Source organism: Arthrobacter glycogeni, assembly GCF_054510815.1.
This window is the reverse complement of record NZ_JBTNDV010000008.1, coordinates 57,672-169,903: the sequence shown is the minus strand read 5'-3', so window position 1 is coordinate 169,903 and position 112,232 is coordinate 57,672. Positions and strand designations below refer to the sequence as shown.

Below are 112,232 nucleotides of genomic sequence, written 5' to 3'. Positions count from 1 at the left end.
CGTGACGTGGAGGGAGAAGCCGGCGGCGACAGCAGCGTCGAGAGTCCCTTCTCCGCCGTCGGCCGCTGGCGCCTGCTCGATGGTGAGGACTGTGTCCGGTCCCGCGGCGTCGCGTAATCCGGCGGCTACCGCATCGGCAACCTCGGGGGCGGAGAGCGAACCCTTGAACTTGTCGGGTGCAATGACTATGCGCATACGGCCATTACATCATTGGTGATGTGGACAACGCAGAGACCAACCAGGTCGCGATCGGTTCTGTGCTGGGTAGAAAACCGAACCCGCCCGTTCGTTCGGAGGGAGAACACCGGCAAAGGAACAAATCGGTTGATGTATGTGTTTGCATGTATATACTGGCGTCCCGCGCTGGTTTAATCGAGGAGGAACTCATGACCGCACATACCGAAGGGCTCCATCACGTCACCGCAATCGCGGGTGACCCCCAAAAGAACATTGACTTCTACATCAAGGGCCTTGGCCTGCGATTGGTCAAGAAGACGGTGAACTTCGACGATCCCGGCACCTATCACCTCTACTATGGCGACGAGGCTGGCCGCCCCGGCTCCCTCCTGACCTTCTTCCCCTGGCAGGGCGTCCGTAGCGGTCGGGTGGGCAGTGGGCAGTCGACCACGACCGCGTTCTCCGTTCCGCAGGGAAGCCTCGGCTGGTGGCAGGAACACTTCAAGGCAATCGGCGTCGACTCGAGCGTTGCCCGCGCCTCCTCCGAGGAAGAGCGCCTGTCTCTGCGCGATCCCGACGGCCTGCAGATCGACCTTGTGGCATCGTCGCTCGCGGACCCACGGAACCCGTGGGATTCAGCGTCGGTTCCGGCTGACTATGCTGTCCGCGGGCAGCACTCGTCGGTGCTTACCGTCGAGGACCCCACTGCGAGCCTCGAAACATTCACCCGTGACCTGGGCATGAACATCCTGAGCGAAACCGACGGCAGGTACCGCCTCAGCACCCACGCCGGCGAGCCGGGCACCGTCGTCGACATCGTCACCGACCGAGGCGGCGAACCCGGCCTGGTGGCTGGCGGAACGGTCCACCACATCGCCTTCCGGGTGCCCGACCAGGCTACCCAGGAGCTGTGGCGCCTGGAACTGGCGGAGCGCGGCTACGCCGTCACCGCCATCCTCGATCGTCAGTACTTCACATCCATCTACTTCAGGGAGCCGGGCGGCACCCTACTCGAAATCGCCACTGACACGCCGGGGTTCGATATCGACGAACCGTTGCTCGAACTGGGTCGCTCACTGAAGCTCCCACCATGGCTCGAACCCAACCGGGATGCCATCTCGCACGCGGTCGCGAAGATCAGTGTGCCCGATGAGAACAACCCGTCCATCGCCACCTTTCTGAGCTAGGGGACCGGATGACCACTGTTCAGCATTGGCCACACCTCTTTGACGCGGGAACGCCGGACAGTCCGGTGCTGCTCCTGCTCCACGGCACGGGTGGGACCGAGCACGACCTGCTCCCGCTGGCCCAGCGCCTCGCCCCCGGCGCTGGCTCCCTCTCGCCCCGCGGCCCGGTGCAGGAGCACGGCATGAACCGCTGGTTCCGGCGGTTCGGCGAGGGCCAGTTCGACGTCGACGACGTCGTCCGCCGCGCGGGCGACCTCGCCGACTTTATCAATTGGGCGCGGGACCATCACGGCCTGGGCGACCGGAAGGTCATTGCCGTGGGGTTCTCCAACGGAGCGAATATTGCTCTGGGTACCGTGCTGCTGCATCCCCGGGTTCTGACCGACGTCGTCGCCTTCTCCGGAATGTACCCGCTCGGTGACCGGACGATCGACGATGACCTGGCGGGCACCGCCGTCGCGCTCTTCAACGGGGACGCGGATGCGATGGCACCGCTGGAGAGTGTCACGCGGCTGAAGTCAGTGCTGGACAGCGCGGGGTCCGAGGTAAGTCAGTTTGTCCGGGAGGGTGGACATGGAGTGCACCCCGCAGAGGTGGACGGCGCGGCGGCCTGGATCGGCTCCCGCACCGTCACTGCCACTCCCTGACTCCCGCCCCTCCGGCCAACACCTCAATCGAGTCAGCGTCACCGTGGATCGAGTGGTCCCTCTTGTCAGCACCGCAGCCCGGACATAGCATCCAGTAATGGACCCCGTTGAATACACGCCAACCCGCGATCAGCTTGTCTATACCTTCGGGGGCGCCGCGCCGGTCCTGACCGTACAGCCGGGCACAGTCATGAAGCTGTGGTCCGAGGACGCATTCAACCACGCGCTGACCAGCGTCGATGACCTGTCGAGCCAGAAGGTTGACCTCCGGTTCGTCAACCCGCAGACCGGTCCGTTCTACGTGGCCGGAGCGGAACCCGGTGACACGCTGGCGATCCACATTGTTGACCTCACTCCGGCCCGGTCGTGGGGTGCATCGGCCACTATTCCATTTTTCGGCGGACTGACCAGCACCGATCGGACTGCATTCCTGCAGGAACCGCTACCGGACACCACCTGGATCTACCATGTCGACACGGCGCGGCGAACCGTAGGTTTCCAGGCCCGTCACAGCGATTTCGAGGTGGCGTTGCCCCTTGAGCCGATGCTTGGCACCATCGGGGTTGCTCCGCCGGGCGGCGAAGTGCGATCGTCCCTGGTCCCCGAGCGATTTGGCGGAAACATGGACTCGCCCGAAGTCAAAGCAGGGACCACCGTCTATCTGGGGGTCAACGTCGAGGGCGCATTGTTCTCGATCGGAGACGGCCATTACCGGCAGGGTGAGGGCGAGGCCTGCGGTACCGCGGTCGAAGGCGCCATGAACTCCACCATCATTGTTGAACTGATCAAGGGCGGTGCGCCAGCCTGGCCCAGACTGGAAAACGATACCCACTGGATGACCGTTGGCTCCTCCCGTCCAATGGAGGATTCCTGGCGGATCGGCCAGGTGGAAATGGTCAGGTGGTTCGAGGAACTATTTGGCCTGCATCAGATGGATGCCTATCAGCTCCTCACCCAGACAGCGCTGGCACCAATCGCCAATGCCGTCGATGCCAACTACAGCGTGGTCATCAAAACAGCCAAAAAGCTGTTCCCCCGAGTCCATGCCTTTGACGGAATACACGATGAGCTGCGGCGCCGCGGCTCGAAACTTTAGGAGAAAACCATGGACCTACAGCTCAGCGGCCGCACCGTCCTGGTGACCGGCGGGACCAAAGGCATCGGCCGCGCCATCGTCGAGACCTTCGCCGCGGAGGGCGCCAACGTGGGCTTCTGCGCGCGGAACGCCGCCGAAGTCGACGCCACTGAGACGGCCCTCGCTGGCAGTACCGGCCGCGTTTCGGGGACCACCATGGACATGGGCGACGCCGACGCCGTGGCCCGCTGGGTTTCCGATGCGGCCTCGATGTTCGGTGGAATCGACATCCTGGTCAGTAATGTGAGCGCACTGGCCATCCCGGACACCGATGAATCCTGGGAAGCATCCCTCCGGGTGGATTTGATGGGAACGGTCCGACTGGTCAAAGCCGCGCTGCCGCACCTTGAGCGAAGCAAGGCGGCGTCGATCATCGCCATCTCAAGCGTTTCTGGTCGCGAAGTGGACTTCGCGTCCGGCCCGTACGGAACGGTGAAGTCCGCGCTTATCGCCTACGTGGCGGGTCTGGCGTTCCAGCTCGCCGAGAAAGGCATCCGCGCCAACACGGTGTCCCCCGGCAATACCTTCCATGAGGGCGGTGTGTGGCAGAGCATCGAACAGGGAAATCCCGAGCTGTACAACATGGCGATGGGGCTAAACCCGACACATCGGATGGGGACGCCGCAGGAGGTAGCCGATACTGTCGTGTTCGTGGCGAGCCCACGATCCAGCCGGACCACCGGTGCCAATATCCTGGTGGACGGCGGTCTGACGCGGGGGATCCAGTTCTGACGTGCCGCCCCATTGGTCACAGGATAGCGGCGTGGCCGCAGTGCAGTGGTTGCCCCACCTCTCGTCTGCGGCCCCGCCACTATCGCAGGACCTAAAGGAACAGGTCCGCGTAGACCCGTAAGGCCGCCCGCACAAACTCGGCGCCGCTTTGGCCCCCGTAGTTTCTTCCAAAACGGGGATCGGCCACGTACATGTCGCCGAGGCCCAGCACATACTCCTTCGATAGCTTCCCGCCGGACCGTGGGACGCCGGGGGCCTGGCACAACCATGCAATGTGCCGGGCCGCCAACGTCTGAGCCTGGGCGCCGTCTGGCGCTGATCCGCCAGCCGCAGCCTTGACCCAATCAGCCCCGAGGTCGGCTGAATGTTCAGCAAACGTAGCCTTCTCAACGTCGGACCTCGACCGCCACCAGGCGTCACCCTGGGCGTAAGCGTCCTTCCCCCAGCGGTCCTCCACCTCGTCTTTGTACTGCGTGTGGTTGAAACCGTTGAACATCTTCTCTGCCATGAGTTCTTCACCTCCCTCCAACCGATTGACTGTGTCTTCGACCGACGCGATCTGCCGCGCCAGCCGGTTCTGCTCCCGCCGTAACCACTCAAGGTGGTGCTGCAGTGCGGTAGCTGGTCTGGCCTCGCCGTGGAGCACCGCGGCGATCGCCGGCAGACCCAGGCCCAACTCCCTGAGCAGCAAGATACGTTGCAGACGCACCAAGGCGCCGTCGTCGTAATAGCGCCTTCCGTTGCTGCCCACCCGGGACGGTTCCAGCAGCCCGACGTCCCCATAATGGCGAAGCGTCCGGCTGGTGGTGCCTGCCAGTCGAGCAATTTCCTGAATGGGCCAGTCCACCGCATCTCTTTCCTGTTGACACCTGCAACGTTAGTAGTTGACGCGGCGTCAATGTCAAGGACAGGGGTAGGAAGCACGCTGTAACTACCCAAAGCGAAGCGTGTGGCTGTCCGTCGCCCTTGCCGCACGAGTCGACCACGGGGTCATCCTCAGGACCGGATGGAAAGGTGGACCACGGTCTGGTCACCCTCCGCCAGTCCGACAGCCCGCCTGATCGCCGCCTTCACCGCACTACATAGCTTTGCTCCTGCGGAAAGAGTGACGTCTCCCAGATACTGCCGCCAATGCTGACGGTGACCGGGATCATTCCCCAGCCACGACTCCCCGAACTTGAGTTTTCCCGCAGCATCAGGCTCTCACTCGGTGGAACAGTGATGAAGTACCAGGAAGCGGGGCCCATCCACCGCCAGAGCGTTCCCGCAAATTTCAGTTCCACCGTCATCCCAAAGTGACCCGCCCGACCCCTCACCAACTAGCCAGGGCTCCGCAGGTAGTCCAGTTGCGCCGCCACCGATGCCTCGGCAGCCCGACGGACTGACGAGTCGACGTCAGCGTAGACCAGGTCTGCAACATCCTGCACCGCTGCGTCGGCTCCAAGCTGGGCGAGCGCAGCACGAATCTGGCCCAGGCGCTCATGCCGGTGCTGACGGTAGACGAGTGAGATGGCCGCCAGATCCGGCAGCATCGGCCCGTGGGCGGGTAGCACCGACGCCGGGCCCAGGGCGCTGAGCTTCTCCAATGAGTCGAGATAGGGGCCGAGGCGTCCGTCCGGGTAGTCAATAATCGTGGTGCCGCGGCCCAGGATCGTGTCGCCTGTGAGCACGGAACCGGTGTCGCCGTCGTCGGGCAGGTGGAAACACACCGAATCCGAGGTGTGCCCAGGGGTGGCAAGAACCCTGATGCTGACCCCCGCCGCGGTGATTTCCTCGCCGTCGGTCAAAGGGTCTCCGCCGTGGCAGTGGGCGGGGTCCATCGCCCGCACCGGCGCACCGGTCAGCTGGTGGAAGCGCTCACTGGCCTCGGTGTGGTCCCGATGTCGGTGGGTGATGAGGACCAGGTCAACTCTCCCGGCACTGGCGAGCCCGGACAGGTGCTCCTCGTCGAGCGGCCCCGGGTCGACGACGACGACTGGGCGTCTGCCCTTGCCTTCCACAGGTGCGGCGAGGACGTAGGAGTTGGTGCCCTCAAGGCTCATCGGGCCCGGGTTGGGCGCGAGCCGGTACCGGGTCAGGAGGCTGCTGACGATCAGGCCGGAGGCAGGGGGGCTGGGCATGCGTCTACCTTAGCGAGGTGTCCCTCCTCTGGTGATGCCCGGGTCCGATAGAGTGCGCTGCATGAGGACATCCCCCAGCGCAGACCCGGCCGTTCCCCGGCTGGCAGTCAGCGTCCTGATGCTGCGCGGAGATCAGATCTTCATTCAGAACCGCTCGCTCACCATGGACTTCGCTGCGGGCGTGGTGGTGTTCCCGGGAGGCCGGGTGGACGACGTCGACCGTGTCACGGCGCGCACCCAACCTGCCCCGGCACGCCTGCTGGCGGCCCACGCGCACTGCTGGGCCAAGACGAGCGTTGCGGGCGGCGACTGGAGCGACCCGACGGTAGCGGCAGGGGTGTTGGTGGCCGCCGCGATCAGGGAGGTGCACGAAGAAACCGGGGCGATGCTGTCCCCCACGGACCTGACACCGTGGGCCAACTGGATCACTCCGACCAGCTACAGCAAGCGTTTCGACACCTTTTTTTACCTGACGGTGCTTGCGCCGACCCTCGATCCACAGCACCGCACCACCGAGGCCGAGTCGTCCCACTGGGCCCCAGTGAAGGACATTCTCGCGCGCGCTGCGGACGGCCGGGTGGAACTCATGCGCCCCACGGAGGCACTGCTGCTGGAGCTCGCCTCGTTGCCGGGGAGTTTACCGTTGGCCCTCGACGCGGTGACGCGAACGCCCCGCCGGATCCTCCCGGTGGGCAGCCTGTAGCCGCGCACCCTGGCCCGCCGCCGTCGACGACTTTGGCCGGAGGCAGTAGTGTCTGGGTCAGGGTCGCCGCCGAAGCGACGCGTCGATGGGGGAGCAGTGAACTGGATCCATACACACAAGCTATTGGCGGGCGGGCTGGGTGCAGCGGTCGTTGGGCTAGCCCTGCTGATCACCGCGGCGATGACAAAGCCGTCCGTCGAGTTTGGCTGGTTCGCCTATGCACCCCTGTCGGACGCGGTGCTGCTACCGGGGCCGACCGCAGGGGAAATTTTCGGACTGGGCCTGGCCGCCCTGGGACTGGTCCTGATCGCCGGGGCCTTCGGCTATTTCCGCGGCAGGCGCACACCATGAGCCCGCTCTCCATCCGGCCGGTCGCCGCCTGGCTCCTTGTCCTCTCAGTGGTGCTGACCCTCGGTGGGGTGTCCCTGCTGTTCGGCGTCACCCCGATCGCACTGCAGCTCCCAAGCCGGGAGACTGACGTAAGCACCGCCTATTCTTCCGACCTTGTCATAGCGCTCGACGGCGAGCCTTCCTTCTCCGATGCCCTCGCCGTGTGCGGCGGTATCGTGTTGCTGGGCGGGCTCATGGTGAGCGCGGCGGCTCTCGGGCTGCGCCTCGGAAAAGAGTCAGCAGATGACAGGTGAGGCGAAGCGGTCCGGGATCAGCGGACCCCCCTCTGTCCTGCTGGTCGGTATTGGTTTGCTCATCGTGGGAGTGCTGATCGCTGTCGGGTCGGGACTTGTCTCAGCCGGGCTCGGCTTTCCTACTGGTATCGTTCACACCCCCTTCGGCACCGGAGCCTCCAACCAGCCGCTGGGGATTGCGTTGCTGGTCAGCGGAATCGCTGTCGGCGCGGGAGTGCTGGGCTACCTGATCGGTGCCCGGCGCCGCTGAACGCTCGGCTAGCAAGGGGAAGACTGCCAACGATTCGCCTTAGCTGGAACCCGTGATCAACGGGATAGTGCGTGCGCAGGGACACAGAATTTGGGACACGTTCTGGACAGGTGGAATCTCCAACCCATTGGAGTCTTCCCGCGGTTTCGCCCTTATCGCTGCGATCTATAGTTTGCTGCACCTCGACTACGTCGTTCTGAGATACCGACCGCAACAGCGACCAAAGGCAACGGGATCGTTGGCTGAGACGCGGTTCCCCGCGGGTCAGCTGGTCCTTTTTCGGGTTTGAGCTAGCATCGCAACATGGACTGTTTCGCGAGCTGGCGCACGCGTCACTGAGGGTGCGGCTTCGGCCGTCGTTTCACTCCCCGCCGAAGACATGGCGGGGAGCCCTTTAACGTCCTCACGGAAGAGAAACAACCATGCACCTCCGCGACTGCACAACGTCCGACATCCCCGCTCTCATCGACCTCACGATCACCACCTTCCGGCCACTCTTCACCGGCTCACTCATCGAACTCCGTCCTGAAGTGACTAAGCACGACCACAGCCGATGGGAGGACGACTACCGCTCGGAGGTCCCTTCACTGTTCGCGCCGGACGAGGATCGCTTCATCACGCTGGCAGAAGAGGACGGGCAGATACTCGGCTACGTCGGCTGGAACGTCACGAACAAGACGTCGGGCAGACTCGAGATGGTTGCCGTACACCCCGACGCTCACCGTCAAGGTGTTGCACGACTCCTTTGCAGGTCTGCAGTCACGCGACTGCAGACCTGCGGCGTAACCGTCGTGCACATCGGAACAGGTGGCGACGCGTTCCATGCGCCAGCACGAGCGCTATATGAGTCCCTGGGCTTCATTCCGTATCCCACGGTCGACTACGCTCTAGCGATCTAGCCCCTTCGACACACGTAGTGTCCAACGGCCGACCGCTTCCAAGAGACTCGATAGAGATGTTGCGTTGAAGTTCACCCTTGCGCAGCGCATCGTTAAGAGCCGCTACTGCGATGCATTGGGGTCGATTGCAGACTTATGCATCAGATGTGCGCGGAGTTCCAGAGATCACTCTTCACATCGGGCACCAGCCGATTCTTTCCGCCACTGAAGAACGTCTCGCGAACAATCGATATCAGGCATGCCGACGGTTGTGTCCGATTCTCGCCAGACGAGGAGTATCTGACTCTGCTGTGATGGATTTATGACTTCCAAACAGAACGTTGTCCCCCTCGCTCACCAGGAAACGACGCCACGCGCATTGAGGAATCTGTGCTTGACGAGAGACCTTGTTCTTCCAAATGCCTGGGATGCAGCATCGGTAATCTGTCTGGCACGAGCCGGAGCGCCCGCCATCGCGACCACAAGCGCGGGGATTGCTTGGGCGGCCGCGTGCACGATGGCGGTGTGGTTGGGTCCGATGACGCTCGACGATACGCGAATGACGTTCCCTCGCGAGTCATCCTGATTGACAGTCAGCGTTGGGTCGCACTCATGATCGAGTATCGGATCGGTCCGCAGGTCAAGGAGAGCCAATAGTTGGTCGCTGTGGACGATGCCTTCCTCGGCTGAGGGCAAGTACCGTCGCTTCTCCGTCTGCACTGCCTGCGCAGACATCGAGAACCGGCCTCAAGTCTGTGGATCATTCGTACAAGCACAGCTACACGATCTGACGATGTGTAAAAGGATCGATTTATTTTTCAGATGTTTTAGGAGGCGCCCTCGGCTCCCGCGGGAATCCGAGATCGCCCGAATTGACCGGCTAGTCTGGCTGCAGTGTTACCTGGTTCATATCTGTGACAGCCACTCAGCTTTCCGCGGCTGCCACCCCAGTGTCTACGGTGATGAAGTGCAGCGGGCCCTGGATGGGCTGGCACTGGATTTGGATGCGCCCGCATGTTGGGAGGTATGGCTGCGCGCCACTGCCTCTGCATGGGCTTCGAAACCGGTCTGGTTCCACGGTGACGTTGCGGTCGGGAATCTTCTGACACGGGACGGTCGCTTGTCCGCCCTGATCGACTTTGGTACCTGCGGAATCGGAGACCCTGCTTGTGACCTCGTCATGGCGTGGACCTATTTCTCCCCTGAGGAGCGGCAAATTTTTCGCAATTCCGTCGGCCTCGACGCCGATGCCTGGCACCGCGCCCGCGGCTGGGCACTGTAGAAAGCACTCATCACCATGGCGTCCGGCACGGATTCCAATCGCGACGGTATCCGGCACCGCACCCTCGTGCAGGTTCTGGCTGACCCAGTGGTCTAGGGACTCACCTACCCGCGCGTGTGAGTGAGCGTGGACCATCGGTTGATGACGAGGATTCAGTGTAATGGACCGTCGACGCTGGACTATTCGCGGGCAGCGGTGACGGTGTGCTCGGTCCGAGTCTGACGCGGGCGGCCGACAAAACTCAGATCGAATTCTCAGGAAACGAGAGTACCGTTCGGATACACCCGTTCTGATTGCGGCGCAAGCTGATCAAGGGAGATGGACCATGAACCGTACGTGGCGAAACTGGATGCCAGCCGTGGCGATCACCGGCGTACTCGGAGCCGGGGCTCTGGTGGTCCCCCTGACCGCCAACGCTGCGGTGGATCTCCCTGATCTGAGCGCGGCTGAGGTGCTCGAACTCGCCGCAGGTCACTCGATCGATGCGCTCTCCGGCACCATCGAGCAGACCTCCGACCTCGGCCTCCCCGATCTGTCCCTGATCAGCGGTGCGGGCGGCGGCGCGGGCGTCAGTCCAGCGCCCGGGACAGAGACCGACGGCGCAGCAGCGACCCCCGAAAGCGCGGTCCTCGAGCTGCTTACCGCGCCCCACACGGCTCGGATCTTCCTCGATGGACCGTCGCAGGCCCGCGTGCAGGTACTCGACGACATGGCCGAACGCAACATCATCCTCAACGGCGGCGATCTGTGGCTCTACGACTCGGAGGAAAATTCGGTAGTCCATGCCACCGTTCCGGAGCACAAACAGGGATCCACGCACCTCTCCGACGTCCCGACGCCGGATCGGCTCGCCGCGCTCTTCCTGGAAAAGGCCGACCCATCCACCGACGTGTCGGTTGGGCCAGACCGTATGGTCGCCGGTCGGGCGGCCTATCAACTGATCCTGACTCCCCGCGCTGAGGAGACCCTCGTCGGTTCGATCACCATCGACGTCGACGCCGAAACGGGACTGCCGCTTGCGGTCAGCGTCGCTGCCACCGGCGTCGACGGCCCAGCATTCAGCGCCGCATACACCGAGGTCAGCTTCGAAACACCGCCGGCCGACACCTTCGACTTCACTCCGCCAGCCGGTGCCGCAGTGACCGAGGCGCTGGAAGAGACTGAGTCCTCTGAAAAGACCGGGCATGGAACACCCGGCAAGCACACCAAAGACACAAATTCACCGTCAGACACCGCTTCGCCACCTGACACTGCCGGATCGAAGGAAACCGCTGAACCGACCATCACTGGCACGGGATGGGCGACCGTCATCGAGTTTCCGGCGGGGACCTCCCCCACCGCTGATCCGAACCTGACCGACATGATTGACCAGCTGAGTAGCCCGGTTGACGGCGGCCAGCTGCTCCAAACCCGTCTGCTCAACGTCCTGCTTACCGATGACGGGCGGATTCTGGTCGGATCGGTGCCCGCTGATCGTCTCCAGGCAGTCGCCGACGACGAGTGAGCGACGAAGCGTTACTTGCGGGGCCGGTCGTCCAGACCAGTGGCCTCACCAAACGATTTGGTGGGCAGACCGTCCTGGGCGGCATTGACCTGTCCGTGCCGAGGGGTTCGGTCTTCGGGTTCCTCGGGCCGAACGGGTCCGGCAAGACCACGACCATCCGCATCCTGCTGGGACTGGCCTCCGCAACGTCGGGGGACGTCGAGGTGCTCGGTCGCAGCATCCCCCGGTTCCTCCCCGAGGTGCTCCCCCGAGTGGGAGCCCTCGTCGAGGGTCCCGGCTTCTACCCGTTCCTGTCGGGCCGCGCGAACCTGCACCGCCTCGACGCCGCCGACCGGTTTGTTGACCCGTCGACCCGCCGTGCCCGTACCACCCGGGCACTCGAACGGGTGGGGCTTTCGCAGGCGGCTGACAAGAAGGTGGGGGCCTACTCGCTCGGCATGAAGCAGCGGCTGGGCATCGCCAACGCGCTGCTGACGCACCGCGACCTCATTGTGCTTGACGAACCCACCAACGGGCTGGACCCGCAGGGCACCCGGGAGGTGCGACATTTGGTTCACTCGCTGACCGCCGAAGGCACCACAGTGTTCGTCTCCAGCCATCTACTGGCCGAGGTGGAACAGATCTGCTCCCACGTGGCGGTGCTCCGAGCCGGACACCTGGTGGCCCAGGGCGCGCTCAGCGAGCTGCGCGCCGCCGGGCAGACCCGGGTCGAGGTGCTCACCCCCGACCCGGCGGACTGCCTGCGAGTGCTCGCCGGTCTGGGACTCGAGCCGGAGGAGTCGACGCCCACCCACCACGCCCCGCACGGCCTGGGGTCCGCCGTCACCGCGCCGCTAGCCGACCACCTGCCACCCGAAAGCATCGTCGCCGCTCTGGTCGCCGGTAACGTTCGGGTGGCCGGGTTTACCGTTGACCAGGTGGGGCTTGAGGAGCTCTTCGTGTCCCTCACCGGAGAGGGGTTTGACGTTGTCCAGTAACGAGCCAATGCCGGGTATTGACCGACGACCCGCATCGGGTGTGGTGTTCGTGGCCTCTGAGCTGGCGGTCCTGTTCCGACGACGGCGTACCGGGGCCCTGCTCCTGGCCCTCGCGGCGATCCCGGTGCTGATTGCCGTGGCCGTCCGGCTGACGTCGGGCCCGCCCTCCGGCCGGGGACCGGCGTTCCTTGATCAAATCACCCAAAACGGTCTGTTCGTCGCCGTCGCAGCCATCACCGTGGCCATTCCGCTTTTCCTGCCTCTGACAGTGGGGGTGGTGGCCGGTGACACCATTGCCGGCGAGGCGAGCACCGGGACGTTGCGCTACCTACTGGTCGCCCCAGTGGGCCGCGGGCGGCTTCTCGTCGTCAAATTCGCGGGAACGGTGGTTTTCTGTCTGGCCGCGACCCTCGCCGTCGTTCTCGCTGGCACGCTCATCGGCGCAGCGCTCTTCCCGGTGGGACCGGTGACGCTGCTGTCCGGAGACACCGTCAGCATTGGTGAGGCGCTGCTGCGGTCGGCTCTGATCTGCGCCTATGTCACCGTCTCGCTCACCGGGCTGTGTGCTGTGGGCCTGTTCATCTCGACACTCACCGACGTGCCGGTCGGCGCGATGGCGGCCACCGTAGTGGTCTCCGTGGTCTCACAGGTGGTGGGACAGCTCCCCCAGCTGGGGGCGCTGCACCCGTGGCTCCTGAGCCAGTACTGGTTCGGCTTTGCCGACCTGCTCCGGCAGCCGATCGAGTGGTCGTCGTTCGCGGCGAATGCCCTCCTCCAGTCCGGCTACGTCCTCGTGTTCGGTGCCCTCGCCTACGGCAGGTTCACCTCGCGGGACGTCCTCGCCTGACAGCTGCCAGCAACTCTGGAGATCCGGGAGCCGCCGTCGTCCGCTGCCCGCGCTTTAACCAAACGGAGCGGCGACGGCGACACACGTCACCCTCGCCGCCCTCGCCGGGCAGGTGTTTAGTCGACCAACTCGTAGGCGGGCAGGGTCAGGAAGTCCGTGTACTCCTCAGAGATGCAGATGTCGGCGATCAGGCGGCTCGCGGGCTCGTAGAACCGGGTGAACGCATCCTCGCCCACCTCGCCGCGCAACCGTTCTGTCTCCTCAGCGAGGATGTCGGCAACCAGTTCGGGTGTCGCCGTATTGCCGGTGTCGGAGAGCTCCACCTTGTTGCGGATCTGCTGCCAGACCTGGGAGCGGGAGATTTCGGCCGTCGCCGCGTCCTCCATCAGGTTATGGATGGCCACCGCGCCGTTCCCTGACAGCCAGACCGCGACGTACGCGACGGCGACATAGAGGTTGGCGCGCAGTCCGGCTTCGGTCACCTCGCCCTCGGCCGAAGCGACGTCGAGCAGCTGGGCGGCAGTCACCTCGACCTCGGGGCGCTGCCGGTCAATCTGGTTGGGCCGTTCCCCCAGTATCCCATCGAAGACCTCACGGCACAGCGGCACCATGTCCGGGTGGGCCACCCAGGAGCCGTCGAAGCCGTCGGTGGCCTCGCGTTCCTTATCAGCCTTCACCTTGGCGAAAGCCTGTTCGGTGATGGCCGGCTCGCGGCGGTTCGGGATGAATGCCGCCATGCCACCCATCGCAAACGCTCCCCGCTGGTGGCAGGTCTTCACCAGAAGTTCGGTGTAGGCCCGCATGAAAGGGGCGGTCATCGAGACACTGGCGCGGTCCGGCAGGACAAAGGCGCTGCCGCCGTCGCGAAAGTATTTGATGATGCTGAACAGGTAGTCCCAGCGGCCGGCGTTCAGGCCCGACGCGTGGTCCTTTAGCTCGAACAGGATTTCATCCATTTCGAAGGCCGCGGGAATGGTTTCGATGAGCACTGTCGCACGGACCGACCCCTGGGGGACTCCAACATAGTCCTGGGCAAAGACGAAGACGTCATTCCACAGCCGCGCCTCCTGGTGGCTTTCGAGCTTCGGCAGGTAGTAGTAGGGGCCGCTGCCGTTCGCCAGCAGGTGTCTGGCGTTGTGGAAGAAGTGCAGCCCAAAGTCCACCAGCGCACCGATGGCCGGTTCGCCGTCGATGGTGATGTTCTTCTCGGGTAGGTGCCAGCCGCGAGGGCGCGCGACGACGACGGCAAGGGGCCCATCGGTGCGCAGGGCGTACTCCTTGCCCTCGGGGGAGGTGTAACGGAGCTGGCCGCGGGCGGCGTCGAAAAGGTTCAGCTGGGCGTCGATGACGTTGTGCCAGGTTGGAGCGCTCGCGTCCTCGAGATCGGCGAGCCAGACCTTGGCACCCGAGTTCAGCGCGTTGATGGCCATTTTGGCCGGCGACGCCGGCCCAGTCATCTCCACGCGGCGATCCTGCAACTGCGGCGGGGCTGCGGCGACGGTCCAATCGCCATCCCGCACGCCCCGGGTCTGCGGGAGGAAGTCCAGCTTGCCGGTGGATGCTGCTTCCTCACGGCGGGCATTGCGCGCGGCGAGCTTTTCATCCCTGGTGCTTCGGAAACGCCGGTGCAGTTCCTCAAGGAAAGCTAACGCATCGGGAGTGAGGATGTTGTCCGCCCTATCAGCGGGAAGAGGGTGCCTTGGTTCGATAGTCATGTACTGAGCTCCTGTCGTGTGCACGCCTCAGCGGCAGTGGCCGCTGCTGCGACTGCGATACGGGAAGGTGCAACGTCAACTCTTTCACAACCCGATTTCATATTATGGATATTATTATCTGACAGATGGAATTGCAACCCCTTTTGGATCCTCGATTCCACTAAGCGGAAAGTAAGATAGTGTGAAAAGAGTTTCCGCACCGCAGGTGAAGGCTGCCGCCGGAAGCTCAAGAGCGGGGAGTGTCACATGGCTGAAAGAGCGGCTGGCGGCGGAGTGCAGTCCGTCGAGCGGGTCTTCGAACTGCTCGAACTCATCACCGACGCCGGCGGTGAAGTCTCCCTCAGCGAACTCTCCTCCTGCACGGATCTCCCCCTGCCAACCATCCACCGGTTGCTACGAACCCTGGTCGCCAAGGGCTACGCCCGGCAGCTCGCCAACCGTCGCTACGCGCTCGGCCCCCGCCTGATCCGCCTCGGCGAGGGCGCGAACAAGCAGCTCGGCGCCCTGGCCCGTCCGCAGTTGAAGAGCCTGGTGGATAGTCTCGGGGAGACCTCAAACATGGCGGTCCTCGACTCGGACATGGTCATCTACATTGCCCAGGCGCCCTCCCCCCACTCGATGCGCATGTTCACAGAGGTGGGCCGCCGGGCCCACACCCATGACACCGGCGTCGGGAAGGCCATCCTCGCGGGGCTGAGCAATGACGCCGTGCGCAGCATCGTCACCCGTGCCGGCATGCCCACACCCACCGACAAGAGCATCAAGACCATCGACGAGCTGCTGGTCGAGTTGGACCTGATCCGCGAGCGCGGGTACTCGATCGATGAGCAGGAGCAGGAACTCGGGGTCAGGTGTTTCGCGATGGCGGTGCCCAACGCTCCGACACCGAGCGCCATCTCGGTCTCCGGCCCGGTCTCCCGCGTCGATGAGCGGTTCGCTGAAAAGGCTGTCCCCCTGCTCCGTGCGGCGGTCCGGTCCATCGCCGATGAGCTGAATGTCACCGTCTAACCTCGACTATTCCATCCCGTCGCCGATTCACGGGGGATGCTGCGCGGAGTATCATCCTCGGCATGACCATCGAAGTGCATCCGGCCACCGCTGACCGGTTCGACGACGTGGCGGTTCTCCTTCGGCCGAAGCGGGAGGATGCCCCCACCTGTTGGTGCCTTGCCTTCCGGCTGTCCTCCGCCGAGTTCAATTCCCTCACCGCTGCCCCGCGACCCGAACGGGTGCGCGCGCTGTGCGGCGGCGACCCCTCGCCCGGAGTCGTTGCCTACAGCGGGGGCGAGCCGGTGGGTTGGTGCGGGGTGGGTCCGCGATCCGCCATGGAACGGCTTGTCCGCTCCCGCACTATCCCAGCCATCGATGACCTCCCGGTCTTCAGCGTGGTCTGCTTTGTCGTCAAGGCGGGTCACCGCCGCCAGGGTATCGGCCACGCGCTCCTCGCCGGGGCGATCGACTATGCACGCTCCAAGTGTGCCCCAGCGCTGGAGGCCTATCCGGTGGACCCCGCTGGCTCCCGCATCAGCCCAACCCTGGCCTTCGTTGGGACGACCGGGATGTTCGAGAGGGCCGGATTTGAGCGCCTCCGCGAGACCGATGCCCTCACCGGCCTCACCGAGGTCGTCCACACGGATGTCCAGGTGCATAATCATCGGCTGATCGGTGGCTCCGGCTGGCCATACCGGGCGCACATAATTGGTCTCTGTCTGGAAGGACAGCCCGGCGCCGCCGTCGGGTGCGGACAGCATCACCCAGTCCGGTTCCTCGGATCTTCTCTCCCAGCCAAGCAGCCGTCGGTAGAACCCGGCAAGTTCCCGCGCATCAGGGGATCCAGGACCGTGGCCGTCAGAGTGAGCCGCATGCTGCCTTCCTTACTGAATCCTTCGCCCAATCCTCAACGAATCCCTACTCAGAGGTAGTTTAGGCCGGAAGCTTTGTAAGGTGGAATATGGATGCCATCGACGCGCTCAACGAAATAGCCTTCTGGCTCGAACGCAAGGCCGCGCCCACCTTCAAGGTCAAGGCCTTCCGCAACGCCGCCGGGACGCTTCACGGCCTCGCCCCCGCTGAGCTTCTGGCCCGGGCGAAGGACGGCCGGCTCAAGAGGATGAAGGGGATCGGTGCCCGCACCTTCGAGGTAGTGACCCAGGCGGTCGGCGGCGCGGTTCCCGACTACCTCGCCGAACTCCGTGAACAATCGGCCGCACCCTTGGCACCAGGCGGCCAATCCCTGAGGAAGGCGCTGCGCGGTGACCTGCACAGCCACAGCAACTGGTCCGACGGCGGCAGCCCCATCCACCTCATGGTCCAGGCCGCCCAGACGCTCGGCCACCAGTACCTCGCCCTGACTGACCATTCACCGAACCTCGCTGTCGCCAATGGGCTGAGCGCCGGGCGGTTGGAAGAGCAGCTCGAAGTGGTGGAGGTGATCAATGACGACGCGGCTGGGTTCCTGCTGCTCGCCGGGATCGAGGTCGACATCCTCGAAGACGGCACCCTCGACCAGACCGCCGACCTGCTGGGGCGACTCGACGTCGTCGTCGCCAGTGTGCACTCGAAACTGCGCGCTGACCGCTCCACGATGACCCGGCGGATGCTTGGCGGCATCCGGCACCCGGAGACCAACATTTTGGGCCACTGCACCGGTCGCCTGGTGCAGGGAGCCCGCGGTACCCGCCTGCCGTCGGAGTTTGATGCGAACCAGGTTTTTGCTGCGTGCGCCGAGAACAATGTCGCAGTCGAGATCAACTCACGACCGGAGCGCCAGGATCCGCCGGATGACCTGATTCGGCTGGCCCTGGACGCCGGATGCCTTTTCAGTATCGACAGCGACGCGCATGCGCCCGGTCAGCTGGACTTTCTGCAGTACGGAGCAGAACGGGCCGAAGCCAACGGCGTTCCAGCGGATCGCATCATCACTACCTGGCCCGAGGATCGGCTGCTTGGCTGGCTGACCACCGGTTGAGAATCGGTCGGTTCGACGGACCCGCCGGCAGACCGCTCTTGAGGAGGCGGCACCCATGGGTCAGCAGGAGAATAGTGCCTGCCCCGCGGGCTAGCGGTTGGCCCACCGCTTCTTTGCAGGTCAGCCATTTTTCTGAGGGTCAGGATCCAATTAGGAGTACCAGAACCAGTTGGGGGGGTTCCAGCAGGACGGAACCTCATGCCCGTTGAACCTCCCGCAGACCGAGCAAGAGTAGCTCACGCACCCGGCAAGGGATTCGCCCTCTTCCGCTCCAACGCGGGCCGGGACGAAGTCCTCGTAGATGAGGAACTCATCAGTGTCGCATGCACTGCACCACGGCAAGCCGGGGTCCCGTTCCCTGACAGCGCCAGCGGGTGCACGCGTCCGATCAGACTCATAGTGATTGAATATTGTCATGGGAATCACTCCAGCCAGTGCAATTTCAAACTCTGCTAATCCTGTCCCCTAATGAGGTACTCCACCTTAGTCCCGCTGCAACATTTCCGGAAGGGATAGTCAATACAACAACACAAAAAGAATTTGGTTGAATGTTCCACTTTTGACAGGCCTTGGCAGAATAGGGGGATGGCCATCCGTATTCCCCTCACCACCGAAGCGATTCCTGCCGTCGAGGCAGCGTCCTTGCGGAGAGCTCTCGCCGACAACAACGACGTCACAGTTTTCGTCGACGGTACCGCTGTGAAGCTGCCGCCGGGCGCACGGGATGCGGTCGTTGACCTGCTCCTCCGACTTGCCGCCGGCGACGGTGTCATTACCGCGTCTGCCGCGGAGACACTCAGCACCTCGCAGGCAGCAGCCGCCGCAGGAATTTCTCCTACCTATTTGAGAAATCTTACCGATGCCGGCGTTATACCGGTGGAATATCGCGGCACACATCGTCGGATTAAGTCGCGGGACATCGCCGCCTGGGTGGCCTCGCAAAAGTCGGAAAGGCACATTGAGGCCCCGGAAATAGCAATCGAATAGACCGTGGGCAGGCTAGATTCTCGGACGTCGCGACCATTTTCGTGCCTTGAGCGCCAGATGGAGCTCAAGGCGCACTTGTCCGCTGAGCGGGTCGGCGCCAATGATTGATCGGATGCGGCCGAGCCGATTGTAGACCGTGCTGCGGTGCAGATGGAGTTGCAATGCCACGTCCTGAACCGACCCGTTCTTGTCGTAGAGCAGCTCAAGGACCGGCAGCAGCTCGGCATTCTTGTCCTGTTCTTCTAGTTCGGCGAAGTAGACCGACTTCGCCGAGGTCAGCTTCCAGCCCCCCGCAGCAAGGAACTGGTAGCATCCGGTGGACCGATAATCAGTGATCGGGCCCAGTCCCCCGTCGACTGCGCTGGCCTGAACGGCCTGGCGGGCCTGGCCAAAGGCTCCCGGCAGGTCGCGGATGTCGGGGAATGGTTCGCTGAGACCCAGGATGGCCGTCCCGGCGTTGCCGCCCTCACGTTTGGCAAGCTCCCGGTCGTATCGTCTGAGGATCTCGGTGTACTCCCCGGCTCCTACCCCGCCGGTCAGGAGCAGCACAGCCACCGTTGGAGTCCCGGCACTGAACAACACCGAGCCCACCCCTACGGTCGCTTGCAGCGCTGCGGTCCGATGCGCCAACAGGCTCGCCTGCGGATCGAGCAGCTCCGGCAGTTCGCCCTGCGCAAGGAGAACCGCTACCTGCCACGGGGCTGTGTTGTGAAGTTCAGCCCAGCCGGCGAGTTCGTCGATCCCTGCTGGCGTTCCGTCACAGCCGGCCAGAAACGTGCTCTCCCGTTTGCGGCGGTGCTCGGACGCCGCCGTGTTGCCCTCCAATAGGAGAGACGCTAACCGATCCAGGTCGCCGCGCACGCCGGGGAGCTGGTGCAGGATGACCTGGGGTGTCGCTTCATCCGAGTCTTGCTGAACCCAGAGATACCCGACTCGGAACCCGCGCACCAACAGGGGAACACAGACTCGCCCAAGCATCCCGAGCGAGGGATTGGCGGGCAGAATGACTGGTCTGACAGCCGATGCAATGCCGTGCTGCAATTGCCATTGGCTGACATCCTGAGGGACCCTCTTGCTGAGCAGAAAGTTGACCCGCACCCGGTCAGCCGCCGATTGATGGCTGCTGTACGCCAACAGGACACCGTCCAGATCCTCCAACGACAGACCCCGACCCAGGCGGGCGGCGATGGCCTCCACCGTCGCGTCCACCTCGTCTGCCTGCACCGCTTCATGCTAACGGTGGCGGCGGCCCGACGACAATTGATGCATAAACGCTCGACAGTTGTCGAACTGACCGACGCAGACTTTCGTGCTAGTGAATCAGGTCACACACACCCAGAGCGGCGACATTTCAACGATCCCGCACGACGGCAGCATGCCACACGACTCACAGAAGGGAATCTGTTCGGTGATACCCCGTTCTGGCGTTCCGGACAATCCGTAGGCTGGGAGCCTGGCCAAAAGCCTTCTTGCACCATCTCAACGAGTGAATGGAGGACCCCGTGATCGTCGGCGTTCCTAAGGAAGTCAAGAACAACGAATTTCGCGTTGCTATCACTGCGTCGGGAGTGCATGAATTCCGCACCACCGGGCACACGGTGCTCATCGAAAGAGGTGCGGGAACTGGGTCCAACATCACCGATGACGAGTACACGGCAGCGGGAGCGGAAATCATCGAGTCGGCCGACGAACTGTGGGCGCAGGCGGACATGGTGCTCAAGGTCAAGGAGCCCATCGCCGAGGAATATCACCGGTTCCGCGCGGGCCTGATTCTCTTCACCTACCTGCACCTCGCCGCCGAGCCGGAACTCACCCGGGCCCTGATGGAGTCTGGGGTCACCGCGATCGCCTACGAGACGGTACAGGACGGCCGTACCCTGCCCCTGCTCGCCCCGATGTCTGAGGTGGCCGGGCGGTTGTCAGTGCAGGTTGGGGCCCAGGTCATGACGGCACCGGCAGGCGGCCCGGGACTGCTGTTGGGCGGCGTTCCTGGGGTTCGGCCGGCCAAGGTCGTGGTCCTTGGTGCCGGGGTTGCCGGCACTAACGCTGCGGCCATGGCCGTGGGCACCGGAGCAGAGGTCACCATCCTCGACATCAACATTGGGCGGCTGCGGGAACTCGACGCCCTATACGCCGGACGCGTGAAAACCGTTGCCTCGAACGCCTTTGAGATTGAGCGTGCCATTCTCGACGCCGATCTGGTGATCGGTTCTGTTCTGGTACCTGGTGCGCGTGCACCCAAGCTGATTACCAACCAGATGGTCTCCCGGATGAAGCCCGGCAGCGTCTTGGTGGACATTGCCGTCGACCAGGGTGGTTGCTTCGAGGATTCGCATGTCACCACTCACCAGGATCCCACGTTCGTGGTGCACAATTCGCTGTTCTACTGCGTCGGCAATATGCCCGGCGCGGTTCCCAACACGTCAACCTATGCGTTGACAAACGTGACGCTTCGCTACGCAGTCGCGCTGGCCAACCGCGGGATCACGGCAGCGTTCGAGGCCGATCCCGCCCTGGCGCAGGGCCTGAACATCGCTGGTGGGCAGGTGGCACACCATTCAGTGTCCGAAGCGCATGGCCTACCTCTCGCCGCCTGGCGGGAACTGGTCTAACTCAGCCCCCGTGGGCGCTCTCAATGATCCGCAGGGCAGCAAGGCTGTCCTGCGGGTCAACCGGCACCGGGGTCCCATCGAGCACGGCTGACGCCATCAGCTCATAGAACTGCGGGTAAGCGCCCTTTTCAGTGCGGATTTTGGTGGCATCGGCGTCGAACCCCAGCAGCCCCCAGGCCAGTTCGTCCTCCACGCCGTAGCTGGCATCGGTCGGCAGCATCCCTGCCACAATGGACGGCTCCTGCACATCGACTCCCCACTTCGAATACGCCGATTCGGACCCGACCACGCGGAACCGGGGCGCGGCCTGAGGCGCCAAGGCGTTCATCCAGAGGTGGCTGATCGCGCCACCGGCATGCCGCAGAGCCAGGAAGGCGTCGTCGTCGGGTCCGCCGTCGCCGCGATGCGCACCGAGTTCGGCGTAGTGCAGCTCGGCGGGGCCGAAGAGTTGCAGCGCCTGATCGATCAGGTGCGGTCCGAGATCGTAAAGGATGCCTCCCCCTTCGCCTGCCACGGCACCCTTCCACGGCTTCGAAACCACCGGCTTGAACGACTCCATGCGGGACTCGAACCGGCGCACGGTGCCGAGGGTGCCGTCGTTGATGAGTTTTTTGGCGGTCAGGAAATCTCCATCCCACCTGCGGTTCTGGAACACGCTCAGAACACTTCCGAGCGATCGTGCCAGTTCGATCAGGCGCAGGCCATCGGCTGTGTCAACGACGAAGGGCTTGTCGACGACGACGGCGAGTCCCGCTTCCAGTGCCGCGTGGGCGATGGGGACGTGAGTGGAGGGCGGGGTGCTGATGACCGCGAGGTCAAGGTCGGCAGCCAACGCCAGCGCGTCGACCGCAGTCGGCACCACCCGGACGCCCGGGTAGCGCACCTCCGCCTCAGCCTTCCGGGCAGGGTCAGACGTGACGATGACGTCGAGTGAGTACCGGGGATCAGCCTGGATAAAGGGGGCGTGAAACACGCGTCCGCCGAGACCAAAGCCGAAGATTGCTGTGCGGATTGTCGACATGGGCTCAGCCTACCGGGCGGGACACAGCCGACCGGCGTCAGGCGACCGCGTCAGGTGCGGCCGTGTCCACTCATGACCAGAGACTGTCAGCCCAGGCGGCGTCACGCAGGTAATCCCGGGCGGGACCCACCTCCCACAGCTCACCGCGGGAAGCGAGGACGCCCAGGTCGCGCATGTCCTCCAGGGTGTCTGGCGAGCACCCCAGGGCGTCACTGAGTTCCCGCGCATTGCTGGCCAGGATGACATCATTCGTTGCCGCCATGGTGGTCGAATCCTTCCGTGGTTTCCTGCTGGTCGGTTTTACGTCTCACCTAGTTTTGGTGGTACGAGGATGCCTCGCGTTCGATACTCCACGACCGAGCGTAGAGGCCTAGAACTGCTTCTTCACGTGCCGTGAAGCCGAGCCTGTTGATGGTCATGTGCGCTTGGTAGACGGTCAGGTGTTGAGCACTGCGGCTGACCCGCGCCTTGTCCGCGCGATCCAGGTAGTGATCGATGGCGCGGGACCACCTGCGTCGCCAGTTTTGAGCCGCAGACTCTGCGGCAGTGGCGGCCATCAGGCCGTGAAACGCGGGGACTCGGGCACTGACCTGGGCGGTGATGGCCTCTCGGACGCCCGCCGCGCGGGGTCCTAGTTCAACGGTGCAGCTCCTGAGATGGCTATCCCAGTAGAAGTCCCAGGAAATTCGCCGACGGTCGGACCAGCTGGCGGACCGGGGCCCCTTCATCATGCTGCGGGCAGAGTCAAAAAGGATCAGCGCACCAAAGGCCGAGCGGTTGTGCATCTTGGGGAAGCGCTGGCTCGCCCAGGCGGCGAGTTCGGAGGACAGTTCAAAAACCTCTTCGGCGAGTCGCAGACCTTCAGCGCCGCCGTATTTCACCAGATCGGACTCGAGCTGCCGGTCAATGCCCGTTTCCTGTGGGGACGACGCTGGGCCGCCGAAAGGTACTGACAGCTGTTGCCGGACAGCAAGTTGAGTCAGCGCGAGGTGGACCGGAGTGGGGTGGACCAGAGTGACCGAGTCGCAGCCGTGGGTCTGTGCGCGGAGTGTCGTGAGTAAATCCTGGAGGCTGACGATTGCTGCGGGGCTTGCCAGTATATGCAATCTCACCTGGGCTACCGCTGGTCCCCCACACCGAGTGAAGAACCAGCGGCCTGTGCCCAGTAACTGAGCCTGCGCCGCCAGTGGGGTGACCAGGTCTTCAATGATGCCGTCCGCTACATCGAAGCCACCGGTGAAGATTGAGAGGTGCCACCATTGAGAACTGCCAGCTGTTCGTGAGGCGTTTCGAACTGCGGTCAGTTGACTCATGGCCCTCTCCTTCCGGATATTTGGTCACCGCCACTGGGGCGAGCCGGGTGCCGTTGACGCCGATAGAGGCAGCGTCATCAGCAAGCTATTTTGGCCACTCCCAGTTTTGCGCCACCACTGTTTTGGGCCATTCCCAGTTCCCGGCACTCAGTGCTGGGCTGGCGGGAGCGACGACGCCGATGACAACCAACAATCCGGCTGCTGCGCCGACAATCTTTTTCACGAGATTCCCTTTCGAGTGGCTGCAAATGGTGCGTCGACAATAGTGGAGCCGACAGTCCAACAATGAGCCGCCCGCTCCACCCCTGTCCAGCCAGATAACCGCCCTGTTCAGGACATGGCCTAAAGAGGACTGACCGAGATGTTGTAGCGACTTGTGACGTCGCCCTGCGCACCTAAAAAATGGGGCCTGACATGGGAGGACACTCTTCAGCTGGCAACTTTGCGCTATCAGGAAGTCACCCTGTCATAAAGTGGACATGCCATGTTTTACCAGGCCCGGACGGGCCGGGCTGACGCTACGCCACACCAAAGCACCCGATGACACGACTGATCGGTAAGCTTCACTCAGGCGTGCCGCCATGCCAGGGAGGAATGTTCATGCTTGACGGATTATGCCTGGAGCTCTATCGCTACGCCGTTGCCCATCCAGGGTGGACCCGGCGGGGAGTGTCGGAAGCCCTCGGCTACACACTCAGGGACATCGACGCCGCGATGGAGCAGCTCACACAGCGAAAGCTCCTCGGCGCCCATGCGGCGAACCCCGAAGCGTTCGTTGCCATCTCACCCGACGTCGCATTGGCCGACCTCGTCGACGCCGACGAGCGGCAGGTGCAGGACCTCAAAAGTCGGATCAGCACCAAACGTCGTGAACTCTCGGGACTGGTTCCGCTGTACATCGAAGCCCGTCGGGAGGTTATTTCGAGCGCGTCGGTCGAGGTTCTGGAGGATCCACACCTGATTCAGCGCGTCCTCATCGAATACGGGCGTGACGTTTCGGAGCAGGTCCTGATGGCCGTTCCAGGCCAGGGCGCGAATGCCGATTTTCAGGAAGAAAACGTCAGGAAGGATCTTGACCTGCTGAAGCAGGGTGTGATCCGCCGGAATCTTTATGACCTCAGCACCCGCGACCACATGCCGACCCGAAAGGCGGTCAAGGCGATCGCTGCGGCAGGCGGCGAGTTCCGCACCCTGCCCTCAGTCCCCTTCCGGATGCTGATCTTCGACCGGAAACTGGCGGTCGTAGCCCGGCAGCTGACGAGCAACGACAAAGCGGCGATGATGATCCGAGACCCCAATCTGGTGAATGTCTTTATTCAGGTCTTCAATTTCACCTGGGAATTCGCCGAACCATTCTCCGTCGCTGAAGACTCGGCCTCTCCCCTCAACGGGACCCAGCAGGCAATCCTCGCGGGGCTCGCTGCGGGCTACTCGGACGAGGTGATCGCCCGGCGTCTCGACCTCAACGTTCGCACCTGCCGCCGGCACATCGCCTGGATGCTGGAGACGCTGAAAGCGGACAGTCGGTTCCAGGCTGGCGCCAAGGCCCGCGACGCAGGCTGGATCTAGCCGTACCGAATGTGCATTCCGTGTGGTCAACCTGAGGCAACACCCGTTGCTCATTAGTTAACCCCTGGCTTAGACTGCGTGAGTGAACTCACAAGCAAAACTTGACCCGACAACCATGGCTGCCGAGACCGAAGTTGCGTTGGTGCGCGCAGTTGACTCCGCCCACCGGCATGAGGCGCTCTTCTCCGACCGGGCCGCAAACATCAAACAGTCGGCGGTGCGGGATGTCTTCGACATCTCGATTCAGCCCGGATTGGTGTCGCTCGCGGGAGGCAGCCCCTATCTCCGTTCCCTGCCATTGAAGGAACTTGGCGACACCGTCCAGCGGATTGTCGCCGAGCACGGACTGGAAGCGCTGCAGTACGGCGGCGGCCAGGGAATGGAGAAGCTCCGTACCCAGATCTGCGAGGTGATGGCAGCTGAGGGCATCACCGACGCCGATCCAGCCGACCTGGTAATCACCACCGGGTCGCAGTCCGCCCAGGACGTCGCGGCCAAGGTCTTCTGCAACCCGGGCGACGTAATCCTCTGCGAGGACCCCACGTATGTGGGTGCCTTGAACACATTCGAGGCCTACCAGGTGGACGTCCAGGCGGTAGCGATGGACGACGACGGTCTGGTCCCCGAGGAGCTGCAGCGCCGGATTACCGAGCTTCAGGCCGAGGGCCGCACCATCAAAGCGCTGTACACGATTCCAAGCTTCAACAACCCCAGCGGAATCACCCTCACAGCCAGCCGCCGGCAGACCATCGTTGACCTTTGCAAGGCCAACAACATTCTGGTCCTCGAGGACAACCCCTACGGACTACTGCGCTTCGACGGCAAGCCGCTGACGCCCATGCGGGAAGGCAACCCCGACGACGTCATCTATCTGGGTTCCTTCTCCAAAATCTTCGCCCCCGGCGTGAGGCTGGGGTGGGCGCTGGTCCCCAAGCATCTCCACCGCCGGTTCTACCTGGCGTGCGAGGCAGTGGTCCTCTGCCCGTCTCCCCTCACACAGATGCTCGTCTCTGCCTACCTCAGCGACTACGACTGGCTAGGACACCTCAAAACCACCCGCGCCCTGTACAGCGAGCGATGCTCCACCATGTTGAGCGCACTCGACGACCACCTGCCACCGTCGGTCACGTGGACACGGCCGGATGGCGGCTTTTTCGTCTGGGTCACGCTGCCCGAAGGGATTGACACGTACCCGCTGTTGTACAAGGCCATCGACGCTGGTGTGGTGTTCATCCCCGGTGCCGCGTTCACCCCGTCCGATGAGCCGTCAAATAAGTTGCGGCTCGCCTTCAGCGCCGTCTCGGGTGAGGACATCGTCACCGGCGTCGAACGTCTTGCCCCGATCCTCAAGGAAGCGATCGAAGCAAACCATGCGTAAGCGGAACCTACCGATTGCGGGAGCGCAACCGGTCCAGGACCACCGAGACGGCCAGCAGCAGGACTGCAAGAATCAGCAGCCGGACAACAAAGTTCAGCTCAGGGAAGATGAGCTGAAGCAAGCTTGAGCCGATGAACGCGGCCAGCAGCATGGGCAGTAGCCGCTTCAGGTAGGAGCCGGCCGACGTCGCGCCGGTGCGTTCGTTGTCTGAGCGGCTGTTGCCCGTGCGGACGGGAGTGGGGCGCTGTCTGGGGTTCTTTGGCATAGTGTCCCAGCCTAAAGCACACCGTCAGTCGAGCAGCAGCGCGGGTTCCTCAAGGATGGACGCGACGTCGGCCATGAAGCGGGCGCTGAGGTCGCCGTCGACCACCCGGTGGTCAAACGAACCGCCAAGGGTAGTGACCCACCGCGGAATCACTTCACCGTCGAGAACCCACGGTTTCTGCTTGATGGTGCCGAACGCAACAATAGCGACCTCCCCGGGATTGATGATCGGTGTCCCGGTGTCGATTCCCAGCGCACCGATGTTGGTGACTGTGAGTGAGCCGCCCTGCATCTGCGCTGGCTGCGTCTTTCCCGCTCGAGCGGTGGTCGCCAGTTCATTAAGCGCTACAGCGAGTTCCTTCAGCGAAAGGTTCTGCGCGTCCTTGATATTGGGGACCATCAGCCCCCGCGGAGTGGCCGCGGCAATGCCCAGGTTCATGAAGTGTTTGACCAGGATTTCATCGCCCGCCCAGGTGGCGTTGACCGACGGGTTACGGGCGGCCGCCCAGATCACCGCCTTGCACAGAATCAGGAGAGGAGACACCTTAATTCCTTCGAAATCCCTCGAAGCCTTGAGCCGCTTCACGAATTCCATGGTGCGCGACGCATCGACGTCAACGAAAATGCTGACGTGTGGCGCCGAGAAGGCGCTGTCCACCATTGCTTTGGCCGTCGCCTTGCGCACACCCTTCACCGGAACGCGCTCGATGCGTTGCTCCTGAGGCTTCCGTGACGCCCCCCAGAACGTATTCGCACCGTCCTGTTCAGCGTCCCGCTGTGCCTGATAGCTCAGGAGGTCACGTTTGGTGACCTCACCGGAGCGCCCAGTGCCTTCGACATCGGCGAGATTGATTCCAAGGTCACGGGCGGCCTTCCGGACCGGTGGTTTGGCGAGCACACGGGAGTTTTGCGGGGGCGAATCGCTGGCCGCGGCCTGGGGCCGGCTGCCAGGCTGGGCTGATTCGCTGCTGGACCTCCTCGGCCTGCGCTTCACCGCGTCAGCCTTGGGCCCGGTCCCTACCAGGGGACCCGACTCTCGATTCTCTGGGCGGGCAGAATCGGGGCGGGGATCGGTTGACGCCGAGGCAGCGGTGGGTGGCGTCGACAGCTCACCGGGCATCTGCGGTGCAGGAACGTCATCGTCGCCATCGGCGACCGAGATGATGGGCGAGCCGACGTCAACCGTCTCGCCCTCGGTGACCAGCAGTTCTGCGACGACGCCGGCGTACGGGGAGGACAACTCAACCAGGGACTTGGCAGTTTCGATCTCAACGATGACGTCGTTGATCGCGACGACACTGCCGGGCCTGACTTTCCACTGGACTATTTCCGCTTCGGCGAGACCTTCACCAACGTCGGGCAGATTGAACGTATTCAGTGTCATGAGTTCCTCTAGTAGGCCAGCGCGCGGTCAAGGGATTCGAGGATGCGGTCAATGTCCGGCAGATACTGCTCCTCCATGCGGGCTACCGGGTACGGTAGGTGGAATCCGCCAACCCGTAGGACCGGTGCCTGCAGGGAGAGGAAGGCGCGTTCCGAGACGCGGGCCGCAAGTTCGCCGCCGATTCCGCCGAAGGTTGGCGCCTCATGAGCCACGATAAGCCGCCCGGTCTTGTGAACCGATGCGGTCACCGTGTCGAAATCCATTGGAGACACCGATCGAAGGTCGATCACCTCGACGCTGTTTCCGTCCTCGGCGGCGGCAGCAGCTGCTGCGAGTGCTACGGGGACCAGTGGGCCGTAGGCCACCACCGTGGCATCCGTTCCCTCGCGAAGGACGTGGGCAGCGAACGGATCGCCCGGCGGTGTGATCAGATCGACGTCGCCTTTGAGCCAGTAGCGCCGCTTGGGTTCGAACACAATCACCGGGTCATCGCAGTCGACGGCTTGCTGGATCATCCAGTAGGCATCCTGCGGGTTCGATGGAGTGATGATCCGCAGTCCCGCGGTGTGGGCGAAAAGGGCCTCAGGGGACTCAGAATGGTGTTCAACGCTGCCGATGCCACCCCCATAGGGGATCCGGATCACCACGGGGACGCGCAGCATCCCATCGCTGCGGGCATGCATCTTGGCTAGCTGGGTGGTGATTTGGTTGAAGCCGGGGAAGACAAATCCGTCAAACTGGATTTCGCAGATGGGGCGGTAGCCCCGCAGCGCCAAACCGATTGCGGTGCCGATAATGCCCGACTCGCCAAGGGGAGTGTCGACGACGCGGTCGGCTCCGAACTCAGTCTTCAACCCTTCGGTCACCCGGTAGACACCCCCGAGTGCGCCAATATCCTCGCCCATCAAGAGGGTCGTGGGGGATTTTTCCAGAGCCGCACGGAGTCCCTCGTTGATGGCTTTGGCGATGGTCATGATGGTCATTTAGCGATCCCCCTCGTTCTGGTCAACGAAGCCGGCTTCATAGTCCCGCCAGAGCCGCAGTTCCTCCTGGACCAGGGGATGCGGCTCAGCGTAAGCCGTGTCAAACCGCTGGCTGAGATCGGGTGCCTCCATGGCGATGACGGTGCTGCGGAGCCGGGACGCCTGCTCGACGGCCTGCTCCGCAAGGTTCTCGAAGAAGGAGTCCTCGGTGCCGTTGGACCTGAGATAGGTTTCCAGCCGGAGCAGCGGGTCGCGGGCCACCCAGGGCTCCTCGTCGGTCGACGCGCGATATTTGGTGGGGTCATCGGCAGTGGTGTGGGCGCTCATCCGGTAGGTGAAGGCTTCGATCAGCACGGGGCCCTTGCCCTGTCTGGCATGATCAAGCGCCCAGGTGGTCACCGCGTTGACGGCCAGGACATCGTTCCCGTCGACCCGGATGCCGGGGAACCCGTAGCCAGCGGCACGCTGGGCGAGGGGTACCCGGGTCTGGACGTCCGAGGGTACCGAGATCGCCCAGTGGTTGTTCTGGCAGAAGAACACTACGGGGGCGTTGAACGAGGCGGCGAAGACCATCGCTTCGTGGACGTCGCCCTCTGAGCTGGCGCCGTCGCCGAAATAGGCGACGGATGCGGCCGCGGGCGTGGCGGGATTCGTTGCACGATCGCGCTGGATGCCCATCGCATAGCCCACCGCGTGCAGGGTTTGGGCCGCCAAAACCAAGGTGTAGAGCTGGAAGTTGTGCTCCTGGGGATTCCAGCCGCCGTTGGTGACGCCGCGGAACAGTCGCAGCACGTCGGGCAGGTCGACGCCCCGGGTCAGCGCTACGCCGTGCTCCCGGTAGGTGGGGAAAGCGTAGTCGGCTGGCTGCATCGCCCGCCCCGACCCGATCTGTGCGGCCTCCTGGCCTGTGAGCGGCACCCATAGAGCGAGCTGGCCCTGGCGCTGCAGCGCGGTCGATTCCTGATCAAACCGCCGGATCAGGAACATGTCCCGGTAAAGGCTCTCGTAGGTCGATGGGTCGGGGGCGTAGGCGCTGAACCTAGACACCGGACGCAGGCGACCGTCCTCGGTCAGCAGTTGGACCATTTCCGGCTCGGCCCGGGAGCCCTGGGTATCCTGCCCGGCTCGGCTGCTTCCCACATCAAGTCCGGAAGTCGTCGATTGCGCAACGTCCATACGTGCTCCCTCACCGTCATCATATGCCCCAGATGGAATACGTCGTTGGGACATGCCCTCATCCGCATGTACTCGGTCAACACTAGCGACGCGATCGTGCGCGACCCATTTGTGACGTTCTACGAAACGCCCGGCCCGCTGCCGTAGGTCGAGCAGAGTTCTAGGAACCGGGTGTTAGCTTCGGGCTCTCCGATGCTCACCCGGGCACCTTCGACCCCGAAGGCTCTGACCGACAGTGCTCGCTGTTCAGCGAGCGCCGCGAACTCGGGCGTTCGGTCTCCGAGCGCCAGCCAGACAAAATTTCCCTCAGCGTTTGGGATCGTCCAGCCTAGGGACCGTAGGCCTTCGACCACCCTGGTCCGCTCGTCGACAATTCCCTGGACGCGCTCCGCGACCTCGTCGAAATGATCCAGCGATGTGACTGCCGCCTGTTCGGCGATCTGCGAAACAGCAAACGGCACGGCGCTGACTCTGAGGTGCTGGGTGAGCTCGGACTGTGAGACGGAGTAACCCACGCGAAGACCGGCCAGGCCGTGGGCCTTCGAGAACGTGCGCAACACCACAACGTTTTGGTGCTCCCGATACATGGCGAGCCCATCCACCGCGTCCGTGTTCCTGACGAATTCCTGGTACGCCTCATCAATGACCACGACGATGTGCCCCGGCACCCGCTGCAGGAACGCGCTGACGGCGGCCTGCGTGAGGATGGGCCCGGTCGGGTTGTTCGGGGTGCAGAGCAGAATGACGCGGGTCCGGTCGGTGATGGCCGCCACCATTGCATCAAGGTCGTGGGTGCCGTCCTGGTTCAGGGGGATCTGCAAGCCTGTGGCACCGGCCAGGCCAACACAGATGGGGTACGCCTCGAAGGACCGCCACGGATAAATCACCTCGTCCGCGGCGTCGTAGTCATTCTGGCCTGCAAAGGTGGCGAGCACCTGGTTGAGGGCACCAAGACTTCCCGCGCCAGCCACGATGTCCTCGGCGGGGACGGAGAGAAACGACGCGAGGGCCGTCCGCAGCGCGGTGGTCATCGGATCAGGGTACCGATTGATGTGCGTCTGGGAAGCGATCGCAGCCAGCACCGAAGGAAGCGGTGGAAGCGGGTTCTCGTTGGAGGAGAGCTTGTAGCTCTGCAGCCCTTCCACGACGACCGGGGGTTTCCCTGCCCCATAACGGGGTAGGAGGCCCAGCACGCTGCGGGGATGAATGGGAAGGTCCTCTGCCCCGGCGTCGTCGCCCTGGCGCTCTGGTGTAGTCATGGCTCCAGCTTATCGCTGGGCAGAAGCGGACCCTTGTGACAGCATTGGGGCATGCTGAAGTTCGTGGTCCGCATTCTGATCAATGCGCTGGCACTTTTCGTCGCCGCCTGGCTGCTCCCGGGTATCGAGGTGGGGTCCGCCTCATCCGACGGGGACACGACCGGAGTGATCCTTTCCTACCTTTTTGTGGGGGTCGTGTTCGGCATCGTCAATGCGTTGGTCCGACCTATTGTTGCGTTATTGTCCCTGCCGCTCACGATCCTCACTCTCGGGTTGTTCACCATTGTCATCAATGCGGGAATGCTGATGCTGACCGCATGGCTGACGTCTTTCACCCCTATCCAGTTCTCGGTCGACGACTTCTTCTGGTCGGCTGTGGTCGGCTCCCTCATCATTAGTGTCGTATCGGTGGTAGCCGGGTCCCTCACCGGCACCCGCCGGTAGCTGAGCCGCCCTAACGATCCGGTCGGGGCACCGGAGCCGTCGTGGCGCCCGGGGGCTTGCCCCGTCGTCCATGCCCTGATGCCGGCGCACCAACCGGGAGCCGGCGCTGGGCCCTGAACACGTGTCGCTCGGCCGACGCCCCGACGCCGATCGCGGCCCGCAGCACCCCGACCGATGCAACGATCGACGGGTTGGTGCTGGCTTCGACCGCCTCTGCGCCGTCGAGATACGTATCCAGCCTGTGCGCTGCACCAGTGCCCTTGTCACCATCGGGGGTTTCCGCCGCCGGGTTCCGCAACGTCACTGTCACCCTGTCGCGTTCGTCGGGGTTTGTGGTGCCGTCCGACTGGTGCACCCAATCATCGGCGTGTTCCAACTGCAGGTACGTCGCACCGCCGGAAGGTTCGCGTCCGGTTGGAGAGCCAGCGGTGAGAACCAGCTGAAGCGTGAAGGCTTCTGTGATACCGGGATCCTGTGCGAGGTTCGCTGCGTGCATTCCGCCCTGGCTATAGCCGACCATCATCACGCTGTCCCCCTGGCTGGCTCCTGCTTCAGTGAGCGCGCCGCGGACCGCGTCTGCAACGAAGACGCTGTCGTAGTGAACCGCCTCAACCACTCCCGTTGGATCAAAGGGATTACTGCTCGCAGCAAGGCTAAAGCCTTGGGTGCCGGGAAGCACCACGACGTAGACCGGACCGCTAGTGCCCTGCACCTTCAGTACCTCGAAAACTCCTGGGCCTTCATCTTTCACGGCGTCAACCCGCTGCAACAGGGCAGGTACCGACCCGTCCAGAGTGATCCGTTCCGGTGCCGCCGCACGTTCCACCCTGAGCGGCGCTGGCTCCGCGAAGTTGCCGGCGTTGGCTAGACCGATCGCCCGGTGCAGCCCGCGTTCAATGTCTCCCACCATCCCCCGGGCTGCGGCGGTGGCCAGTTGCGCGATGGCTTCGGCCCCCTCATAGGTGAGCCGGCACAGCTCAATCCGTTGAGCGGTGTCGCGCAGCTCGCCATTGCTGCGGCTAAGTGCCATCCGTGCCGTATCCACGGCGGAAACCGCGGCGTCCCCCGCGCCGCGCACCGCGGCGTCCTGCGCTCTGAGGACCATCTGCAGACGCCATTGCAGGTCTCCGCAACGGTACAGGGCGTCGCGCAACTCGTCGGCCAGGAGACCGAGCCGCGCGGCGCCTTGCCGCAGCTCGTCCCACTGGAAGCGGATACTTCCGACGCCGCCGCGCACGGTGATGCCACCCTGGTCTGGATCGGACGGCGGGCCGACTGGGGTCAGATCCGCTGCCGCACTCACGACTGCGCAACGAAGGTGCTGTACTCAAGGCTGCGCAGCGCCGAGGCAAACGACCCGACCTGCGTCGCGGCCTCCCGCAATAGATCGCTTGCCCGCCGCACACCGCACGCCTGGCCCAGAACATAGTCGCCAAAGTTGCGCCCGGCTGGTGAATCCCACTCCAGTGCTCCACCTCCCACCAGCCGGGAAGCTATCTCCTCCACCATTTCCGCCTGGAGCAGCAGAAGAGAGCCGAGTGCTGCAGCCGTCGAACTGTCCACCGCCCAGGGTTCACACGACCAGTCCGTCGCCGCATTCACCGTTCCTCCTAGCAGTTCCAATCCCTGAGTGATTGTTCTGAACGCTACTCGCGGGCCAGCCCGGCCTGGGCGGGCATGGCCCTTATGTGTGCAGGCACAGCGTGTCTTACGCTGGGGAGGAGAAGTCACACGACAGCTGGCATCCGCCGGAGCATGAAATGATCGGTGGTATGGCTGATATTTCCAGGGTGCACCTCGCGTCGACTTCAACCCAGTCGGGCATTCCACTGACTCTCGGACCGCTGGACGGCCGGTACAGCGGAGCTGTGGCACCGCTGGTCGACTATCTTTCGGAGGCCGCCCTCAACCGGGACCGCGTCCACGTGGAGGTGGAGTGGCTGATCCACCTCACTCGGAACACCGTACTGCCGGGAACCGCACCCCTCGCCCCCGACCAGGAAGTGGCGCTGCGGGCCGTCGTTACCGGCTTCGACGGCGAGTCAGTCGCAGAGCTCGCCGAGCTGGAACGCGTGACAGTGCACGATGTAAAAGCAGTCGAATACTTCATCGGGCGCCGGCTGCCCGATCTCGGGATCGCAGAGCTCAAACCATTGGTCCACTTTGGCTGCACCTCGGAGGACATCAACAACCTGTCGTACGCCGTCGGAGTCAAGGGTGCCGTCGAGAACGTGTGGCTCCCAGCTGCCCGGTCGCTGACTGCCCGGATCGCCAGCATGGCACGCGAGTCGGCCGCCGTACCCATGCTGTCCCGTACCCACGGCCAACCGGCCACGCCCACCACCCTGGGCAAGGAACTCGCCGTGTTCTCGCACCGCCTGGACCGGCAACTCAAGCGGATCGAGGGTACCGAATACCTGGGCAAGATCAACGGTGCCACAGGCACGTTCGCGGCCCACTACGCTTCGGTGCCGGGCGCCGACTGGCAGCGGATTTCACGGGACTTCGTCGAGGGTTTGGGCCTCACCTGGAATCCGCTGACCACCCAGATCGAGTCCCACGACTGGCAGGCCGAACTGTACTCCGATGTGGCCCGCTTCAACAGAATCCTCCACAACTTCTGCACCGATGTGTGGAGCTACATCTCCATTGGCTACTTCGCCCAGGTCCCGGTCGAAGGTGCCACCGGTTCCTCCACCATGCCGCACAAGGTGAACCCGATCCGGTTTGAGAACGCCGAAGCGAACCTTGAGGTCTCCTGCTCGCTCCTGGACGTGCTCGGTGCCACCCTGGTGACCTCTCGGTGGCAGCGGGACCTCACCGATTCCTCCTCCCAGCGCAACATCGGCGTGGCGTTCGGCCACTCCCTCCTCGCCCTGTCGAATGTGGCTAAGGGACTGGACCGGCTCGACGTCGCCGAATCAGTGCTCGCGGCCGACCTGGACACCAATTGGGAAGTGCTGGGCGAAGCAATCCAGATGGTCATGCGGGCCGAGGGGATTGCCGGTGTTCCCGGCATGGATGACCCCTACGAACGGCTCAAGGACCTGACCCGTGGACAGCGCGTTGACGCAGCCCGGATGCAGGAGTTCGTCGTCGGGCTGGGACTTTCGCCCGAGGCCGAGTCTCGACTCCTGGCGCTCACGCCGGCAACCTACACCGGCATCGCTGAGCAGCTCGTCGACCACCTCGGGTAACCTCACCCCTCATCACCTGCGACTGGAGGGCCCTGTGAACGGCGTAATAGCAGGCTTCGCGGTTGTTGGGGCGGTGATCCTTACAGGTTACCTCGCCGCCCGGTTGCGGGTCGGTGGCCCCGAGACGGTCAAGGCCCTCACGCAGACCGCATTCTTCATCACCAACCCCGCCCTGCTCTTTACCATCCTCGCGCAGGCGGACCTCGCCGCCGTCCTGTCCGCGTACCTACCCATCGCCCTGATCACTGCGGTTGTCGCTGCGTTACTGTATGTCACGGTCAGCCGGATCTGGTTCCGCCGGCCCGCCGCCGAAACCGTGATCGGCGCGATGGCAGGCTCCTACGTCAATGCCAACAACATCGGCATTCCGATCGCCGTCTACGCACTGGGGAATGCCGCCGCCGTCGCGCCGGTCTTGCTGGTGCAGCTGCTCCTGCTGACTCCGCTGTACCTCACCATTCTCGACCTGTCATCGGGGCGGAAGCCCTCCGTCAGGAATGTCCTCACCCAACCGTTCCGCAACCCGATGATCATCGCGTCCTTCCTTGGGCTGGCGGTCGGGTGGACCGGGCTGGAGGTTCCGGAGTTGGTGTGGGAACCACTGCAGCTGCTGGGCGGAGCTGCAGTCCCGTTGGTGCTGTTGGCGTTCGGCATGTCCCTGCGTGGAAGCCGGCCATTGCGTGCCAGCGAGGGCCGCACCGAGGTGATCGTGGCGACCCTCATCAAGACCCTGGTCATGCCAGCAACCGCCTACCTGCTGAGCAGGTTCCTATTCCAGCTCGAGCCCGGACTGGTGTTCGGCGCCGTGGTGATGGCCGCCCTTCCCGCCGCCCAAAACGTGTTCCTTTTCGCTGGACGCTACGACAAGGGAATCACTGTCGCGAGAGACGTAATCCTGTTGTCATCGGCGTTGGCCGTGCCGGCACTGATCCTCATTGCCTGGCTACTGAACTAACGTCTGGGCCCCACCGAGCAGCGTGATGGTCTTCGCCCGGCTGTTCCAACGTCGCACCCCCACCACGTTGCCCGCTGGCTCGGCCCCGGTCAGGATGGCAAGCGCGTCCGGCAGTCGGTCTGGGCTTACCGCATTGGCGAGGGTGATGTGGGGAACCCAAGCGTCAGGCAGCGACGTACGCATGGGGCCGTCAACGTTGCCGACGTCGTACACCCCCTGATGCAGCTGCAGCAGTTGAGAAGTACACACCACCTGCCGGGCCAGTACAAAACCGCGCCGTCCGGCGTCGAACAGCAGCAGTCCGGCGAAGGAAATCGTCAGGGGAAGGGTGAGGCGTTCGCCCAGCTCCCCGTCCCGGTCGCCGGTGATCACCGGCGCTGCGATCAGCGTGATGTGCGGCCGGTTGTGCGGTGAATTGTGGGCGGCCCGGCTGGGCAGGCCAGCCGCGAGCAGGGCATCCCATTCGGCATGAATGAACTGCTCCGTGGCATCGTCAAAGAGCAGTTCAATGCTGTCCACCGGGCCCGCTCAGTGAGGGCGCCGGCGAAAATCCCCGACACCCTCCGAACCGTCACCCTCGGTTCTGCCGGTCCGCGGATCGAACTGCGGACGCTGGTAGGCCAGCTCTCCTCCGCTTCGACCGCCGAACGGCCGCCCGTGATCGGCATACTCCTCACGGAAATAGGCGAGGCACCATTGACCCAGCTGGATCCGTGCACCTGTCCTCAGCACTGATGGCCCGGTCGGGTTGACGCTCCCACTGACCGGCCCGCGGGGGATGAGGACGTACTCGTCGGCGTCGTTGTGCATTACCTCGGCGTGAATGGCGTCCAGCCCGGGAAGCATCAGGTCGACGTCGGGCCCGCTGCCAATCGTGGTACTCACGGGCCCCAGATTGAACTCCCGCGGCACTTGGCCGCTCCACGTCGCTGAATCCTGGACGAAGATCAGCCGGGCGCGCCCGCTGCCCGGCGTGTGGTGGGTGGTGGTCACCCGGCGGCGAATCATCCGGTTGACGGTGGGGACAAGCGGGAACGGAGTTGACGGCGGCAGGAGGCCGGAAGTCCCGGCTTTACCTGACCCGCGCACGCTCCTGGCCAGCGGCGTGAGGGCACCGAGCGACCCCAGGCGGATATGCGGGGACCGGGTCAGGAGTCGTTGCACCCGTGAAGCCTCGACCGCTCCGAGGCTCACGAGGTTGCCCTTGGGGCCCGTAATGGACACGGCGACGCCCTTGTCGGCAAGGGCTTTCGCCAACTCCCTGACCGCGGCGAGCGACGGTGTGGAGGTCCCGCCGAATGCTTCAGGCGAGTCGACGAACACCTCAACCGTCGAGCCGTTGGCTGTCACTGTTCCGCTGACCGTTGATGCGGTGCGATCCGCCGTTGCTGGTTCGGTCATCGAGAATGCGAGATCGATCTCCAGTCGAATTTTTGCAGCCATGACTCAGTTGCGGTGGGTATCGGAGCCCGCTGCATCGTTATCGCTGGTAGTGACCCGAAGGGTTCCGTTCAGCTTCCAGGTGGCGCGCGGGGCGTCGGGCCCGATGTCTCGGGGAACCTCCACCGTCATGTCGATGAAGCTGTAGTTCACCGCTGCGCCCTTGCCGGTCAGGTAAGTCCACATTTCCTCGGCCAGGTCAGCCCAATCGCGGATGTTGTGGTTGCCCTGTGGGTCTGCGGAGGTGTTTTCGGTCATGAGTGATTCCTTCAATGGAGTGTGCTCTATGACAGACGCCCTCTACCCGTCTGACGCTAACGATCCAACCCTAGTACGGGCCCCCGTCCGGCAACAAGCCTTCCTGCAAGACGCCTAGAGCCAGCGCGCTGCCTCTAGATGCAGGCGCACCTTCTTCTCGTCGTCGAACTTGTCATAGAGCGCGACCATCATTGAGGAGCGTGGATTCCGGCTGAACATCGCGCGGTGGTCACTCACGAACTGCCAGTACAGGGCATCCCAGCTCTCCTGCCACCCGCCGGGCGGGAAGTTGCTCATCTTCTTCAGATAATTACTCCCGCTGACATAGGGCTTGGTGGTGATTATGCTGCCGGCCGCGTACTGACTCATGGCGTATACATTGGGAACCATCACCCAGTCATAGGCGTCGATGAACATCGCCATGAACCACTCGTAGACGGCGTCCGGGTGGATCCGATGCAGCGCCATCGCGTTTCCGAGCACCATCAGCCGCTCAATATGGTGCGCATAGCTGGTGTCACCGATCCGTTTGATGACGACGTCGACCGGCTCCAGACCCGTCTCCCCGGTCCACCATCCCTCAGCCAGGCCCCGGTCGAACCCGAGGGTGTTGCTGGTGCGCATCTCGCGACCACGCAGCAGATACGAGGCCCGCATGTACTCGCGCCACCCGATCACTTGCCGGATGAACCCCTCGACACTGGCGATCGGCGTGTCATGCCGGCCGGCATGGTCCAGGGTCACATCGACCACCTCCAGCGGGCTGAGCAGGCCCGAATTGATGCTGGAACTCAGCGCCGAATGGAACAGAAACGAGTCCGGCGCGGAGATTGCATCCTCGTACGGGCCGAACTGGGCAAACCGTTCATTAAGGAACGCCTCAAGGGCGCCTGCCGCCTGCTGGTGCGTGACCGGCCAGTTGAACGTCCCGGCGACTCCCGGATTGTCGGGGAATTCCCGCGTGACCCAGTCGATGGCGTCCCGCACGTTGTCGGTGGGGTCGAGCACGGGCAGGTCCGGAACGGCCAACCCCCTGGGCAGTTTCTTCCGGTTGTCGGCGTCGAAGCTCCAGCGACCGCCCACCGGGCTGCCATCTGGTTCAACCAGGATTCCCAGCCGACGGCGCTGCCACTCGTAGAAGTTTTGCATCCGCCAGCCGGCGTTGGTGAAGTAGCCCCGAATCTCGTCGGGGCTGAGCAGGAATCCGGGGCTGGTGTCCACCTGCGCCGTCAGGCCGAGGTTTCCGAGGGTCGTGGCGAGCCGCTGCTCCAGCCAGTCGTCGACGACATCGCAATACGTGCACCGCGTAGCCCCGATGTCCCGCAGGTGAGCACCCAATCGGTCCTGACTGGGGGTCGTCGCCGAAGTTTCGAGGTAGTCCACCGTGTAGCCCGCGTCCCTGAGGCGCTGCGCGAAGTGGCGCATACTGGCACGGTGCAGCACCAGTTTCTGCTGGTGGAATCGGTACTGGCGGAAGAACAGATCATCCTCTACCAGGATGAACCGGTGCGCCGCGGGCGCGCCGAGGTGCTCCTCGAAGAGCTGGTGAGGGAAAACCAACCGAACCTGCACTGACATCTCCTTCGTCCTGCGTGCCGCGCTTCAGCACCGCTGCCATGCTTCCACATCGCGGGCTTCCCGCGCCCGGTTGCTAGGGTGAAGCCTATGACTCGATTCGCCGTTCATGTTGCCTGCGCCGACGGCCAGAGTATTGACACCTTCCGCCTGGACACCCGTTCCGGGGCACTCGACGCCGGTCAGTCGTTGGCGCTGGGCGTCAAGGTGCAGTGCCTGGCGATACACCCCAGCGACCGCCTGCTGTATGCAGCGCTGGCCACCACGCCGCCCACGGTGAGGTCACTCGCCATCGATGGGAGCACCGGAGACCTCAGGCCACACGGGACTGCAGAGCTGATCGCTGGGATGGCCTATCTGGGGGTCGACCCGTCGTGCGGTCACCTGCTCGGCGCCTCCTACACCGACCACCTGGTCAGCGTCATGAGCCTTGACGACGACGGCGGGATGCTCCCTGGCACCGCGTCCTCCGCCGCACCCGGCAAGCATGCCCACGCGGTGGTCACGAGCCCTGACGGACGATTCGTGTACGCCACCGCCCTGGGCGACGACCTGATTGCGTGGTGGCCGGTCGATTCCGTCACCGGGGCACTAGGTGTCGGCGGCCAGGTGGCCGCGCCGGCCGGGAGCGGCCCACGGCATCTGCGCTTCTCGCCGTCCGGGGAGACGCTCTACGCGCTTCACGAAATGTCGGGGGAGATTGCCGCCTACGCCCAAGACCCCGAGACCGGCGTCCTGACCGAGCAGCAGCGGATCTCCTCAATTGCCTCCTCCCTGAACCTCGTGCCGGGCCGGGTCCGCGACGGGTCCGGACCGGACCCGGCCGCGAATGCCATCTGGTGCGCCGAACTGCAGGTGTCCCCCGACGGCCGTTTTCTGTACAGCACCGAACGATCCAGCAGCACCATCGCCGTCGTCGCCGTAGCACCCGATGGCACGCTCTCGCTGATCGATACCACCACCACCCAGGCCCAGCCGCGCGGGATGAACATCGATCCGACTGGTGAGTTCCTGCTGGCGGTCGGTGAGCTCTCCGGCCAGCTGACCGTGTACCGGATCGACCCCCAAAGCGGGCGCCTGCACGAGCGTGGAAAATACGACTGCAACCCCGGTCCGCGCTGGATCGAATTCTCGCCGTTGGCCTAGCGTTGTTGGACTAGCGCTGTTGCGTGCAGAAAAGTGGCGGAAGGGAAGCTAAGTGGCGACGCCACCACTTTTCTGCGACGCCACCACTTTTCTGCGGCGTTTAGGGTCCGGTACTCACCGCCCGGCCAAGTCGCCCGATCTAACTTTGTGACGGAGGTGGTCTTTTCGGCGGAGGGGGTAGTCAGGAGCGGCCGGTCAGCGCCCCGGCGAGGCTGTCCAGTGCGCCCGGAACCAGCGAATAATACGCCCACACGCCCCTCTTCTCCCGGGTCAGGACGCCCGCGTCGACCAGGATCTTCAGGTGGTGCGACACTGTCGACTGGCCAAGGTTCAGCGGCTCGGTGATGTCGCAAACGCACGCCTCAGCATTGTCGCTTGAGGAGATGATCGAGACCATCCGTAGCCTGTTGGGATCAGCGATCGCCTTTAACTGAGCGGCCAACGACGACGCCGTCTCCTCCGACATGACCGGCTCACCCGTGGGCGTGCAGCAGGCGGTGAGGGCGTCGGGTTGTGTTGTGACGGCGGTAGTCATCCATCCATTATGCACTGACATTGACATTCGTCGATGGATTGGGAAATACTTCAGGCATCGAAGACCATCGATTTATACGACCACCATTCGTCCCGTTCAACGGAGCCCCTTGAGTACTCAAACCCTTCCCGCCGAAGAGACGACCGGCAGACTGTCCACCCTCGATCGACTGCTTCCGGTCTGGATCATCGCCGCGATGGTAGTTGGCATCGCTCTCGGCCAGTTCATTCCCGGCATGGCCGGAGCCCTCGACTCCCTGGCCATCGGCTCGGTGTCCCTGCCCATCGCCGTCGGCCTCCTGGTGATGATGTATCCGGTGCTGGCTAAGGTCCGCTATGACCAGACCGGTGCAGTGATCAAGGACCGGAAGCTCATGATCACCTCCCTGGTGATCAACTGGGTTGCCGCCCCTGCCTTCATGTTTATCCTGGCCTGGGTCTTCGTCCCCGACCTGCCCGAATACCGCACCGGTTTGATCATTGTCGGCCTGGCCCGCTGTATCGCCATGGTGATGATCTGGAACGACCTCGCCTGCGGTGACCGCGAGGCGGCGGCCGTTCTCGTCGCCATCAATTCGGTCTTCCAGGTCTTCGCCTTCGGAGCGCTGGGCTGGTTCTACCTGCAGGGACTGCCCAGCCTGCTGGGACTGCCAACCGCCAGCGCCGACTTCTCCCTCTGGGCCATCACCATCAGCGTACTCATCTTCCTCGGCATACCACTGCTGGCCGGGTTCCTCACCCGCACCATCGGCGAGCGCGCCAAGGGTCGCGACTGGTATGAGGGAAAGTTCCTCCCCAAGCTCGGACCGTGGGCCCTCTACGGACTGCTGTTCACCATCGTGATCCTCTTCGCCCTGCAGGGCGATGAGATCCTCGCCAGGCCGCTCGACGTCGCCCGTATTGCCCTCCCCCTGCTGATCTATTTTCTGGTGGTCTTCACAGCAGGCATGGTGATCGGTAAGCTGCTGAACCTTGGCTACGCCAAAACCACCACCCTGGCTTTCACCGCCGCCGGCAACAACTTCGAGTTGGCTATCGCCGTCGCCATCGGCACCTACGGGGTGACCAGCGGCCAGGCGCTGGCCGGCGTCGTCGGACCCTTGATTGAAGTCCCGGTTCTTGTTGCACTGGTCTATGTGGCCCTCTGGGCGCGGAAGCGCTTCTTCGCCACCGATCCCCTGACACCCGCAAAGGAAACCTCACATGTCTGATTCATCAACCAAACCCTCAGTCCTCTTCGTCTGCGTCCACAACGCTGGCCGCTCCCAGATGGCCGCCGCCTTCCTGACCACCCTCTCCGAGGGCCGGATCGAAGTCCGCTCCGCCGGCTCGCAGCCAGCCGACTCGATCAACCCAGCAGCAGTCGAGGCAATGCGCGAACTCGGCATCGACATGTCGGCTGAAATCCCCAAGGTCCTTACCGACGACGCCGTCAAAGACTCCGACGTCGTCGTCACCATGGGGTGCGGTGACGAATGCCCCTACTTCCCGGGGAAACGTTACGAGGACTGGGTGCTTGAAGACCCGGCAGGCAAGGGCGTGGAGTCGGTCCGGCCGATCCGCGACACCATCAAGGGCCGCGTCGAAGCCTTGATCGCGGAGTTGCTTCCCGCGTGAGCGGGCTCCCGGTCGTGATCATCGGAGCGGGACCCATCGGTCTCGCCGCCGCAGCTCACCTCCTCGAGCGAGGCCTGCAGCCACTGATCTTCGAGGCCGGTACGACGCCAGGTGCCGCGGTCAGCGACTGGGGCCACATCCGCTTGTTTTCCCCGTGGCAGTTCAACATCGATGCCGCCGCGCGCCGTCTGCTCGAGCCCACTGGTTGGGCCTCCCCACGGGGAACGGCCCTACCCTACGGATCCGAGCTGGTTGCCGATTACGTGACTCCGCTGGCGGCAGTACCGGTCATCGCCGAAACCCTGCAGCTCAACACCCGCGTCCTCGCGGTGACCCGCCAGGGGATAGACAAGACCCGGACCAAGGACCGCGACAGGCAGCCGTTCCTGGTCAGGGTGCAAGGCCCTAACGGCGTTGAGGACCATCTGGCACGCGCCGTCATCGACGCCTCCGGCACCTGGGACCAGCCAAACCCCCTCGGGCAGGGTGGACTCCCGGCCCACGGAGAGCCTGAGGCCGACCGCTTCATCACTCGCCCGCTCCCTGACGCAGCAGGCGACGCCCGTGAGCAGTTCGAAGGCAAACGGGTCATGGTGGTCGGCGCCGGGCACTCTGCGGCCAACACCCTGATCGCGCTTGGACAGGTGGCACGCGCCTCCGGGTCCACCTCCATCATCTGGGCCGTCCGCGGCACGGGTTCTGCCGATCGGCTCTATGGGGGCGGCGACCTCGACGGCCTGCCAGCTCGCGGCCAGCTCGGCTCCCGGCTGCGCAAGCTGGTTGCAGACGGCGTGGTGGAGCTTAGGACGTCGTTCACTATCACCGGCTTCACCGCCGGCGACGCGCTGACTGTCCACACCGCCGATGGCTCAGTCGAGGTGGACGTCCTGATTCCGGCCACTGGCTTCAGACCGGATCTGGGAATCGTCCAGGAACTCCGCCTGGAACTGGACCCTGCGGTTGAAGCGCCCCGCGCGCTGGGACCCTTGATCGACCCCGAGTTCCACAGCTGCGGCACTGTGCCCGCGCACGGCGCCAAGGAGCTAGCTCATCCCGACAAAGACTTCTACCTGGTTGGGATGAAGAGCTACGGGCGTGCACCCACCTTCCTGATGGCCACCGGCTACGAGCAGGTTCGGTCGGTGGTCGCGGCACTAGCCGGCGACACAGCCGCCGCTGAGGACGTGCAGTTGGCACTCCCGGCGACCGGAGTCTGCAGCACCGATCTGGGCGGTTCCTGTGACGCTCCGGCGCCAGCCGCGCAGGAAGAAGCGGACAGTTGTTGCAGCACGCCCCAACTAGTGAGCGTTGGCGTCCCGACCGGAACGGTCCACGGCCGCTTCAACGACCCTGATTACTGACCAAGAAGGAGCTCAACATGGCAACTCACCCCAACCCGATGCCCGGATTGATCAACGACGAACATGTCCTGCACAGGATCAGCGGTGAGCTCGCGGGCAGGTTCGACGGTGTGTTTAGTCCAGAGATGGTCGACCGGTACGTTTTCGAGTCCTACACAGCCCTCGCGCGGACCGCAAAGATCAAGACCTATCTGGCCTCCATCACCAAGCACTTCGCCGAGGACCGCCTGAACGCCCTCGCTCACGCCCAGGGCATCCGTCCCAGCGGAAAGGCCGAGGTGCTGTTCGTGTGCGTGCAGAACGCTGGACGCTCGCAGATGGCCGCCGGGTTGCTCAGGCATTACGGCGAGGGCCGGATTAGTGTCCGTTCTGCAGGATCAATGCCCGCAGAACATCTCAACGCCCACGTGGTCAACTCCATGAAGGAGCTCGGCATTGATCTGGACGCCGATTTCCCCAAGCCCCTCACCGACGACGTGGTGCGGGCGGCCGACGTCGTCATCACCATGGGCTGTGGTGATACCTGCCCGATCTACCCAGGGAAGCGTTACGAGGACTGGCAGGTCGAAGACCCGGCGGATCTGGACCCTGCCGGTGTCGAGCGGGTGCGGAACGACCTGGACGAACGAATCCGTAAGCTGGCGGCCGAACTACTCGACCAGTAACCGGGACTAAGCATTCCTGCGCAACGGTTCCTGCAACAGATCGACCAGCTCCAGAAGTTGCTCCATCTCGTCGGTGAATTCCTGGTTGGCGCCGCTGCCTGCGAAGAAGGCCGCGTCGTAGTAAAGCCCATCGCCCATGAGCTTCACGGCGCGAGCTACCGGGCGGCTTCCTAGCGATACCTCGAGTGCACCCAACCACAGCGCCTGAATCTGTGCGAAATTTTGCTGTGCCTTCGGGTGCCCCTGCTGGGCGAGGCGTGCCATCGCCACGAGGGCCCGGTCGAGCGCACTGTCCTCATACACGGAGGTCCGTACGTAGTAGCGGGCCGCTCCCTCGGAGTCAGCGGTCATCAGCTCACGGTCAATCGTGGAAAGGGCCAGGAGCCGATCCCCCAACGCATTCACCAACGCTTCCTTCGACGGGAAGTGATACAACAAGCCACCCTTGGACACGTCGGCAGCCGCTGCGATCGCTTCCATGGTCGCGGCCCGTTCGCCGTCGTTTATGAGGATGTTCTCGAAGCTGTCAAGAATGCGCTCTTTGGAACTAGCCATGTGTCAATCGTAACGTATCTTCACGCTTTACTGTACCGGCTGGACGGTATAGTATCGGGTGATGAGCAACTCGACCGATGTCTCCGAGCCGATCACCGGGGCGGCAGCACTCAACCCCGCGCCCACCCGGGCCGGTCGACGTGAATGGACTGCCCTCGCCGTACTGATGCTGCCCGTGCTTCTGGTGGCTGTCGATAACACCGTGCTCGCCTTTGCCACCCCCGCCATCTCCCTGGCGTTCAACACCAGCGGCACGACACTGCTGTGGATTATCGACAGCTACCCTTTGGTGCTCGCCGGTCTCCTGGTCGCCATGGGGAGTTTTGGCGACCGCTTTGGCCGCCGCCGGCTCCTCATCATCGGCGCCGTGGGCTTCGCAGTCTTTTCAATTGCCGCCGCCTACTCGCCTACCGCCGAGCTGCTTGTTGCCTCACGGGTGGGACTCGGCGTGTTCGGCGCCATGCTGATGCCATCCACGCTTTCCCTCCTCCGCAACATCTTCACCGACCGCAACCAGCGCCGCCTCGCCATTGCCATTTGGGCTGCCGGATTTTCTGCCGGCGCTGCCATGGGCCCGCTCGTTGGCGGCGCGCTTCTCGAGCACTTCTGGTGGGGTTCGGTGTTCCTGCTGGCCGTCCCGGTACTGCTCCTCATGCTTGCCTTTACCCCCGCGCTGGTCCCGGAGTCGAAGGACCCCAATCCGGGCCGTGTGGATTACCTGAGCATCGTCCTGTCGGTCTCCACCATGTTGCCCATCGTGTTCGCGATCAAGAACTTCGCCAAGGGTGATTCGGTGGCGGTGACAATTGCCGCCGTCGTCATCGGCCTGGCAGCCGGGACTGCGTTCACCAGGCGCCAGCTAGGCCGACCGAATCCCATGCTGGACGTCCGGCTATTCACCGTACGTGCCTTCATCGGCGCGGTACTGGTGAACCTGCTCGCCATCTTCTCGCTGGTGGGGTTCATCTACTTCGTTTCACAGCATTTGCAACTAGTGCTGGGGCTCAGCCCACTGAACGCGGGGCTAATTTTGGTGCCTGGCCTGGTGATGACGATCATCGCTGGCCTGGCTGTAGTGCCCGTTGTCCGCCGGGTGCCGCCGCACACCGTGGTACCTGTCGCCCTGCTCTTGTCGGCGGTGGCGTACGCGTTCGTCGCCATCACCGGCCGGGGTGGATCTCCTACCGTGCTGCTGTTCGCCTTTGTGCTGCTGGGCGTCGGTGTCGGCGCGTCAGAGACGATATCCAACGACCTGATCCTCTCGACAGTGCCCGCAGAGAAGGCGGGTGCTGCGTCAGCGGTGTCCGAAACCGCCTACGAGGTGGGTTCCGTGTTCGGTACGGCACTGCTCGGAAGCGTACTGCTCGCCTCCTACCAGCGCAACCTCGTGCTGCCGGCGGGTCTCAGTCCGGAGCAGGAAGCCACCGCCACCGAGACGCTGGGCGGTGCCGTGAACACCGCCGCACAATTGCCGCCCAGCGGCGGCAGTCAGCTTCTGGAGTCGGCGTTCCACGCCTTCGACAGCGGTGTGGTGCTCACCTCGGGGATTGGCGCAGCGCTGATGGTGTTGGCGTCCGCACTTGCCCTGTGGAGCCTGCGACGCGCATGAGAATCCTGGGGGGAGTCCCCGCACGCCGCAGGCTTGACCTCTTTGCGAGGGTCAGGCTGCGGGTGTGATCCCGCCGGTGCACGCAGCGCCAGGCTCCCGGGTCTGCTCACCCTGAATGTACCGCTCAAGGAAAACTGGCAACCGGCCATCATCGGCTGTGTCGACGCTCAGCTGCAGACCCCAGGCGCTCACCATGATCGGCGACTCCTGATCGGCATATGGGCTGAGGATGACGTAGCCGCTGGATCCCACCAGGTCGGTCAGGGCGTCAATGTCGGCCTGGGGGAGATCGGGCTGGTAGGTGATCCAGACCGCGCCGTGCTCCATGGAGTGCACGGTGTTCTCGTTGGGAATCTCCGAGGTGTAGACACCACAGTTGGTCCAGATGGGGTTGTGATCTCCACCCACGGGGGCTGACTGCTCGTAGTCCACCGGCGCATCGGTGTGGTCGAAGGACAGGTCCTCGAACTCCTGGACGCCTTCAATCGGCTGGCTGGCGAGGTCTTCGATGCGCTGGTTTTCCTGCACCTGGCCCACGATGACGATGGTCACGGCAACGATAATGGCGATCACAACAGCACCGATTCCGCCGAGGATCAACGTGGTTCGCCGACGGTCACCGGCCCGCTGCTTGGACTGGATGGCCTTCAGCCGCGCCTGGCGGTCGGCATTGTCCTGGGCTCGCTTCTTGTTCAACGCGTAAATCCTTTTCCCGTAAGTGTGATTGAAACCAATGTACCGTCGGTGATGCTACAGCTCGTCCAGCAGGGCTTCCATGGCGGCTATTTCGGCTACCTGGGCGGCCATCATTTTCTCGGCGGCAACCCTGACCCGCGACTCCTGAACCAGCTCGGCCCCCGCCTGCGCCATGTCCGCGCCTGCCGTGTGGTGAGTGATCATCAAGGTCAGATACAGGTGCTCTGCCTCGGCGCCCGAGGCATCCGATAGCTCGGCGATCTGCCCAGGCGTGGCCATTCCGGGCATCAGACCGTCGTCCCTGAGCATCCCGCCTTCAGTGCCATGGTCCATGGACCCCGCCATCCATGCCATATTTGGCCCGGCTGAGCTCTGCGGCAATCCCCATTCTTCAAGCCAGGCATACATCTGGCCGATCTGATGCTGCTGGGTCATTGCGACGTCGTAAGCAATGGTGCGGACCACCTCATTGTTGGTTCGGTCGCGGACCAATCGGGACATTTCTACCGCCTGGGCGTGGTGCGCCTGCATGTCGCGGGCGAAACCAGCGTCCGCGCTATTGGCCGCCGGGTAGTTCGGGCCGGTACCGATCCGGCCGGCAACGAAGGTGAGCACAAAAAGGCAAACCACCAGCGCTCCAGCCAAGGCAATGAGCACGCGCTTCTGCCACGTCTCCAGGTGCAGCGTCATCTACCTAATTCCTTGCTCGTTGGTCATTCCATCTTCTCCAACGTATTGCATGAGCCTCGGCGTTCCCTGTGTAATCCGGAGATACCCCCCAAGGGTACTTGAGTTATACGGGTAGGGGGTATATATTCGAGGGAGACCGAGGAGACCCAATGACCGACACCACCACCGAACACGGATACACAGCCGATAAGGCTGTCTATCTCCGGCGTCTGAAACGGATCGAGGGTCAGGTCCGCGGGATCGCGCGGATGATCGAGGATGACAAGTATTGCATTGATGTCCTTACCCAGGTCTCAGCGATCAACAAGGCGCTGCACGCGGTCAGCATCGGTCTTCTCGAAGAGCACATCTCCCACTGCGTAGTGGGCGCGGCCAATGAATCCCAGCTCACCGGCAACCCCGACATTGTCCAGGAAAAAGTCCAGGAGGCCTCGGCGGCCATCAGCCGCCTGCTGAGGTAACACGTCCCTTCCACCCAAGGAGTACCACCATGAGCACCACCACCGTCAACATCTCTGGCATGACCTGCGGCCACTGCGTCGATTCGGTCACCGAAGAAATCCTGACTATCGACGGCGTCCAGAACGTCGCCGTCGACCTCAATAAGGGCGGAATCTCCACCGCCACGGTCACCTCAGCGTCCGTCCTTGACCCGGAACAGATTGGCGAGGCCGTCGCCGAAGCCGGCTACCTGGTTGTCGCCACCGACGCCTAAATAGGACACGGCACCACCCAGCAGCAACGTCTACCAGCAGTGCGACCTATCAGTACCACCAAGGAACACGATGAGCACCGACCAGTTGAAGACCACCCCCGCCACCAGGATTGTCGAACTCGATATTCAGGGCATGACCTGCGCGTCCTGCGTGGGACGGGTGGAACGCAAATTGGGCAAGCTCGACGGCGTCGAGGCCAGCGTAAACCTGCCGCTCGAAACCGCCACCGTCACGGTCCCGGAGCACATCTCGGATCAGGACATTGTGGACACGGTGCAGGCGACGGGATACACCGCACAACTGAAGCACCAGGGCCGCAGCACCGCCTCGAATGCGGGGTCGAGTGATCCGGCCCTGGAGGGGACCCACCCAGAAGCCTCCGACCACCTGACCCATGGTGGATCAGCTGCGCAACTGCGGCCACGGCTCATCGTCGCGGCGCTACTAACACTGCCGGTCACCATCATCTCCATGGTGCCTGCGGCGCAATTCCCGCACTGGGGTTGGGTCGTCTTCGCCCTCGCCCTGCCGGTGGTGACCTGGTCCGCGTGGTCGTTCCACCGGGCCGCCGCCATCAACGCGCGCCACCTCGCGTCAACAATGGACACGCTGGTTTCTATCGGTGTCACCGCGGCGTTCCTCTTTTCAGCCTGGCAACTGTTCAGTGATCCAACCATCACCGAACACGCGGGCATGGCCATGAGTGACCACGCACTGTATTTCGAGGTGGCAGCTGTCGTCGTCACCTTCTTGCTGCTGGGCCGCTATCTTGAGGCAAATGCCAAACAGCGCGCCGGCGAAGCGCTCAAGGCGCTGTTGAGCCTCGGCGCGAAGGACGCAACGGTCCTCCGCGACCAGGACGGCCGCCGGGTTGAGGTCAAGGTACCGGCCGATTCCCTGGTCCACGGTGACGAGTTTGTGGTGCGGCCAGGCGAGAAGATCGCTACTGACGGTGTGGTGATCGATGGCACCAGCGCTATCGACACTTCACTGATCACCGGCGAATCGTTGCCGGTGGACGTCGGCATTGACGACGTCGTCACCGGCGCCACCATCAACACTTCGGGTCGCCTGATAGTCCGGGCCACCCGGATTGGCAGCGAGACCACCCTGGCCCAGATGGGACGGCTCGTCAGCCAGGCGCAGAGCGGCAAAGCGCCCATTGCCCGGTTGGCGGACCGAATCAGTGCCGTCTTCGTCCCCATCGTGCTAGCCATCGCCCTCCTGACCTTCATCGCCTGGATGGTGCTGACCGGGGACCTGCAGTCGGCGTTTACTGCGGCCGTCGCCGTCCTCGTGATCGCCTGCCCGTGTGCGCTCGGGCTCGCTACGCCGACGGCACTCCTGACCGGTTCGGGGCGTGGCGCCCAGCTGGGCATCCTCATCCGTGGACCGCAGGTCCTGGAGGACACCCGCACGGTCGACACCATTGTGCTGGACAAGACCGGCACTGTCACCACCGGCAAACTTGCAGTGACTGACGTCGTCGTGCTCGGTGCCCTGGATCGGAACCACGTCCTGCGGCTGGCCGGCGCGGTTGAGGCCGCCAGCGAGCACCCGATTGCGCAGGCGATCGCTGCGGCAGCACCGGGCCACCCCGCGGTGACCGGGTTCAGTAGCTCCGCCGGCGGCGGGGTGCGGGGCACGGTCGACGACGGCGGGCGCGCCGTCACCGTGCTCGCCGGGCAGTCCGGCTGGCTGGAAGAGAACGGGGTCGCTCTCACCGACGCACACCGTTCAGCACTGCAGGGTCAGCAGGATTCCGGGGCCACCGCCGTCTGGGTAGCAGTTGAGGGCCGCATCGCGGGCCTGGTGTCGCTGAAGGATACGGTCAAGGACTCATCTGCTGCGGCTATCGCGCGGCTCAAGGATCTGGGACTGCGACCTATCCTGCTCACCGGCGACAACGCCCCGGTGGCACACCGGGTGGCTGCCCAGGTAGGAATCGCTCCTGACGATGTGCTCGCCGGGGTGCTTCCAGCGGGCAAGGTGGAGGCCGTCCGGCGGCTGCAGGCCGAAGGAGCCACGGTGGCGATGGCCGGCGACGGGGTCAACGACGCCGCCGCCCTGGCCCAGGCTGATCTGGGGATCGCCATGGGCTCGGGCACCGATGTTGCCATTGAGGCAGCCGACCTGACCGTGATGGGGAACAGCCTGGAGCAGGTAGCACAGGCCATCGAGCTATCGCGCAAGACCCTCCGCACCATCAAGACCAACCTGTTCTGGGCATTCTTCTACAACACCATCGGCATCCCGGTGGCTGCCCTGGGGTTCCTCAACCCGATGGTCGCGGGTGCGGCGATGGCCGCGAGTTCAGTGCTTGTGGTGGCCAACTCGTTGCGGCTGCGTCGGTTCGGTAGGTAAAACTACGGCAGGGGGACGGGCTCGACGTCGTTGGCGCGGTCCAGCGGCGGGGATCCGTTCGTTGGCGCGCGCAACTCGTCGAGGCGGACCATCACCACTCCACCGACGATCAACAGTCCACCGAGGAGCTGGATCGGTCCGGGCAGCTCACCGAGCATCAGCCAGGAAGCCAGCACCGCGAACATCACCTCGGTGAGCCCCACAAAGGAAGCCACCTTCGACCCGAGCTGGCGGGCCGCAAGAATGCCCGTGAAGTAGGCCACCACAGTGGAGATCAGCACTAGCCCCAGCACGGGCACCAGCCAACTGGTTTCCCACCCGGCCAGGGTCACGTCGCGGAACTCAAAGGTGAAGGGCATGACGCCCACGAGCCCCAGGCCCCCGATGGCCACAGCTCCGGCCACCATTCCGCCGCCGGCCATCACCAGGGGCGGCAGGGCGTCGTTGGCTCGGGCGGACATCAAGAAGAACACCGCAAGGCAGACCGCCGCGGCAAGTCCGTAGAGGACGCCGATCGGGTCGAGGCGTTCGTCGGCGGTCAGGTCCAGCACCAGGAGGAGCCCGATCATGGCGGTTACCGAACCGGCGGCGGTGAGACGGCGCGGGGTCCGACGGCTGCGGGCCCACAGCCAGCCGACAATGAGCACCGGCGCCAGATATTCCAGGAGTAGGGAAACCCCGACGGACATCCGCTGCACGGCGCTGAAATAGAAGAACTGGCAGAGCGCAATCGCTGTGACACCGTAGATGATCAGGGTCAGCGCGCTGCCGCGCAGGGTTGTCCACTGCCCCCGCAGGGCGATCAGAACCGGGACCAGCAACACGAGGGCCGCCCCGCCGATGCGCACACCCACTGCTGCACCCGGACTCCACCCAATCTCCAGCAGGGACTTGGCGAACGGCCCGGATACGCCAAACGTGGCCGCCGAGATGACCGCGAACCCCAGGCCCGCTGCTGCACCGTTCTTCATGCCTACTCCTCCGCCCACATTAGTGTCATGACCAAAATATGTTTATGGTAGTGACAGTAGCCCCGAGCCCTGTCAGGAGTCAACATGACCTTTGCCTATGACACAGAAATTGCGCTGATCTCCGCCGCCGCGCTCATCAACACGGGAAAGGAGGATCCGGATCAGTTGACCACGTTGGCGGACCTGGACCGTTTCCTCACCGAGCAGGACTTCTCCGGGTCGCGTGCCCGGACATCCGCCGAGCTCGCAGCGGTGGTGCGGTTGAGGGCGGAACTTGAAGAGGTCTGGACCTCCTCCGAGGACGACGCCGTCGCGCGCGTCAATCGGATCCTGAGTGACGCGAAGGCCCTCCCCCGGCTGGTCCGCCACGATCACTGGGACTGGCACCTGCACGCCACCGATCCCGAGGCTCCGCTCGAAGACCGGATGGCCACCGAGGCGGCGATGGCGCTGATCGATGTCATCAGGACCCACGAAATGGACCGGCTGCGGATCTGTGCGGCCGACGACTGCAGCGCCGTCGTGCTCGACCTGAGCCGAAACCGCTCAAAGCGGTACTGCGATACGGGGAACTGCGCCAACCGCGCGCACGTCAAGGCGTATCGCGCCCGGAAAGCGGTGGCCGGCTAGACCCACGTACGCGACAGGCACAGAAAAGTGGTGCACCCGCACGTGAGTGGTTACCCAACAGCGCTTCTGCGGTCCAGCCACTATTCCTGGCCGGGGGAGGTCCTGGTAGCCCGGGTTAGGCCCCGCTGATGCCGAACAAGCCGATAATGAGCGCCATCACCAAATAGGTGACCAGTTCGTGGGCGCAATTCAGGAGGGTGAGTCCGGCCGGCCGGCCCTCGAACGCGTCGTGGGTAATAAACCGGGAGGCGGTGAACCCGGCCCACAGGATCACTGCGGTAATCAAGGTATTGAGCAGGAAATTTCCGCCGTAAAAGTCCTGGGCGATCGCGGCACCACCGGCCAGCACCCACGCGCTGATCAGACTGACCACCACAGTGATGAGGATGGGCTTGATGGCGTCCCTGGAATCGCCGCTCACGTCGACCTTAGCGACCCTCGTCCAGTAGTTGCCGAACACCTTGGGCGTGTACCAAATGGTGCCGACGACCAAGGTGGACAGGGTAGCGACAAGCACCGCCCAGATGTTGATTTCCGGGATCATGCTGCGCCTCTTCCTGGGTCGGAATACTCGGGTCAGCTGAAAGTCTAGACCGGCTCACGTCAGGAATATGCTGCCACTGCGAAAAAAGGGGCGAAAAGAAGGCTACGGCCGCTAGTGGGTGCTGTCCGACCCGCCGCGGGGTGTCCCTTTGGGGTTTCCTTCCTTATCGACGTTCCCCGCGCCGCCGGGGATCTTCGACGATGACCGGTTGATTCCGGTCCCTTTACCAAGGTGGTCAGCGTTCGGCTTCTCGGTCATCATGAGCATGGCGCAGACCACCAGTGCGGCGATGAAAGCAATTCCCGCGGCGGTGAGGCCAAGGTCAACCCTCAGTTCCCGGGTGCCGCCACCAGTGGAGACGATCATCGCCACGATGCCGGCGACCGCCGCGAGGACGGCTGAGAAGATGAGGGGGCCTTTGACGCCCCTGACCGATTTGGACACTGTTACTCCTTGGGAAAATTGCAGCTGCAGACTCTTCTACCAGGGGTAGAAAGACTGCTTCTCCTAGTTTACGGGGTGGGCGGAGCTTACTGGGGCCGTGTGATCCACGTCATGCCGGTATCCGAGGGCGGCAATCGCCAGGACGACGGCGCTGATCACTGCCCCGCCTCCGGTAACGCCCAGCAGGGCGTGGGCTCCCGCATCCTCAAAAAGGGGGAGCAACAATCCGGTAGCAATACTCACGGCCCCGACAGTGATCAGGTCCTTCCCGGCAACGGCGGTACGACGCTGCCGGATCCCCACGCAGAGGTCCACCGCGCCGGCGATCACCAGGACGAGCGCCACAACCCGGGCGAACATGGCATCGGTATGGATCCATAAGTTGAGCACACCACCGGAGAGCAGGAAGCCTGGGGCAATCCACACCACCCACCGGTCGGCACTCCCGCGAAGGTCCATCGCCTGTTCCATCCAGACCGCAGACACGGCCAGCCCAAGCAGGTACAGTCCGCCGGCCACCGACGCGACCTGCACCGACGGTTGCGTCCAGAAGATGGTTAGAGCCCCGAATATTGCAGCTACAGCGGCCCGGAACAGCAGGGGCGGCCAGACGGCTGCTGCTTGGTCCAGTGGGTTGTGAGGCGGCTGGACCGTCACATCGTGTGGTGCGGCAACCATTGCGCAAAACCTCCGATTCGAAACGGGCTGATTACTTCAGTCCAGACCACCCAGTTTATCCCCGCGACAGAAGCCCGCGACAGTACCACAACCCGCGAGCCCAGGGCCTGTTTGTCCGGGCGACGTCAAGGTTAGTGAGCGCCGATCATCATCCAGCGATCGTTGCGCACCCGCCACGCCAGGGTCAGGGCCCGCGCCGCCATGTAGCCAACACCGAACGCCAGCCAGAGCCAGACAATTCCGGCCGGTCCGTTGAGCCCGGCGTCGAAGACCCAGCCCAGCAGCGGCACGTACAGCAGGAGATTGACGACGCCGGCGATCGCCAGATAGCGGGCGTCGCCAGCACCGATGAGGACGCCGTCCAACACGAACACCAGCCCGCACACGGGTTGGGACACTGCGAGTACAAAAAGCCCACCAGCGAGCGCTGACTGCACGTCCTGATCGGTAGTGAAGATCCAGCCGACGAACGGTGCTGCCAGGGCCAGCAGGGCGCCGGTGATCAGACCGAACCCCAGACCCCACCGGATCATCCTCCGAGTCAACGCGTGAGCCAACGGCTTGTCGCCCGCGCCGAGCTCCTTGCCGATGAGGGCCTGCGCGGCAATGGCTAGGGCATCGAGCGCGAAGGCCAGAAAAATGAAGATAGTCATCACCAACTGGTGTGCGGCAAGGGAGACTGAGCCTTGAGAAGTCGCGACATACACAGTCGCAAGAATCGCGACCCGCAGACTCATGGTCCGCAGCATCAACCAGGAACCCACCCTCGCCGTCGCCCGTAGACCCTGCCAGGACAGCCGCAGCGGAACCCTGTGTGTGCGTGAGAGCCGGACCACAATGACCAGGTAGACGGCTGCCATCCCCCACTGGGTAATACTGGTCCCCAAAGCGGACCCAGCAACCGAGAGTTCCAGCCCATAGACCAGCAGAAAATTCAGCCCAATGTTCACGGCAAACCCGACGCCGGCCACCAGCAACGGCGTCTTGGTGTCCTGCAGGCCACGAAGCACCCCGGTGGCGGCGAGCACCACCAGCATCGCGGTGAGTCCGGGCATGGAGTAGCGCAGGTAGTCGACGGCGAAGGTGTGGACCTGCCCTTCCGCGCCCATCAGCGATGCGAGTCCGGGTGCAAGGATCCAGCCGATTGTGGAGAGCAGCACTCCCAGGACTAGGGCCAGGCCGATACCGTCGAGGCCTGCAGCCACCGCGTCCGGGATCCGTCCGGCACCCAGGAATCTCGCCACGGCGGGCGTGGTGGAGTAGGCGAGGAAAACCATGAGCCCGACGGCGGTGTGCAGCACCGTGGACGCGAGGCCCACTCCTGCCAACTCGTCAACACCCAGGTGCCCCACGATGGCCGAGTCGGCCAGCAGAAACAAGGGTTCGGCTATCAGGGCGCCAAGCGCTGGGACGGCGAGGTGCAGGATGCGCCGGCTCAACTCGCGGGTATCAGGGACGGTGGTGCTCACCATGCCACCCTATGCCTAGCTCCCGACGGTCTGCGGGCGGGCCGGGGGGACGTCCGCTAGGCTGAAGAGTGAGGCACGACGGCGCACAGGGAGCACACATGAAAAAGGAAATCTGGTTCTCTATCGGAGGTCTGGTCGCGTTCTTCATGAGCACCCTCTTCATTCCGCAAGGTATCTCGGATTTTGCGCGTGCCGCTGCCCTTGACGAACCGGTGCCGTCGGGTGCCGGGTTGACCCTCGGCATTGGTGCGCTGCTGATTGTTGCTGCGATCACGCTGCTGGCGAGCGGCTACGCGATCCGGCGCAAGAGTCTCAACACCACCGGCCAGAAGCGGGATTAGATTCCCTGCTCCACCATTTCCAGCAGGCGCTGCGCGGCGGTGAGCCGCGACCCGGCGTCGAGTCCCCTCAGCGGGCCGTCGATCACCAGCATGGCCAGCCCATGCACTGCGGACCAAGCCACGAACTCGGCCCCCGGACGCCGGCTGGCCTCCAGCACCCCGCTGTCCACCAGGTCGTCGAGGGCATCGGATAGCAGCTGGAACGGCGTCCTGCCGTGGGGCCCCGCCGACTCTTCGACGGCCGCATCCCTCAGATCCACGTGATTCGCGAACGCCGTCCTGAACAGTCCCGGCTCGGCCTGGGCGAATCGAAGGTAGCCGGAGCCCACCGCGCGCAGCTTCGCCTGGGCGAGTGCCGCGGCGTTGTGGGGGCCGTCGTCGTCAGCGCCGCCAGCGCTGTCGTTACGATCAGTAAGGGCTGATTGCTCCTCCTCCATGGCCGCCGCAAGCCGGGACTGCGCGGCGGCGGAGACGGCGCGCAGCAGCGCACCCTTGTCAGCAAAATGGCGGTAGGCGGCGTTCGGCGTCACCCCGGCCCGGCGGGTCACCTCGCGGAGAACGACGGCGGCCGGCCCACCCTCGCGTGCCAGCTCGGTTCCCGCCTCGACCAAAGCCCGTCGCAGGTCACCGTGACGGTACGTGGTGCGTGGGGTCGACTGCTCTGCCACGGGTTCCTGGCCTGTCCTCAGCTGCGGGAAGTGAACACTGTCCACAAGTGTGTCACGGGGTGGGCCAAGCGTGGGAGTGCAGTTCGTTCGTCAAGTTGGTGCGGGCTGCGTCCAGCCAGCGGAGCTGTCCAGACGCAGTGCGGAATAGTGGGTCCATCGCCAGGAGACGGCGGACGACGTCGGCCCGGCCGGTAGCGAAATCCGGGTCCGACACGTGGGAGTATTCTTTCCGCACGGCGGCCACATACTGCCCATATCCGCGCATCGGCCGTCCTAGAACGGCCAGGTCCGCGTCGCACAGGAGATCACCCGCCCGGTCCCCCGGCTGCGGACGATGCGATGCCGTGAGCAGGATCAGCCGCACCACCTCGGCCGCCTCGGGAGCGGGCACCAGCCCCGCCAGCAACTCGTCGGCCAGAGCCGCCGAAGCGCGTTCGTCCGTTCCGGCGGAGCCCTCATAGACGGCGTCGTGAAACCAGGCGGCGAGCCGGACCCGTCGCCGCAGGTTGTCATCGTCGCCCGGGGCGAATAGGAGGTCAAGCGCCTCAAGCACGTCGAGGAGATGGGAGGGGGTGTGGTAATTCCGGTGCGTCTCGGACCATCGGTCCATGAGTTGTTCGCCCAGCCCAGGTTCCGCGGGCAGCACGACGTTCCACCGGGCGAGGAGGGTCCGCCGCAGCCGCTGCGTCCGCTGCCGGGCCGGAATCCGCAGGCCGCTGCCAATGAGAATACGGACCAGGGTGCCGCAGTCCACTTCGCGCGCGCCAAGAGTCACCAGTTGGCTGTAGCGGCGGACTGGAACGTCATAGTGGTCGCCATCGAACGCCCGCTCTGGAATCCCCGCCGCCACGGCGAAGGCGTGGAGTTCAGCGACCGACAGGTCGGAGATCAGGTGGGAGAATTCGGTCCCATGCGCAGGCCAGAGCGGGGGGTCGATGTAGATGGCCATCGCCCCAGCCTACCGGCGGACAGTGAGCCATCCGCGGTATTGACACCACTTTTCCTTGATGTGACATCATAGTGGTGTCACTATGATGGAATGGAATTAGGACAGTACGTCAGCGACCTGCAACGCCACTTGGCGGACACTTCGGAGAGCGGCTCCGAGGACACCCGCGCGGTGGCCGAACGGCTCGCTGTCGGACTTGATGCAGCGACACGGCTCGTGTTGCTGGACGCCTTGTCGGCGGCAGCCAGCGAGATCACCCGGGACCTGGCCCCGGGCTCCGTTGACCTTCGGCTTCGAGGCCGCGAGGTGGAGTTTGTCATCACCCTGCCCACCGTCGACGCCGAGGCGGACGACTCGCCGGCCGTTGCCGTGGAAGAGGATGACGCCATCACCTCCCGCACCACCCTTCGGTTACCCGACGCCCTTAAAGCGCGGGTCGATGACGCTGCAGTGGCCGACGGGTTGTCAGTCAACGCCCGGTTGGTGCGCGCCGTGGCTGCAGCGCTTCAACCCAGGCAACGTCGGTCAGCGCAACGCGTCCTGCGCACCGGCGACAACTTCGCTGGCTGGGCGCGCTAACCTCGCAGCCCTCCACCTTCACCGACCACGCGGGCCCGGGGGGACGCGGGGCCGCGGGGTGAATCCACCACACCCCTCCTCGGGAGCACACCAGCATGCCTACCTACTCCACCCCCTCCGCCATTGACCTCGCCGTCGACCTGCAGATCGGCCTGCTCGACGTCGTCGCCAGCGACCGTGCCGACACCGTGGTCACCGTTTCTGCGACCAACCCAGACAAGGCTGTAGACCGCCGGGGCGCCGACGAGACCACCATCGACTTCGACGGCGCCCGTCTTACGGTCAATGGCCCAAAACCCCGCTTCAGTGTGATCGGGTCCAACGAATCGGTCGACCTGCTGATCGAACTGCCCTCCGGGTCCAGGCTCACCGCCAAAGTGGCGATGGGCGGTGTCCACACCATCGGCCGGCTCGGCGCCACCCGGATCAAGAACTCGATGGGCCCGGTCGACCTCGATGCCACCGGCGACCTGTGGCTCCGCGCCGGTCACGGCAACGCGGTGGTCGGATCCGTCGGTGGCGGAGCCGAGATCACTGCCGACCACGGCCAGATCCGGGTCGGCACCATCAGAGGAGATTCGATCCTGAAGGCGTCCCATGGGGCGATCTCCGTCGGCGAGTCGGGCGGTGAACTGGACGCGAAGCTCTCCTATGGGGACCTCGACCTCACCCGCGCGCTCGGCTCGGTGACCGCCAAAACCGCTTACGGCAGCATCACCCTGGGCGAGATTTCGAGCGGCAGCGTCGCGGTGGAGAGCGCCTTCGGGCAGGTCACCATCGGGGTGCGGGCCGGGGTCGCCGCCTGGCTCGATCTTGCGTCGAAACGGGGCCACGTCCGCAATGAGCTCTCCGGCGACCGGGCACCCGCCCCGTCAGAGCCCACCGTCGCCGTCCGCGCCCGACTCGACGGCGGCAACATTTCCATCCAGCGCGCCCGATAGCCCGGGTGTCTCCATTGGAGGCAACCCGGCTACCGCTCGGTACGGAGTTCTGGTGAGATCCCGGTCTGGCCCCTGGCTGTTACGCCGTGATCGCTACCGCCGGGCATGCCTGGGCGATGGCAGTTTATGAGCGGAAGTCGGTGCGCTCGATCCCGGTGGAGGCTTCCGAAGCTACGAGGATACGTCTATACAGGATTTCGCGGCTGTGCCATTGTTTACAGTGTTCACATCAGTTATCTACTGAACCGAGGACCTTATGACGACAACACTCCTGGCCATCGGCACCAAAAAAGGCCTGTGGCTCGCGACCAGCACCGACCGGCAAACCTGGAAGCTATCTGAACCGCACTTCCTGATGCAGGAAGTAGCCAGCGTGGGTATCGATACCCGTGCAGGGCGCACCAGGATCCTAGTGGGGGTGCTCTCCTATCACTGGGGTCCCACCGTGGTCTACTCCGATGATCTGGGTGCCACTTGGTCCGAACCCGAGCAGGGGGCCATCAAATTCTCCGACGGCGATAAAGCCGCCGTCGAGCGGATCTGGCAGCTCCAACCCGATTCCGCAGGTCGCCCCGGGGTTGTCTGGGCGGGCTGCGAACCCATTTCGGTCTGGAAATCGACTGACTACGGAGAGCACTTTGAACTGAACCGCGGGTTATGGGACCACCCACACCGCTCCGAATGGGGTGCGGGGTTCGGAGGCGCGGCAGCCCACTCAGTAGTTCCGAGCCCCGCCGATGACACCGTCCATGTGGCCATGAGCACCGGAGGCGTGTACCGGTCCGACGACGGCGGCACCTCCTGGGCACCGCGAAACAAGGGCATTTCGGCATACTTCATGCCCGATCCCAACCCCGAATTCGGTCAATGCGTCCACAAGATCGCCCGGGATTCGGTTGAACCCAACCGGCTGTACGCGCAGAACCATCACGGCGTCTACCGGTCCGACAATGGCGCCGAAACCTGGGAATCCATCGCCGAGGGGCTACCCGCCGACTTCGGTTTCGTGATGCTCGCCCACCCAAACCGGACCGGCACCGCCTGGGTGATTCCCCTGAAAGCCGACAGCGAACGCATCCCACCCGACGCCAAACTGGCCGTGCACCGCACCGACGACGCCGGCGCCTCCTGGACCCGCCTCGATCACGGCCTACCCGAAGGCGAGTACAACGCTGTGCTGCGGGACGCGGCCGGGGTGGACACGCACGAACCGGTCGGAGTGTACTTCGGCACCCGCGGCGGGACCGTCTACGCGAGCGCCGACGAGGGCGCCACGTTCGCTGAGGTCACCTCCCACCTGCCGGACGTACTGTGCGTCCGGGCAGCCGCCGTCGTCGGCTCCTAAATGGAGACTCCCGCCAACGACGTAACAGTCCTCATTCCCACCCTGCTGCGACCGTTGATCGGGGACAGGGCACGGGTGTCCGTGGCGACGGCTACAGCGGCCCCGTTGGCCGAAATTCTTGACGATCTGCACCACGGGTATCCGGTATTTGCCCGCCGCATCCGTGACGAGACCGGTGCGCTGCGCCGATACGTCAACGTGTACGTTGACGGGGAGGACGTGCGACGGCTGGCGGGACTCTCGACCCCGGTTCCGCCCGGCGCCGAGGTGATGATCGTGCAATCGGTCGCTGGTGGGTAGCCAGCAGGTGAGGTGCTGACGTGGATGCTGTCGACGCGGCTCTTGCAGCGATCCGCGAGCCTGAGCGGGCCTGTCTGGAGCGTGTCATGGCCCTGGCCCGGGCGGTGGCTCCCGGCGCCGTGGCAGGGGTCAGCTACGGGAGAAGCGACTTACCCTGGTTTAGGCTGTGCAGGTAACCTCACCCCACCAGCAGGGAGCCGCACCTCCGATGACCACCTCGTCCGGCCGAACTAACCAGGCTGGCGGAAGACTGCGTTCCGCCGCCGACGCCCTGAGGACCCAGTTGTGGCCGCTACCCGTCTTCGCCGTAGTGGTGGCTATCGGATTGGGAATCTGGTTGCCCATGGTCGATGCCGCTGTTGGCGACAACCTGCCTGAGGGGGTATCCAATCTCCTGATCGGCGGCGGCCCCGATGCCGCGCGGGCCATCCTGGAGGCGACTGCTGGATCACTGATCACCGCTACCTCGTTGACGTTCTCCCTGACCGTGGTCACCCTGCAGTTGGCCAGCAGCCAATTTTCCCCCCGCCTCCTGCGAACCTTCACCGGCGATCGAGTGGTGCACGCCACGCTGGCCCTGTTCCTCGGCACCTTCGCCTACGCGCTGACGGTGCTGCGGACGGTTCGCTCGGAGTACGACGGTGAAGAACCATTTGTTCCTCACCTGGCGGTGACACTCGCCTTCCTCCTCGCGATTGGGAGCATCATTGGGCTGGTGTTCTTCCTGGCTCACCTGGCCCGGGAAATTCGGGCTGAAACCATCATGCGCAAGGTTCACAACGACACGGCGGACACCATCGAGCGGGCCTACCCGGACCGAGGCGGATCCACCAGCCCGGTGCTACCAGAGGCTCCCGATTCCGCCGTGTTGATCGACGCATCTCGGTCCGGATTCCTGACCGGGATCGACGAGAAGCGACTCCTCGCCGCTGCGATCGAGCACCAGGCAATTGTGAGAGTTGACTCTCAGGTCGGGTCTTCACTTGTCAGGGGAATTCCCGCTGCCGTCGGCTGGGTGCGCAGCGGCGGGCCGAGCATGGCTCAAGAGTCGTTGGAACGATTCCGGAAGGACATCGCAGCCACCTTCACCATCGGATTCGAGCGAACTGCGGTGCAGGATGTCGCCTTCGGATTCCGGCAACTCATCGACGTCGCGGCCAAGGCCTTGTCCCCGGGCATCAATGATCCGACAACTGCCATCCACGTGCTCGGCCACACGTCGGCCCTGTTGTGCGATCTCGCGCAACGCGACCTTGGAGCGCGGATACTGCGCGACGACGACGGCCAGGTCCGGGTGATTCTTCACCGACCGGACTTTGCCGCGCTCCTGAACATCACCCTTGACCAGCCGGTCCTTTATGGGAGTTCCGACCCGGCAGTGATTGATCGGGTTCTTAGTCTGCTGCAGGAGGTTGCGTGGCACGCCGCTGAGGAGGATCAGGCCGCCATCCGGGAGCAGCTGCACCGGGTCACGGCCGCAATCCGGCAGGGGTCCCATCCACCGGCGATACTTGGGCACCTCGACCAGCGGGCTGGGGATGTCGAGTGCGCCCTCAGTGGCGTGTGGGCGCCGAGGGCACCTGTAGCTGGCGACCACGCGCCGCCGGGGTTAACCAGGGTCTAGAACCCGCCGCCTCCGCCGTCAACAGCCATGTTGTTGAACCTCGAGTAATGGCCCTGGAACCCGACGACGATGGTCTTCGTGGGGCCGTTACGGTGTTTTGCCACGATCACGTCGGCTTCTCCGGCGCGCGGGGATTCCTTATCGTAGACGTCGTCGCGGTGCAGCAGAATCACCATGTCGGCGTCCTGCTCGATCGAACCACTCTCACGGAGGTCGGACACCATTGGGCGTTTGTCGGTGCGCTGCTCGGAACCACGGTTGAGCTGTGAGAGAGCCACCACTGGCACGTTGAGCTCTTTCGCCAGTAGCTTCAGCGCACGGGAGAATTCGGAGACCTCCTGCTGGCGCGACTCGACGCGCTTGCCCGAGGACATCAGCTGCAGGTAATCCAGGACCACCAGCTTGAGGTCGTGGCGTTGCTTCAACCTCCGGCACTTGGCCCTGATCTCCATCAGTGACATGTTGGGGCTGTCATCGATGAACAGGGGCGCGTCATTCATCCGACCCATAGTGGTGGCAATCTTGCCCCACTGCTCGTCCTTGATGGTGCCCTTCCGCAGATCCTGCAGCCCAATCGTCGCCTCGGCGGACAGCAGGCGCATCGCAATCTCGTTGCGGCCCATTTCCAGGGAGAAAAACACGGTGGTCAGGTTGTGCTTGATCGCTGCCGACCGGGCCCAGTCCAGGGCGAAGGTCGACTTGCCCATCGCTGGTCGTGCCGCGACAACGATCATCTGCCCGCCGTGCAGGCCCTGGGTCAGTTCGTCGAGTTCAAAGAACCCGGTGGGCACACCAGACATGCCCTCCCCCCGATGACCAGCCGATTCGATCTCGTCGACGGTGCTCTCAATAATGTCCTTCAACGCGACGTAGTCCTCGGCGCTGCGTCGCTCGGCGACCGCATACACCTCGGCCTGGGCGGCGTTGACGATGTCATCCACTTCACCATCGTTGGAGTAGCCCAGTTGGACGATCTTCGTGCCGGCATTCACGAGACGGCGCAGCACCGCCCGCTCGCGGACAATCTCCGCGTAGAAACCGGCGTTTGCAGCAGTGGGCACGGACTGGATCAGGGTGTGAAGGTAGGCCGGACCTCCGATCCGCGAAATTTCTCCCCGTTTGGTGAGTTCATCGGACACGGTGACGGCGTCGGCAGGTTCTCCGCGGCCATAGAGGTCGATGACGGCCTCGTAGATGCTCTCATGGGCGGGACGGTAGAAGTCCACGCCCCGCAACACCTCGACGCAGTCGGCGATGGCATCCTTGGAGAGCATCATTCCGCCGAGCACTGACTGTTCGGCAACCAGATCCTGCGGCGGGGTTCGGGTGAACTCCGGGGACCGGGTGTCCTCCTTTGAATCTGCGTGCGTGAGGGACACCGCTGCACTCTCTCTTCCAGTTACCTACCCCGGGAACCAGCTCCGACGGATCGTCGTGGTTGGTCGTATCCGGCCTGATAACTGAGGTCTATCACCCGGCACTGACAGTTTTAGCGTCTGGGATACTCCGCCACGGTAGTGCCGAAGCTGCATCTTGCCAAGCGCGTAATCCACAGGCCCTGTGGATTGGCTGTGGATAACGCGGCGTGTCTTGTGCACAGGATGGGGACAACGATGTGGATAACGGAATACTTATCCAGCTACTACCGCTCTGACCTGCGGATATACCCTAAAGGACCTGTGGAGTAAATGTTTCCGCTACCTAACGTTCATGCTTTACTTGCGTGTTGACAGATGCTCTTTGAGGGCCTACGGAACGAGTTATTCACCTGCTATCCACAGCCATGGCGCCCAATCCGTGACGCATCGCGCATGCCCTTGGGCCCTCCGACCGGCCTATATACCGACGACTGCACCCTCATCTGCCCCTCCGGCCGATGTATGCGCGAACAGGAATGTTCGGTTGTCTCTGTCTTCGCTCGGCCGGAGGACAATCCCGGCGTGACGTAGGCGGTGAGATACTTGTGGCCAACCAGACCCGTGGCATCCGACGACGAACCGAGGGGAGCGAATGGACCTGCAACTTCTTGCCGTGGGAGTGCTGTCCGGCGTGCTATTGGCAGGCGGCGCGGTCAGTTATATCTCTCGCCGGGACCGGGGATCACTAGACGGCGCCCCAATGGCCCCGCTGGCTCCGCCGGTCCCGGACGCAGCGCAGCCAGTTCGGCCCACGCCGTCAGTGCCACCTTCGGCTCGACTATCACTGCAAGCCACCACCGGGCCCTCGCCAGCTTCTGCAACGACGCCCGCACCGGCCGGCGCCGCCCAGGGCGCTCCCGCGCCGCCCCCAGAGCGCCCGCACCCACCGCCGACGCAGGAGGGCGCCGACGCCCTGAGGGAGGCTCTCCGCGCCAATCAGCTTGCGATGCGGGATCCGCATCAGAGCACACTGGACCGCGTCCAGGCGCTGATGACCAGCCCGGGGTTCGCACTCCACGTGGCGGACCAGGCGGACCGACCGGCCCAGACGACGAACTAGGAAAAGCCCCCGGACAGCAAAAGGGACCCCCGCACTGAGCGGGAGTCCCCTGAGCCGTGCTCGAAACGAGCGTCGAAACTAGTTGGCGACGACGTTCAGGTCGATTACTGCTGAGACGTCGTCGTGCAGACGGACGTTCGCTTGGTAGGTGCCGACCGACTTGATGTGGGCGGGCAGTTCTACCTTGCGCTTGTCGATGGTGCCAAGGCCGGCGGCCTCGACGGCCTTCGCCACGTCTTCAGCCTTGACGGTGCCGAATAGGCGTCCGGACTCGCCAGCCTTGACGGTCAACTGGACCGGCTTGGCGGAGAGAGCAGCTGCCTGCTTCTGGGCGTCCTCGAGCGTTGAGTGCTCGCGTGCGACGCGGGCAGCCTTGATCGACTCGACCTGCTTCTCGCCGCCCTTGGTCCAGGTGAGGGCGAAACCGCGGGGAAGAAGGAAGTTACGTGCGTAACCGTTCTTGACCTCGACAATGTCGCCTGCAGCACCAAGACCGGTTACTTCATGGGTCAGAATGAGCTTTGCCATTAGGTTGGGTTCCTTTCCTTAACCGCGGCCTGCGCCGGAGTACGGCAGGAGGGCAACTTCACGGGCATTCTTGATTGCCTGCGCAATTTTGCGCTGCTCCTGCACGGTGACACCGGTGACGCGGCGGGCACGGATCTTTCCGCGGTCGGAAATGAACTTACGCAGCAACGCTACGTCCTTGTAGTCGATGACTGTGACGTCAGCGGCCTTCAGGGGATTGGACTTTGGTTTGGGCTTACGAAGTTCAGCCTTAGCCATCGTGGTGCTCCTTATGTCTGGTGGAGCCCGCAGAACGATTCTGCGGGATGGGAACTACTTGACGGGTTGCCGCTACCGAAAGCGGAGCGGTCCTGCCGATAAAGAAGGGTTAGAAGGGAGGCTCGGACGAGTCCGGGCCGTTGCCCCAGCCGGAGGAATTACCCCCGGAGGAGTTGCCTCCTGCGGGTGCACCCCACGGATCGTCAGCCGGCTGCTGCGCCTGCTGACCACCCTGCTGGCCGCCACCCCAACCTGAGTTGGAGTTGTTTCCGCCACTACTGTTGCCGCCACTGTTGCCGCCGAAACCACCACCGCCGCCACCGCCTGAGCGCTGGGTGCGAGTGACCTTGGCTGACGCGTAGCGCAGGGATGGACCGATCTCGTCCACCTCAAGTTCCATGACGGTGCGCTTTTCGCCTTCTTTGGTGTCGTACGAGCGTGACTTGAGACGACCCTGAGCGACGACGCGGGTTCCCTTGGTCAGGGTTTCCGCAACGTTCTCTGCCGCTTCACGCCATACCGACGCGCGAAGGAACAGCGTTTCGCCGTCCTTCCACTCGTTGGACTGGCGGTCGAAGGTCCGCGGCGTCGACGCAATGGTGAAATTAGCCACGGCCGAGCCTGACGGGGTGAAACGAAGTTCGGGATCGCTGGTGAGATTACCGACGACCGTAATGAGAGTCTCGCCTGCCATGGTGCCTCCTACTGTCACAGCCCACCGTGGTGGGCCTGGTCCTAAACTGTGAAGCCAAGCCGAAACTATTCGGCGGTGACCTTCTGCTCCTCGGGACGGATGATCTTGGTACGCATGATCGTCTCGTTGAGGCTCAGCTGGCGGTCAAGTTCGGCAGCGATCGCCGGAGTTGCGGTGAAGTTGACTACAGCGTAGAAACCTTCAGCCTTCTTCTTGATTTCGTAGGCCAGGCGACGACGTCCCCACAGGTCTACCTTGTCGACGGTGCCGCCGCCATTGCGGACGACATTCAGGAACTTGTCGAGCGAAGGCTCAACGGTACGTTCCTCGACATCGGGGTCGATGATTACCATCAATTCATATGCACGCATTTGTGAACCCACCTCCTCTGGGCTAAACGGTCACGGTCTTTCCGTAACAGGAGGTTCTGTTTGCGTTGGCCTGCCTGACGCCTGGTTCCCCTTCCGGGCACCGGCGTCAGCACAGCCTTAGCAATAATACCGGAGATTCGGGGTCCGGCCGAACCGTGTGGATAACTCGCTATGCGGGGGACGTGAAGAACAGTTCAGCAACACGAGCCAGCCGGTGGGGGTCCTCGATTCCGCACAGTTCACGAGCGGAGTGCATAGAGAGCAGGGGCGTTCCGACGTCGATGGTCCTGATTCCGAGCCGGGTGGCGGTCAGCGGACCGATGGTCGACCCGCACGGCATCACGTTGCTGGAGACGAACTCCTGGTACGGCACCTGCGCTTCACCGCACAATCGTGCCCAGTACGCGGCACCTGGCGCGTCGGTGGTGTACCGCTGGTTGGCGTTGATCTTCAGGAGCGGACCGCCGCCGAGGATGGGGCGGTTCACCGGGTCGTGGCGTTCGGCGTAGTTGGGGTGCACCGCATGGCCCGCGTCGGCTGACACGCAGAACGAGCCGGCCAACGCCCTCCGACGTTCTTCGGCACCTGCGCCCAGCCCACCCGAGATCCGGTGCAGTACGTCTTCGAGGAACGGTCCGCTGGCCCCGGACCGGGAAGCGCTGCCGACCTCCTCATGGTCAAAGGCGGCCAGCACGGCGATCGGCCCATCTGCAGCCGCCGCGGTTCCAGCGGCGATCAGAGCAGCCAGTCCGGCGTGCACCGAGGACAGGTTATCGAGTCGGCCGGCCGCAAAGAAGGCACCGTCGGCGCCAAAAACCTGACCCTGCTGAGTGTCCGCGACGACCACGTCGTACCCACCGACGTCGGCCGCAGCAACGCCTGCCGAATCCGCCAACAGTTCCAGGAGGTCGGCATCACGCGGATCGCCAACCCCCCAGACAGGATTCATGTGCTGCTGCTTGTCCAGCGCCAGCCCGTCGTTGACTGCGCGGTCCAGATGAATGGCGAGCTGAGGGAACCGCAGGAGGGGCGCCGTCGACACCAGGTGCTCGACGCCGTCGTAGGTCACCAGCCGGCCAGCGAGCGCCAGTTCACGGTCCAGCCAGGAGTTGAGCAGCGGCCCACCATAGATTTCGACGCCGGCCTGCAGCCAGCCGTGCCGCCCGGTCGTCGGCTTGGGCTTGAGTTTGAATCCCGGCGAATCGGTATGCGCACCCAGGATGTGGAAACCCGTGATGGGGGTGGCGTTGGTGGGAGTCACCCAGGCTATCAAAGCGCCGTCACGAACCACGAGGAACTTGCCCGCCTCCGCGATCCACGCGTCGGTTTCGTGTAGCCGGACAAAACCGGCGGCCTCCAGCCGGGCGGCGCCCTCGGCCGCGGCGTGGAAACTGGAGGGTGAAGCGCCGATGTAGGCGCCGAGATCGGTGATGTGCTGGAGGGCGGTCATGGAAGTGAGCCTACCAACCTCAGTAATCCTGCCCCTGGCTGGGCACCACCAGACCCGATTCGTAGGCGTAGACCACTGCCTGCACCCGGTCCCGGAGGTGTAGCTTGGTGAAGATCCGCCGCACATGGGTCTTCACTGTGGCCTCGGAGAGGAAGAATTTGTGCGCCAGTTCGGCGTTGGAGAGTCCCTCGGCGATGGCTCCCAGCACCTCCAGTTCCCGGGGAGTCAGGTCATCCAACAGGGGGTCGGGCGGTGGTGGAGCCGCCTGGGGTCGCAGCGCCCGAACATAGGTTTCCAGCAGACGGCGGGTCACCCGCGGCGCCACCACGGCGTCCCCACTAGCGACCACCCGTACCGCGTGGACCAGCTCATCCGGGCCGACATCCTTGAGGAGAAAGGCCGAGGCGCCGGCCTGAAGACCCGCGAAGGCATACTCGTCAATATCGAAAGTGGTCAGGATGATGATGCGGGAACAGGAGCCCGACGCGGTGATCAGCCGGGTCGCTTCGATCCCGTCCATAATCGGCATCCTGACGTCCATCAACACGACGTCGGGGGTGAGAGCGGCAGCGAGCCGTACCCCCTCGGCGCCGTTGGACGCTTCGCCGACAATCTCGACGCCGTCCTCGCCCTCAAGGATGAGCCGGAACCCCATCCGCAGCAGAGGCTGGTCGTCGACGAGGAGGATTCTGATCGGCGCGCTGTCGGCGAGCTCATCTAGTGGCGACTCCTCGGAGGTTGTTCCCTCAGACGTTGCGCACATTGGGCGTTCCCCTCTCGCTAGCTTGTTGGTCCTCGGGGATCATCAGGCGTGCATCAACAACCCACCCGCCGTCGGGTCCCGGCCCACAGGCAACAGTCCCGGCGTAGATGGAGGCCCGCTGCTGCATTCCGGCAATCCCCTGCCCCGACCCAACCGAGGCCACCGGGCCCATACTGCCGCGGCCGTCGTCGGACACCCGGACTGTGACCAGAGCGCCAGTACGCGCGATCGCCACATCGACGGTGGTCACGCTTTTACCGTAGCGCAGCACGTTGGTCAGGGATTCCTGGATGATGCGGTACATGGTTAGCTGGAAGGCCGGGTTATCGGGCAAGCCCGGACCTGAGAGCCCCAACCGGATGGGCAAACCTGCCACCCGGAATCCGTCAAGAAGGGTCGATAGTGATCCGACCGCCGGTAGGGGCTCACGGGGCGCAGCGTCGGGGCTCCTGCCCAGCACCCCGAGCACCCGGCGCATATCGGCGAGGGCCGTCCGTCCGCTGGCCGAGAGTTCGTCAAGCACCTCCCGGGCGCGCTCCTGATCCCGCTTCATCACGACGGCGGCCCCATCGGAGAGCGCGATCATCACGGACAGGGAGTGCGCGACGACGTCGTGCATCTCCCGGGCGATCCTGTTGCGTTCAGTCGCGGACGCCAGTTCGGCGTTGCGGATGGCCCAGTCGCGGAGCGCCGTCTCATGCTGTCGGTCACGACGGGTCGTGACTCCGAACCCGATCGCGAGGAAGTACCACATCAAAACGAAACCCATCACGATCCAGATGAGATACGGAGCCTCGTCGACGAACAGTGCATCAACGAACCACAGGGGCGCAATCGAAAACAGCGCCGCTCCGGCCAGGGCCCAGAGTGCAATGCGGAACGGATGCCGCACGGCCACTGCGTACAGTGCAAACCACACGCCGATTCCCACGCTGGCCTGACCCTCCGAGGTGAAGAGGCTCATCCACTCAAGCCCCACCAGCACACCCAGGACGGTCAACGGGCGGTCCCGGCGCCAGAAGAGGACCACGCCCGCCGTGAGCACGGGAATCAGGGCCACCCACTGATCGGACGTGACGGTGGCGGTAATCGCTTGCGGCAGGCTGGTGGCGAGGTAGATCAGGATCACCAGGGCGTCGGTCACCCGTGGATGGCCCCGGAAATAGCGGCGGAACGGGCCGAGTCGTTTCGCGTTGAGCTCGGTGAAGGAGACGGCGGCCGTTCGCTCCGCCGCCCCCTCCACCAAGGCTTTTTCACTCATTGAGTGAGCTTATCGGTCAGTTGTTGACCGGCTGGTTACACGTCCCGCTTCTTGGTAACCAGCAGGGACAGCACCAGCAGCACCAGGGCCCAGGCGCCGAGCACCAGGGCACCCTGCCACTGGTCGAGTGCACCGTCGGCAATGGTGATGGCCACCATCTGTTCACCGGCGCTGCTGGGCAGGAAGCGGGCGGCGTCGGGGACCCAGTCGGCGATACCCGCCAGCAGGGTGGCAACGAGGATCGGGAAGATCAGGAGCAAGCCGATCGTGGTGACCACGCCGCCGGCCGTGTTGCGGAGCAGGGTTCCAATCGACATGGCGATCACGGCCATCAGCGCGAGCACCGAACCGGTGTTGATGATGTGCATCAGCACACCCTCGTCACCCAGCCCGAACTCAAGTTCTGACGGAGCCAGGATTGGCTGCGCGATGAGGTAGCTGATCAGCGCGGAGGCGGAGCCAACGACGAACGCCACGACGGCGAATACCGACTGCTTGGCGAGGAGGGCAGGGATACGTTTTGGTACTGCCACCATTGTGGAGCGAATCATTCCCGTACCCCACTCGGAGGCGATCAGGACAACCCCAAGCGAGCCAATCAGGAGCTGGCCGAAGATCAGCCCGGAGCCCGGAATTGTATTGGTGATTGACGCGGCGTCCGGAGCCCCCTGCACCTGGGCAGCCGTCTCAGGGTCGCCCTGGAAATCCAGGAGCACGGTTGTCTGCCAAGCGAAAAGCGCTGCCAGACCAATCATCACCACCACAGTGATGGACAGCATGATGACTGTCGATGGGACGGTGACTAACTTGATCCATTCTGACTTCAGGGTTCGCATGAAGTTCACGCCACTACCCTCGGTTTCGCGGCGAGGGGGCACTGTGACTGCTGTCTGAGACATGGCTATTTTCCTTCCCCGACGCCGGCGGCCTGAGCTGTCTGCGGGAGGTCATGCGAGTGGTACTCGACTGAGTCGTTGGTGAGCTGCATGTACGCCTCTTCGAGGGACGCCTGCAAGGGTGTTAGTTCGTACACAAGTACCCGGTTGTCGAGCGCGGTGCGAGCGATCCGGTGGGAATCCGCCCCGGTGACCTCGAGCAGTTCGGGTTCCAGCTGCTTCAATGTCACGCCGTCGCCGGCGAGCGCGCGGATCAGTTCACCCGGGTTGTCGGTGCGGACCCTGGTGCGGGTCTGCCCCTGACCGGAGAGGATCTGCTCGATGGGTGCGTCAGCGATGATCCGCCCGCGGCCAATCACAATCAGGTGGTCGGCCGTCAGCGCCATTTCCGACATCAGGTGGGATGACAAGAACACCGTGCGACCCTCGGTGGCGAGCCCCTTGGCAAGGTGGCGTACCCACTGGACACCCTCCGGGTCCAGTCCGTTGACCGGCTCGTCGAGGATCACCGTGTGGGGGTCACCCAACAGAGCGCAGGCAATGCCGAGGCGTTGGCCCATACCGAGGGAGAACCCACCGACCCGTTTCTTGGCGACGGGGCCCAGCCCGGTCATTTCGATGACTTCCCTGACCCGGCTATTGGGAATCCCGTGGGTTGCCGCCATGGCGCGCAGGTGGCTGTAGGCGGTGCGCTTGGTGTGAACGGCTTTTGCGTCCAGCAGGGCGCCCACCTCGCGGAGCGGGGCACGGTGTTCGGCGTAGCGCCGACCGTTGACGGTCACGCTGCCGGCCGATGGATTGTCCAGTCCGACGATCATCCGCATGGTCGTCGACTTCCCGGCACCGTTGGGGCCGAGGAAGCCGGTGACCTTGCCGGGGTGAACAGTGAATGACACATGATCCACTGCTGTCTTGGAGCCATAGCGCTTCGCCAGGCCGTGTGCCTCAATCATGGCTGTGTCCTCTAGGTTGCTTGGTGCCCGTTGCCGGGCCTTCCTCTACCCTACGGATTGCCGTCTGCCCGGTCGCCGCTCCTTGGGATGATGTTTGCCCTCTTCCGAATCCACCTTTTGGATGAGGGGTCAGCCAAAATCGGCCGCTCACGCGGTGTTGCGGCGCAAGGTGAACGAGGCAAGGGTCAGCACCGCGAGCACGATCAGGGCAAGGGACAGCACGTCATTCCACATGGCCTGCGTGGCGTCGGTGTGTGCAGCGATTTCCAACAGCGCGTCCACCGAAAAGGTCAGTGGAAGCACGTTGGAGACCGCCTCAAGCACCTCGTTCATCCGGTCTCGGGCCACGAATAACCCGCACAGCAGGATCTGGGGGACGACTACCACGGGCATGAATTGCACTGCCTGGAACTCGGTGCGGGCAAACGCCGAGCACAGTAGCCCCAGGGCAACGCCGAGCACCGCGTTCACCACGGCCACCAGCACCACGAGGGCGGGGCTGCCCTTTACGTCCAGGTTGAAGAGCCAGTAGGCCACCCCGGTGGCGACCATCGCCTGCAGCGCTGCCATCAGTGAGAAGGCGAGGGCGTAGCCAAAGAGCAGGTCCGCCTTATGCATCGGGGTGGTGAGCAGCCGTTCGAGGGTTCCCGACGTGCGTTCCCTGAGCATGGTGATGGAGGTGACCAGGAACATGACGACGAAGGGGAAGATGGCCAGCATCATCAGGCCAACCCGGTCGAACGTCCGGGGCGCTCCCGCGGGAAGCGTCTCGTTCTGGAACAGGAAATACACCAGGGCGAGCAGGAGGCCGGGTACCACCAGGATGAGCGCGATACTGCGCGGGTCGTGGCGCAACTGACGGAGCACTCTCTGCGCGGTGGCGAGCAGGCTCCGGGGCTTCACGCTGCGCCTCCTAGGGTGGGGTCGGTTTCGGTTTCGCGGATGAGCCGGAGGAAAGCGGCCTCGAGGTTGTCGGTGTCCGCCCGCCGTCGAAGGTCATCGGGGGTGAGGTGCGCGAGCAGGTGGCCGCCGCGGAGCAGGCTGAGGAAGTCGCACCGCGCGGCTTCCTCCATCGAGTGGCTCGAGACCAGCAGGGTGGTCCCGTTCGCGGCCAGGGCCGCGAAGCGCTGCCACAGCTCTACCCTCAGCACCGGGTCCAGGCCCACGGTCGGTTCGTCGAGGATGAGCAGCCGCGGGGCGGCCACGAGGGCGCAGGCCAGGGAGACGCGACTGAACTGTCCACCGGAGAGGCCTGACGCCTTCCGCCGGGCAAGATCGGACAGCCCGACGGCGGTGAGTGCCTCCGCGGTATCCGACCGGCTCCTGCCATGCATGGCGCCGAAGTAGCTCACATTCGCTTCAACCGTGAGGTCAGCGTACACACTGGGACTCTGGGTCATGTAGCCGACCTCGCGGCGAAGGGCCGGGTCGCCGGCCGGCCGATCCAGCACCGACACGGTACCAAAGGTGATGCGCTGGACACCGACGATGGTCCGCATAAGCGTGGTCTTTCCGCTGCCCGAGGGCCCGAGCAGTCCGGTGATCCGACCCGCGGGAACGCTGAAGTTGACGTTTCTGAGGACGTCCCGTTTGGCGCGCGTCACTGTTAATGCTGAAATCTCGACCGCGCTGCGCGGATCGGTTTGGTGCGGTGCCATGGCGGCTCCTGACCTTCATCTGGCCCGAAACAGCTCTCTACCGGGAGCTGATTGACTCAAACTTTCTGATACACAGCGGCACGAAAATCAGCAACATGAGCACAATACCAATGAAGATGGTGATGAACGGGTTCTGCAAGGTCCATGCCGTGGGTTCCGGGAAATCCGGGTTGGTGTTGCCGAACAGTTGCCGTGCCGACTCCACCAGGGCGGAGACCGGATTCCACTCGGCAATGTTCTTGAGCACCTCAGGCAGGGTGTGGATGGGAACGAACGCATTAGAGATGAAGGTCAGCGGGAACAGGATCATGAAGGACGCGTTGTTGATGACCTCTGGGCTTCGCACGCTCATGCCCAGCAGTGCCATCACCCAACTGAAGGAGTAGCTGAAGAGAAGCAGGATTGCCACACCGCCGAGGAAACCCCAGATCGACGTGGTGACCCTCCACCCGACGATCCAGCCGGTACCCATCATGATCAGCATCGAAATGCTGTTGATGACCAGGTCACCGTTGGTGCGGCCTATTAGCACTGCTGCGGGGCTCATGGGCAGCGTGCGGAACCGGTCAATGATGCCGTCCTTGAGGTCCTGTGCCATGGCGGCGCCGGAGAACGTTGACCCGAAGATGACCGTCTGGGCAAAAATACCCGCCATCAGGAAGTTGGTGTAGTCGGAGACGTTCATTGCTCCGCCGTAGACCTGGCTGAATAGCAACACGAACATGATTGGCTGCAGGATGGTGAAAACCAGGATCTCCGGGACGCGTTTGATCTTGATCAGGTTCCGGCGGGTGGCAATCCATCCGTCGGAAAGTAGCTGACCCGCTGGGGTGCCGGTGCTCTGGTAGGTCTGTTTGGTGAGGACACTCATGTGGCTTTCTCCATTTCGGCTGCATCGGCGTCCTGCCCTTGTTCGGCCGCGTGGCCGGTGAGCTTGAGGAAGACGTCGTCGAGGGTTGGGCGACGCATCCCGGCGTCGTGCAGGCCGACACCTGCTTGACCGAGGTCTGCGAGCACGTACTGCAGGGCGCGCGGACCGTCGGTGACGGCTACCTCGACGCTGCGACGGTCGCCGGACACCCGGGCTTCTCCCTCACCGTGGCGGGTAAGGATCTCACTGGCAGTGCCGGCGTCGGCCTCGTCAATGAGCGCAACGACCACACGGTGTCCGCCGATCTGCGCTTTCAACTGATCGGAGGTGCCCTCGGCGATCACTTTACCGCCGTCGATCACTGCGATGTCGTCGGCGAGGTGATCGGCCTCTTCGAGGTACTGGGTGGTGAGCAACAGGGTGGTGCCGTCATTGACCAGGTTCTTGATGATCTGCCACAGGGCCAGCCGGCTCCGTGGGTCAAGGCCCGTGGTGGGTTCGTCGAGGAACAGGATCTTTGGGTTGATGACCAGAGCGCCGGCCAGGTCGATCCGGCGGCGCATGCCACCGGAGAAACCCTTCACCGGGCGGTTGCCAGCCTCGGTGAGCTCGAACTGGTCGATCAGCTCCTGTGCACGACGCCTCGCCGTCTTGGCACCCAGGTGGTACAGCCGACCAACCATTTCCAGGTTCTCGAATCCGGTGAGGTTCTCATCGACCGCCGCGTATTGTCCCGACGCCCCGATAATGCGTCGAACAGCCCTGGGATTCGCGAGAACATCGATGCCATCGACGACTGCGGTTCCTTCGGTGGGCTGGATCAGCGTCGTCAAGACCTTCGCAACGGTGGTCTTGCCCGCACCGTTGGGACCGAGCAGCGCCTTGACTGTGCCCTGGGGCACCAGCAAGTCCAGACCGTCCAACGCGTGAACGGGGCCGCTCTTCGATTTGTAGATCTTTTTCAGACCTCGGGCCTCAATAATTGTCATGCGACCAAGCTTAAGGTTCAGCGCCACCTGCAGGTAGTAATTCAGGACAGCTTTTGTCCTCATGCAAATCGGGGCAGACAACCCCTATGCCGCCTGTTCAGGACACCGGGGTTCCCGGCCGATTCACTCCGGTGCGGCGCTCGGCAGCGGCCGGTGCCACCAGGAACGAGGCGAGCACTGCCACCCCCACGACGAGCAGCGCATTGCGAATGCCCACGATGTCCCCGAGGAAGCCGAGCAGGGGTGGGCCGGCGAGGAAGGCCAGGTAGCCGATAGTGGAAACCACCGATACCCGGGCGGCCGCGTGCCGTGGCTCGTCCGCCGCTGCGGACATGCCCATCGGGAAGCCCAGTGCTGCGCCGGCTCCCCACAGCACGGCGCCGATTCCGGCGAGTGGAACGGTTGGTGCGAACACGAAGAGGAGCAGACCGACCAGCGACGACCCCAGGCTGATTTGCAGGACCCTCACCCGGCCGAAACGGTCAATCACTGAACCGCCGAGAAACCTGGCCAAAGTCATTGCGCCGACAAACACGCCGAACATCACCGCGCCAATTTCTTCCTTCGCATCGAGGCCGTCGACGGTGGCCGTCGCAACCCAATCGTTGGCGGCCCCTTCTGTGAGCGCTGCGCCCAGCACGACCAACCCAATGAGGAGCGTGCGCGGCTCCAGCCAGGCGGCGAACCGGCCGGGTTGGGGGCTGTCGGGGTGCGCGTCGGCGTGGGAGATTTCCGGCAGGAAATAGCGAGGCACCCATAGGGCCACCACCAACACCACTGCCGCCACTCCCAGCAGGTGATAGGACAGGTCGACGCCGAGTACCGACAGTCCGGCGCCAATCATCGCGCCGGCGAAGGCGCCCCCGCTGAACGCTGCGTGGAACTTCGGCATGATGGTGCGCCGCAGACGATGCTCGACGTCGGCGCCCTCAATGTTCTGTGCCACGTCCCAGAGGGCCACGCCGACCCCGAACAGGAACAGGCCAGCCGCGGAAAGGGGGATCGACGTCGTCGTCAATCCGGCGGCGATAGTCACGGCGGCGGCGGCCGACACCACGCCACCGATCCGGACCGTGTTGGCGACCCCTACCCGGCCGGAGACACTTCCCGCGAGGGGAAGCGCGAGTACTGATCCCGCCGCGGCGGCCAACAGAAGTGCGCCGGTCTGGCCGTCGCTGAGGCCGAGCGTTGACGATGCCGCCGGGATCCGGGCTGCCCAGCTGGCGAAGACCAGACCGTTGAGCCCAAAGACGGCGAACGTCGCCCACATTGCCGGAGACACATTAGTTTGCACCAGTAAACCGTATGCGCAATCGCCGCGGACGGTCTACCGCCGCGAACGTAGGGTCAGACACATGGCGGGCCGGTGATGTTCAGCGATCTCGCTGGACCCGGCCCTCATTCCAGACCGGCTCCCCGGTTTCGTACACCTTGCCGTCGGATCCGAAGACCATGAACCGGTCGAAGCTGCGGGCGAACCATCGGTCGTGGGTGACGGCCAGCACGGTGCCCTCGAAGGCGTCGATGGCCTTTTCCAGCGCCTCGGCCGAATGGAGGTCGAGGTTGTCGGTCGGCTCATCGAGCAGCAGCAGGGTGGCCCCAGACAGTTCCAGCAGCAAGATCTGCAGCCGCGCCTGCTGTCCGCCCGAGAGTGAGTCGTACAGTTGCTCCGCCTGCCCGGCCAGGCCGTAGCGGTCCAGCACGCCGGAGGCTGCCTCCCGCGGCAGCCCCGAGCGGTGGTCGTCACCGCGGTGCAGGACGTCCAGGAGGGTTCGCCCCAGCAGGTCGGGGCGCACATGGGTCTGCGCGAAGAATCCGGGTCTGATCCGGGCCCCGAGCTTGACCGTTCCCTCGTGGGGTACAGGCTGGATGCTGACTTCGGAGACCGGTTCGTGCTCCCGCTCCGGATCGGTGCCACCGCTGGCCAGAAGGCGCAGGAAATGGGACTTGCCCGAGCCGTTGGATCCAAGCACTCCCACCCGGTCGCCGAACCAGATCTCGGTGCTGAACGGCTTCATCAGTCCGGTGAGTTCAAGTTTCTGCGCGACGACGGCGCGCTTGGCCGTGCGCCCACCCTTGAGCCGCATGGTGACGTTCTGCTCGATCGGGATCGCCTCGGGTGGTCCCGCCTCGAGGAACTTGGCCAGCCGGGTCTGGGCCGCGTGATACCGGTTGGCCATGTCGGACCGGAAGGCTGCCTTGTTCTTGTACATGTTGACGAGCTCTTTGAGCTTGAGGTGCTCCTCGTCCCAGCGCCGGCGCAGTTCTTCAAATCTCAGGTTCCGGTCGGTGCGGGCCTGCAGATAGCTCTCAAAACCGCCGCCATGGATCCAGCTGGACGCGCCGAGCGCCCCCGGCTCCAGGGTGATGATGCGGGTGGCCGTGTTGGCCAGCAGTTCCCGGTCGTGGCTGACAAACAGCACTGACTTTTTGGATTCGTTCAGTTTCGCCTCGAGCCAGCGTTTGCCGGGCACGTCGAGGTAGTTGTCTGGTTCGTCAAGGAGGAGCAGCTCCTCCGGCCCGGAGAACAGCGCCTCCAGGACCAGCCGTTTCTGTTCGCCGCCGGACAACGACGACGACGCGCGGTACTGGGCCCGGGCGTAGGGCACCCCGAGTGCAGCCATGGTGACTTCGTCCCACGTGGTTTCCAGTTCGTATCCGCCGGCGTCCCCCCATTCGGTGATGGCGTGGGCGTAGCGCATCTGGGTAGGTTCGTCGTCGTTCTCCATCATGGCGAGCTCGGCGTCGTCGACCGCTGTGGCGGCCTTGGCGAGCGCTGGCGGTGCGGCGGAGACGAGGAGGTCCCGGACCGTCGTCTCGTCCCTTACCTGGCCGACGAACTGGCGCATGATGCCCATGTTGCCGGAGCGGGTGACCGCACCCTCATCGGCGGTGATGTCCCCGGCGATGATGCGCAGCAGGGTGGTCTTCCCGGTGCCGTTAGGGCCGATCAGGGCCGTCTTGTGACCGTCGCCGACCTTGAAGCTGACGGCGTTAAGCAGTTGCCGTCCGTCAGAGAGGAAGTAGTCGATGTTGGATACGTCTAGGTGGGCCACGGCTTAAGTCTGTCATCCGGGGGCAAACCCGCGTTCCAGCCCATCGAGCGGCCCGACCCGCCCCACGCCACCGCCACCGAATCGGATGGGAGCCGCATGCCGCCTATGGCAGGATGAACCGATGACCAGTGCTGCTGCCCCAGTCCGGCCACAACGAGTCCTCTTTTACGGGGTGACCGGGTCGGGAAAGTCCACCGCCGCCCGCCGGTACGCGACGGCGACGGGCCTCCCCGAAGTGTCCGCTGATGACCAGATCGGGTGGCTACCGGGGTGGGCCGAACGCGATCCAGAGGATCAGGCCCGGCTGGCCAGCAGCCTCACAGCCGGCGAGCGCTGGGTCCTCGACACCGCCTATGCCAAGTGGGCGGGCCAGGTGCTCCCCCGCGCCGAGCTGATCATCGCCCTGGACTACGCCCGGTGGGTCTCCTTGTTGCGGTTGGTCCGGCGCACGCTCCGTCGGGTGGTCCGCGGAGATGAGGTCTGCAACGGCAACCGGGAGTCGGCGCGCAGGACTGTTGCCCGTGACTCCATCCTGGTGTGGCACTTCAAAAGCTTCCCCCGGAAGCGGGCGCGGATCAGGAAGTTTATTGACGACGGCGACGTCCCGGTGCTGCGCTTCACCCGCCCCCGCGACCTGGAACGCTGGCTCCGAGAGGTCGAGAGCACCTCTGGCGCCCGCTCGCCAGGCTCACCCACCCCACCCCAGGATCCAGTCAGCAGATAGGACAGGTTTCACGGCGAAAACCGGTCATAAGTGTTGACTCATCCAGGGCCGGGCGGGGCGGGCCAAGGCTGTGCGAGGTGGGGCTGGGCGCAGGCCCTAGGAGGACACCTTCGCGGACTCGGGGAGCGAGTTCGCCTGCGCCACCCGGCCCAGCCACCCGAGGCTCGGCTTGGGATGCCGTTCAAAGGTCTCGGCGTCCCACCCGATCAGCCCGAAGGTTGGCTTGAAACTGCCCCACTCGTAGTTGTCCAGAGCGCTCCAGTGCAGGTAGCCGCGCACCTCGATCCCGTCGGCAATGGTCCGGGCGACGCCCTCCAGGGCGCCCCGCGTGTAATCGATCCGGCGGGCGTCATCACCGGTCGCGATGCCGTTCTCGGTGATATAGATGGGCACACCGTTGCGCCGCCACGAGTTGCGGATCCCGTACTCGATGGCCGACGGGTAGTATTCCCACCCGGTCAGGGTGCGTTCGGCGCCGTCATCAATCGGCAGCGGACCCTCAGCGCCGACCTTCGTCCGGGTGTAGGCCTGAACCCCCACCCAGTCGTCGCCGGCCGAGGCTTCCAGGAAGACGTGCTCGCGGGTGCGCCCATACTCCTCGGTGACGTCGTCGGCCCCGGTCTCCGCCTGGTAGGCCTGGGTGGCAACCGACCACCCAGCCTGCTTACCAGCGGCCCGGAGGATGTCCACTGCACGGCGGTGGGCAGCGACAAGGTTAGCCGTGACCTCCGGGTTGCCTGCCGGGAGGCCCACCGATGGGAAACCCTGCTCAGGGTCTGCGAGCACGGCCACCATGTTCGGCTCGTTGATGGTGCAGACCAGTTCAACACCGTCCAGCACGGGAAGCGTGTGCTCCACATAGCGGGCGAAACGTTCCACCGACCCCGAATCCTTCCACCCTCCGGCCCGGGCAAACCAGATCGGATTCGTAAAGTGGTGCAGGGTCACCATCGGCGTCAGACCGAGTTCGACGGCGGTGGCCACCATCCGGCGGTAATGGTCCAGCGCCGCCCGGGACACGAACCCCTCCTCGGGTTCGATCCGTGCCCATTCGATACTGAAGCGATAACACGTCAGACCGGCGTCGGCCAGCAGGGTCATATCCTCACGGTAACGGTGGTAGCTGTCCGCGGCGTCGCCGCTTGGAGCCTCGACCGGCGCGCCGGGAAGGTGGCCATGCTCGCGTTGCCACCAATCGGAGTTGACGTTGCCGCCTTCAATCTGGTGCGCCGCTGTGGACGCACCCCAAAGGAACCCATTCGGGAAGTTCATAGGTTTGCTACTTTCCGCCGGCGTCAGCCGGCTATTTAATGCCTGTCAGCGCGATGCCCTGCACGAAGTACTTCTGCAGCAGCACGAAAATCAGGAGGATGGGAAGGACGACGACGACGGCGCCCGCCATCATCAGCCCGTACTCGGCGGCGTTCTGGCCGACCGAATACAGGGCCAGGGCGACGGGGAGCGTGTAGCGGTCCTCGCTGGTGGCAACGACGAGCGGCCAGAGGAAGTTATTCCACGACGCCAGGAAAGTGAGGATGGTCAGGGTGGCCACCGCCGGCCCGCACAGGGGCATGATGACGCGGAGGAAGATCCTCCACTCGCTGGCCCCATCAATCCGTGCGGCCTCGATGAGCTCGTCGGGCAGGCTCAGCATGAACTGCCGCATCAGGAACACACCCAGCGGTGCGATCAGGAAGGGCAGGATCAGCCCGGGGTAGGAGTTCACCAGACCCAGGTTCGCGGTCAGCACGAAAAGCGGCACGAAGGTAACCACCCCCGGCACCATCAGGGTCCCCAGGACCAGGATGAAGAGAACCTTTTTGCCGGCGAACTCAAGTTTCGCCAGGGCGTAGCCCACCATTGAGGAGAAGATGATGTTCCCGGCGGTGACGAAAATGGCCACCACCAGGCTGTTGGCGAAGAACGTCGCGAAGTCCAGCCGCACGAACAGTTCGGTGTAGTTGTCCAGGGTGGGCTCGAGCGGCCAGAAATTCAACGGATACTGACGGATCTCGGCATTCGTCTTGAACGATCCGAGAATCATCCACACAAAAGGCAGGATCATCGCGATCATGCCGAGCGTCAGCACCAGATACAGCCACACCTTGGGTCGCTGCCGCAGGGGCGAACGGCGTGGCCTCGTCTGGGTAACCAGGTCGACCGGCGGAACGGTTGAAACTGCCATCTCAATCCTTCTTTCCGAGAAGCCGGAACTGGATCAGCGACAAGACGACGATCGCCAGGAACAACACGTAACTGGCCGCCGAAGCGTAGGAGTAATTGCCGAAACCGAACTGGTCGTAGGTGTACATGGCGGTGGATAAGGTCGCGTCGAGCGGCCCGCCGCTGGTCATCACATACGCCTCTTCGAAGAACTGCAGGTACCCGATACCTGTGATGACCGCAGCAAACAGGATCGGAGGACGCATTGCTGGAAGCGTGATGTTCCAGAACCGCTGGACGGCGTTAGCTCCGTCCACCATTGCAGCCTCATGATGCTCCCGCGGCACTCCCTGGAGACCGGCCAGGAAGATCACCATCAAGGTGCCAATGTTCCGCCATACTGCCATAGCGATCAGCGACGGCAACGCCCAGAATTCGTCCTCCAGCCAGTTCGGCCCGGCGATGCCGAATACGTCGAGGAACCCGTTCAACAGACCGTCAGGTTGCAGGATGAACCGCCAGACGATGGCGACAGCAACAATGCTCGTCACCACCGGGGCGTAGTAGCCCACCCTGAAGATAGTGCGGAACCGGGCGATCCCGCTGTTGAGGGCGAGCGCCACCAGCAATGCCAGGGCCATGGTCAGCGGAACCCCGACCAGCACAAACACCGCAGTGTTCACCAGTGATCGAACGAACCGGGGGTCATTGAACAGCCCGATGTAGTTCTCCAGCCCCACAAAGTTCACGCCGAAGGGGTTGCGGAGATCCCGGGTGGTGAGATCAGTGAAACTCATCGCCAACGAGGCCAGGATGGGACCCGCCATGAAGAGGATAAAGAGGATGAGGAAGGGGGCGGCGAAGCCCCAGGCTATGAGCGTCTGGCGGTTCTGGCGCGAGTGCGGTTTGCGTACTGGTTTAAGCTCTCGCGCCGGTGCGTCGCCGACCGTTGCCGATGGGGCGGAGACCACTGTTAGAGGCCTGTCCCGATGCTTTCGGCCTGGCTCTGGATAGCGGCCAGCGCCTCATCAACCGTGGTGTCGCCGCGGGTAACCTTTTCGAGTTCCTGGTCGATCACCGCCGAGACCTGTGCCCACGTGGGGATGGCTGGCGGGGCCTTCGAATCCTCCAGCTGGGCTGCGAAGACGCTCAGGTTCGGATCGTCGGCGAAGGTCGGATCCTCGTAGGCTGCCTGCACACTGGGAAGGGTCGTGGAAATACCGTACCACTCCAGCTGCGTCTCGGGTTCGCCGAGCCACCTCACGAACTTCCAGCTGGCATCCCGATTTTCGCTGTCGTTGAACACGGCCAGGTTGCCACCGCCGGTGAAGCTGGTCTGCGACTCGGCTCCAGGGACCATTGCAACGTCAAACTTGTCAGCAAATTCCTCCCCGCCCTGCTCTTCCAGGAGACCGACGTGGAACGGGCCGCTGAAGAACGAGCCCACCTCACCGGAGATGAACTTCTGCTCAATTTCGCCGGTCTCAAGCCGCACCGGATCGGAAATCCCGTCTTCGAAGAAGCTCGCGTAGTACTCGAAGGCCTTTTTCCACTCGGGGGTCTCGAAGGTGAATTCGGTGCCGTCCTCATTCATGATGTCGCCACCCTGCTGCCAGACAAACGGGGCCACGTACTGCCAGGAATCGAACCCGCCGGGCGGTAATGACACGCCAACCTCGGAACCTTCCGACTGGAGTCCCTCAGTGAAAGTCTTGAATTCGTCCCAGGTGGTGGGGGGTTCCACTCCCGCGGCCTCGGCCAGATCGGTCCGGTAGTACATGGCGCGGGTGTCCACGTACCAGGGGATACCGTAGGCGACGTCGTCGACCACTGCCGTGCCCCAGGAACCCTCGAAGAAGTCGCTCTCCTCGACCAGGCCCTCAGGGGTGGGCTCCAAGGCACCGGTTGCAGCGAATTCGCCCACCCAGGTGGTGCCAAGCATCGAAATATCGGGGGTTTCCCCGCCAGCAATAGAAGTGGCAATGCGGTCATGGGCGCTTTCCCACGGAACCGGGGTCACGTTGATGGTGACGTCGGGGTTCTCCTCCTCGAACTGGGTAGCCAGTTGGTCGAGCACTTCCCCTTCGTTGCCCATCGCCCAAATGGTGACTTCCCCAGCCGCGGGAGTGTCATCGATCGAGGCACCCGCCTCTGCGGCGGCCTCGCCGCCTTCTTCGCGGCCGCATCCTGTCAGTGCGAGCGCGCCGATAACGGCTACCGCGCTCCATGATCGCCATTGATTCATAGTGTTGCCTCCAGTGGATGGTGTGAAATGCTCCGCGGGAATCAGCGTTCGCCACCGGAGTTCGTTGCAAAGCTACCACAAAAACCTTACATGCGGAAGGTTTTTATTTTCCCTCATGCGATAGGTTTTTGTTCATGACTATCTCCCCCGACCGGAAACGCGGCAGTTACGCCAAAGGCCAGGCTAAGCGCCAGGAGATTCTCGATGCCGCACTGGTCGTCTTCGGGCGAAGCGGCTTTCACAGCGGATCCTTGCGGGAGATCGCCAAACGGGTAGCCCTGACACCCGCCGGGCTGATGCATCACTTCGCCAGCAAGGAGGAACTGTTCACCGAGGTCCTCCGGCAGCGGGACGAGCGGGTGAAGGAAGCGGCCGGCGATGTTGCCGAAGACACCCTCCTGCAGCAGATGCGGCGCGTGGTCTCCTACAACCAGACCACGCCCGGACTGACTTCGCTTTATACGGTGATAGCAGCCGAGGCCACCAATGGCGACCACCCGGCGCACGGATACTTCGCCGCCCGCTATGCCGATCGGGCAGAGCAGACGGCAAAAATCCTCGCCGACGCGCAACGCGACGGACTGGTGCGTGGTGACCTTGATGTCCACCACGCCTCCCGGCTCATCGCCGCAGTCATGGACGGGCTGCAGCAGCAGTGGCTCCTCGACGACACAGTGGATATGACCGGAGTCTTCGACGAGTTTGTTCGGGGTTACTTCCTGAACCCGGCACCCGTTGGGGCGGCGGGTTCAGGAAGAGACTAGTTCCCGCCCAGGTCGGTGCCGAACACCTGAGCTTCAACCAGCGGGCGGACTGCCTTTTCAAACCCGCGGTCCACGAAGTAGTCCTTCAGCTTGTCCTTCTTCTGCTCATTGAGGATGGCGCCCATAATCATCGACTGATCCAGGCTAAGGTACCGCTCGGCGGCGGTTCCGCTGCCAACCGCAACCGAGTCGTAGAACCCGCCGGGGCCATAGGCGCCCAGCTCATTCTTGATGCCGTCGAGGTTGTCCAGGACTGCCTCGCGGTCGTAGGGCAGCGCCAGGAACGCCGCGTGGGGCGTGACGACGCCGTCACCAAATTCGGGTGCGGGATTGGTAGCCTCCCGGCAGCCGTCGTACCCTTTGTCGACGTCAGTACTCTCGACGTCGCTCGCGTAACCGGTGCTGTTGATACCGATCTCCTCTACCCCATATTCCCGATAGGAGGCGAAGGGGTCGCTGGCCGGCGAAAATCCCCAGTACCCATAGTCGGCCTCGTCCATGCCGTGTTCGATATGCGACCGGACGGTAGCCTCGTGGTTCGGAGCCCAGGAGCGTTTACCCCAGTCGGCCTCCGGAACGAACAGGTCGGGCATCAGGGCCTCGAACATGCTGCCGCCCCAGGCCGGGACGAGCTTCATCCCCCGGTACTCGTACACGCCCTCGAAGACGCTCACCCCCAGGTATTCACGAGTTTCACCGGTTGGCTTCTGTTCCTGCCAGCCGAAGTCGCAGCCGCGGTCCGGCATGGTGCGGTAGGTGCCGTAGTAGGCGGACGGGGGAATCTGACCGTTGGCGATGCCCAAGTAGGTGGCAATGCGTGCCTCGCTCACCGACGTGTCGTACCAGTGGCAGGTGTAATACACGTCCGGGCCCTCATCGCCGTAGTTGTCGGCCACTGCACAGCCATTCCCCGGCGGAGCATCCCAGAACCCGCCGCGGTTGAGGCTCACTCCCTCCCGCGCGTTGAGGTCGTGGTACCACCCGAAGTCCATGCTGTCGTAGAGCGCGTCGGCCTGTTTGGCGAGGCGCGGTTCCGCCTCGGCCACCACCCTGAGCGCTGCTGCGAGCCAGCCGTTATCGACTGTGCTGAGGAACGGATGGACAACGTCGCCGCTGTCCGGCCAGATGGTGAGCTTGCTGCCATCCGTTGGCGAATACCAGTTGTAGTACATGCCGCTGGCCTCATGCACCTCGAGTGTCTCGAGAGTGTCGAGAGTAGTCGCTAGCCGGGCGCTAGCTTCTTTCCGATCAATGATCTTGAGGTCCCGGGCGGCAATGGTCGACCAGAGGTAGCCGCCGATGTTGGTCGGACTCGTGTATTCGCTGGGTGTGCTGAGGTCACCCTCGATGTTGTCAGCTGGCAGGCCTGTGGTCTCGTCGGTCATCGCCGCCAGCGAGGCCCAGGTGTCGACAGCGTACTGCGTCAGCGGGTCGGACTTCTTGCCGCCTGGTTCGGCGACCGCCGCGGTCGGTGCAACGAGTGCAACGAGTGCAGCTGCCGCCCCGAGTGCGAGCGCTGTCCAACGTCGACCAGTCGGCCGTGAGCCCGGGACAGCTTGGAGGTTAGGCAACTTCATGGGAACTCCTTTGTTCGGATGAACTTCAGGGTTCCATAAAAACCTTACACACACAAGGTATTTAACCGATTCCCGCGATCGATTCCAGGTCGTTGAAGCTATACACGTGGATTCCTGCGAAACTTCCCGAGTCGAGGACCGTCCGGACCAGCGGAGCAGGGTCATACGACGACGGCGCCAACACGCTGCGCACCAGCGAGCCCCCTCCGGCGCCGCTCAGGGACCGCCGCGCGAACTTCAGCGACGGGCCCACCCCGATACGTGCGGCGAGGGAGATCAACCTGCTGCGGCGCACCGCGCCCGGCACTCCGGCCCAGACAGGCAGAGTGACACCTGCAGTTCGCAGCTCCGAAAGATAGGTATCGAGGACCGGTCCGGAGAAGCAGAGTTGGGTCACGGCCCAGGAACACAGGTCCTGCTTTTTCAGAAGCAGGTCAGTGAGCTCAGTGGCTGATGCGCCGGGCCTGCCCTCGGGGTAGGCGGCGGTTCCCAGCCTGAAGGAGCCGCCGCCCAGCGACGTGATGTCCTCCACCAGCGCCCCACTCCACGGATAGGGTCCAACTGCGGCGTCAGCATCCCCGGCGATCACGAAGATGTCGGAGACCCCGGCTGCCTGCAAACGTGCCAGGAAACCGGCGAGCTGCTCGCGGGACGTCAGGGAACGGGCCGCGAGGTGCGGCACGGCCCGGTACCCGAGGTCGGCCAGCCGCACCGCCAGATCGACGGTCTCCTCGGCCCCGTGCCGCGGCAAACACGTGATGGTAATGACCGCCGGCGCCGGCAGGTATTGCTGCAGCGCCTCGACAATACCCGCCTGGGGAACAATTTCGACCCGAAGCGGGATGGGCAGTAGAGGTTCAGCCATGGCTCAGCACTCGACGACGTTCAGCGCAAGCCCCCCTCGGGCCGTCTCCTTGTACTTGTCCATCATGTCCGCACCGGTGTCCCGCATGGTTTTGATGGCGACGTCGAGCGAGACGTGGTGTATTCCGTCGCCCCGGACGGCCATCCGGGCGGCGGTGATCGCCTTCATGGCGCCGACGGCGTTCCGTTCGATGCAGGGGATCTGCACCAGCCCGCCGACGGGGTCGCAGGTCAGTCCCAGATTGTGCTCGATCCCGATTTCGGCGGCGTTCTCCACCTGCTCGGGAGTCCCACCGAGTACCTCGGCGAGCGCCCCGGCTGCCATGGCGCACGCGGATCCCACCTCTCCCTGGCACCCGACCTCGGCGCCGGAAATCGACGCGTTCTGCTTGAACAATGCTCCAATGGCCGTGGCTGCGAGCAGGAAGCGGACGACGCCGTCGTCGTTGGCTCCCGGGACGAAGTCGACATAATATTTCAGGACTGCCGGGATGATCCCCGCAGCACCGTTGGTGGGTGCTGTGACCACGCGGCCCCCGGCGGCGTTTTCCTCGTTGACGGCCAGGGCGAAGAGGGTCACCCATTCCATTGTGCTCAGTTTGTCATGGGGGTCCTCGGCCTTCTGCTGCAAGCGGAGCTGGGTTGCTGCCCGACGTCGTACGCCCAACCCGCCCGGAAGAATTCCATCGGTGGTCGATCCGCGGTGGATGGTGTCCTGCATGACGTCCCAGATGTCGAGGAGGCCGGAGCGGACTTCGGCCTCGGTGCGCCAGGACAGCTCGTTGGCCATCACGATCTCCGAGAATGATTTACCATTTGCGGCACACACCTCCAGCAGCTGCTCCCCCGTGTTGAAGGGGTGCTGCACCGGCACGGTCGCCTCCGCGGCGGGGTCCGCGCCGATCTGGTCCTCATCCAGCACGAATCCGCCGCCCACGGAGAAATAGTCCCGGACCAGCAGCTCGCTGCCGTCGGCGCCGTAGGAATGGAACCGCATCCCGTTGGTGTGGAAGTCGAGCCGCTTCCGCCGGTGCATGATCAGGTCTACCTCAGGATCGAAGTCGATCTCCCGGCGACCGGCGAACCGCAGCCGGCGGGTCTGCGCCACATCATCGACGCGGGGACCGGCGGCCACCGGGTCGACCAGCTGCGGCCGCTCGCCTTCGAGCCCCAGGATGACCGCCTTGATGGTGCCGTGCCCGTGGCCGGTCACGCCCAACGAGCCGAACAGCTCTACCTCGACCCGCTGCACTGCATCCGCCAGGCCGCGCTGCTCCATCAGCTCCGTATAAAGGAACGCGGCGGTCATCGGCCCCCCGGTGTGGGAGCTGGAGGGGCCGATCCCTATTTTGAACAGGTCGAACGCACTGATGGGCATGGAGTTCCTTAGCCGTGGTTCTGGGTGCCCGCGCCGAATGGCACGACGTCTGCGTACAGCGGGTGCTCTGCCGCCAGCGCTTCCACCCGTTGCCCGAGTGCCGAGAGGTCGGCGTTCGCCGGAGCGATGAGGGCCTCCGCGATGATGTCGGCCACCTCGACGAAGGCTGCGGCTTCGAATCCACGGCTGGCGAGGGCGGGCGTGCCGATCCGCAGTCCCGAGGTGACCATGGGTGGCCGGGGGTCGAAGGGCACTGCGTTGCGGTTGACGGTGATGTCGATCTGCGCGAGCCGGTCCTCGGCTTGCTGGCCATCGAGTTCGCAGTTCCGCAGGTCCACCAGGACCAAGTGAACATCGGTACCACCGCTGACCACCGAAATGCCGTGCTCGGCGACGTCCGGCTGGGTGAGTCGGTCCGCAAGGATCCGCGCGCCATCCAGGATCCGCTGCTGGCGTTCCTTAAATTCGATGGAAGCAGCGATCTTGAAGGCGACAGCCTTGCCGGCGATGACGTGCTCGAGCGGTCCGCCCTGCTGACCCGGGAACACTGCTGAGTTGATCTTCTTGGCAATCGCGGCGTCGTTGCTGAGGATGATCCCGCCCCGCGGACCGGCCAGGGTCTTGTGCGTGGTGGAGGTGGTGACGTGGGCGTGCGGCACCGGGCTGGGGTGCAGCCCTGCGGCGACCAGACCGGCGAAGTGTGCCATGTCGACCATCAGGTATGCGCCCACCTCGTCGGCGATGCTCCTGAACCGTTCAAAGTCGAGCTGCCGCGCGTAGGCGGACCAGCCCGCGACGATGAGCTGCGGCTTGTGCTCGCGGGCGAGGCGTTCGACGTCGTCCATGTCCACCCGATAATCATCAGGGCGCACCTGGTAGGGGATCACGTTGTAGAGCCGGCCGGAGAAGTTGATCCGCATGCCGTGGGTCAGGTGGCCGCCGTGGGCGAGGTTCAGGCCCATGATGGTGTCGCCGGGTTTGATCAGGGCGTGCATGACGGCGGCGTTTGCCTGTGCTCCGGAGTGCGGCTGGACGTTGGCGAAACCCGCACCGAAGAGTGCCTTGACGCGGTCGATGGCCAACTGTTCGAGGACATCGACGTGCTCGCAGCCGCCGTAGTAGCGGCGGCCGGGGTAGCCCTCGGCGTACTTGTTGGTCAGCACCGAGCCCTGCGCCTGCATGACTGCCACCGGGGTGTGATTCTCGGAGGCGATCATCTCGAGTCCGTTGCGCTGCCGGGTGAGCTCAGCGTCGATGCTGTGTGCCACCTCCGGATCGAGGTCGACGAGGTTCGCGTTGAGGTGACCGATCGTGTCGGGCTGCATTTGGGTGCTCATGCGTCGATCCCGTTCGTCGCGGCGTATTCCCCGGCGGAGAGGAGTGGGCCCTCGCTGGCGACGTCGACCTTGAATAGCCAACCTGCTCCATAGGGATCCCCGTTGAGGACACCTGGATTATCAACGGCGTCCTGGTTGATCTCGGTGACCTCACCGGTGACGGGGGCATAGAGGTCGGACACTGACTTGGTCGACTCGACCTCACCGCAGCTTTCGCCGGCGGTGATGGTGTCGCCCACCTCGGGGAGGCTGACGTAGACGACGTCGCCCAGCGCATCGGCGGCGATAGCTGACACGCCGACGGTGGCCGGTCCGGCTGGTGGGGCGTCGATCCATTCGTGTTCGGCCGAGTAGCGGAGTCCTGGTTTAATGATGCTCACGTGGGTATATGCCTTTCGGGGTATGTGAAATATGGTTATTTCTGGCGGCGGTAGAACGGGGTGGGGACCACGGTGAAGGACTCCGGCTTTCCCCTTAGGTCGACGTGAACCTCAGTACCCGGCTCGGCGAGCCCCGCCTCGACATAGGCCATCGCTACGGGGTAGCCCAGGGTCGGGCTGGGAAGCCCCGAGGTCACTGTGCCAACGACCGAGCCGTCGACGACGACCTCATACCCGGCGCGCGCCGACCGGCGGCCGGTGCCCTGCAGACCGACCAGTTTCCGTTTCAGCTGCGCTTCCTTGAGTGGTTCCAGCACTGACCGGCCGACAAAGTTGTCGCTCTTTTTCAGGCTGACCACCCCACCGAGACCCGCCTCGAAGGGGTTTGTGTCCAACCCGAGCTCGTTGCCGTAGAGCGGCATCCCCGCCTCAAGGCGGAGCGAGTCCCGCGAGGCGAGCCCGCAGGGCGCCAGCTGGTGTTTCACTCCGGCTGCGGCGACCGCTTTCCACAGTTGCACCGCTTCGGTATTGCTGATGAACAGCTCGAAGCCGTCCTCACCCGTGTAGCCGGTGCGGGCCAGCAGGACCTGCAGTCCGCCCAGTTCCACCTCGACAGCGGCGTAATATTTCAGGTCGGTGATCGGTTGGCGAGATTCGGCGGCGGCGATTTCGAGCAGAATGGCCTCTGCTGCGGGGCCCTGCACAGCGATCAGTGCGGTACTTTCCGACTTGTCCTCCACAGTCACGTCAAAGTTTTCCGAGCGTTCCTGCAGGGCCGCCGCAACGGTGTCGGCGTTGGTGGCGTTGGGGACCACGAGGAACCGGTCGTCGGCACGACGGTAGACGATGAGGTCATCGATCACACCGCCGTCCTCGGTGCAGATCAGCGAATACTTGGCCTTCCCGACGGCGATAGCGGCGAGGTTGCCCACCAGCGCATAGTTTAGGAACCCGGCGGCCTGGGTGCCGGTGACCCACACCTCGCCCATGTGGGAGAGGTCGAAGAGTCCCGCTGCGCGGCGGACGGTGTGGTGCTCTTCGAGTTCGCTGCGGTACTTCAGGGGCATCTGCCATCCACCGAAGTCGGTGAAACTTGCTCCAAGTAGTTCATGTTCGGCGTACAGGGCTGTCTGCTTGGTCATGGGTGAGTCCTTCCAGTCGAGCGTCTTGGGTCTACCCGCGCGGCCGGCGGCCGAGCGGGGACAAGCTTCAGTGTTCGAAGTCCTCAATGGGCGGGCAGGAGCACACCAGGTTGCGGTCGCCGTGCGCGCCGTCGATGCGTCGCACGGGAGGAAAGTATTTGTTGTGCTTTAACGTCCGTACCGGGTAGGCCGCGAGTTCGCGCGGGTACGCCTGATCCCAGGTGTCACTGATCAGCGCAAACGCGGTGTGCGGCGCCTGCCGCAGCGGGCTCTCCTCCAGCGTGTATTCGCCTGCCTGCACCTGGTCGATCTCGCCCTTGATAGCGATCATGGCGTCGATGAAACGGTCCAGCTCGCCGATGTCCTCGGACTCGGTGGGCTCAACCATCAGGGTTCCGGCGACGGGGAAGCTTAGTGTCGGTGCATGGAAACCGTAATCAATGAGGCGTTTGGCGACGTCCTCGGCGGTCACCCCGGTGGCAGTGGTCAATGGCCGCAGGTCAAGGATGCACTCGTGCGCCACCAGACCCTTTTCACCGGAATAGAGCACGGGGAAGTGCTCGGTGAGTCGGGCCGCAACGTAGTTGGCGGCCAGCAGGGCATGGCCGGTGGCGGAGGTCAGGCCTTCGCCTCCCATCAGGGCCACGTACGCCCACGAGATCGGGAGCACCCCCGCGGAACCGTACCGTGAGGCGGAGATGGGAACACCAGCCGACCCGGTGTCCGGTGCTGCCGCGTCGCCGGGCAGGAACGGCGCAAGGTGCTCGGCAACCGCGACCGGGCCTACGCCCGGCCCGCCGCCGCCGTGCGGGATGCAGAACGTCTTGTGCAGGTTCAGGTGCGAGACGTCGCCGCCGAACTCTCCCGGCTTCGCCAGGCCCACCAGTGCGTTGAGGTTGGCGCCATCGATGTAGACCTGGCCGCCGGCGTCGTGCACCTGACCGCAGACCCAGCGGACATCTTCCTCAAACACGCCGTGCGTCGAGGGGTAGGTGATCATGATGGCCGAGAGTCGCTCGGCGTGCAGGGCAATCTTTGCCTCGAGGTCGTCGTGGTCGATGTTGCCGTCGTCGGCGGTCTTGACCACCACGACCTTCATCCCTGCCAGCACTGCTGACGCGGCGTTGGTGCCGTGGGCGGAGGAAGGGATCAGGCAGACGTTACGGTCCTGGTCGCCGCGGGACAGGTGGTAGCCGCGGATCGCGAGGAGCCCGGCCAGTTCGCCCTGGGAGCCAGCGTTGGGCTGGATGGACACCTTGGCGTAGCCGGTGATCTCGGCGAGCTTGTCCTCAAGATCTTCGATCAGCCAGCGCCAGCCCTCGGTCTGGTGGGCGGGGGCAAACGGGTGGATGGTGGCGAACTCCGGCCAGGAGATGGGCTCCATCTCCACTGTGGCGTTCAGCTTCATGGTGCACGAGCCCAGCGGGATCATGGTGCGGTCCAGTGCGAGGTCCTTGTCGGAGAGGCGGCGCAGGTACCGCAGCAGCTGGGTTTCCGAGCGGTGGCTGGCGAACACCGGGTGGGTCAGGTAGGTCGAGGTGCGGACCAGATCCGCTGGGATCGCTGCCGGGCCGTGCAGCTCGGCAACCTGGTCGACACCGAACACGTCGGCGAGGGTGGCGAGGTGCTCCTCGGTGGTGGTTTCGTCGCAGGAGACCCCCAGATGATCCTCGTCGACCAGACGAAGGTTAATCCCCGCGGCCTCGGCCCTGGCCAGGAATTCCGTGGCCTTTCCCGGGACGTTCAGCAACAGGGTGTCAAAGAAGTCGGCGTGGACAACAGTGACGGTGCCAGCAAGCGAGGCTGCCAGCCGGGCGGCCTGTGAGTGCACCCGCTCTGCGATGGCCTTCAACCCGTCCGGGCCGTGATAGACCGCGTACATACTGGCGACGATGGCCAGCAGCGCCTGAGCGGTACAGATGTTCGACGTCGCCTTTTCACGTCTGATGTGCTGCTCACGGGTCTGCAGGGCGAGACGGTAGGCGGGTGCGCCGTCGGCGTCCTTCGACACCCCAACCAGTCGGCCGGGAAGCATCCGCTCGAGGCCCTTACGAACCGCCATGTACGCGGCGTGTGGGCCGCCGAAGAAGAGGGGGACACCGAATCGCTGGGCGGAGCCGACGGCGATGTCCGCGCCCTGCTCGCCCGGCGCCATGATCAGGGTCAGTGCCAGGAGGTCGGCGGCGACGGTGACGAGGGCACCGCCGTCGTGCGCAGCCGCAATGAGCGAACCATGGTCGCGGAGGGCGCCCGAGGCGCCCGGTTGATGAAGGATGATGCCGTTGATGTCACCATCGGGGAGTCCCTGGCTGAGGTCTGCAACTTCCACCTCGAAGCCGAGGGCTTCGGCGCGGCCCCGGACGACGGCGATCGTCTGCGGCAGGCAGTCAGCGTCGAGCACCGTCTTGCCCTTGTTCTTGCCGGACCGGCGCATCAGAAGCGCTGCCTCGGCGACGGCTGAGGCTTCGTCAAGCAATGAGGCGTTGGCGATCGGTAGTGCGGTGAGATCCTGGACCATGGTCTGGAAGTTCAGGAGAGCTTCGAGGCGCCCCTGGGAAATCTCGGGCTGGTACGGGGTATACGCGGTGTACCAGGCAGGGGCCTCGAGGACGTTGCGGCGGATGACCGGCGGGGTCACGGTGTCGAAATAGCCCTGGCCGATCATCTGGACTGCCGTCGTATTTTTACCGGCGATGGCGCGCAGCTGCGCGAGCACCTGCGACTCGCTGAGCGCTGCGGGGAGGTTCAGCGGTCCGGCGGAGCGGATGTTCGCGGGGACAGCGACCTCAACCAGCTTGTCGAGGCTGGGGTAACCCAACATGGAGAGCATCTGGGTGGCGGCGGTCGAGCGAGGGCCGATGTGGCGGTCGGCGAAAGTCGATTCGGTGAGGGGCTGAGCGGTCATGGGAACTCCCTTGATGAGGTCCGGGCGTCGGCCCGGACGGTGGTGAGTTCCTCCCCGCTCTGTATGGGACCTGAGAGATTCCGCAGGACTACACGCCTGCTTGCACCGTCGGTGAGGTGGACGTGAGCTGTCCGCCTGCTTTCCAGAGTTGCCTAGCCGCAGCGGTACTGGGCCTGAGAGATTCCTGGGGAGGATTTGCTCCTACGGCGCCTGCCGGAGTGTGTGTCTACGGAAGTACTCTCCCGCTGCAGATCAAGGGCTATGAAGTTATGAGAATCGTGACCTAGCTTACTCGGCGGTGCACGTGAGTGCCAAAAACCGCGTTTCCCGTGTTCTGGTGAGCGATCTGGAGCTTTGGGGTGGACATCCTCACCCCAAGTGTCCAGGTCGACCCCGCCGGCACGTTAAACCCCAGAGGACCGGCCGGTAGTGGCCGATCCTCTGATTCGAAGGACTACTTGTCGCCCTTGAAGACGTCCTTGACGTTCTCGCCAGCCTGCTTGGTGTGGGCCGACCCCTGGTCGACCTGACCCTCGCGCTTGACGTCCTGGTTGTCGGTGGCGTCACCGACGGCTTCCTTCGCCTTGCCAGCAAGTTCTTCGGCCTTGTTCTTTGCCTTATCCATGAAGCTCATAGGTCCTTCTCTCTAAGGTGGGTAGTTGCTTGGTAGGTACACCCAAAATCTGAGTTCCTACAGTTATAAGACGTGGCCCGGCGGGTATTCCTCACGGTTAAGTGCCTATTAACTTTTCCGGCCCCAGACCAAGCGACGGAACCGGCAGCCCAAACACCTGACGCAAAGCCAGCCGGGCTGCGTGGAATCCGCTCATCCCGTGCACTCCCGGCCCGGGCGGCGTCGACGCTGAACAGAGGTACACCCCATCGAGCGGGGTCCGCCAGGGAGACAGGGACAGCACGGGTCGCGCGACCATCTGGCGGAGGGTCACTGCGCCGCCACCGAAGTCACCCCCCACATAGTTGGCGTTGGAAGTTCCCAGCTCAGCCGCCGTCGTCGTGAAGGAGCGCACGACGACGTCGCGGAACCCGGGAGCGAAGCGTTCGATCTGGGCGGTGACGGCATCGACCATGTCACGGGTCGACCCGCTCGGCACATGGCAGTAGGTCCAGAGAATGTGGCGTCCCGCGGGGGCCCGCGATGGATCGAAGAGTGACGGTTGGGACAGCAACACGTAGGGGCTTTCCGGGTGGTTCCCTGCAGCGACCTGGGATTCGGAGGCGGCGATCTCGGCCCGCGTTCCTCCCAGGTGCACGGTTCCGGCGCGCGCCACGGCGGGATTGCTCCACGGCACGGGGCCGGAAAGGATGAAGGCAACCTTGCAGGCGCCATCGCCGAACCGGAAGCGCTGCAGCGCCCGTTCGTAGCTGCGCGGTAACCGGCCTGCTGCCAACTGGAGGACCGAGGGAGGAGCCACGTCGAGCAGGACAGTCGGCACACCGCTGAGCTCCGAGAGTGACCGGACAGTGTGGTCGGTGACAATTTCGCCGCCGTGCGCCCGGAGGTCGTCGGCCATCGCGTTGGCAATTGATTGCGATCCGCCCATCGGGATGGGCCACCCGCCGGCGTGGGCCAGCGCCCCCAACGCCAGCCCGGCCCCCGCAGAGGGGAGGGACGGGAGGCGGCCCACCGGGTGCGCAGCGACACCGGTGAACAGAGCGGCTGCCGCGTCGGTGCTGAACCGCCGGTTCCACAGTGGGGTCCCCTGATCCAGCGCCGCCGCGGCAAATCTCATCGCGACCCCCGGATGGCGAGGAACCCGCAGCAGGTGGTTCAACGCGACGTCGAGGGTGCCTTCGATGTCCCGCACCAGCGGTTCCATCAGGCGGCGGTAAGCGGGGCCATCCTGACCGAGGCCGGCGATGGTACGCCCGAGGTCGCGAAAAGCCACGCCCGCCCGGCCACCGTCGAGCGGGTGCGCGTAGGAGACCTCCGGAACCGTGAAGTCGACGCGCCGCTGCAGGTCAAACTGGGAGAAAAACGGCGAGGCGATAGCCATGGGATGTACGGCTGAGCAGAGGTCGTGCAGATGCTCCGGAACGAGTTCACCGGTGCGGGCTCCCCCACCGATGGTGGCCGCCGCCTCGTAGACCCTCACGCTGAGTCCCGCCCTGGCAAGGACGACGGCGGCCGCCAGCCCATTGGGCCCCGATCCGACAACCGCTGCGTCAGTCACCGTGGTTCCGCCGTCGCACCAGTGAGGCGGCACGAGCCCTGGTCGAGGCAACCACTGAACGGGCCACCCTAGGCAGGGTGCGCCGCGCCTTGAGTGCGGCGGCGACCGCCCGGTAACGCAGTGGGCTCAGGGGAATGTCGTAGGTGGTGGGCACGTCCACTACATTCCTGGAGAAGTTTCGTTTGAAGGTGGTCACATTGATGAGCTGCGGGTAGTTGTCGCTCACGATGCCCGTCAGCCCGCAGCTGTGGTTACCGGCCACCTTGAGTTCCCTGAAGGCGTGCCACAGCAACAGGTAGGGCGCAAAGATTTTCCGCGCGGCGTGGGTACTCGCCGCGAAGTAGTACACCGAATATCCGCGGTACTCGGTCGTGATGAGCCAGCTGATGGCCTGTCCGTCAAGATAGGCCACCATCAGGCGAAGGTGATCGCCCAACTGTTCGAGGAGCTCTTCGTAGTAGGCGGACCCGAAGCTGGTGAATCCATCCCTGGCGGCGGTCTCCTCGAGGATGGGAAACAGGTCGCTTCTGAAGACGGTGCGCCACTCGGCCCGGTCGATGCTGCGGATCTCGACGCCAGCCCGTTCGGCCCGGCGGATACTGTTGCGGGCGTTGGGGCGGAACGACTTGTAGATGTCTGCTTCGCCGGGGGTGAGGTCGACAACGATTTCCCGCTCGTACCACCCGTGCTCGATGGGCCCAGTGGCCAGATCCTGTGGATGGTGCACCTGCTGCCGGACGTATAGCGGGCTGATGCCGGGATCCGCACTGAACTGTTCCCGGACGGTCCTCATCAGCCGTGCCTCGGCAGCGGGGGTACGGTCGGCAAACCAGACGGGCCCGTTAACGACGACCAGTGAATTCCTGAAACGCCTCGTGCTCCACAGGAAACTGGCGACGGCAATCAGGGTGGCGCCGTCGTAGTACGACCAGATGCCGTACGGCGTGCGCCCGCGGCTGGCCTCGAAGGCCGCCCACTGGGGCGTTTGTTCCAGGGGGATCACCACCGTCGGATGGGCAGCTGATATGGCCTCGAAGTCTTCCGTGCTGAGTTTCTCAAAGCGAAGGCCAACTGCGGTCACGGGTGATCTTTCAGTTCAAGGGTAGGACGGCTCAAGCCTACCCGAGGACGTATCAGGGCGAAGTGGCCGCTGGGCTGCGGCGGTCGGCAGCTCGGTCGAATGGGCCACCCTGCGGGTCGTCAATGTCGAGGCGCCGCACCGGGTCCTGGCCCGGCTCAAGGATGCCCTCCACCACTCGAAACATAATATATGCCATAGCTAACATATGTCCGAAAACGGCGAGTAAGTAGTATGGGAGGTCAATGTTGTTCTGGGCTGCTCCGCTGCTCGACTCCCGGCCGAGATACACCATCAGAGCCCACCAGTGGCCGGCTTCGAGAAGTTGCCAGGTGAGGAAGGTTCGCCATTTTGGGTACGCCAGTGCCACCAGGGGAATCATCCAGATCGCGTGCTGTGGGGAGTATCCCTTGGCGGTCAAGATCAATGCCCCCACCAAAAGGACCGTCAGTTGCGCGAGCCGTGGCCTGCGGGGAGCGAGCAGCGCGAGCGCGACGATGCCGCCGCAGGCCAGAACAAACCCAAGGGTCGACACCACCGAGATAGCGGCGGAGTCCAGTTCCCTGCCGCCGGTACGTGCCGCCAAGGCGTTGTAGGCGAACCACACCGAGGAATGGTCTGCCCCCTGCGTCAGGTAGCCAGTGATCTGGGCCACCCACGCCTGGGGATTAGACAGAGTGAAGGGGAGGTTCACGGCCACCCAGGTCCCACCAAGCACCGCTCCGGTCATCACGGCACCACTGGTTTCGCGGGTGCGCACCGCCAGCACGGCCACCGCCCCGAAGATCAACACCGGGTAGCCGGCGATCGCAGTGCCCAGGCCGAGAAAGGCGCCCGCCGCTGCAAACTGGCTGCGGGCGAAGGACAACATACCGAGGGCGGCGAGCATCACCGCCCACAGGTCCCAGCCGACAAAACCGGCGAGGATGATCATGGGCGCGACCGCAACCATGGCGGCGTCCCACGGCCTTCGGTGGGTCATTCGTACGGTCACGCAGGCAGTGACGAGCCACGCCGCCACAGCCAACACCGAGTGGAGGTCGTAGTAGAGCAGGGTGCTCCCCGGAGGGACCAGGTTTGCCGTCACACCCGCAAACCCACCGGTCAGCGCCGAGTGCCCCAGCTGAAGGAAGGGGATACCCTCACCCACCTGATTGAATGCCTCGGGCCATTGCGAATAGCACGCCATGTAGTACTGGTCGGGCCCAACCCATCCCTCGATCCGGCACGGGTTTTTGATAAGGACGGCGAGTACCGCCGCCACGGTCGTCAGAAGGACCAGCACCCGTTCCATGGTGAACGTCCCCGGGTCGATCCTGCCCGGACTGGTTCGGAGCCCGAGGGGTCCACCGATCAATTCGGTGAAGTTCCGCAGCAGCGCATCAGCGCGCGACGGCACCGAGATGCGTACCGGCCGACGCCGGGACTGACCGGTTCCCATCCCTGAATCCTACCGAGCTGCGGCAAGGGTAAACATCGAGCTTCCCTGATATATCAGGGAGCTGGAATGCTTCGGGACAATCCTGTGTTGAGAATAAGAAGTAGACTGGATTAGCTGCTCGGTCCGTTACGGGAGAAATCCGGCGGGTCGACAATGAGAAGTGATTCAAGAGGAGAACAGTGGGAACTAACCCCATTAGGGTAGCAATCGTCGGTGTCGGCAACTGTGCGGCGTCACTGGTGCAGGGCGTACATTACTACCGGGATGCTGATGCCACCGCGTCAATCCCCGGCCTGATGCACGTGGAGTTCGGCAAGTATCACGTCAATGACGTCGAGTTTGTTGCCGCATTCGACGTCGACGGTAAGAAGGTGGGCCTGGACCTAGCCGACGCCATCGGTGCCAGCGAGAACAACACCATCAAGATTGCCGATGTACCCCCAACCGGCATCAAGGTCCAGCGGGGCCACACCCTCGACGGTCTGGGCAAGTACTACCGCGAGACCATCGTGGAGTCCGACGCCGAGCCGGTCGACGTCGTCGCCGAACTTACCGCCAACAATGTTGATGTCATGGTGTGCTACCTGCCCGTCGGATCGGAAGACGCGGCTCGGTTCTACGCCCAGTGCGCCATTGACGCCAAGGTTGCGTTCGTCAACGCCCTGCCTGTATTTATCGCCGGGACCAAGGAGTGGGCCGACAAATTCACTGCGGCCGGTGTGCCAATCGTCGGCGACGACATCAAAAGCCAGATCGGTGCGACCATCACCCACCGTGTTATGGCGAAGCTCTTCGAAGACCGCGGCGTCACGCTGGACCGCACCTACCAGCTCAACGTTGGCGGCAACATGGACTTCAAGAACATGCTGGAGCGGGACCGCCTTGAATCCAAGAAGGTCTCCAAGACGCAGGCTGTGACCTCCAACGTGCAGGCTGACCTGGGCGAACGCAACGTCCACATCGGCCCATCCGACTATGTTGCCTGGCTCGATGACCGCAAGTGGGCCTTTGTCCGCCTGGAAGGGCGCAACTTCGGCGATGCGCCCGTGTCCCTTGAGTACAAGCTTGAGGTCTGGGACTCTCCCAACTCGGCAGGTGTGATTATCGACGCCATCCGCGCCGCGAAAATCGCCATGGACCGCGGCATTGGTGGACCCCTGCTCTCCGCATCCAGCTACTTCATGAAGTCACCACCGGAGCAGTTCGCTGATGATATCGCCCACGAAAAGGTAGAGGCCTTCATCCGCGGGGAACTCGACCGCTAACCCCGGCTAACCTTCCGCATCGCCCTGAGGGTCGACCGTGCATCACACACGGTCGGCCCTTCGGTGTTTAGCCGGTTAGAAAAGGCCCACCGCGCCGCCGTCGTCGTCGACGTCCATCCGCATCGCGGCCGGATCCTTCGGCAGCCCCGGCATGGTCATGACCGTGCCCGTCAGCGCCACAATGAATCCGGCACCGGTTTTGGTGATCAGATCGCGCACATGCACAGTGAACCCTTTCGGCGCTCCGAGCACTGAGGGATCGTCGGAGAACGAGTACTGGGTCTTCGCCATACAGACCGGCAGCCCGCCCCAGCCGTTGGCTTCGATCTCGGCGAGCCGGCGCAGTGCCGGCACCGAAAAGTCGACGCCGTCGGCTCCGTAAATCTCCTGCACAATAGTGCGGATCTTATCTTCGACCGAAAGCTCCAACGGATACAGGTGATGGAAATCCTGCGGCCCGTCCAACGCGGTGAACACCTTTGCCGCCAGCTCGTCCCCGCCGGACCCGCCACCACCCTGCCCCCACACATCGGCCACGGCTGCCGGGATGCCGGCGGTGGCGCACCAGGCGAGCAGCCACTCAAGCTCCTCGTCGGTGTCGGTCGCGAACCGGTTGATAGCCACCACCGGTGAGATGCCAAACTTCTCGACATTATGGACATGGCGCCGCAGATTGGCCACACCCGACTCAAGCGCGGCCCTGTTGGGTTCCTTCAGGTCGGTTTTGGCCACCCCGCCGTGCATTTTGAGTGCACGGATGGTCGCGACGATGACGACAGCGGCCGGAGCCACATCCGCGTACCGCGCCTTGATGTCCATAAACTTCTCCGCGCCCAGGTCTGCGCCGAAGCCGGCCTCGGTCACCACAATGTCGGCCAGCTGCCGGGCGGTGCTGGTGGCGATGACCGAGTTGCAGCCGTGCGCAATGTTCGCGAACGGCCCCCCGTGCACGAGGGCCGGGGTGCCGGCGATGCTCTGCACCAGGTTCGGTTTGATCGCGTCGCGCAGCAGCAGGGTAAGGGCTCCCTCGACGCCGAGGTCGCCGACAGTGACGGGTTTGCGGTCAAACGTGTAGCCGAAGGTGATGCGCGCCAGCCGCTGCTTGAGGTCCCGCAGGTCCGAGGCCAGACAGAACACGGCCATGATCTCCGAGGCGACAGTGATGTCGAAGCCGTCCTGGCGGGGGGTGCCCTGGGTGGGACCGCCCAACCCAATCACCACGTCCCGCAGTGCCCGGTCATTCATGTCGAGCACCCGCTTGAAGGTGATCCGGCGTGGATCGATGTTCAGCTGGTTGCCCTGATAAATATGGTTGTCCACCAACGCCATCAGCGCGTTGTTCGCCGAGGTGACCGCGTGAAAGTCACCAGTGAAATGCAGGTTAATGTCCTCCATGGGCAGGACCTGCGAGTATCCGCCGCCGGTCGCGCCGCCCTTCATGCCCAGGATCGGGCCCAGTGACGGCTCGCGCAAGGCAATCATGACGTTGCGCCCAGCGCGTGCAAGGGAATCGGCGAGTCCGACGGTGCAGGTCGATTTTCCTTCACCCGCCGGTGTGGGGCTCATCGCGGTGACCAGCACCACCTTGCCCGGTGACTTCGCGGGGTTCGGGAGGAGCTTGGCGGTGTCGATCTTGGCTTTGTAGCGACCGTAGTGTTCGAGCGCGGCGATCGGAATGCCTGCTTTTGTGGCGATCTCATCGATGGGTTGGATGTCGGCGTTGCGAGCGACATCCAGATCGCTCGCTGGCGTGGGCAAAGACTTCATTGTCGAACAGTCCTCTGGGCTTGTGGCGCGTCAGGATTGAGTCTTGTGATGCCGCAGGTCTGGGCACAGCGTCAAATCTACCAGCGGTGTGCCGGGGGTCAGTGGAGCCCTGACTGCTCCAATAGGTACTCAATCATGGGCTCGTAGAGTCCAGGGCAGAGATTGTCGTCCAGCGGTACAGCAACCTTCAGTTGGCCTTCCGCCTCCGATACGAACAGGCCCGGGTCGTTGCAGTCGGCGAAGCCCAGGGCCGCAATCCCCGCACTGGCGGCATAACCGGCCCAGCCGTGGTCGGCGACCACCAGGTCGGGTGCCGGCTCCCCGTTCGCCGCCAGCAGGTCGAGGCTCAATTGCATCGGCTCCGGTGAATGGGTGTGCACCAGACCGCCATGCTGATGCCAGACCAGTACCCCAAAGAGTTGCCGGATATCGCCCTGCCGGAACGCCTGGCCCTCCGGAACGTCGACCACAGTGGCGCCAGACTGTCGGGCGGCAGCGGCGAGGGCCGCGTGGACTGGGAGCAGTCCCGCCGGGTGACCGGTCGCGAACAGAATGCGTTGCCCCGCCGCCACCGCGGCGCCGAACACCGAACCAAACCGGTCCAGGGCGGCCACGCAGTTGGCTGAGCCAATAGTGTCCTGTCCGGCCAGATGACCGCGGTCCGGGTTAATCCCTACGCGATCACGCATCAGGTCGAACACCTCGTCGAACACCCACTGGCGAGTGGTGCGGACGCCGAACTCGAGGTGTTCGCTGCCCTCAAGGAACAACTGCATGTGCCGGAGGTTATCTTCGCGGGGTGTGGCGACATTCCCCGTGATTCGGACAGAGTCGAGGTAGGCGGCAAGTTCAGCGGAGTTCACCAGTCCATCCTAGGTGAGCCGCCCGGCCCGGTGGGAGCGCGCCCGAAGGTCAGCGGGCGGCTGCCTCCTGGAAACGTTCGACGGCGGTGCGGTAACTTTGCGCGGTGAGGAGCGCGGTCCGCTGCCACCCGAAAGCAAGCGCGTGAATCGCGGCGCCGCGGCCCAGCGAGGCGCGGGTGTTGGCGTCGTCGTACATGGTTTCCAGGGCGGCCGACCAGAGCGCCGGTGTGTGTCCGTTGACCAGCGTGCCGGTGCGGCCGTCGCTGATTGCCTGCGGCAATCCTCCCACGTTGGCTGCGAGGACCGGTGTGCCGCAGGCCTGGGCCTCCAGGGCCACCAGGCCGAAGGATTCGGTAAAGGAGGGCATTGCCACGAGATCCGCTGCCCGGAACCAGTGCGCCAACTGGGTGGCCTGCACCGGGGGGTAGAGGCGCACCGTGTCCTGCAGCCCGGCGTCGTCGATGAGTGGTTGCAGCCGCAGGGCTTCAGCACCGCTGCCGGAGCCAAGGACACTCAGTTGCAAGGGAATATCGGGACGGCGGGCGGCGAGGTCTGCGGCAGCGGCGACCAGCACCTGCGGTCCCTTCAGTTTCTGGATGCGTCCGGCGAAAACCACGTGAAACGCGTCAGGCGAGAAGTTCAGGGATGCCCTAGACTCCTCACGGGACACCGGGTTGAACGTATCCAGGTCAACTCCCGGCGCCACAATGTCCACACGTTCGGGCACGGCGCCGTACAGGGATTCGAGCTCCGCCGCCTCGGTGCTGGTATTGGCGATGAGCCTGGACGCGCCGTCGACGATCGCCTGTTCACCAGCAACCCGCACCTCCGGCTCAGGCGTCCCACCCGCGTGCAGACGAATGTTCTTGACCCGGCCCATGGTGTGCATCGAGTGGACCAGGGGAAGGTTCAGGCCGGCGCTGACGGTCAGCCCAACGCTCCCGGACACCCAATAGTGGGAGTGGATGACATCAAAGTGACCATCTGCCAGCAGATCGGTGACCTCGGCGATGGCATCGGTAAATGACTCCGACAAGCCCGGCAGTTGCTCTTTGGGCACCTTGCGCTGGGGGCCGGCTCGCAGGTGTCTGACCATGACACCCGGGGCGAGCTCTTCTGAGTGGGGTTGACCTTCGGAAGCCGCGCGGGTGAAGATCTCGACGTCGATTCCCACGCGGGCCAACTCGAGGGCCAGCGACCGCACGTAGACGTTCATTCCGCCGGCGTCACCGGCGCCGGGCTGATCCAACGGGGAAGTGTGAAGAGAGAGCATTGCCACACGTTTTACCGGAGGCACTGGAACTCCTCTCGCATGAATGTCCCGGAAAATTACCAGGCGCTCGTATTGTCGGGCAGTTAGCTGCCGCTATTGACCCTATAACGTGCTGTGCGGGCTGCACATTCCGCGCGGGTCTGCGGCGCACTGTGTTGGCCGCCGCAGTTAACGGCGGAAGCCCGCGCTGGGAAGCGCGGGCTTCTCTGATGGTAAGACTGATGACTTGCATCAAGTCCTCCTTCGCGGTCGTTGAGTCAGGTCAGAAAGGGTCTATTCGCAGGGCGGACGAACCAGCTACTTGATGTGCATGGTGTGCTGCGGCAGGAGAAAACGGTCAATAGAATCCCTCGCGGACGGCGGAGGTGGGGCGGGTATTCGGCTCCATAAGGCAATGCCGTCCCTTAGCTTCTTCAACATGAGGTGTACCTCCTCCCGGTGGGCGTAGTTGGGCATGACGGTCACTGGCGAACTGGGCGTCCCCACCTCCGGATCTCCGGTGGAGGTGAAACTGCCGGCCATGATGAACTCGCCATGCTGGCGACCTGTGGGGGGTGGGGTGGGTGGGGTGGGTGCAGCGACCGATTCCGGCGACGGGGATGGCGACGCGGACGGGGATGGGTGGCTGGTGAGCGCAGTTGACACAGGGGTCTCCAGGATGTGGTGGGTTACGAAAGGGTCCTCGAACGAGGTTCGCGTGCAAAACAGCGCACGGGCAGTAAGACGGAGGGCGCCTGAGCAAAAAGGGTGTGCCGAAAGAGACCCGCCGACCGAAACCTGGACGGGCGGAAAGTTCAGCAGTTAGTTAGTGCGCAGCAACGACGGAGGTCGGACCGGTATACGCGATAAACGATCGGCGTAATTTTGTATTCACAGTTCCCACCTCCCTTTCTTGTAGTGCGCGAATAGAGACAGCGCCAGGATTTTCTCATCAAATTTTCGATTGATAACTCCCAATGGCACAAATCAAAGCTACCCCACGGTATGCCCGACCGGCTAGGGCTTTAGCCGATAATCTTCAGAAAATTTACCGAGCCCGGAACTTTACCGCCAGGGCGCTTTCGCTGACACGCCCCCAGGCCCTTCACGGCTAGGCTGGCAGCACCCGCCACTGCGGGTCCAAAACACCGGGATGAGGGCGATTGTGGAACGGGTCCGCGAACTCGATGCGCTACGTGCCTTCGCGCTTTTCGGCATCCTGGCAGTGAACATCTGGTACTTCGCCGACCCCTGGACGCTCTCGGGCGACCTCAGCCCCGATCATCGGTCGACGTCGGACACAGCCGTCCGGTTTGTTGCCACCACGATGTTTGAGGGCAAGTTCTATATCCTCTTTTCGTTCCTCTTCGGATATAGCTTTGTTCTGCAGGAGCGAGCGGCCCATCGGATGGGCGCGTCGCCGGCACCGCGAACTTTGCGTCGGCTGGCTGGCCTGGCAGTCCTGGGCCTGGCCCATGGCCTCCTGCTGTATTACGGCGACATCCTCCTGACCTACGCCGTGATGGGGTTGGTTCTCCTTGGCCTGCGGGCCATCAGTCCGCGAGCTGCCATCCTGACAGCGGCGGGCATCATCGTTGGCATGGCGGCCCTGCTCATCGTGGTCGGCGGCATTGTCGCTATGTTCAACCTGCCACCGGGCGACGGCGCAGTGCCGGCCCCCGACGTCGCGGCGATCACCTCAGAACCAGGAGCAGCCCTGGCCGCCAATATTGAGGGCTACCTGGTCGCGTTTCCCTCCGTGCTGTTTTTCCAGGGACCACTGGCGTTGGCCATGTTTTTGCTCGGTCTCGCCACGGCCCGGACTGGACTACTTGAACGGCCGATCAGCAGCACCGCCCTGCGCCGCACCGCCCTGCTTTGCCTGCCGATTGGCCTGCTCGCTGCAGGGGGCCAGTCCTACCTCCTCTACTATGCGGACCGTGACCGGTTTTCTCTGCTCACCACCGGCATCACCACACTGACCGCCCCGCTGGTGACCGCAGGCTACGTATGTTTGTTGCTGCTGCTGTTCCGCTCACCACCCGGTCAGGCTATCCTCGGCGTAATGGCGCCGGCCGGTCGGATGGCACTGACCAATTATGTAGGCCAGTCCCTCGTCCTCGCCGTAGTATTCACCGGATTTGGGCTGGGCCTGGCCAACGTCCTGGCGCCTGCGCTGGTGCTGGGCGTCGTCGTCGTCGTGTTCGGTGCCCAACTGGCGCTCAGCCGACTCTGGCTCGCACGATTCGCCGTGGGTCCCCTGGAGGCGGTGCTGCGGCTGGTCACCTACTCCTCAAGGGGCAGGGGTAGGTGGGATGACCATGGAATTCGTTAGAGATTCCAGTGCACAATGGCGGGCGTCCGCTTGTCCCAGCCCAGAGCACAGACTGCTGCGGTGCCCAGGACAAAGCGGCGTCCCTGCGCCGGGCCAAGCTCGAGCCAGCGCGCAGCGACTACCCGGAGGAAGTGGCCGTGTGCCACCAGCAGCACATGGCGGGCTGGCTGCGCTGAAGCATCCCGGTCGGCCGGGGTGCCGCACCCTGCCTGCACCAGGGACACCACCTGGTCGGCCCGGTCAGCAACCTGAGCGAGCGTTTCCCCGTTTGGCACACCGTCGTTCCAGATGAGGTAACCGGGATTCTCCGCCCGGACATCGGCGCTGTTACGGCCCTCGTTGTCTCCGTAATCCCACTCATGGGCGTACGGCAGGATGTGCGGGTCGGGGAATCCCGCCAGCTGGGCTGTCCGGACAGCTCGCTGCAACGGTGAGGACAGCACCACGTCGAACGTGATCCCTTCAAGGTGCCGCGCCGCGGCGACCGCCTGCTGCTCTCCGATGTTGGTCAGCGGAAGATCCGTGAGGCCAGTGTAGTTGCCGTCCCGGGACCATTCAGTCTCGCCATGGCGGAGCAGCCACAGCTGCGGTAGAGGCGTGCCGGCGGGTGTCAGGTCCGCTGAAGCGGCGCCGGAAAGACTCATGACGTCGCCGCCTCGGATTGCAGCGCCCACCAGGCCCGAAGCTTCGACTCGGCTTCCGCTGCGGAATGCGGTCCGTGTTCCATTCGTTCCTCCAGCAAGAATCGGTAGGCCCTGCCCACCACCGGACCGGGTTTAATGTCCAGGAGACCCATGATCTGGGCGCCGTCGAGATCCGGTCTGATGGATTCCAGCTCTTCCTGTTCGGCCAGCTCAGCAATCCGCGCCTCGAGGTCGTCATAGGCAAATGCCAACCGCTCGGCCTTGCGTTGGTTTCGGGTAGTGACATCGGACCGGGTCAAACGATGTAACCGCTCCAGCAGGGTACCGGCGTCGTTGACATACCTGCGCACCGCCGAGTCCGACCAGCCCGCCTCGCCGTAACCATAAAACCGCATATGCAACTCCACCAGGCGCGCCACCGCCTTGATCGAATCGTTATCAAACCGGAGGGCCTTCATCCGCCTGGCAGTGAGCTTGGAACCCACCATGTCGTGATGGCGGAAGCTCACTGCCCCAGACGGCTCAAATTTCCGTGTGGCTGGCTTGCCGACGTCGTGCATCAACGCCGCAAACCGCAGCACGAAATCGGGGCCTGGTACCGCTCCGTCCGGGCCCGTTTCAAGGCGGCACGCCTGTTCAAGGACGGTCAGTGAGTGCTGGTACACGTCCTTATGCCGGTGGTGCTCGTCGATCTCGAGCCGCAGGGCGGAAACCTCCGGCAGGACGAATTCTGCCAGCCCACTCTCCACCATCACATCAATGCCCCGCTGGGGGGCATCCCCCAGCATCAGCTTCACCAGTTCTTCGCGAACCCGTTCCGCGGAGATGATGGTGATGCGCTGAGCCATTTCCAGCATCGCTTCCGACACCTCGGGCGCCACCTCAATCCCCAGCTGGGAGACGAATCGTGCAGCGCGCATCATCCGCAGTGGATCGTCCGAGAACGACGACGACGGCGTGCCGGGGGTGCGCAGAACACCCGCCCGTAGGTCCTTGACACCGCCGTAAGGATCGACCAGTTCCATTGATGGAAGCCGGAGCGCCATGGCGTTGATCGTGAAGTCCCGGCGGAGGAGGTCGTCCTCCAGCGTGTCCCCGAAGGCGACGATCGGATTGCGAGATGCCGGGTCATACGCTTCGGCCCGGTACGTCGTCACTTCGATCATGAAGCTGCCCTTACGGAGCCCGATAGTGCCAAAGTCCCTACCGATTTCCCAATAGGAGTCGGCCCACCTGCGAATCACTGCGAGAGTCTGGTCCGGATTTGCATCACTGGTGAAGTCCAGATCCGGGGAGGTTCGCTTCAGGAAGAGATCGCGCACCGGCCCGCCCACCAGGGACAGTTCGTGTCCGGCAGCGACGAACAGCTGTCCCAATTCGGTAACAACCGGAGGAAGCGGGGCGGTCAGGGTTGAGTCGTCTAGCAAGTGCACCATAGTGCTTTAAGGGTGCCAGATGACACGGAAAACTCCACTATGAGGCCGCGAGGCGTCGTTCGTGCCCGACACGCGGGAACCGGCGCGAGGAGACGGCGAAGGCCAGTTGTCGTCATCGACTGAAGCGAAAGATCGTTAGAGTAGTCTGCGTGGACCGTCCTGTTCCGAGCGCACCAAAGCGGACCCCGTTGACAGTGTCAATGGGCAGCGTCGGCGCGCCACAGGTGCATCATTCGCTCCCGACCGTTGAAGAAGTCTCATCCGGTGGAATAGTGGTCGATACGTCCGATGATTTCTTTAACGTGGCCATCATCGCGCGGTTGAACCGGGGCGGCCGTCTTGAGTGGTGTCTCCCGAAGGGCCACCCTGAGGGCAGCGAAAACAACTCAGAGGCCGCGGTCCGGGAAATTGAGGAAGAAACTGGAATCCAGGGCCGGATCATTACCGCCCTGGGCAGCATCGACTACTGGTTTACCGTTAGCGGACACCGCGTCCACAAGACTGTCCATCACTACCTGTTGATCGCCACGGGTGGTCACCTGACCATCGAAAACGACCCCGACCACGAAGCCGTGGACGTGGCGTGGGTTCCGCTTGCAGACCTGGGAAAGAAACTATCCTTCCCTAACGAGCGCCGCATCGCGGATCTTGCCCGGGAAGTTTTGCCGGACTACCTCTGACCCCGGGTCAACTCCGCCGGGCCAGTGGTGAGACGATAGACAACGATGTCGGACTCAAACACAGCCTCCCTCCCCGTCCAGGATGCTGGGGTTTTACCCAGCCGCGCGAACCATCCTGGCGACGCCGCAGCTCCAGCCACCGACGCCGGTGGCAAGCACGCTCGTCCCGCGGCGCCAGACACGACGGCCCGCTCAAGCGCAATCATGGCGGCTGGAACCCTTGTTTCGCGCGTGCTCGGACTGGTTCGGGTAGCCCTCCTCGCGACGGCGCTCGGAGCATCCGGCGGAGTGGTGGATGCGTTCTCCATTGCCAATGGGTTGCCGAACTTCATCTATCTCATGGTGGCCGGCGGCGTGTTCAACGCTGTTCTGGTTCCCCAAATCATCAAGGCCACTCAGAGCCCGGATCGCGGCGCGGACTTCATCAGTCGTCTCATCACACTCGCTGTGATCGTCCTGGTGGTGCTGACGGCCCTGGTGACACTTGCTGCGCCGCTGATCACCTCGCTCGTCACGGATTTTTCCGGCGACCGGTTGGCGCTGGCCACCATTTTTGCCTACTGGTGTTTGCCGCAAATCTTTTTCTACGGCCTCTACGCGATTATCGGACAGGTGCTCAACGCCAACGGATCCTTCGGGCCTTACATGTGGGCGCCGGTAGCCAACAATATTGTGTCGATCACAGCGCTAGTGGCGTTCATCGTGCTGATGGGCTCGCAAATCGACAGCTCCCACACGCCAGAATCCTGGACCTCTTCCCAGACCTTACTGCTGGCCGGCGGAACCACCCTCGGAATCGTCATTCAGTCCCTCGTCCTGCTCTGGCCCTTGAAACGGCTTGGGCTGGGACTCAAACCAACCTTCGGCTGGCGAGGGGTGGGATTGGGTCGCACCGGGAAGCTGGCTTCCATCACCATCATCACCATGCTGGTCGGGAACGGGTTATACCTGGTCAATATCCGCGTCGCGTCTATCGCCGCTGAGGCCCGCCCAGATTATCTCGCCCGCGTGCCACCCCAACAAATTGCCGGCCCGTTCAATCTGGATATCGGCACCATGGTGTATGTGCTGCCGCATTCGGTGATTGCGCTGTCCATTGCCACCGTCATGTTTAATCAGCTGGCGGCGGCGCACAACAACAACGATCTTGCGCTGATCAGGGAGACGCTCTCGCGAGGGCTGCGCATCATGGGCGTGGCGACAGTGTTCGGTGCTGCGGTCCTCCTTGCGCTGGCTGTGCCACTCGGCATGCTGTTCTCGGGTGGGATTCGCCCGGACGGGGCACTCAACGCGGTGCTCATCACCCTGCTGGCCGTCGGCGCGCCCTTCCTCAGCGCCAACTTCTTCCTCAATCGGGTGTTTTATGCCGCTGAAGATGCTGTCACACCACTGCGGATTCAGCTCATCCTTTCGGTCGTCGGTGTTAGCCTTGCGCTCATCTCCGGAACTTTCGCGCCTGAATACATTGTTCCGCTGCTTGCCCTCAGCTTCACCCTGGGCAACGTGATCGCCGTCGTCGTGAGCCACGCGTTCCTGGTGCGCAAAATCGGTTCGTATGGTGCCGGGCACGTGTACGACGTGCACGTACGCCTCGCTCTTGCCGGCATGGTTGCCGCCGCCGCTGGCGCTGGAGCGCTCTGGCTCTTCGGGGGGTACAGTCCTGACGGTTTCGTCTGGCGGTCGGTACCTGCCGGATTCATCACGTTGGCAATCTGCGGGATCCTGATGACGGGGGTCTACCTGGTCATGCTGAAGGTTCTGCGGATCAGGGAGCTGGACGAGTTTCTGGCTCCCTTGCTGGCGAGGTTTAGCCGGGCCAAATGATCCCAGCCCCGGCGTGCGCCGGGAAAACCAGGGTATCGGCCGAACTGACCGGTAACATTGGTAGGAATCATCTGGAGCCTATTTGACGTGTTGAACGGGGAGCCCCCTCAACACCCGACAATCCAACCATTCCGCGGGAGGAACACGTGCCACAACCAGTAGACGTTGGTTCAGTATTGGGAGGCCGCTATAAGGTCACTGCCTACGTACTGGCTTCTGCTGATCGGGATCTCGTGCTCGACGGCATGGATCAGGTTCTCAACCGGCCCGTCAGTATTCTGGTGGCCTCAGCCTCCAATGCGGACCAGATTGCGGCTACAGCCCGTGAGGTTGCCACGGGCGAACGAGCCGGCAACATTCAGGTCCTGGACTTGGGTGTCACCGACGAAAGCACCTACTTGGTGACCAACCGGGCAGCACCGGCCGATCTGCTGGATCTCGTTGTCCCCCGAGACTCGCCATTTGTTGAGCCGTTTTTCACCGACACCCTTGGGTCCGAGATCTTTGGCGGGCCGCGCTCCACCGAGCCGGAAACCTACGACGACGACGACTACGGTCCCGAAGAGGAGGATGACCGCCCGGCCAGAAAGTCTCGCTTGTCAAGAGCACGTCTGCCGAAGTTCGGCAAGGCAGCTCCTGCGGCAGGAGCGGCGGCAGGGGCCACCGCAGGCGCCGCTGCCACGGTCGCCGCCACCAGGGCAGTCCCGTCCGGCTCCCCGGCGCCCGGGTCCCG

General features: G+C 64.1%; 117 protein-coding genes, 2 pseudogenes and 1 riboswitch (2 of these 120 cut by a window edge). Of the genes and pseudogenes, 48 read left to right on the top strand and 71 right to left on the bottom strand.

Annotation, left to right across the window (positions count from 1 at the left end):
* Positions 1-195: the beginning of a glycerate kinase gene (locus ACX80G_RS10590; protein ID WP_459307603.1), read on the bottom strand. It extends 960 nt beyond the left edge of the window; the window shows 195 of its 1,155 coding nt (coding positions 1-195); it begins with the start codon at positions 193-195; the stop codon falls past the left edge of the window.
* Positions 196-386: 191 nt separating this feature from the next.
* Here ACX80G_RS10590 and ACX80G_RS10585 point away from each other — a divergent pair, with 191 nt between their 5' ends.
* The 4 genes from ACX80G_RS10585 to ACX80G_RS10570 all read left to right on the top strand — a co-directional run bounded on the left by ACX80G_RS10585 (position 387) and on the right by ACX80G_RS10570 (position 3,878).
* Positions 387-1,364, top strand: coding sequence for a VOC family protein (locus ACX80G_RS10585; protein WP_459307602.1), 978 nt, complete (start codon positions 387-389; stop codon positions 1,362-1,364).
* A gap of 8 nt (positions 1,365-1,372) precedes the next feature.
* A complete protein-coding gene (locus ACX80G_RS10580) occupies positions 1,373-2,011 on the top strand; it encodes an alpha/beta hydrolase (protein WP_459307601.1) in 639 nt (212 codons plus the stop codon).
* Positions 2,012-2,108: 97 nt separating this feature from the next.
* Complete coding sequence (locus ACX80G_RS10575) at positions 2,109-3,107, top strand: acetamidase/formamidase family protein (protein ID WP_459307600.1); 999 nt, start codon at positions 2,109-2,111, stop codon at positions 3,105-3,107.
* Positions 3,108-3,116: 9 nt separating this feature from the next.
* Positions 3,117-3,878, top strand: a complete 762-nt coding sequence (locus ACX80G_RS10570) for an SDR family NAD(P)-dependent oxidoreductase (protein WP_459307599.1) — start codon at positions 3,117-3,119, stop codon at positions 3,876-3,878.
* A gap of 91 nt (positions 3,879-3,969) precedes the next feature.
* Here ACX80G_RS10570 and ACX80G_RS10565 read toward each other — a convergent pair whose 3' ends face one another.
* From ACX80G_RS10565 to ACX80G_RS10555, 3 genes are all read right to left on the bottom strand, one after another.
* On the bottom strand, positions 3,970-4,725 hold the full coding sequence (locus tag ACX80G_RS10565) for a MerR family transcriptional regulator (protein ID WP_459307598.1): 756 nt from the start codon (positions 4,723-4,725) through the stop codon (positions 3,970-3,972).
* A gap of 223 nt (positions 4,726-4,948) precedes the next feature.
* Complete coding sequence (locus tag ACX80G_RS10560) at positions 4,949-5,161, bottom strand: DUF1905 domain-containing protein (protein ID WP_459307597.1); 213 nt, start codon at positions 5,159-5,161, stop codon at positions 4,949-4,951.
* A gap of 36 nt (positions 5,162-5,197) precedes the next feature.
* Positions 5,198-5,998: an MBL fold metallo-hydrolase gene (locus ACX80G_RS10555; protein ID WP_459307596.1), complete on the bottom strand. Its 801-nt coding sequence runs from the start codon at positions 5,996-5,998 to the stop codon at positions 5,198-5,200.
* A 61-nt stretch (positions 5,999-6,059) separates the two neighbouring features.
* Between ACX80G_RS10555 and ACX80G_RS10550 the strand changes: the two genes are divergently transcribed.
* The 10 genes from ACX80G_RS10550 (at position 6,060) to ACX80G_RS10505 (ending at position 13,083) form a co-directional block, all read left to right on the top strand.
* The gene (locus ACX80G_RS10550) at positions 6,060-6,701 is read left to right on the top strand and encodes an NUDIX hydrolase (RefSeq protein ID WP_459307595.1); all 642 of its coding nucleotides are present in this window, start codon (positions 6,060-6,062) and stop codon (positions 6,699-6,701) included.
* A 96-nt stretch (positions 6,702-6,797) separates the two neighbouring features.
* A complete protein-coding gene (locus tag ACX80G_RS10545; protein WP_459307594.1) occupies positions 6,798-7,052 on the top strand; it encodes a hypothetical protein in 255 nt (84 codons plus the stop codon).
* Positions 7,049-7,345 carry a hypothetical protein gene (locus ACX80G_RS10540; protein ID WP_459307593.1) on the top strand — a complete coding sequence of 99 codons (297 nt, stop codon included), beginning with the start codon at positions 7,049-7,051 and terminating at the stop codon, positions 7,343-7,345. Before ACX80G_RS10545 ends, ACX80G_RS10540 begins: the two co-directional genes overlap by 4 nt.
* On the top strand, positions 7,335-7,595 hold the full coding sequence (locus ACX80G_RS10535) for a hypothetical protein (protein WP_459307592.1): 261 nt from the start codon (positions 7,335-7,337) through the stop codon (positions 7,593-7,595). Before ACX80G_RS10540 ends, ACX80G_RS10535 begins: the two co-directional genes overlap by 11 nt.
* Positions 7,596-8,017: 422 nt before the next feature.
* Positions 8,018-8,494 carry a GNAT family N-acetyltransferase gene (locus ACX80G_RS10530; RefSeq protein WP_459307591.1) on the top strand — a complete coding sequence of 159 codons (477 nt, stop codon included), beginning with the start codon at positions 8,018-8,020 and terminating at the stop codon, positions 8,492-8,494.
* A gap of 301 nt (positions 8,495-8,795) precedes the next feature.
* Complete coding sequence (locus tag ACX80G_RS10525) at positions 8,796-9,059, top strand: isocitrate lyase/phosphoenolpyruvate mutase family protein (RefSeq protein ID WP_459307590.1); 264 nt, start codon at positions 8,796-8,798, stop codon at positions 9,057-9,059.
* Between the two features lie 381 nt (positions 9,060-9,440).
* The gene (locus tag ACX80G_RS10520; protein WP_459307589.1) at positions 9,441-9,755 is read left to right on the top strand and encodes a phosphotransferase; all 315 of its coding nucleotides are present in this window, start codon (positions 9,441-9,443) and stop codon (positions 9,753-9,755) included.
* 325 nt (positions 9,756-10,080) lie between these two features.
* A complete protein-coding gene (locus ACX80G_RS10515) occupies positions 10,081-11,259 on the top strand; it encodes a LolA family protein (RefSeq protein WP_459307588.1) in 1,179 nt (392 codons plus the stop codon).
* The gene (locus ACX80G_RS10510) at positions 11,256-12,236 is read left to right on the top strand and encodes an ABC transporter ATP-binding protein (RefSeq protein ID WP_459307586.1); all 981 of its coding nucleotides are present in this window, start codon (positions 11,256-11,258) and stop codon (positions 12,234-12,236) included. Before ACX80G_RS10515 ends, ACX80G_RS10510 begins: the two co-directional genes overlap by 4 nt.
* A 7-nt stretch (positions 12,237-12,243) precedes the next feature.
* On the top strand, positions 12,244-13,083 hold the full coding sequence (locus ACX80G_RS10505) for an ABC transporter permease (RefSeq protein WP_459307585.1): 840 nt from the start codon (positions 12,244-12,246) through the stop codon (positions 13,081-13,083).
* A 116-nt stretch (positions 13,084-13,199) separates the two neighbouring features.
* Here the strand turns inward: ACX80G_RS10505 and aceB are convergent, their stop codons facing one another.
* Positions 13,200-14,798: a malate synthase A gene (gene aceB, locus ACX80G_RS10500; RefSeq protein WP_459307584.1), complete on the bottom strand. Its 1,599-nt coding sequence runs from the start codon at positions 14,796-14,798 to the stop codon at positions 13,200-13,202.
* Between the two features lie 246 nt (positions 14,799-15,044).
* Between aceB and ACX80G_RS10495 the strand changes: the two genes are divergently transcribed.
* Positions 15,045-15,806, top strand: a complete 762-nt coding sequence (locus ACX80G_RS10495; RefSeq protein ID WP_459307582.1) for an IclR family transcriptional regulator — start codon at positions 15,045-15,047, stop codon at positions 15,804-15,806.
* Positions 15,807-15,868: 62 nt separating this feature from the next.
* Positions 15,869-16,228, top strand: a pseudogene (locus tag ACX80G_RS10490) (GNAT family N-acetyltransferase); the annotation flags it as partial.
* A gap of 243 nt (positions 16,229-16,471) precedes the next feature.
* Here ACX80G_RS10490 and ACX80G_RS10485 read toward each other — a convergent pair.
* Positions 16,472-16,591: pseudogene (locus ACX80G_RS10485) on the bottom strand (VOC family protein); the annotation flags it as partial.
* A gap of 158 nt (positions 16,592-16,749) precedes the next feature.
* Here ACX80G_RS10485 and ACX80G_RS10480 point away from each other — a divergent pair.
* A complete protein-coding gene (locus ACX80G_RS10480) occupies positions 16,750-17,766 on the top strand; it encodes a PHP domain-containing protein (RefSeq protein WP_459307581.1) in 1,017 nt (338 codons plus the stop codon).
* Between the two features lie 150 nt (positions 17,767-17,916).
* Here the strand turns inward: ACX80G_RS10480 and ACX80G_RS10475 are convergent, their stop codons facing one another.
* Positions 17,917-18,183: a hypothetical protein gene (locus ACX80G_RS10475; RefSeq protein ID WP_459307579.1), complete on the bottom strand. Its 267-nt coding sequence runs from the start codon at positions 18,181-18,183 to the stop codon at positions 17,917-17,919.
* Positions 18,184-18,351: 168 nt separating this feature from the next.
* Here ACX80G_RS10475 and ACX80G_RS10470 point away from each other — a divergent pair, with 168 nt between their 5' ends.
* Positions 18,352-18,753, top strand: coding sequence for a helix-turn-helix domain-containing protein (locus ACX80G_RS10470; protein WP_459307578.1), 402 nt, complete (start codon positions 18,352-18,354; stop codon positions 18,751-18,753).
* 12 nt (positions 18,754-18,765) lie between these two features.
* On the opposite strand, the gene ACX80G_RS10465 is transcribed toward ACX80G_RS10470, so the two are convergent.
* Positions 18,766-19,977: a PucR family transcriptional regulator gene (locus ACX80G_RS10465; protein ID WP_459307577.1), complete on the bottom strand. Its 1,212-nt coding sequence runs from the start codon at positions 19,975-19,977 to the stop codon at positions 18,766-18,768.
* A 278-nt stretch (positions 19,978-20,255) separates the two neighbouring features.
* Between ACX80G_RS10465 and ald the strand changes: the two genes are divergently transcribed.
* Entirely contained in the window at positions 20,256-21,365 is a 1,110-nt protein-coding gene (gene ald, locus ACX80G_RS10460; protein ID WP_459307576.1) for an alanine dehydrogenase, read from the top strand.
* 1 nt (position 21,366) lies between these two features.
* Here ald and ACX80G_RS10455 read toward each other — a convergent pair whose 3' ends face one another.
* The 4 genes from ACX80G_RS10455 to ACX80G_RS10440 all read right to left on the bottom strand — a co-directional run bounded on the left by ACX80G_RS10455 (position 21,367) and on the right by ACX80G_RS10440 (position 23,922).
* On the bottom strand, positions 21,367-22,386 hold the full coding sequence (locus ACX80G_RS10455; RefSeq protein ID WP_459307575.1) for a Gfo/Idh/MocA family protein: 1,020 nt from the start codon (positions 22,384-22,386) through the stop codon (positions 21,367-21,369).
* Positions 22,387-22,456: 70 nt separating this feature from the next.
* A complete protein-coding gene (locus ACX80G_RS10450) occupies positions 22,457-22,648 on the bottom strand; it encodes a hypothetical protein (protein ID WP_459307574.1) in 192 nt (63 codons plus the stop codon).
* A gap of 49 nt (positions 22,649-22,697) precedes the next feature.
* Positions 22,698-23,699, bottom strand: coding sequence for a lantibiotic dehydratase C-terminal domain-containing protein (locus ACX80G_RS10445; protein ID WP_459307573.1), 1,002 nt, complete (start codon positions 23,697-23,699; stop codon positions 22,698-22,700).
* A gap of 85 nt (positions 23,700-23,784) precedes the next feature.
* Entirely contained in the window at positions 23,785-23,922 is a 138-nt protein-coding gene (locus ACX80G_RS10440) for a hypothetical protein (protein ID WP_459307572.1), read from the bottom strand.
* Between the two features lie 377 nt (positions 23,923-24,299).
* On the opposite strand from ACX80G_RS10440, the gene ACX80G_RS10435 reads away from it, so the two are divergent.
* Together ACX80G_RS10435 and ACX80G_RS10430 are read left to right on the top strand one after the other, a co-directional pair.
* A complete protein-coding gene (locus tag ACX80G_RS10435; protein ID WP_459307571.1) occupies positions 24,300-25,268 on the top strand; it encodes a LuxR C-terminal-related transcriptional regulator in 969 nt (322 codons plus the stop codon).
* Between the two features lie 115 nt (positions 25,269-25,383).
* A complete protein-coding gene (locus ACX80G_RS10430; protein WP_459307626.1) occupies positions 25,384-26,646 on the top strand; it encodes an aminotransferase-like domain-containing protein in 1,263 nt (420 codons plus the stop codon).
* A 7-nt stretch (positions 26,647-26,653) separates the two neighbouring features.
* Here the strand turns inward: ACX80G_RS10430 and ACX80G_RS10425 are convergent, their stop codons facing one another.
* The 5 genes from ACX80G_RS10425 to ACX80G_RS10405 all read right to left on the bottom strand — a co-directional run bounded on the left by ACX80G_RS10425 (position 26,654) and on the right by ACX80G_RS10405 (position 31,712).
* Positions 26,654-26,911 (bottom strand): hypothetical protein, encoded by a 258-nt coding sequence (locus ACX80G_RS10425; RefSeq protein ID WP_459307570.1) that lies wholly within the window; start codon positions 26,909-26,911, stop codon positions 26,654-26,656.
* 24 nt (positions 26,912-26,935) lie between these two features.
* Positions 26,936-28,294, bottom strand: coding sequence for a dihydrolipoamide acetyltransferase family protein (locus ACX80G_RS10420; RefSeq protein ID WP_459307568.1), 1,359 nt, complete (start codon positions 28,292-28,294; stop codon positions 26,936-26,938).
* 8 nt (positions 28,295-28,302) lie between these two features.
* Positions 28,303-29,277, bottom strand: a complete 975-nt coding sequence (locus ACX80G_RS10415; protein ID WP_459307567.1) for an alpha-ketoacid dehydrogenase subunit beta — start codon at positions 29,275-29,277, stop codon at positions 28,303-28,305.
* The gene (gene pdhA / locus ACX80G_RS10410; protein WP_459307566.1) at positions 29,278-30,453 is read right to left on the bottom strand and encodes a pyruvate dehydrogenase (acetyl-transferring) E1 component subunit alpha; all 1,176 of its coding nucleotides are present in this window, start codon (positions 30,451-30,453) and stop codon (positions 29,278-29,280) included.
* A 119-nt stretch (positions 30,454-30,572) separates the two neighbouring features.
* On the bottom strand, positions 30,573-31,712 hold the full coding sequence (locus ACX80G_RS10405; RefSeq protein ID WP_459307565.1) for a histidinol-phosphate transaminase: 1,140 nt from the start codon (positions 31,710-31,712) through the stop codon (positions 30,573-30,575).
* Between the two features lie 51 nt (positions 31,713-31,763).
* On the opposite strand from ACX80G_RS10405, the gene ACX80G_RS10400 reads away from it, so the two are divergent.
* Entirely contained in the window at positions 31,764-32,156 is a 393-nt protein-coding gene (locus ACX80G_RS10400) for a phage holin family protein (protein WP_459307564.1), read from the top strand.
* A 10-nt stretch (positions 32,157-32,166) separates the two neighbouring features.
* On the opposite strand, the gene ACX80G_RS10395 is transcribed toward ACX80G_RS10400, so the two are convergent.
* Together ACX80G_RS10395 and ACX80G_RS10390 are read right to left on the bottom strand one after the other, a co-directional pair.
* Positions 32,167-33,459, bottom strand: coding sequence for a hypothetical protein (locus ACX80G_RS10395; protein ID WP_459307563.1), 1,293 nt, complete (start codon positions 33,457-33,459; stop codon positions 32,167-32,169).
* Positions 33,456-33,719 (bottom strand): hypothetical protein, encoded by a 264-nt coding sequence (locus ACX80G_RS10390; protein ID WP_459307562.1) that lies wholly within the window; start codon positions 33,717-33,719, stop codon positions 33,456-33,458. The genes ACX80G_RS10395 and ACX80G_RS10390 overlap by 4 nt, the downstream gene beginning before the upstream one ends.
* Before the next feature lie 209 nt (positions 33,720-33,928).
* Between ACX80G_RS10390 and purB the strand changes: the two genes are divergently transcribed.
* Together purB and ACX80G_RS10380 are read left to right on the top strand one after the other, a co-directional pair.
* Positions 33,929-35,353, top strand: a complete 1,425-nt coding sequence (gene purB / locus ACX80G_RS10385; protein WP_459307561.1) for an adenylosuccinate lyase — start codon at positions 33,929-33,931, stop codon at positions 35,351-35,353.
* Positions 35,354-35,387: 34 nt separating this feature from the next.
* Positions 35,388-36,308, top strand: a complete 921-nt coding sequence (locus tag ACX80G_RS10380; RefSeq protein WP_459307560.1) for an AEC family transporter — start codon at positions 35,388-35,390, stop codon at positions 36,306-36,308.
* Here ACX80G_RS10380 and ACX80G_RS10375 read toward each other — a convergent pair.
* The 4 genes from ACX80G_RS10375 to ACX80G_RS10360 all read right to left on the bottom strand — a co-directional run bounded on the left by ACX80G_RS10375 (position 36,297) and on the right by ACX80G_RS10360 (position 39,584).
* Positions 36,297-36,827, bottom strand: a complete 531-nt coding sequence (locus ACX80G_RS10375; RefSeq protein WP_459307559.1) for a 2'-5' RNA ligase family protein — start codon at positions 36,825-36,827, stop codon at positions 36,297-36,299. The genes ACX80G_RS10380 and ACX80G_RS10375 overlap by 12 nt on opposite strands.
* 9 nt (positions 36,828-36,836) lie before the next feature.
* Positions 36,837-37,751, bottom strand: a complete 915-nt coding sequence (locus tag ACX80G_RS10370; protein ID WP_459307558.1) for an FHA domain-containing protein — start codon at positions 37,749-37,751, stop codon at positions 36,837-36,839.
* A gap of 3 nt (positions 37,752-37,754) precedes the next feature.
* A complete protein-coding gene (locus ACX80G_RS10365; protein ID WP_459307557.1) occupies positions 37,755-38,006 on the bottom strand; it encodes a hypothetical protein in 252 nt (83 codons plus the stop codon).
* A gap of 114 nt (positions 38,007-38,120) precedes the next feature.
* Positions 38,121-39,584 (bottom strand): cryptochrome/photolyase family protein, encoded by a 1,464-nt coding sequence (locus tag ACX80G_RS10360; RefSeq protein ID WP_459307556.1) that lies wholly within the window; start codon positions 39,582-39,584, stop codon positions 38,121-38,123.
* An 87-nt stretch (positions 39,585-39,671) separates the two neighbouring features.
* Between ACX80G_RS10360 and ACX80G_RS10355 the strand changes: the two genes are divergently transcribed.
* Complete coding sequence (locus ACX80G_RS10355) at positions 39,672-40,727, top strand: lactonase family protein (RefSeq protein WP_459307555.1); 1,056 nt, start codon at positions 39,672-39,674, stop codon at positions 40,725-40,727.
* Between the two features lie 181 nt (positions 40,728-40,908).
* On the opposite strand, the gene ACX80G_RS10350 is transcribed toward ACX80G_RS10355, so the two are convergent.
* On the bottom strand, positions 40,909-41,262 hold the full coding sequence (locus ACX80G_RS10350) for an ArsR/SmtB family transcription factor (protein WP_459307554.1): 354 nt from the start codon (positions 41,260-41,262) through the stop codon (positions 40,909-40,911).
* A gap of 109 nt (positions 41,263-41,371) precedes the next feature.
* On the opposite strand from ACX80G_RS10350, the gene arsB reads away from it, so the two are divergent.
* From arsB to ACX80G_RS10330, 4 genes are read left to right on the top strand one after another with little or no spacing between them, the layout of a single operon-like run.
* Positions 41,372-42,472, top strand: a complete 1,101-nt coding sequence (gene arsB, locus ACX80G_RS10345; protein WP_459307553.1) for an ACR3 family arsenite efflux transporter — start codon at positions 41,372-41,374, stop codon at positions 42,470-42,472.
* Complete coding sequence (locus tag ACX80G_RS10340; RefSeq protein WP_459307552.1) at positions 42,465-42,878, top strand: arsenate reductase ArsC; 414 nt, start codon at positions 42,465-42,467, stop codon at positions 42,876-42,878. The genes arsB and ACX80G_RS10340 overlap by 8 nt, the downstream gene beginning before the upstream one ends.
* On the top strand, positions 42,875-44,239 hold the full coding sequence (locus ACX80G_RS10335) for an NAD(P)-binding domain-containing protein (protein ID WP_459307551.1): 1,365 nt from the start codon (positions 42,875-42,877) through the stop codon (positions 44,237-44,239). The genes ACX80G_RS10340 and ACX80G_RS10335 overlap by 4 nt, the downstream gene beginning before the upstream one ends.
* Positions 44,240-44,256: 17 nt before the next feature.
* Complete coding sequence (locus ACX80G_RS10330; protein ID WP_459307550.1) at positions 44,257-44,904, top strand: arsenate reductase ArsC; 648 nt, start codon at positions 44,257-44,259, stop codon at positions 44,902-44,904.
* Positions 44,905-44,910: 6 nt separating this feature from the next.
* Here the strand turns inward: ACX80G_RS10330 and ACX80G_RS10325 are convergent, their stop codons facing one another.
* On the bottom strand, positions 44,911-45,459 hold the full coding sequence (locus ACX80G_RS10325; protein ID WP_459307549.1) for a TetR/AcrR family transcriptional regulator: 549 nt from the start codon (positions 45,457-45,459) through the stop codon (positions 44,911-44,913).
* A gap of 61 nt (positions 45,460-45,520) precedes the next feature.
* Between ACX80G_RS10325 and ACX80G_RS10320 the strand changes: the two genes are divergently transcribed.
* A complete protein-coding gene (locus ACX80G_RS10320) occupies positions 45,521-47,068 on the top strand; it encodes an MFS transporter (protein ID WP_459307548.1) in 1,548 nt (515 codons plus the stop codon).
* Between the two features lie 51 nt (positions 47,069-47,119).
* Here ACX80G_RS10320 and ACX80G_RS10315 read toward each other — a convergent pair whose 3' ends face one another.
* Entirely contained in the window at positions 47,120-47,764 is a 645-nt protein-coding gene (locus ACX80G_RS10315; protein WP_459307547.1) for a thioredoxin-like domain-containing protein, read from the bottom strand.
* Between the two features lie 54 nt (positions 47,765-47,818).
* Entirely contained in the window at positions 47,819-48,454 is a 636-nt protein-coding gene (locus ACX80G_RS10310) for a DUF305 domain-containing protein (RefSeq protein ID WP_459307546.1), read from the bottom strand.
* 149 nt (positions 48,455-48,603) lie between these two features.
* Between ACX80G_RS10310 and ACX80G_RS10305 the strand changes: the two genes are divergently transcribed.
* From ACX80G_RS10305 to ACX80G_RS10295, 3 genes are all read left to right on the top strand, one after another.
* Complete coding sequence (locus ACX80G_RS10305) at positions 48,604-48,915, top strand: metal-sensitive transcriptional regulator (protein ID WP_459307545.1); 312 nt, start codon at positions 48,604-48,606, stop codon at positions 48,913-48,915.
* 29 nt (positions 48,916-48,944) lie between these two features.
* Positions 48,945-49,169: a heavy-metal-associated domain-containing protein gene (locus ACX80G_RS10300; protein WP_459307544.1), complete on the top strand. Its 225-nt coding sequence runs from the start codon at positions 48,945-48,947 to the stop codon at positions 49,167-49,169.
* A gap of 70 nt (positions 49,170-49,239) precedes the next feature.
* Positions 49,240-51,534, top strand: a complete 2,295-nt coding sequence (locus ACX80G_RS10295) for a heavy metal translocating P-type ATPase (RefSeq protein ID WP_459307543.1) — start codon at positions 49,240-49,242, stop codon at positions 51,532-51,534.
* A 2-nt stretch (positions 51,535-51,536) separates the two neighbouring features.
* On the opposite strand, the gene ACX80G_RS10290 is transcribed toward ACX80G_RS10295, so the two are convergent.
* Entirely contained in the window at positions 51,537-52,505 is a 969-nt protein-coding gene (locus ACX80G_RS10290; RefSeq protein WP_459307542.1) for an EamA family transporter, read from the bottom strand.
* A gap of 84 nt (positions 52,506-52,589) precedes the next feature.
* On the opposite strand from ACX80G_RS10290, the gene ACX80G_RS10285 reads away from it, so the two are divergent.
* Positions 52,590-53,135, top strand: coding sequence for a CGNR zinc finger domain-containing protein (locus tag ACX80G_RS10285; protein ID WP_459307541.1), 546 nt, complete (start codon positions 52,590-52,592; stop codon positions 53,133-53,135).
* 115 nt (positions 53,136-53,250) lie between these two features.
* Here ACX80G_RS10285 and ACX80G_RS10280 read toward each other — a convergent pair whose 3' ends face one another.
* From ACX80G_RS10280 to ACX80G_RS10265, 4 genes are all read right to left on the bottom strand, one after another.
* Complete coding sequence (locus ACX80G_RS10280) at positions 53,251-53,679, bottom strand: DUF1761 domain-containing protein (protein ID WP_459307540.1); 429 nt, start codon at positions 53,677-53,679, stop codon at positions 53,251-53,253.
* A 111-nt stretch (positions 53,680-53,790) separates the two neighbouring features.
* Positions 53,791-54,123, bottom strand: a complete 333-nt coding sequence (locus tag ACX80G_RS10275) for a hypothetical protein (protein WP_459307538.1) — start codon at positions 54,121-54,123, stop codon at positions 53,791-53,793.
* 63 nt (positions 54,124-54,186) lie between these two features.
* On the bottom strand, positions 54,187-54,801 hold the full coding sequence (locus ACX80G_RS10270) for a hypothetical protein (protein WP_459307537.1): 615 nt from the start codon (positions 54,799-54,801) through the stop codon (positions 54,187-54,189).
* A 131-nt stretch (positions 54,802-54,932) separates the two neighbouring features.
* A complete protein-coding gene (locus ACX80G_RS10265) occupies positions 54,933-56,273 on the bottom strand; it encodes an MATE family efflux transporter (RefSeq protein ID WP_459307536.1) in 1,341 nt (446 codons plus the stop codon).
* Between the two features lie 95 nt (positions 56,274-56,368).
* Between ACX80G_RS10265 and ACX80G_RS10260 the strand changes: the two genes are divergently transcribed.
* The gene (locus ACX80G_RS10260; protein WP_459307535.1) at positions 56,369-56,611 is read left to right on the top strand and encodes a hypothetical protein; all 243 of its coding nucleotides are present in this window, start codon (positions 56,369-56,371) and stop codon (positions 56,609-56,611) included.
* On the opposite strand, the gene ACX80G_RS10255 is transcribed toward ACX80G_RS10260, so the two are convergent.
* Both ACX80G_RS10255 and ACX80G_RS10250 read right to left on the bottom strand, forming a co-directional pair.
* A complete protein-coding gene (locus ACX80G_RS10255; protein ID WP_459307534.1) occupies positions 56,608-57,279 on the bottom strand; it encodes a TetR/AcrR family transcriptional regulator in 672 nt (223 codons plus the stop codon). The two genes, ACX80G_RS10260 and ACX80G_RS10255, sit on opposite strands and share 4 nt — an antisense overlap.
* A 52-nt stretch (positions 57,280-57,331) precedes the next feature.
* Entirely contained in the window at positions 57,332-58,228 is an 897-nt protein-coding gene (locus ACX80G_RS10250; protein ID WP_459307533.1) for a DUF4031 domain-containing protein, read from the bottom strand.
* A 90-nt stretch (positions 58,229-58,318) separates the two neighbouring features.
* Here ACX80G_RS10250 and ACX80G_RS10245 point away from each other — a divergent pair, with 90 nt between their 5' ends.
* The 5 genes from ACX80G_RS10245 (at position 58,319) to ACX80G_RS10225 (ending at position 63,017) form a co-directional block, all read left to right on the top strand.
* A complete protein-coding gene (locus ACX80G_RS10245; RefSeq protein ID WP_459307532.1) occupies positions 58,319-58,807 on the top strand; it encodes a histidine kinase in 489 nt (162 codons plus the stop codon).
* Positions 58,808-58,902: 95 nt separating this feature from the next.
* Entirely contained in the window at positions 58,903-59,748 is an 846-nt protein-coding gene (locus tag ACX80G_RS10240; RefSeq protein WP_459307531.1) for a DUF4097 family beta strand repeat-containing protein, read from the top strand.
* A 256-nt stretch (positions 59,749-60,004) separates the two neighbouring features.
* The gene (locus ACX80G_RS10235; protein ID WP_459307530.1) at positions 60,005-61,093 is read left to right on the top strand and encodes a WD40/YVTN/BNR-like repeat-containing protein; all 1,089 of its coding nucleotides are present in this window, start codon (positions 60,005-60,007) and stop codon (positions 61,091-61,093) included.
* The gene (locus ACX80G_RS10230) at positions 61,094-61,393 is read left to right on the top strand and encodes a MoaD/ThiS family protein (protein WP_459307529.1); all 300 of its coding nucleotides are present in this window, start codon (positions 61,094-61,096) and stop codon (positions 61,391-61,393) included.
* Positions 61,394-61,601: 208 nt separating this feature from the next.
* Positions 61,602-63,017, top strand: a complete 1,416-nt coding sequence (locus ACX80G_RS10225; RefSeq protein ID WP_459307528.1) for a DUF2254 domain-containing protein — start codon at positions 61,602-61,604, stop codon at positions 63,015-63,017.
* Here ACX80G_RS10225 and dnaB read toward each other — a convergent pair.
* Positions 63,014-64,396 carry a replicative DNA helicase gene (gene dnaB / locus ACX80G_RS10220; protein WP_459307527.1) on the bottom strand — a complete coding sequence of 461 codons (1,383 nt, stop codon included), beginning with the start codon at positions 64,394-64,396 and terminating at the stop codon, positions 63,014-63,016. The two genes, ACX80G_RS10225 and dnaB, sit on opposite strands and share 4 nt — an antisense overlap.
* 631 nt (positions 64,397-65,027) lie before the next feature.
* Between dnaB and ACX80G_RS10215 the strand changes: the two genes are divergently transcribed.
* On the top strand, positions 65,028-65,495 hold the full coding sequence (locus tag ACX80G_RS10215) for a hypothetical protein (RefSeq protein ID WP_459307526.1): 468 nt from the start codon (positions 65,028-65,030) through the stop codon (positions 65,493-65,495).
* Positions 65,496-65,573: 78 nt separating this feature from the next.
* Here the strand turns inward: ACX80G_RS10215 and rplI are convergent, their stop codons facing one another.
* From rplI to ACX80G_RS10140, 15 genes are all read right to left on the bottom strand, one after another.
* Positions 65,574-66,023: a 50S ribosomal protein L9 gene (rplI, locus tag ACX80G_RS10210; RefSeq protein ID WP_459258485.1), complete on the bottom strand. Its 450-nt coding sequence runs from the start codon at positions 66,021-66,023 to the stop codon at positions 65,574-65,576.
* An 18-nt stretch (positions 66,024-66,041) separates the two neighbouring features.
* Positions 66,042-66,281: a 30S ribosomal protein S18 gene (rpsR, locus tag ACX80G_RS10205; protein WP_005273147.1), complete on the bottom strand. Its 240-nt coding sequence runs from the start codon at positions 66,279-66,281 to the stop codon at positions 66,042-66,044.
* Between the two features lie 109 nt (positions 66,282-66,390).
* Entirely contained in the window at positions 66,391-66,975 is a 585-nt protein-coding gene (locus tag ACX80G_RS10200; RefSeq protein WP_459307525.1) for a single-stranded DNA-binding protein, read from the bottom strand.
* 65 nt (positions 66,976-67,040) lie between these two features.
* Entirely contained in the window at positions 67,041-67,346 is a 306-nt protein-coding gene (gene rpsF / locus ACX80G_RS10195; RefSeq protein ID WP_459258486.1) for a 30S ribosomal protein S6, read from the bottom strand.
* A gap of 169 nt (positions 67,347-67,515) precedes the next feature.
* On the bottom strand, positions 67,516-68,796 hold the full coding sequence (locus ACX80G_RS10190) for a M18 family aminopeptidase (RefSeq protein ID WP_459307524.1): 1,281 nt from the start codon (positions 68,794-68,796) through the stop codon (positions 67,516-67,518).
* Between the two features lie 19 nt (positions 68,797-68,815).
* Entirely contained in the window at positions 68,816-69,559 is a 744-nt protein-coding gene (locus ACX80G_RS10185) for a response regulator (RefSeq protein WP_459307523.1), read from the bottom strand.
* Entirely contained in the window at positions 69,543-70,820 is a 1,278-nt protein-coding gene (locus ACX80G_RS10180; protein WP_459307522.1) for a sensor histidine kinase, read from the bottom strand. Before ACX80G_RS10180 ends, ACX80G_RS10185 begins: the two co-directional genes overlap by 17 nt.
* A gap of 35 nt (positions 70,821-70,855) precedes the next feature.
* Positions 70,856-71,719 carry an ABC transporter permease subunit gene (locus ACX80G_RS10175; RefSeq protein WP_459307521.1) on the bottom strand — a complete coding sequence of 288 codons (864 nt, stop codon included), beginning with the start codon at positions 71,717-71,719 and terminating at the stop codon, positions 70,856-70,858.
* 2 nt (positions 71,720-71,721) lie between these two features.
* Positions 71,722-72,669 (bottom strand): ABC transporter ATP-binding protein, encoded by a 948-nt coding sequence (locus ACX80G_RS10170; protein WP_459307520.1) that lies wholly within the window; start codon positions 72,667-72,669, stop codon positions 71,722-71,724.
* Positions 72,670-72,816: 147 nt separating this feature from the next.
* A complete protein-coding gene (locus ACX80G_RS10165) occupies positions 72,817-73,572 on the bottom strand; it encodes an ABC transporter permease (protein ID WP_459307519.1) in 756 nt (251 codons plus the stop codon).
* A complete protein-coding gene (locus ACX80G_RS10160) occupies positions 73,569-74,327 on the bottom strand; it encodes an ABC transporter ATP-binding protein (RefSeq protein ID WP_459307518.1) in 759 nt (252 codons plus the stop codon). The genes ACX80G_RS10165 and ACX80G_RS10160 overlap by 4 nt, the downstream gene beginning before the upstream one ends.
* 37 nt (positions 74,328-74,364) lie before the next feature.
* Positions 74,365-75,198, bottom strand: coding sequence for an ABC transporter permease (locus ACX80G_RS10155; RefSeq protein WP_459307517.1), 834 nt, complete (start codon positions 75,196-75,198; stop codon positions 74,365-74,367).
* Positions 75,195-76,187 carry an efflux ABC transporter ATPase subunit, DrrA-related gene (locus ACX80G_RS10150; RefSeq protein WP_459307516.1) on the bottom strand — a complete coding sequence of 331 codons (993 nt, stop codon included), beginning with the start codon at positions 76,185-76,187 and terminating at the stop codon, positions 75,195-75,197. The genes ACX80G_RS10155 and ACX80G_RS10150 overlap by 4 nt, the downstream gene beginning before the upstream one ends.
* Before the next feature lie 97 nt (positions 76,188-76,284).
* The gene (locus ACX80G_RS10145; protein WP_459307625.1) at positions 76,285-77,457 is read right to left on the bottom strand and encodes an MFS transporter; all 1,173 of its coding nucleotides are present in this window, start codon (positions 77,455-77,457) and stop codon (positions 76,285-76,287) included.
* A 103-nt stretch (positions 77,458-77,560) separates the two neighbouring features.
* Entirely contained in the window at positions 77,561-79,243 is a 1,683-nt protein-coding gene (locus ACX80G_RS10140; RefSeq protein WP_459307515.1) for an ABC-F family ATP-binding cassette domain-containing protein, read from the bottom strand.
* Between the two features lie 121 nt (positions 79,244-79,364).
* On the opposite strand from ACX80G_RS10140, the gene ACX80G_RS10135 reads away from it, so the two are divergent.
* The gene (locus ACX80G_RS10135; protein WP_459307514.1) at positions 79,365-79,967 is read left to right on the top strand and encodes a P-loop NTPase family protein; all 603 of its coding nucleotides are present in this window, start codon (positions 79,365-79,367) and stop codon (positions 79,965-79,967) included.
* 96 nt (positions 79,968-80,063) lie between these two features.
* Here ACX80G_RS10135 and ACX80G_RS10130 read toward each other — a convergent pair whose 3' ends face one another.
* From ACX80G_RS10130 to ACX80G_RS10115, 4 genes are read right to left on the bottom strand one after another with little or no spacing between them, the layout of a single operon-like run.
* Entirely contained in the window at positions 80,064-81,239 is a 1,176-nt protein-coding gene (locus tag ACX80G_RS10130) for a glycoside hydrolase family 1 protein (RefSeq protein ID WP_459307513.1), read from the bottom strand.
* Between the two features lie 31 nt (positions 81,240-81,270).
* Complete coding sequence (locus ACX80G_RS10125) at positions 81,271-82,152, bottom strand: carbohydrate ABC transporter permease (protein WP_459307512.1); 882 nt, start codon at positions 82,150-82,152, stop codon at positions 81,271-81,273.
* 1 nt (position 82,153) lies between these two features.
* Entirely contained in the window at positions 82,154-83,101 is a 948-nt protein-coding gene (locus ACX80G_RS10120) for a carbohydrate ABC transporter permease (RefSeq protein WP_459307511.1), read from the bottom strand.
* A 2-nt stretch (positions 83,102-83,103) separates the two neighbouring features.
* The gene (locus ACX80G_RS10115; RefSeq protein WP_459307510.1) at positions 83,104-84,375 is read right to left on the bottom strand and encodes a sugar ABC transporter substrate-binding protein; all 1,272 of its coding nucleotides are present in this window, start codon (positions 84,373-84,375) and stop codon (positions 83,104-83,106) included.
* Between the two features lie 134 nt (positions 84,376-84,509).
* Between ACX80G_RS10115 and ACX80G_RS10110 the strand changes: the two genes are divergently transcribed.
* The gene (locus tag ACX80G_RS10110) at positions 84,510-85,139 is read left to right on the top strand and encodes a TetR/AcrR family transcriptional regulator (RefSeq protein ID WP_459307509.1); all 630 of its coding nucleotides are present in this window, start codon (positions 84,510-84,512) and stop codon (positions 85,137-85,139) included.
* Here ACX80G_RS10110 and ACX80G_RS10105 read toward each other — a convergent pair.
* From ACX80G_RS10105 to ACX80G_RS10055, 11 genes are all read right to left on the bottom strand, one after another.
* Entirely contained in the window at positions 85,136-86,716 is a 1,581-nt protein-coding gene (locus ACX80G_RS10105; RefSeq protein WP_459307508.1) for a glucoamylase family protein, read from the bottom strand. The two genes, ACX80G_RS10110 and ACX80G_RS10105, sit on opposite strands and share 4 nt — an antisense overlap.
* Before the next feature lie 61 nt (positions 86,717-86,777).
* Entirely contained in the window at positions 86,778-87,581 is an 804-nt protein-coding gene (locus ACX80G_RS10100; RefSeq protein WP_459307507.1) for a methylenetetrahydrofolate reductase, read from the bottom strand.
* A gap of 3 nt (positions 87,582-87,584) precedes the next feature.
* Positions 87,585-88,958, bottom strand: a complete 1,374-nt coding sequence (locus ACX80G_RS10095) for an L-serine ammonia-lyase (RefSeq protein ID WP_459307506.1) — start codon at positions 88,956-88,958, stop codon at positions 87,585-87,587.
* A gap of 8 nt (positions 88,959-88,966) precedes the next feature.
* Positions 88,967-90,295 carry a serine hydroxymethyltransferase gene (gene glyA, locus ACX80G_RS10090; protein WP_459307505.1) on the bottom strand — a complete coding sequence of 443 codons (1,329 nt, stop codon included), beginning with the start codon at positions 90,293-90,295 and terminating at the stop codon, positions 88,967-88,969.
* On the bottom strand, positions 90,292-90,675 hold the full coding sequence (gene gcvH / locus ACX80G_RS10085) for a glycine cleavage system protein GcvH (RefSeq protein ID WP_459307504.1): 384 nt from the start codon (positions 90,673-90,675) through the stop codon (positions 90,292-90,294). Before gcvH ends, glyA begins: the two co-directional genes overlap by 4 nt.
* A gap of 35 nt (positions 90,676-90,710) precedes the next feature.
* Positions 90,711-91,817, bottom strand: a complete 1,107-nt coding sequence (gcvT, locus tag ACX80G_RS10080; protein ID WP_459307503.1) for a glycine cleavage system aminomethyltransferase GcvT — start codon at positions 91,815-91,817, stop codon at positions 90,711-90,713.
* 67 nt (positions 91,818-91,884) lie between these two features.
* On the bottom strand, positions 91,885-94,722 hold the full coding sequence (gene gcvP / locus ACX80G_RS10075) for an aminomethyl-transferring glycine dehydrogenase (RefSeq protein WP_459307502.1): 2,838 nt from the start codon (positions 94,720-94,722) through the stop codon (positions 91,885-91,887).
* A gap of 152 nt (positions 94,723-94,874) precedes the next feature.
* A riboswitch (glycine riboswitch) is annotated at positions 94,875-94,977 on the bottom strand.
* A gap of 199 nt (positions 94,978-95,176) precedes the next feature.
* Complete coding sequence (locus tag ACX80G_RS10070; protein ID WP_459307501.1) at positions 95,177-95,356, bottom strand: CsbD family protein; 180 nt, start codon at positions 95,354-95,356, stop codon at positions 95,177-95,179.
* 97 nt (positions 95,357-95,453) lie between these two features.
* Complete coding sequence (locus tag ACX80G_RS10065) at positions 95,454-96,914, bottom strand: phytoene desaturase family protein (protein WP_459307500.1); 1,461 nt, start codon at positions 96,912-96,914, stop codon at positions 95,454-95,456.
* The gene (locus ACX80G_RS10060; RefSeq protein WP_459307499.1) at positions 96,907-97,995 is read right to left on the bottom strand and encodes a lipid II:glycine glycyltransferase FemX; all 1,089 of its coding nucleotides are present in this window, start codon (positions 97,993-97,995) and stop codon (positions 96,907-96,909) included. The genes ACX80G_RS10065 and ACX80G_RS10060 overlap by 8 nt, the downstream gene beginning before the upstream one ends.
* 52 nt (positions 97,996-98,047) lie before the next feature.
* Positions 98,048-99,433 carry a glycosyltransferase family 87 protein gene (locus ACX80G_RS10055; RefSeq protein WP_459307498.1) on the bottom strand — a complete coding sequence of 462 codons (1,386 nt, stop codon included), beginning with the start codon at positions 99,431-99,433 and terminating at the stop codon, positions 98,048-98,050.
* Between the two features lie 179 nt (positions 99,434-99,612).
* Between ACX80G_RS10055 and ACX80G_RS10050 the strand changes: the two genes are divergently transcribed.
* On the top strand, positions 99,613-100,698 hold the full coding sequence (locus ACX80G_RS10050; RefSeq protein ID WP_459307497.1) for an inositol-3-phosphate synthase: 1,086 nt from the start codon (positions 99,613-99,615) through the stop codon (positions 100,696-100,698).
* 75 nt (positions 100,699-100,773) lie between these two features.
* Here the strand turns inward: ACX80G_RS10050 and ACX80G_RS10045 are convergent, their stop codons facing one another.
* From ACX80G_RS10045 to ACX80G_RS10030, 4 genes are all read right to left on the bottom strand, one after another.
* Positions 100,774-102,465: a formate--tetrahydrofolate ligase gene (locus ACX80G_RS10045; RefSeq protein WP_459307496.1), complete on the bottom strand. Its 1,692-nt coding sequence runs from the start codon at positions 102,463-102,465 to the stop codon at positions 100,774-100,776.
* 98 nt (positions 102,466-102,563) lie between these two features.
* Entirely contained in the window at positions 102,564-103,328 is a 765-nt protein-coding gene (locus ACX80G_RS10040; protein ID WP_459307495.1) for a phosphatase, read from the bottom strand.
* Positions 103,329-103,377: 49 nt separating this feature from the next.
* Positions 103,378-104,625, bottom strand: a complete 1,248-nt coding sequence (gene mshA / locus ACX80G_RS10035) for a D-inositol-3-phosphate glycosyltransferase (RefSeq protein ID WP_459307494.1) — start codon at positions 104,623-104,625, stop codon at positions 103,378-103,380.
* Positions 104,626-104,898: 273 nt separating this feature from the next.
* Positions 104,899-105,246: a hypothetical protein gene (locus ACX80G_RS10030; RefSeq protein WP_459307493.1), complete on the bottom strand. Its 348-nt coding sequence runs from the start codon at positions 105,244-105,246 to the stop codon at positions 104,899-104,901.
* Between the two features lie 487 nt (positions 105,247-105,733).
* On the opposite strand from ACX80G_RS10030, the gene ACX80G_RS10025 reads away from it, so the two are divergent.
* Positions 105,734-106,915, top strand: coding sequence for a DUF418 domain-containing protein (locus tag ACX80G_RS10025; protein WP_459307492.1), 1,182 nt, complete (start codon positions 105,734-105,736; stop codon positions 106,913-106,915).
* Here the strand turns inward: ACX80G_RS10025 and ACX80G_RS10020 are convergent.
* Both ACX80G_RS10020 and ACX80G_RS10015 read right to left on the bottom strand, forming a co-directional pair.
* On the bottom strand, positions 106,912-107,559 hold the full coding sequence (locus ACX80G_RS10020; RefSeq protein ID WP_459307491.1) for a histidine phosphatase family protein: 648 nt from the start codon (positions 107,557-107,559) through the stop codon (positions 106,912-106,914). The two genes, ACX80G_RS10025 and ACX80G_RS10020, sit on opposite strands and share 4 nt — an antisense overlap.
* Positions 107,556-108,995: a CCA tRNA nucleotidyltransferase gene (locus ACX80G_RS10015; RefSeq protein ID WP_459307490.1), complete on the bottom strand. Its 1,440-nt coding sequence runs from the start codon at positions 108,993-108,995 to the stop codon at positions 107,556-107,558. Before ACX80G_RS10015 ends, ACX80G_RS10020 begins: the two co-directional genes overlap by 4 nt.
* 200 nt (positions 108,996-109,195) lie before the next feature.
* Between ACX80G_RS10015 and ACX80G_RS10010 the strand changes: the two genes are divergently transcribed.
* The 3 genes from ACX80G_RS10010 to ACX80G_RS10000 all read left to right on the top strand — a co-directional run.
* Positions 109,196-109,675 carry an NUDIX hydrolase gene (locus ACX80G_RS10010; protein WP_459307624.1) on the top strand — a complete coding sequence of 160 codons (480 nt, stop codon included), beginning with the start codon at positions 109,196-109,198 and terminating at the stop codon, positions 109,673-109,675.
* Between the two features lie 45 nt (positions 109,676-109,720).
* Entirely contained in the window at positions 109,721-111,499 is a 1,779-nt protein-coding gene (murJ, locus tag ACX80G_RS10005) for a murein biosynthesis integral membrane protein MurJ (protein ID WP_459307489.1), read from the top strand.
* 146 nt (positions 111,500-111,645) lie between these two features.
* Positions 111,646-112,232: the 5' portion of an ABC transporter substrate-binding protein gene (locus tag ACX80G_RS10000; protein WP_459307488.1), read on the top strand. 937 nt of this gene lie beyond the right edge of the window; 587 of the gene's 1,524 nt are visible here — the first part of the coding sequence; the start codon lies at positions 111,646-111,648; the stop codon falls past the right edge of the window.

Bases quoted from the DNA above. Each gene is read 5' to 3' on its own strand.
- ACX80G_RS10585 (WP_459307602.1), top strand. From the start codon at position 387: ATGACCGCACATACCGAAGGGCTCCATCACGTCACCGCAATCGCGGGT.
- ACX80G_RS10580 (WP_459307601.1), top strand. From the start codon at position 1,373: ATGACCACTGTTCAGCATTGGCCACACCTCTTTGACGCGGGAACGCCG.
- ACX80G_RS10575 (WP_459307600.1), top strand. From the start codon at position 2,109: ATGGACCCCGTTGAATACACGCCAACCCGCGATCAGCTTGTCTATACC.
- ACX80G_RS10570 (WP_459307599.1), top strand. From the start codon at position 3,117: ATGGACCTACAGCTCAGCGGCCGCACCGTCCTGGTGACCGGCGGGACC.
- ACX80G_RS10555 (WP_459307596.1), bottom strand. From the start codon at position 5,998: ATGCCCAGCCCCCCTGCCTCCGGCCTGATCGTCAGCAGCCTCCTGACC.
- ACX80G_RS10550 (WP_459307595.1), top strand. From the start codon at position 6,060: ATGAGGACATCCCCCAGCGCAGACCCGGCCGTTCCCCGGCTGGCAGTC.
- ACX80G_RS10540 (WP_459307593.1), top strand. From the start codon at position 7,049: ATGAGCCCGCTCTCCATCCGGCCGGTCGCCGCCTGGCTCCTTGTCCTC.
- ACX80G_RS10535 (WP_459307592.1), top strand. From the start codon at position 7,335: ATGACAGGTGAGGCGAAGCGGTCCGGGATCAGCGGACCCCCCTCTGTC.
- ACX80G_RS10530 (WP_459307591.1), top strand. From the start codon at position 8,018: ATGCACCTCCGCGACTGCACAACGTCCGACATCCCCGCTCTCATCGAC.
- ACX80G_RS10525 (WP_459307590.1), top strand. From the start codon at position 8,796: ATGACTTCCAAACAGAACGTTGTCCCCCTCGCTCACCAGGAAACGACG.
- ACX80G_RS10515 (WP_459307588.1), top strand. From the start codon at position 10,081: ATGAACCGTACGTGGCGAAACTGGATGCCAGCCGTGGCGATCACCGGC.
- ACX80G_RS10505 (WP_459307585.1), top strand. From the start codon at position 12,244: ATGCCGGGTATTGACCGACGACCCGCATCGGGTGTGGTGTTCGTGGCC.
- aceB (WP_459307584.1), bottom strand. From the start codon at position 14,798: ATGACTATCGAACCAAGGCACCCTCTTCCCGCTGATAGGGCGGACAAC.
- ACX80G_RS10495 (WP_459307582.1), top strand. From the start codon at position 15,045: ATGGCTGAAAGAGCGGCTGGCGGCGGAGTGCAGTCCGTCGAGCGGGTC.
- ACX80G_RS10480 (WP_459307581.1), top strand. From the start codon at position 16,750: ATGGATGCCATCGACGCGCTCAACGAAATAGCCTTCTGGCTCGAACGC.
- ACX80G_RS10475 (WP_459307579.1), bottom strand. From the start codon at position 18,183: ATGACAATATTCAATCACTATGAGTCTGATCGGACGCGTGCACCCGCT.
- ACX80G_RS10470 (WP_459307578.1), top strand. From the start codon at position 18,352: ATGGCCATCCGTATTCCCCTCACCACCGAAGCGATTCCTGCCGTCGAG.
- ACX80G_RS10455 (WP_459307575.1), bottom strand. From the start codon at position 22,386: ATGTCGACAATCCGCACAGCAATCTTCGGCTTTGGTCTCGGCGGACGC.
- ACX80G_RS10450 (WP_459307574.1), bottom strand. From the start codon at position 22,648: ATGGCGGCAACGAATGATGTCATCCTGGCCAGCAATGCGCGGGAACTC.
- ACX80G_RS10445 (WP_459307573.1), bottom strand. From the start codon at position 23,699: ATGAGTCAACTGACCGCAGTTCGAAACGCCTCACGAACAGCTGGCAGT.
- ACX80G_RS10435 (WP_459307571.1), top strand. From the start codon at position 24,300: ATGCTTGACGGATTATGCCTGGAGCTCTATCGCTACGCCGTTGCCCAT.
- ACX80G_RS10430 (WP_459307626.1), top strand. From the start codon at position 25,384: ATGGCTGCCGAGACCGAAGTTGCGTTGGTGCGCGCAGTTGACTCCGCC.
- ACX80G_RS10425 (WP_459307570.1), bottom strand. From the start codon at position 26,911: ATGCCAAAGAACCCCAGACAGCGCCCCACTCCCGTCCGCACGGGCAAC.
- ACX80G_RS10420 (WP_459307568.1), bottom strand. From the start codon at position 28,294: ATGACACTGAATACGTTCAATCTGCCCGACGTTGGTGAAGGTCTCGCC.
- ACX80G_RS10415 (WP_459307567.1), bottom strand. From the start codon at position 29,277: ATGACCATCATGACCATCGCCAAAGCCATCAACGAGGGACTCCGTGCG.
- pdhA (WP_459307566.1), bottom strand. From the start codon at position 30,453: ATGGACGTTGCGCAATCGACGACTTCCGGACTTGATGTGGGAAGCAGC.
- ACX80G_RS10405 (WP_459307565.1), bottom strand. From the start codon at position 31,712: ATGACTACACCAGAGCGCCAGGGCGACGACGCCGGGGCAGAGGACCTT.
- ACX80G_RS10400 (WP_459307564.1), top strand. From the start codon at position 31,764: ATGCTGAAGTTCGTGGTCCGCATTCTGATCAATGCGCTGGCACTTTTC.
- purB (WP_459307561.1), top strand. From the start codon at position 33,929: ATGGCTGATATTTCCAGGGTGCACCTCGCGTCGACTTCAACCCAGTCG.
- ACX80G_RS10370 (WP_459307558.1), bottom strand. From the start codon at position 37,751: ATGGCTGCAAAAATTCGACTGGAGATCGATCTCGCATTCTCGATGACC.
- ACX80G_RS10365 (WP_459307557.1), bottom strand. From the start codon at position 38,006: ATGACCGAAAACACCTCCGCAGACCCACAGGGCAACCACAACATCCGC.
- ACX80G_RS10360 (WP_459307556.1), bottom strand. From the start codon at position 39,584: ATGTCAGTGCAGGTTCGGTTGGTTTTCCCTCACCAGCTCTTCGAGGAG.
- ACX80G_RS10355 (WP_459307555.1), top strand. From the start codon at position 39,672: ATGACTCGATTCGCCGTTCATGTTGCCTGCGCCGACGGCCAGAGTATT.
- ACX80G_RS10350 (WP_459307554.1), bottom strand. From the start codon at position 41,262: ATGACTACCGCCGTCACAACACAACCCGACGCCCTCACCGCCTGCTGC.
- ACX80G_RS10340 (WP_459307552.1), top strand. From the start codon at position 42,465: ATGTCTGATTCATCAACCAAACCCTCAGTCCTCTTCGTCTGCGTCCAC.
- ACX80G_RS10330 (WP_459307550.1), top strand. From the start codon at position 44,257: ATGGCAACTCACCCCAACCCGATGCCCGGATTGATCAACGACGAACAT.
- ACX80G_RS10325 (WP_459307549.1), bottom strand. From the start codon at position 45,459: ATGGCTAGTTCCAAAGAGCGCATTCTTGACAGCTTCGAGAACATCCTC.
- ACX80G_RS10320 (WP_459307548.1), top strand. From the start codon at position 45,521: ATGAGCAACTCGACCGATGTCTCCGAGCCGATCACCGGGGCGGCAGCA.
- ACX80G_RS10310 (WP_459307546.1), bottom strand. From the start codon at position 48,454: ATGACGCTGCACCTGGAGACGTGGCAGAAGCGCGTGCTCATTGCCTTG.
- ACX80G_RS10305 (WP_459307545.1), top strand. From the start codon at position 48,604: ATGACCGACACCACCACCGAACACGGATACACAGCCGATAAGGCTGTC.
- ACX80G_RS10300 (WP_459307544.1), top strand. From the start codon at position 48,945: ATGAGCACCACCACCGTCAACATCTCTGGCATGACCTGCGGCCACTGC.
- ACX80G_RS10295 (WP_459307543.1), top strand. From the start codon at position 49,240: ATGAGCACCGACCAGTTGAAGACCACCCCCGCCACCAGGATTGTCGAA.
- ACX80G_RS10290 (WP_459307542.1), bottom strand. From the start codon at position 52,505: ATGAAGAACGGTGCAGCAGCGGGCCTGGGGTTCGCGGTCATCTCGGCG.
- ACX80G_RS10285 (WP_459307541.1), top strand. From the start codon at position 52,590: ATGACCTTTGCCTATGACACAGAAATTGCGCTGATCTCCGCCGCCGCG.
- ACX80G_RS10280 (WP_459307540.1), bottom strand. From the start codon at position 53,679: ATGATCCCGGAAATCAACATCTGGGCGGTGCTTGTCGCTACCCTGTCC.
- ACX80G_RS10270 (WP_459307537.1), bottom strand. From the start codon at position 54,801: ATGGTTGCCGCACCACACGATGTGACGGTCCAGCCGCCTCACAACCCA.
- ACX80G_RS10265 (WP_459307536.1), bottom strand. From the start codon at position 56,273: ATGGTGAGCACCACCGTCCCTGATACCCGCGAGTTGAGCCGGCGCATC.
- ACX80G_RS10260 (WP_459307535.1), top strand. From the start codon at position 56,369: ATGAAAAAGGAAATCTGGTTCTCTATCGGAGGTCTGGTCGCGTTCTTC.
- ACX80G_RS10250 (WP_459307533.1), bottom strand. From the start codon at position 58,228: ATGGCCATCTACATCGACCCCCCGCTCTGGCCTGCGCATGGGACCGAA.
- ACX80G_RS10245 (WP_459307532.1), top strand. From the start codon at position 58,319: ATGGAATTAGGACAGTACGTCAGCGACCTGCAACGCCACTTGGCGGAC.
- ACX80G_RS10240 (WP_459307531.1), top strand. From the start codon at position 58,903: ATGCCTACCTACTCCACCCCCTCCGCCATTGACCTCGCCGTCGACCTG.
- ACX80G_RS10235 (WP_459307530.1), top strand. From the start codon at position 60,005: ATGACGACAACACTCCTGGCCATCGGCACCAAAAAAGGCCTGTGGCTC.
- ACX80G_RS10230 (WP_459307529.1), top strand. From the start codon at position 61,094: ATGGAGACTCCCGCCAACGACGTAACAGTCCTCATTCCCACCCTGCTG.
- ACX80G_RS10225 (WP_459307528.1), top strand. From the start codon at position 61,602: ATGACCACCTCGTCCGGCCGAACTAACCAGGCTGGCGGAAGACTGCGT.
- ACX80G_RS10215 (WP_459307526.1), top strand. From the start codon at position 65,028: ATGGACCTGCAACTTCTTGCCGTGGGAGTGCTGTCCGGCGTGCTATTG.
- rplI (WP_459258485.1), bottom strand. From the start codon at position 66,023: ATGGCAAAGCTCATTCTGACCCATGAAGTAACCGGTCTTGGTGCTGCA.
- rpsR (WP_005273147.1), bottom strand. From the start codon at position 66,281: ATGGCTAAGGCTGAACTTCGTAAGCCCAAACCAAAGTCCAATCCCCTG.
- ACX80G_RS10200 (WP_459307525.1), bottom strand. From the start codon at position 66,975: ATGGCAGGCGAGACTCTCATTACGGTCGTCGGTAATCTCACCAGCGAT.
- rpsF (WP_459258486.1), bottom strand. From the start codon at position 67,346: ATGCGTGCATATGAATTGATGGTAATCATCGACCCCGATGTCGAGGAA.
- ACX80G_RS10190 (WP_459307524.1), bottom strand. From the start codon at position 68,796: ATGACCGCCCTCCAGCACATCACCGATCTCGGCGCCTACATCGGCGCT.
- ACX80G_RS10185 (WP_459307523.1), bottom strand. From the start codon at position 69,559: ATGTGCGCAACGTCTGAGGGAACAACCTCCGAGGAGTCGCCACTAGAT.
- ACX80G_RS10180 (WP_459307522.1), bottom strand. From the start codon at position 70,820: ATGAGTGAAAAAGCCTTGGTGGAGGGGGCGGCGGAGCGAACGGCCGCC.
- ACX80G_RS10175 (WP_459307521.1), bottom strand. From the start codon at position 71,719: ATGTCTCAGACAGCAGTCACAGTGCCCCCTCGCCGCGAAACCGAGGGT.
- ACX80G_RS10170 (WP_459307520.1), bottom strand. From the start codon at position 72,669: ATGATTGAGGCACACGGCCTGGCGAAGCGCTATGGCTCCAAGACAGCA.
- ACX80G_RS10160 (WP_459307518.1), bottom strand. From the start codon at position 74,327: ATGGCACCGCACCAAACCGATCCGCGCAGCGCGGTCGAGATTTCAGCA.
- ACX80G_RS10155 (WP_459307517.1), bottom strand. From the start codon at position 75,198: ATGAGTGTCCTCACCAAACAGACCTACCAGAGCACCGGCACCCCAGCG.
- ACX80G_RS10150 (WP_459307516.1), bottom strand. From the start codon at position 76,187: ATGACAATTATTGAGGCCCGAGGTCTGAAAAAGATCTACAAATCGAAG.
- ACX80G_RS10145 (WP_459307625.1), bottom strand. From the start codon at position 77,457: ATGTGGGCGACGTTCGCCGTCTTTGGGCTCAACGGTCTGGTCTTCGCC.
- ACX80G_RS10135 (WP_459307514.1), top strand. From the start codon at position 79,365: ATGACCAGTGCTGCTGCCCCAGTCCGGCCACAACGAGTCCTCTTTTAC.
- ACX80G_RS10130 (WP_459307513.1), bottom strand. From the start codon at position 81,239: ATGAACTTCCCGAATGGGTTCCTTTGGGGTGCGTCCACAGCGGCGCAC.
- ACX80G_RS10125 (WP_459307512.1), bottom strand. From the start codon at position 82,152: ATGGCAGTTTCAACCGTTCCGCCGGTCGACCTGGTTACCCAGACGAGG.
- ACX80G_RS10115 (WP_459307510.1), bottom strand. From the start codon at position 84,375: ATGAATCAATGGCGATCATGGAGCGCGGTAGCCGTTATCGGCGCGCTC.
- ACX80G_RS10110 (WP_459307509.1), top strand. From the start codon at position 84,510: ATGACTATCTCCCCCGACCGGAAACGCGGCAGTTACGCCAAAGGCCAG.
- ACX80G_RS10105 (WP_459307508.1), bottom strand. From the start codon at position 86,716: ATGAAGTTGCCTAACCTCCAAGCTGTCCCGGGCTCACGGCCGACTGGT.
- ACX80G_RS10100 (WP_459307507.1), bottom strand. From the start codon at position 87,581: ATGGCTGAACCTCTACTGCCCATCCCGCTTCGGGTCGAAATTGTTCCC.
- ACX80G_RS10095 (WP_459307506.1), bottom strand. From the start codon at position 88,958: ATGCCCATCAGTGCGTTCGACCTGTTCAAAATAGGGATCGGCCCCTCC.
- glyA (WP_459307505.1), bottom strand. From the start codon at position 90,295: ATGAGCACCCAAATGCAGCCCGACACGATCGGTCACCTCAACGCGAAC.
- gcvT (WP_459307503.1), bottom strand. From the start codon at position 91,817: ATGACCAAGCAGACAGCCCTGTACGCCGAACATGAACTACTTGGAGCA.
- gcvP (WP_459307502.1), bottom strand. From the start codon at position 94,722: ATGACCGCTCAGCCCCTCACCGAATCGACTTTCGCCGACCGCCACATC.
- ACX80G_RS10070 (WP_459307501.1), bottom strand. From the start codon at position 95,356: ATGAGCTTCATGGATAAGGCAAAGAACAAGGCCGAAGAACTTGCTGGC.
- ACX80G_RS10055 (WP_459307498.1), bottom strand. From the start codon at position 99,433: ATGGGAACCGGTCAGTCCCGGCGTCGGCCGGTACGCATCTCGGTGCCG.
- ACX80G_RS10045 (WP_459307496.1), bottom strand. From the start codon at position 102,465: ATGAAGTCTTTGCCCACGCCAGCGAGCGATCTGGATGTCGCTCGCAAC.
- ACX80G_RS10025 (WP_459307492.1), top strand. From the start codon at position 105,734: ATGAGGGCGATTGTGGAACGGGTCCGCGAACTCGATGCGCTACGTGCC.
- ACX80G_RS10020 (WP_459307491.1), bottom strand. From the start codon at position 107,559: ATGAGTCTTTCCGGCGCCGCTTCAGCGGACCTGACACCCGCCGGCACG.
- ACX80G_RS10015 (WP_459307490.1), bottom strand. From the start codon at position 108,995: ATGGTGCACTTGCTAGACGACTCAACCCTGACCGCCCCGCTTCCTCCG.
- ACX80G_RS10010 (WP_459307624.1), top strand. From the start codon at position 109,196: ATGGGCAGCGTCGGCGCGCCACAGGTGCATCATTCGCTCCCGACCGTT.
- murJ (WP_459307489.1), top strand. From the start codon at position 109,721: ATGTCGGACTCAAACACAGCCTCCCTCCCCGTCCAGGATGCTGGGGTT.